General features: G+C 43.8%; 101 protein-coding genes and 1 riboswitch (2 of these 102 cut by a window edge). Of the genes, 56 read left to right on the top strand and 45 right to left on the bottom strand.

The window, feature by feature from the left end; translation table 11 throughout:
• The 6 genes from K360_RS0101100 to mprF form a co-directional block, all read left to right on the top strand.
• Window positions 1-564, top strand: the 3' portion of a protein-coding gene (locus K360_RS0101100; RefSeq protein WP_024821344.1) for a PucR family transcriptional regulator. 1053 nt of this gene lie to the left of the window's left edge; the window shows 564 of its 1617 coding nt (coding positions 1054-1617); its start codon lies beyond the left edge, outside the window; it ends in the stop codon at window positions 562-564.
• Window positions 565-786: 222 nt separating this feature from the next.
• Window positions 787-1518, top strand: coding sequence for a DUF5058 family protein (locus K360_RS0101095; RefSeq protein ID WP_024821343.1), 732 nt, complete (start codon window positions 787-789; stop codon window positions 1516-1518).
• A 17-nt stretch (window positions 1519-1535) separates the two neighbouring features.
• Window positions 1536-1940, top strand: a complete 405-nt coding sequence (locus K360_RS11445; protein ID WP_245587073.1) for a hypothetical protein — start codon at window positions 1536-1538, stop codon at window positions 1938-1940.
• A gap of 20 nt (window positions 1941-1960) precedes the next feature.
• On the top strand, window positions 1961-2224 hold the full coding sequence (locus tag K360_RS11440) for a hypothetical protein (protein ID WP_245587072.1): 264 nt from the start codon (window positions 1961-1963) through the stop codon (window positions 2222-2224).
• A gap of 48 nt (window positions 2225-2272) precedes the next feature.
• Window positions 2273-3481, top strand: coding sequence for a M20 metallopeptidase family protein (locus K360_RS0101085; protein ID WP_024821342.1), 1209 nt, complete (start codon window positions 2273-2275; stop codon window positions 3479-3481).
• Window positions 3482-3591: 110 nt separating this feature from the next.
• Window positions 3592-6135 (top strand): bifunctional lysylphosphatidylglycerol flippase/synthetase MprF, encoded by a 2544-nt coding sequence (gene mprF / locus K360_RS0101080; RefSeq protein WP_024821341.1) that lies wholly within the window; start codon window positions 3592-3594, stop codon window positions 6133-6135.
• Here the strand turns inward: mprF and K360_RS0101075 are convergent.
• The 11 genes from K360_RS0101075 to K360_RS0101025 form a co-directional block, all read right to left on the bottom strand.
• Window positions 6098-6916: a metal ABC transporter permease gene (locus tag K360_RS0101075; protein WP_024821340.1), complete on the bottom strand. Its 819-nt coding sequence runs from the start codon at window positions 6914-6916 to the stop codon at window positions 6098-6100. The genes mprF and K360_RS0101075 overlap by 38 nt on opposite strands.
• Window positions 6909-7709, bottom strand: a complete 801-nt coding sequence (locus tag K360_RS0101070; protein ID WP_024821339.1) for a metal ABC transporter ATP-binding protein — start codon at window positions 7707-7709, stop codon at window positions 6909-6911. Before K360_RS0101070 ends, K360_RS0101075 begins: the two co-directional genes overlap by 8 nt.
• Window positions 7706-8575, bottom strand: a complete 870-nt coding sequence (locus tag K360_RS0101065; RefSeq protein ID WP_024821338.1) for a metal ABC transporter solute-binding protein, Zn/Mn family — start codon at window positions 8573-8575, stop codon at window positions 7706-7708. The genes K360_RS0101070 and K360_RS0101065 overlap by 4 nt, the downstream gene beginning before the upstream one ends.
• Window positions 8576-8689: 114 nt before the next feature.
• Complete coding sequence (locus K360_RS0101060; protein WP_024821337.1) at window positions 8690-8893, bottom strand: hypothetical protein; 204 nt, start codon at window positions 8891-8893, stop codon at window positions 8690-8692.
• Between the two features lie 16 nt (window positions 8894-8909).
• Entirely contained in the window at window positions 8910-9395 is a 486-nt protein-coding gene (locus tag K360_RS0101055) for a hypothetical protein (protein WP_024821336.1), read from the bottom strand.
• Window position 9396: 1 nt separating this feature from the next.
• The gene (locus K360_RS0101050; RefSeq protein ID WP_024821335.1) at window positions 9397-12246 is read right to left on the bottom strand and encodes a hypothetical protein; all 2850 of its coding nucleotides are present in this window, start codon (window positions 12244-12246) and stop codon (window positions 9397-9399) included.
• 11 nt (window positions 12247-12257) lie between these two features.
• Window positions 12258-13091: a hypothetical protein gene (locus K360_RS0101045; protein ID WP_156923307.1), complete on the bottom strand. Its 834-nt coding sequence runs from the start codon at window positions 13089-13091 to the stop codon at window positions 12258-12260.
• The gene (locus K360_RS0101040) at window positions 13088-13573 is read right to left on the bottom strand and encodes a hypothetical protein (protein WP_024821333.1); all 486 of its coding nucleotides are present in this window, start codon (window positions 13571-13573) and stop codon (window positions 13088-13090) included. Before K360_RS0101040 ends, K360_RS0101045 begins: the two co-directional genes overlap by 4 nt.
• 94 nt (window positions 13574-13667) lie before the next feature.
• Window positions 13668-14216, bottom strand: coding sequence for a hypothetical protein (locus K360_RS0101035; protein ID WP_024821332.1), 549 nt, complete (start codon window positions 14214-14216; stop codon window positions 13668-13670).
• A 306-nt stretch (window positions 14217-14522) separates the two neighbouring features.
• Complete coding sequence (locus tag K360_RS0101030) at window positions 14523-15191, bottom strand: response regulator (protein ID WP_156923305.1); 669 nt, start codon at window positions 15189-15191, stop codon at window positions 14523-14525.
• Window positions 15154-17172, bottom strand: a complete 2019-nt coding sequence (locus K360_RS0101025; RefSeq protein WP_024821330.1) for a PAS domain-containing sensor histidine kinase — start codon at window positions 17170-17172, stop codon at window positions 15154-15156. The genes K360_RS0101030 and K360_RS0101025 overlap by 38 nt, the downstream gene beginning before the upstream one ends.
• A gap of 266 nt (window positions 17173-17438) precedes the next feature.
• Here K360_RS0101025 and K360_RS0101020 point away from each other — a divergent pair, with 266 nt between their 5' ends.
• A complete protein-coding gene (locus K360_RS0101020) occupies window positions 17439-18350 on the top strand; it encodes a MurR/RpiR family transcriptional regulator (protein WP_024821329.1) in 912 nt (303 codons plus the stop codon).
• A gap of 57 nt (window positions 18351-18407) precedes the next feature.
• Complete coding sequence (locus K360_RS0101015) at window positions 18408-20210, top strand: aldehyde ferredoxin oxidoreductase family protein (protein ID WP_024821328.1); 1803 nt, start codon at window positions 18408-18410, stop codon at window positions 20208-20210.
• A 73-nt stretch (window positions 20211-20283) separates the two neighbouring features.
• On the opposite strand, the gene K360_RS0101010 is transcribed toward K360_RS0101015, so the two are convergent.
• From K360_RS0101010 to K360_RS0101000, 3 genes are all read right to left on the bottom strand, one after another.
• On the bottom strand, window positions 20284-22461 hold the full coding sequence (locus K360_RS0101010) for a methyl-accepting chemotaxis protein (RefSeq protein ID WP_024821327.1): 2178 nt from the start codon (window positions 22459-22461) through the stop codon (window positions 20284-20286).
• A gap of 196 nt (window positions 22462-22657) precedes the next feature.
• Window positions 22658-24712, bottom strand: a complete 2055-nt coding sequence (locus K360_RS0101005) for a methyl-accepting chemotaxis protein (RefSeq protein WP_024821326.1) — start codon at window positions 24710-24712, stop codon at window positions 22658-22660.
• Window positions 24713-24931: 219 nt separating this feature from the next.
• Window positions 24932-25621 carry a response regulator gene (locus K360_RS0101000; protein WP_024821325.1) on the bottom strand — a complete coding sequence of 230 codons (690 nt, stop codon included), beginning with the start codon at window positions 25619-25621 and terminating at the stop codon, window positions 24932-24934.
• 235 nt (window positions 25622-25856) lie between these two features.
• Here K360_RS0101000 and K360_RS0100995 point away from each other — a divergent pair, with 235 nt between their 5' ends.
• Entirely contained in the window at window positions 25857-26675 is an 819-nt protein-coding gene (locus tag K360_RS0100995; RefSeq protein ID WP_024821324.1) for a hypothetical protein, read from the top strand.
• Window positions 26676-26741: 66 nt separating this feature from the next.
• Window positions 26742-27266 (top strand): hypothetical protein, encoded by a 525-nt coding sequence (locus tag K360_RS0100990; protein WP_156923301.1) that lies wholly within the window; start codon window positions 26742-26744, stop codon window positions 27264-27266.
• Window positions 27267-27389: 123 nt separating this feature from the next.
• Here the strand turns inward: K360_RS0100990 and K360_RS0100985 are convergent, their stop codons facing one another.
• Window positions 27390-29300 (bottom strand): S9 family peptidase, encoded by a 1911-nt coding sequence (locus K360_RS0100985; protein ID WP_024821322.1) that lies wholly within the window; start codon window positions 29298-29300, stop codon window positions 27390-27392.
• Window positions 29301-29457: 157 nt separating this feature from the next.
• On the opposite strand from K360_RS0100985, the gene K360_RS0100980 reads away from it, so the two are divergent.
• Window positions 29458-30249, top strand: a complete 792-nt coding sequence (locus K360_RS0100980) for an SDR family oxidoreductase (RefSeq protein ID WP_024821321.1) — start codon at window positions 29458-29460, stop codon at window positions 30247-30249.
• Between the two features lie 137 nt (window positions 30250-30386).
• On the opposite strand, the gene K360_RS0100975 is transcribed toward K360_RS0100980, so the two are convergent.
• Window positions 30387-31532 carry an aldo/keto reductase gene (locus tag K360_RS0100975; RefSeq protein WP_024821320.1) on the bottom strand — a complete coding sequence of 382 codons (1146 nt, stop codon included), beginning with the start codon at window positions 31530-31532 and terminating at the stop codon, window positions 30387-30389.
• A gap of 166 nt (window positions 31533-31698) precedes the next feature.
• Between K360_RS0100975 and K360_RS0100970 the strand changes: the two genes are divergently transcribed.
• The 21 genes from K360_RS0100970 to K360_RS0100870 all read left to right on the top strand — a co-directional run bounded on the left by K360_RS0100970 (window position 31699) and on the right by K360_RS0100870 (window position 58395).
• Window positions 31699-32451, top strand: a complete 753-nt coding sequence (locus K360_RS0100970) for an IclR family transcriptional regulator (protein WP_024821319.1) — start codon at window positions 31699-31701, stop codon at window positions 32449-32451.
• A 25-nt stretch (window positions 32452-32476) separates the two neighbouring features.
• Window positions 32477-33397 carry a glutamate formimidoyltransferase gene (gene ftcD / locus K360_RS0100965; protein WP_024821318.1) on the top strand — a complete coding sequence of 307 codons (921 nt, stop codon included), beginning with the start codon at window positions 32477-32479 and terminating at the stop codon, window positions 33395-33397.
• Window positions 33394-34638 carry an imidazolonepropionase gene (gene hutI, locus K360_RS11275; RefSeq protein WP_024821317.1) on the top strand — a complete coding sequence of 415 codons (1245 nt, stop codon included), beginning with the start codon at window positions 33394-33396 and terminating at the stop codon, window positions 34636-34638. The genes ftcD and hutI overlap by 4 nt, the downstream gene beginning before the upstream one ends.
• A gap of 36 nt (window positions 34639-34674) precedes the next feature.
• Window positions 34675-36708, top strand: coding sequence for a urocanate hydratase (locus tag K360_RS11270; protein ID WP_024821316.1), 2034 nt, complete (start codon window positions 34675-34677; stop codon window positions 36706-36708).
• Window positions 36709-36852: 144 nt separating this feature from the next.
• Window positions 36853-37719, top strand: a complete 867-nt coding sequence (locus K360_RS0100950; protein ID WP_024821315.1) for a branched-chain amino acid ABC transporter permease — start codon at window positions 36853-36855, stop codon at window positions 37717-37719.
• A 13-nt stretch (window positions 37720-37732) separates the two neighbouring features.
• A complete protein-coding gene (locus K360_RS0100945) occupies window positions 37733-38611 on the top strand; it encodes a branched-chain amino acid ABC transporter permease (RefSeq protein WP_024821314.1) in 879 nt (292 codons plus the stop codon).
• Entirely contained in the window at window positions 38608-39387 is a 780-nt protein-coding gene (locus tag K360_RS0100940) for an ABC transporter ATP-binding protein (RefSeq protein ID WP_245587071.1), read from the top strand. Before K360_RS0100945 ends, K360_RS0100940 begins: the two co-directional genes overlap by 4 nt.
• Window positions 39371-40081, top strand: coding sequence for an ABC transporter ATP-binding protein (locus K360_RS0100935; RefSeq protein ID WP_024821312.1), 711 nt, complete (start codon window positions 39371-39373; stop codon window positions 40079-40081). Before K360_RS0100940 ends, K360_RS0100935 begins: the two co-directional genes overlap by 17 nt.
• Before the next feature lie 36 nt (window positions 40082-40117).
• The gene (locus tag K360_RS0100930; protein WP_024821311.1) at window positions 40118-41272 is read left to right on the top strand and encodes an ABC transporter substrate-binding protein; all 1155 of its coding nucleotides are present in this window, start codon (window positions 40118-40120) and stop codon (window positions 41270-41272) included.
• A 271-nt stretch (window positions 41273-41543) separates the two neighbouring features.
• A complete protein-coding gene (locus tag K360_RS0100925; RefSeq protein WP_024821310.1) occupies window positions 41544-42251 on the top strand; it encodes a GntR family transcriptional regulator in 708 nt (235 codons plus the stop codon).
• A gap of 113 nt (window positions 42252-42364) precedes the next feature.
• Window positions 42365-44035 carry a dihydroxy-acid dehydratase gene (gene ilvD, locus K360_RS0100920; RefSeq protein ID WP_211235513.1) on the top strand — a complete coding sequence of 557 codons (1671 nt, stop codon included), beginning with the start codon at window positions 42365-42367 and terminating at the stop codon, window positions 44033-44035.
• Window positions 44036-44086: 51 nt separating this feature from the next.
• A complete protein-coding gene (locus K360_RS0100915) occupies window positions 44087-45070 on the top strand; it encodes a Bug family tripartite tricarboxylate transporter substrate binding protein (protein ID WP_024821308.1) in 984 nt (327 codons plus the stop codon).
• A gap of 83 nt (window positions 45071-45153) precedes the next feature.
• Window positions 45154-45603 (top strand): tripartite tricarboxylate transporter TctB family protein, encoded by a 450-nt coding sequence (locus K360_RS10900; RefSeq protein WP_024821307.1) that lies wholly within the window; start codon window positions 45154-45156, stop codon window positions 45601-45603.
• A gap of 22 nt (window positions 45604-45625) precedes the next feature.
• Complete coding sequence (locus K360_RS0100905; RefSeq protein ID WP_024821306.1) at window positions 45626-47122, top strand: tripartite tricarboxylate transporter permease; 1497 nt, start codon at window positions 45626-45628, stop codon at window positions 47120-47122.
• Window positions 47123-47153: 31 nt separating this feature from the next.
• Window positions 47154-47909, top strand: coding sequence for an SDR family NAD(P)-dependent oxidoreductase (locus K360_RS0100900; protein ID WP_024821305.1), 756 nt, complete (start codon window positions 47154-47156; stop codon window positions 47907-47909).
• A 26-nt stretch (window positions 47910-47935) separates the two neighbouring features.
• Entirely contained in the window at window positions 47936-48886 is a 951-nt protein-coding gene (locus K360_RS0100895) for a hydroxyacid dehydrogenase (protein WP_024821304.1), read from the top strand.
• A 1-nt stretch (window position 48887) separates the two neighbouring features.
• Window positions 48888-50081, top strand: a complete 1194-nt coding sequence (locus K360_RS0100890) for a homocitrate synthase/isopropylmalate synthase family protein (RefSeq protein WP_024821303.1) — start codon at window positions 48888-48890, stop codon at window positions 50079-50081.
• A 294-nt stretch (window positions 50082-50375) separates the two neighbouring features.
• The gene (locus K360_RS0100885; RefSeq protein WP_024821302.1) at window positions 50376-51398 is read left to right on the top strand and encodes an ABC transporter substrate-binding protein; all 1023 of its coding nucleotides are present in this window, start codon (window positions 50376-50378) and stop codon (window positions 51396-51398) included.
• Window positions 51376-53067: an ABC transporter permease gene (locus K360_RS0100880; RefSeq protein ID WP_024821301.1), complete on the top strand. Its 1692-nt coding sequence runs from the start codon at window positions 51376-51378 to the stop codon at window positions 53065-53067. Before K360_RS0100885 ends, K360_RS0100880 begins: the two co-directional genes overlap by 23 nt.
• Window positions 53039-54004: an ABC transporter ATP-binding protein gene (locus K360_RS0100875; protein WP_024821300.1), complete on the top strand. Its 966-nt coding sequence runs from the start codon at window positions 53039-53041 to the stop codon at window positions 54002-54004. Before K360_RS0100880 ends, K360_RS0100875 begins: the two co-directional genes overlap by 29 nt.
• A gap of 122 nt (window positions 54005-54126) precedes the next feature.
• Complete coding sequence (locus K360_RS0100870) at window positions 54127-58395, top strand: acyl-CoA dehydratase activase-related protein (RefSeq protein WP_024821299.1); 4269 nt, start codon at window positions 54127-54129, stop codon at window positions 58393-58395.
• Window positions 58396-58487: 92 nt separating this feature from the next.
• On the opposite strand, the gene K360_RS0100865 is transcribed toward K360_RS0100870, so the two are convergent.
• From K360_RS0100865 to K360_RS0100855, 3 genes are all read right to left on the bottom strand, one after another.
• Window positions 58488-59750 (bottom strand): M20 family metallo-hydrolase, encoded by a 1263-nt coding sequence (locus K360_RS0100865; protein WP_024821298.1) that lies wholly within the window; start codon window positions 59748-59750, stop codon window positions 58488-58490.
• A gap of 235 nt (window positions 59751-59985) precedes the next feature.
• Complete coding sequence (locus K360_RS0100860) at window positions 59986-62091, bottom strand: acetate--CoA ligase family protein (RefSeq protein ID WP_024821297.1); 2106 nt, start codon at window positions 62089-62091, stop codon at window positions 59986-59988.
• On the bottom strand, window positions 62091-62585 hold the full coding sequence (locus K360_RS0100855; RefSeq protein WP_024821296.1) for a hypothetical protein: 495 nt from the start codon (window positions 62583-62585) through the stop codon (window positions 62091-62093). Before K360_RS0100855 ends, K360_RS0100860 begins: the two co-directional genes overlap by 1 nt.
• Window positions 62586-62720: 135 nt before the next feature.
• A riboswitch (cobalamin riboswitch) is annotated at window positions 62721-62890 on the bottom strand.
• 260 nt (window positions 62891-63150) lie between these two features.
• Between K360_RS0100855 and K360_RS0100845 the strand changes: the two genes are divergently transcribed.
• Window positions 63151-63411: a hypothetical protein gene (locus K360_RS0100845; protein WP_024821295.1), complete on the top strand. Its 261-nt coding sequence runs from the start codon at window positions 63151-63153 to the stop codon at window positions 63409-63411.
• 104 nt (window positions 63412-63515) lie between these two features.
• On the opposite strand, the gene K360_RS0100840 is transcribed toward K360_RS0100845, so the two are convergent.
• The 3 genes from K360_RS0100840 to K360_RS0100830 all read right to left on the bottom strand — a co-directional run bounded on the left by K360_RS0100840 (window position 63516) and on the right by K360_RS0100830 (window position 67739).
• Window positions 63516-65672, bottom strand: coding sequence for a heavy metal translocating P-type ATPase (locus K360_RS0100840; RefSeq protein WP_034326151.1), 2157 nt, complete (start codon window positions 65670-65672; stop codon window positions 63516-63518).
• A gap of 179 nt (window positions 65673-65851) precedes the next feature.
• Window positions 65852-67501 (bottom strand): methyl-accepting chemotaxis protein, encoded by a 1650-nt coding sequence (locus K360_RS0100835; RefSeq protein WP_024821293.1) that lies wholly within the window; start codon window positions 67499-67501, stop codon window positions 65852-65854.
• Between the two features lie 40 nt (window positions 67502-67541).
• Complete coding sequence (locus K360_RS0100830; protein WP_024821292.1) at window positions 67542-67739, bottom strand: heavy-metal-associated domain-containing protein; 198 nt, start codon at window positions 67737-67739, stop codon at window positions 67542-67544.
• Between the two features lie 378 nt (window positions 67740-68117).
• On the opposite strand from K360_RS0100830, the gene K360_RS0100820 reads away from it, so the two are divergent.
• Both K360_RS0100820 and K360_RS0100815 read left to right on the top strand, forming a co-directional pair.
• A complete protein-coding gene (locus K360_RS0100820) occupies window positions 68118-69383 on the top strand; it encodes a serine hydroxymethyltransferase (protein WP_024821291.1) in 1266 nt (421 codons plus the stop codon).
• Window positions 69384-69459: 76 nt separating this feature from the next.
• Window positions 69460-69984 carry a DUF2179 domain-containing protein gene (locus K360_RS0100815; RefSeq protein WP_024821290.1) on the top strand — a complete coding sequence of 175 codons (525 nt, stop codon included), beginning with the start codon at window positions 69460-69462 and terminating at the stop codon, window positions 69982-69984.
• A 67-nt stretch (window positions 69985-70051) separates the two neighbouring features.
• Here K360_RS0100815 and K360_RS0100810 read toward each other — a convergent pair whose 3' ends face one another.
• From K360_RS0100810 to K360_RS0100785, 6 genes are all read right to left on the bottom strand, one after another.
• Complete coding sequence (locus K360_RS0100810; RefSeq protein ID WP_024821289.1) at window positions 70052-71149, bottom strand: M20/M25/M40 family metallo-hydrolase; 1098 nt, start codon at window positions 71147-71149, stop codon at window positions 70052-70054.
• A 98-nt stretch (window positions 71150-71247) separates the two neighbouring features.
• Window positions 71248-71901: a cyclodeaminase/cyclohydrolase family protein gene (locus tag K360_RS10340; protein WP_024821288.1), complete on the bottom strand. Its 654-nt coding sequence runs from the start codon at window positions 71899-71901 to the stop codon at window positions 71248-71250.
• Window positions 71902-71950: 49 nt separating this feature from the next.
• On the bottom strand, window positions 71951-73483 hold the full coding sequence (hutH, locus tag K360_RS0100800) for a histidine ammonia-lyase (protein ID WP_024821287.1): 1533 nt from the start codon (window positions 73481-73483) through the stop codon (window positions 71951-71953).
• Window positions 73484-73677: 194 nt separating this feature from the next.
• Complete coding sequence (gene hcp / locus K360_RS0100795) at window positions 73678-75324, bottom strand: hydroxylamine reductase (protein ID WP_024821286.1); 1647 nt, start codon at window positions 75322-75324, stop codon at window positions 73678-73680.
• A 38-nt stretch (window positions 75325-75362) separates the two neighbouring features.
• Complete coding sequence (locus K360_RS0100790) at window positions 75363-76118, bottom strand: ATP-binding protein (protein WP_024821285.1); 756 nt, start codon at window positions 76116-76118, stop codon at window positions 75363-75365.
• Window positions 76093-76539, bottom strand: a complete 447-nt coding sequence (locus K360_RS0100785; RefSeq protein WP_024821284.1) for an RrF2 family transcriptional regulator — start codon at window positions 76537-76539, stop codon at window positions 76093-76095. Before K360_RS0100785 ends, K360_RS0100790 begins: the two co-directional genes overlap by 26 nt.
• A 172-nt stretch (window positions 76540-76711) precedes the next feature.
• Between K360_RS0100785 and K360_RS0100780 the strand changes: the two genes are divergently transcribed.
• The gene (locus K360_RS0100780; protein ID WP_156923299.1) at window positions 76712-78589 is read left to right on the top strand and encodes a sensor domain-containing diguanylate cyclase; all 1878 of its coding nucleotides are present in this window, start codon (window positions 76712-76714) and stop codon (window positions 78587-78589) included.
• Window positions 78590-78593: 4 nt separating this feature from the next.
• On the opposite strand, the gene K360_RS0100775 is transcribed toward K360_RS0100780, so the two are convergent.
• The 6 genes from K360_RS0100775 to K360_RS0100750 all read right to left on the bottom strand — a co-directional run bounded on the left by K360_RS0100775 (window position 78594) and on the right by K360_RS0100750 (window position 84768).
• The gene (locus tag K360_RS0100775) at window positions 78594-79769 is read right to left on the bottom strand and encodes an aminotransferase class V-fold PLP-dependent enzyme (protein ID WP_024821282.1); all 1176 of its coding nucleotides are present in this window, start codon (window positions 79767-79769) and stop codon (window positions 78594-78596) included.
• Between the two features lie 102 nt (window positions 79770-79871).
• Window positions 79872-80456: a DUF4234 domain-containing protein gene (locus K360_RS0100770; protein ID WP_024821281.1), complete on the bottom strand. Its 585-nt coding sequence runs from the start codon at window positions 80454-80456 to the stop codon at window positions 79872-79874.
• A gap of 21 nt (window positions 80457-80477) precedes the next feature.
• Window positions 80478-81227, bottom strand: coding sequence for a hypothetical protein (locus K360_RS0100765; protein WP_024821280.1), 750 nt, complete (start codon window positions 81225-81227; stop codon window positions 80478-80480).
• A gap of 24 nt (window positions 81228-81251) precedes the next feature.
• A complete protein-coding gene (locus tag K360_RS0100760) occupies window positions 81252-82466 on the bottom strand; it encodes an SPFH domain-containing protein (RefSeq protein ID WP_024821279.1) in 1215 nt (404 codons plus the stop codon).
• 65 nt (window positions 82467-82531) lie between these two features.
• Window positions 82532-83746, bottom strand: coding sequence for an MFS transporter (locus tag K360_RS0100755; RefSeq protein ID WP_024821278.1), 1215 nt, complete (start codon window positions 83744-83746; stop codon window positions 82532-82534).
• Between the two features lie 23 nt (window positions 83747-83769).
• On the bottom strand, window positions 83770-84768 hold the full coding sequence (locus K360_RS0100750; protein WP_024821277.1) for a DHH family phosphoesterase: 999 nt from the start codon (window positions 84766-84768) through the stop codon (window positions 83770-83772).
• A gap of 400 nt (window positions 84769-85168) precedes the next feature.
• On the opposite strand from K360_RS0100750, the gene dnaA reads away from it, so the two are divergent.
• The 14 genes from dnaA (at window position 85169) to K360_RS0100675 (ending at window position 100066) form a co-directional block, all read left to right on the top strand.
• On the top strand, window positions 85169-86494 hold the full coding sequence (gene dnaA / locus K360_RS0100745) for a chromosomal replication initiator protein DnaA (RefSeq protein ID WP_024821276.1): 1326 nt from the start codon (window positions 85169-85171) through the stop codon (window positions 86492-86494).
• 224 nt (window positions 86495-86718) lie between these two features.
• Window positions 86719-87897 carry a DNA polymerase III subunit beta gene (gene dnaN / locus K360_RS0100740; RefSeq protein WP_024821275.1) on the top strand — a complete coding sequence of 393 codons (1179 nt, stop codon included), beginning with the start codon at window positions 86719-86721 and terminating at the stop codon, window positions 87895-87897.
• 19 nt (window positions 87898-87916) lie between these two features.
• Window positions 87917-88984, top strand: coding sequence for a DNA replication/repair protein RecF (gene recF / locus K360_RS0100735; RefSeq protein WP_024821274.1), 1068 nt, complete (start codon window positions 87917-87919; stop codon window positions 88982-88984).
• Window positions 88985-89016: 32 nt separating this feature from the next.
• Window positions 89017-90912, top strand: a complete 1896-nt coding sequence (gene mnmG, locus K360_RS0100730; protein ID WP_024821273.1) for a tRNA uridine-5-carboxymethylaminomethyl(34) synthesis enzyme MnmG — start codon at window positions 89017-89019, stop codon at window positions 90910-90912.
• Complete coding sequence (locus tag K360_RS0100725; protein WP_024821272.1) at window positions 90893-91369, top strand: DciA family protein; 477 nt, start codon at window positions 90893-90895, stop codon at window positions 91367-91369. The genes mnmG and K360_RS0100725 overlap by 20 nt, the downstream gene beginning before the upstream one ends.
• Window positions 91370-91500: 131 nt before the next feature.
• Entirely contained in the window at window positions 91501-92256 is a 756-nt protein-coding gene (locus K360_RS0100720; protein WP_024821271.1) for a hypothetical protein, read from the top strand.
• Between the two features lie 80 nt (window positions 92257-92336).
• Complete coding sequence (locus K360_RS0100715; protein WP_024821270.1) at window positions 92337-93236, top strand: YitT family protein; 900 nt, start codon at window positions 92337-92339, stop codon at window positions 93234-93236.
• 23 nt (window positions 93237-93259) lie between these two features.
• Window positions 93260-94108 carry a pantoate--beta-alanine ligase gene (gene panC / locus K360_RS0100710; protein WP_024821269.1) on the top strand — a complete coding sequence of 283 codons (849 nt, stop codon included), beginning with the start codon at window positions 93260-93262 and terminating at the stop codon, window positions 94106-94108.
• A gap of 420 nt (window positions 94109-94528) precedes the next feature.
• Window positions 94529-95506 (top strand): aspartate-semialdehyde dehydrogenase, encoded by a 978-nt coding sequence (locus tag K360_RS0100700; protein ID WP_024821268.1) that lies wholly within the window; start codon window positions 94529-94531, stop codon window positions 95504-95506.
• Between the two features lie 15 nt (window positions 95507-95521).
• Complete coding sequence (gene dapA, locus K360_RS0100695) at window positions 95522-96409, top strand: 4-hydroxy-tetrahydrodipicolinate synthase (protein WP_245587069.1); 888 nt, start codon at window positions 95522-95524, stop codon at window positions 96407-96409.
• Window positions 96394-97068 carry a 4-hydroxy-tetrahydrodipicolinate reductase gene (locus K360_RS0100690; RefSeq protein WP_274532060.1) on the top strand — a complete coding sequence of 225 codons (675 nt, stop codon included), beginning with the start codon at window positions 96394-96396 and terminating at the stop codon, window positions 97066-97068. The genes dapA and K360_RS0100690 overlap by 16 nt, the downstream gene beginning before the upstream one ends.
• Complete coding sequence (gene dapD, locus K360_RS0100685) at window positions 97041-97739, top strand: 2,3,4,5-tetrahydropyridine-2,6-dicarboxylate N-acetyltransferase (RefSeq protein ID WP_024821265.1); 699 nt, start codon at window positions 97041-97043, stop codon at window positions 97737-97739. Before K360_RS0100690 ends, dapD begins: the two co-directional genes overlap by 28 nt.
• An 18-nt stretch (window positions 97740-97757) precedes the next feature.
• A complete protein-coding gene (locus K360_RS0100680; protein ID WP_024821264.1) occupies window positions 97758-98972 on the top strand; it encodes an aspartate kinase in 1215 nt (404 codons plus the stop codon).
• Window positions 98972-100066, top strand: coding sequence for an aspartate aminotransferase family protein (locus K360_RS0100675; RefSeq protein ID WP_024821263.1), 1095 nt, complete (start codon window positions 98972-98974; stop codon window positions 100064-100066). Before K360_RS0100680 ends, K360_RS0100675 begins: the two co-directional genes overlap by 1 nt.
• A 28-nt stretch (window positions 100067-100094) precedes the next feature.
• Here the strand turns inward: K360_RS0100675 and K360_RS0100670 are convergent, their stop codons facing one another.
• The 6 genes from K360_RS0100670 to K360_RS0100645 are packed head-to-tail and all read right to left on the bottom strand — an operon-like array spanning window position 100095 to window position 103630.
• Entirely contained in the window at window positions 100095-100883 is a 789-nt protein-coding gene (locus tag K360_RS0100670) for an Mrp/NBP35 family ATP-binding protein (protein WP_024821262.1), read from the bottom strand.
• Window positions 100884-100903: 20 nt separating this feature from the next.
• A complete protein-coding gene (locus K360_RS0100665) occupies window positions 100904-101221 on the bottom strand; it encodes a NifB/NifX family molybdenum-iron cluster-binding protein (RefSeq protein ID WP_024821261.1) in 318 nt (105 codons plus the stop codon).
• An 11-nt stretch (window positions 101222-101232) separates the two neighbouring features.
• The gene (locus K360_RS0100660) at window positions 101233-102111 is read right to left on the bottom strand and encodes an ATP-binding protein (protein WP_024821260.1); all 879 of its coding nucleotides are present in this window, start codon (window positions 102109-102111) and stop codon (window positions 101233-101235) included.
• Window positions 102108-102953, bottom strand: coding sequence for a 4Fe-4S binding protein (locus K360_RS0100655; RefSeq protein WP_024821259.1), 846 nt, complete (start codon window positions 102951-102953; stop codon window positions 102108-102110). Before K360_RS0100655 ends, K360_RS0100660 begins: the two co-directional genes overlap by 4 nt.
• A 9-nt stretch (window positions 102954-102962) precedes the next feature.
• Entirely contained in the window at window positions 102963-103313 is a 351-nt protein-coding gene (locus tag K360_RS10335) for a NifB/NifX family molybdenum-iron cluster-binding protein (protein WP_024821258.1), read from the bottom strand.
• A 14-nt stretch (window positions 103314-103327) separates the two neighbouring features.
• Window positions 103328-103630: a DUF5320 domain-containing protein gene (locus K360_RS0100645; protein ID WP_024821257.1), complete on the bottom strand. Its 303-nt coding sequence runs from the start codon at window positions 103628-103630 to the stop codon at window positions 103328-103330.
• Window positions 103631-103785: 155 nt separating this feature from the next.
• Here K360_RS0100645 and K360_RS0100640 point away from each other — a divergent pair, with 155 nt between their 5' ends.
• The 4 genes from K360_RS0100640 to K360_RS0100625 all read left to right on the top strand — a co-directional run bounded on the left by K360_RS0100640 (window position 103786) and on the right by K360_RS0100625 (window position 106781).
• Window positions 103786-104340, top strand: a complete 555-nt coding sequence (locus K360_RS0100640) for a Fur family transcriptional regulator (protein ID WP_034326355.1) — start codon at window positions 103786-103788, stop codon at window positions 104338-104340.
• A gap of 37 nt (window positions 104341-104377) precedes the next feature.
• On the top strand, window positions 104378-104824 hold the full coding sequence (locus K360_RS0100635) for a CGGC domain-containing protein (RefSeq protein WP_024821255.1): 447 nt from the start codon (window positions 104378-104380) through the stop codon (window positions 104822-104824).
• Between the two features lie 189 nt (window positions 104825-105013).
• Complete coding sequence (locus K360_RS0100630) at window positions 105014-105451, top strand: response regulator (RefSeq protein WP_024821254.1); 438 nt, start codon at window positions 105014-105016, stop codon at window positions 105449-105451.
• 37 nt (window positions 105452-105488) lie between these two features.
• Window positions 105489-106781 (top strand): acetamidase/formamidase family protein, encoded by a 1293-nt coding sequence (locus tag K360_RS0100625; protein WP_024821253.1) that lies wholly within the window; start codon window positions 105489-105491, stop codon window positions 106779-106781.
• Window positions 106782-106855: 74 nt separating this feature from the next.
• On the opposite strand, the gene K360_RS0100620 is transcribed toward K360_RS0100625, so the two are convergent.
• From K360_RS0100620 to K360_RS0100600, 5 genes are all read right to left on the bottom strand, one after another.
• On the bottom strand, window positions 106856-108439 hold the full coding sequence (locus tag K360_RS0100620) for an AbgT family transporter (RefSeq protein ID WP_024821252.1): 1584 nt from the start codon (window positions 108437-108439) through the stop codon (window positions 106856-106858).
• 237 nt (window positions 108440-108676) lie between these two features.
• Window positions 108677-110359, bottom strand: coding sequence for a M28 family peptidase (locus K360_RS0100615; protein ID WP_024821251.1), 1683 nt, complete (start codon window positions 110357-110359; stop codon window positions 108677-108679).
• 2 nt (window positions 110360-110361) lie between these two features.
• Window positions 110362-111147, bottom strand: a complete 786-nt coding sequence (locus K360_RS0100610; protein ID WP_024821250.1) for a creatininase family protein — start codon at window positions 111145-111147, stop codon at window positions 110362-110364.
• Window positions 111148-111238: 91 nt separating this feature from the next.
• A complete protein-coding gene (locus K360_RS0100605) occupies window positions 111239-112717 on the bottom strand; it encodes a sodium:solute symporter family protein (RefSeq protein WP_024821249.1) in 1479 nt (492 codons plus the stop codon).
• Window positions 112718-112729: 12 nt separating this feature from the next.
• Complete coding sequence (locus K360_RS0100600) at window positions 112730-112978, bottom strand: hypothetical protein (RefSeq protein WP_024821248.1); 249 nt, start codon at window positions 112976-112978, stop codon at window positions 112730-112732.
• 470 nt (window positions 112979-113448) lie between these two features.
• On the opposite strand from K360_RS0100600, the gene nhaC reads away from it, so the two are divergent.
• Window positions 113449-114861 (top strand): Na+/H+ antiporter NhaC, encoded by a 1413-nt coding sequence (nhaC, locus tag K360_RS0100595; protein ID WP_245587068.1) that lies wholly within the window; start codon window positions 113449-113451, stop codon window positions 114859-114861.
• A gap of 9 nt (window positions 114862-114870) precedes the next feature.
• Window positions 114871-115343, top strand: the start of a protein-coding gene (gene iadA, locus K360_RS0100590; RefSeq protein WP_024821246.1) for a beta-aspartyl-peptidase. Its footprint extends 706 nt past the window's final position; only the first 473 of its 1179 coding nucleotides appear in the window; the start codon lies at window positions 114871-114873; its stop codon lies beyond the right edge, outside the window.

The following is a 115343-nucleotide window of genomic DNA, read 5'->3' as shown; positions in this document are numbered from 1 at the left end:
GATTCCATAGCTTATATCATTCCATCATCTCTACGTGACTACGATGAATTTAAAAAGAAACTATTAAGAACGCTTACGTCAATCCAAGAAGAAGTTTCGAAAAAAACACATTTTACCGTTACTATTGGTGTAGGAAATACAAAAGATAGTATATTTGCTTGCCACCAAAGTTATGAAGAGGCGCAAAAAGCTCTGGAAATGATACGAACAACCTGTGGCGGCGGACATGCTATTTTCTGGAGAGATCTTGGCGTCTATAAGCTTCTCGGCAACCTCTATAACACAAAAGAAGCCGTGGCTTTCTATTACGACTATATAGGGAAACTTATCGAACACGACAAAAAGAAAAAGAATCAACTCGTTGAAACCCTCGAGACTATTGTACGTTGCAACTGGCAGTTGAAAGCCGCAGCTCAAGACCTTTCACTCCATTACAACACATTGAAATATCGTTACAGAAAAATTTGCGAGCTCATAGACCTCAATACGAATGATAGTGAAGATCGCCTCAATGTGGCTCTTTCATTAAAATTGTATCTTATGGACAAATATCTAGATAAATAATTGTCTTTTAGTTTCTATAAAAACTAAAAAAGAAACGAAATCGTCCCTTAGGAACATAAACTTGAACCTTATATTGTTTTTGAGGGACGATGTTTATTGCCTCCATTACAGATACAATTTCTTGTGAAAGTTGCGACTATGTTTTGTTTCGTGTGAGCGCGCACACAAACGAATATGCAAAAAACGCTGTTGTCGTTGGAATACTGTGGAGGTGTTTTTGTTATGCCAGAGGCTGTTCTTCAAATAGCAAATAGTTGGCTCATTTGGGGCATTGCTATTGCTATCATAGTCATCGTTCTAATACAATCTCTTTTGTATATCCGCCTTTCTTTCAGAGCTGCAGATCAGATTGGATTTCCCCGCGAAAAATGCGTCCGCGGCCTTCGAGCTGGCGCTATTTCTGCCATTGGGCCGTCCATAGCTATTTTTATTGTTATGGTAGGTATGATGTCTGTTGTTGGCGGGCCTATTACATGGCTGCGGCTTTCCATTATCGGAGCCGCTCCCACTGAGTTAACAGCGGCTACTATTGGAGCCGAAGCGCTTGGCGTTAAGTTTGGGTCGGCAGATTACGACTTAACCGCTTTGGCCACATCGTGGTGGACCATGACCATTAATGGTACAGGTTGGCTTATCTGTGCCGCTCTCTTCACTCATAAGCTAGAGGGTATGCGAGAGAAAATGGGGGGCGGAGATCCTGTATGGCTTGCTATTATGTCTGGTGGCGCTATGTTAGGGTGTTTTGGATTTCTCAATTCTCGAAATATAGTTTCTGGACTTCGAGAACTTCAGTCTGGCCTGGCTGGTGGCGGTGGCCCCCTCTATGCTGCTATCGGAGGGTTGCTCGGCATGGTTCTTATGATGCATTTAGCAAAAAAACTTACTTGGCTCCGTGAATATACCCTTGGTATCGCCATGCTCATAGGAATGGCTGTAGCTGTTATTCTCGTCTAGCTAAAGGAGGCTCTATTATGGTCAGTCATGAAGAATTCGACAAAATATGGAAAAAGCCAGCTGTAAAGATAGGAGTTATAACTATCATAGTTCCTATGCTGATGTGTTTTTTACCTAACGTATATTTATTCCTTCGGTTTGGGGCTTTTCCGCCTCTCTCCGTAGCACTTAAAGCCTGGGCTATGATTGCTACCATTTTTGGGGCATTTTACATAGTGGAGTTGGTGTCTTATTACCCTATATTGGGTCTTACAGGTACCTATATTACCTTCCTCACAGGTAACATGGGAAATCTCCGCGTCCCTTGCTCCGCCGTCGCACAGGAAGTTGTCGGCGTCAAGCCAGGGACACAAGAAGCTGAAATTGTTTCAACCCTTGGTCTCACTGACTCAGTGGTAACGAACCTTTTTTCACTACATTAGCGGCGGTAGCTGGAGCAACATTGCTTGCTATCTTCCCGGAACCTATAGCTATTGCTTTTAAGCAGTACACTGTAGCGGCTATTTTTGGTGCAGTTTTTGGCCAATTTACATTAAAATATCCAGCCCTTGCAGCAGCCGGACTAGGTATCCCCTTGCTCCTGTTCATTGGAGGGCCCGCTATCGGCCTATCTTTTTTAGCGGAGTCATGGATTGTTATCATTGGTTCTGTTTTTGGCACTATCGGCTTTGGGCGCTTGCTCTATAAGAAAGGGCTTTTACATTAAATTTTACATTTCAGATCACATCACACAGGATAAGAGGGGGAGTCACTCTTGGAAACAACAAAGAAAGAAGCATTGGCGTTGCAGGAACAGGTTGTAGCTTGGAGACGAGACCTGCATCAAATCCCCGAAACAGAGATGGATACTGTTCAGACCGAAGCATATATCTGTGCTTGTCTGGATGAAATGGGCATTCCCTACAGAAAGGGAGTTGCAGGACATGGAGTTGTTGCCGTACTTAAAGGGAGCAAGCCAGGAAAAGTATTCGCCCTTCGCGCTGATTGCGACGGTCTTCCCATAAAGGAAGAAACAGGCCTTCCCTTTGCTTCTAAGAACGGGTGCATGCACGCTTGCGGTCACGACGTACATACAGCTATGGCCCTTGGAGCCGCGAAAATCCTTGCTGATAACAAAGATCATTTGGAAGGATCTGTAAAGTTTATTTTTCAGCCAGGAGAAGAAGGTTGTAAAGTAGGGTATGGTGGCGCCAAACGCATGATAGATGATGGCGCTTTAGAGGACCCACGTCCTGACGTTATAGTAGCTCTTCATACCGGTTCTCTTTGGAATGATGATCTTAAACCAGGCGATATTGGATATCGTTCAGGAAGCTTTATGGCATGCATGGATCGATTTGAGATTGTAGTGAAGGGGAAAGGAAGTCACGGTGCGTATCCTCATGGTTCTATCGACCCAATCAGCATTGCTTGTCATATCGTAACTGAACTTCAGACAATCGTAAGTCGCGAGATGAATCCTGTAGAACCAGCCGTTATCTCTATTGGGGAAATTCATGCCGGCTCCGCTTTTAATATTATTCCTGGAGAATGCCGTATTAGTGGAACTGTAAGAGCTCTTACCAACGACACCCGGAAAGTTTTAGCAGACCGGATTGAAACTATTGCCCAAACAGTCGCTCAGGGGATGCGAGGAGAGATTGAATTCCGATATGGTTGGGAAGGGCCTTCTCCTGTTGTAAACGACCCTGACGTAACAGAGGAACTTCGTCAGGCTGCCGTAGCTGTTCTTGGAGAGGCGCACGTAAAAGAGATCAAAAATCCCTCTATGGGAGGAGAAGACATTGCCTTCTTCCTTGAAGAAGTTCCTGGCACTTTCTTTTTCCACCCGAGTTGCAATGAGGAAAAAGGACAGATTTACCCTCACCATAACTCGCGCTTCGCAGTAGATGAGGACGTGCTATGGATTGGCTCTGCTGTCATGTCAACCATGGCTATAAACTGGCTTAAGAAACATAAATAAACTTCTACAGACAAATTACAGGGGCGGGCAAAAAAGCTATTCTGCCTGCCCCTGTTTTCTTTTTCTGCTATAAAATTATTGAAGATCCATAGCAGAAAGGGGTTCGAAAAATGGGCCTAAAAAAGAAACATATAACTCTTTTTTTGAGTTTCGCTCTTTTTACATCTGCACTTTGGGTTATCCACAGAGAGTTAGGTCATTTTTCTTATTTCGATATTCGCAGAGCCATTACGGCCATCCCTTCGCAACGAATTCTGCTCTCCTTTTTCTGTTCTATTGTCAGCTATCTTCTTCTTACTGGAAACGATTTGCTTGCTTTGCTTCATATCGGGAGACGGATTCCTTATGGGAAAACAATTTTTGCCTCCTTTTTAAGCTATGCTATTAGTTACAATGTGGGTTTTTCCATGTTCTCAAGCGGATCCATCCGTTACCGCCTTTATTCACCTTTAGGACTCTCTCTTTTCGATGTCGGGCAAATCACCGCTTTTTGCGGCATGAGTTTTTGGATTGGAGCGTTAGCTCTTGGTGGGGGAGCGTTCCTCCTGGAACCACCAACTCTTTTTGTTACATTGGGAATACATTGGAGTGCTCGTACTGTAGGGATACTTTGCCTCTCTCTTCTTTCCGGGATATTTCTTTTAAGTTTTTGGGGGAAGACTATCACATTGGCAGGTCATACTATAAAATTTCCTTCAACACGTCTTCTAAGCAGCCAACTTGTTTTAGCCACTTTCGACTGGCTCTCCGCGTCTTTAGTTCTGTTCCTTCTTCTTCCTTCCTCTCCAGATATGAACTATCTATCTTTTCTCGGACTTTTTGTCATATGTGAGTTATCAGGAGGGATGAGCCAGGTTCCTGGCGGGTTAGGCGTCTTTGATTCCCTTTTTCTTGTACTCCTGTCGCCTCATTATTCATCTCCTACCCTCATGGGGGCTCTCTTGATATACCGACTTATTTACTATATTCTTCCTCTCCTTATCGCAACTTTTAGCCTTATGTTTTTAGAAGCATCAGTACTATTAAAAGGGAAACCCATGGCAACCTCTATTTTTTCTGCCGTCAGTCCTTCAATACCCATTATATTTTCTATCCTGACTTTTATAAGCGGTCTCATTCTTTTGGCATCAGGAGCTACCCCTGGTATAGAAAATCGACTCCTTTTTTTAAAGAAAATTTTCCCTCTTGCACTCCTTGAAACCTCTCATTTCTTGGGAAGCATTACTGGCCTTTTTTTGCTCTTCCTCTCAAGAGGGTTAGCGTTGCGATTACGAGAAGCCCATACTGGTGTTGTATTGCTCCTTATCAGTGGGGTAGCATTCTCTCTCTTTAAAGGTGCCGACTATGAAGAGGCTATTGTTCTTCTCATCGTGGCCATCTCTCTTGCTCCTGCTAGAAAAATTTTTTATAGACGATCCCGTTTTATGGAACAGCCCTTTAGTTTTACGTGGTTCCTTCTCATCACTACAGCAGTGGCGAGTATTGTATGGTTAGGGTTATTTTCTTTCAGACATGTTCCTTATAGTCATGAACTTTGGTGGCAGGTAGCCTTTGAAAAAGACGCCCCGCGGTTCTTAAGAATGTTTCTGGGGGTAACGATCCTAACGTTATGTTTCTCCCTCTGGAGATTAAGTCGACCAGCCCATGTAAAACCCTCAACGCTTACTGCTGAAGATCTCTCTCTAGCCCGTATGCTCGTCTCCCTCTCTCCAGAAGCCTCTTCTGCTCTTGCATTGACAGGGGATAAATATTTCCTTTTTAGCTCCAACAAAAATGCCATGATAATGTACCAAGTACGAGAATCTCATTGGATCGCAATGGGAGACCCTATAGGGGATGTGGATGACGGTAAAGAACTCATATGGCTCTTTACAGAAATGGCCGACAGATATGGTGGTCAGGTAGCCTTTTATGAAGTAGGAGAAACATTTATAGATACGTATATCGAATTAGGTTTTTCTCTTATTAAAATTGGGGAAAAAGCCCTCGTTTCTCTGGAAGACTTTTCCCTTGAGGGGAGCCATTTCAAAAGTCAAAGACATACTATTTCGCAAAAAGAGAAGGAGGGTGTGATTTTCAAAATCTATCCGCCTCAGGATGTACCGTCCATCCTTTCACAATTAAAAGAGGTGTCTGATGGGTGGCTTTCTACAAAAAACACGAAAGAAAAAGGGTTCTCCTTAGGTTTTTTCTCCGAATCCTATATTGCTTCCTGTCCGGTAGCTGTTTTAATTCAAGACAATACTATTATAGCTTTTGCCAACGTATGGGAAGGTGCGAACAAGAAAACGCTTTCTATAGACTTAATGCGGTACAGACCCGATACATCTCCAGGACTTATGGATTACCTGTTTTTAAAACTCATTCTTTTTGGGAAAGACAACGGTTTTAAATGGTTCGACTTGGGCATGGCTCCGCTTTCAGGGCTCAGAGATCATCGTTTAGCCCCTCTTTGGAATCGGCTTGGTCATCTAATCTACCGTCATGGAGAACATTTTTATAACTTTCAAGGGATAAGACAATATAAAGATAAATATCGCCCTATCTGGGTTCCTCAATACCTTGCTTTCTCCCCGAAAGGGCCCCTCACAGGTTTTCTATTAGATCTATCTCTCCTCATTTCCGGAGGCTTCCGCGGGCTATGGGGGAAATAAGAAATGCCAAGACATACCCGACAGCTGCTACGCATATAATCACAGCGCCTGCTGTTACATTGAAACGGAAAGAGAGCCATAACCCTATCGTAGAAAAGAGCAGGCTCAAGACAAAAGCAATGCCCATCATAGAAAAGAGGGAATGAGCCCACTGTTCCGCTATAGAGGGGGGAATCGTCAAAAGAGCTATAACGAGGATAAGCCCAACCACCCGAATTAAGAGAACAACAGCTACGGAAATAAGGATAATTGTAACGAAGTGCAAAAGAACCACAGGCACTCCTCGAGTCTTTGCGAACTCCGGCTCATAGGCGAAGGCGAGAATTTCTCGGTGAAAAGGAATACCTAAGAGAAGAGAAATGGCAACCAGACTACCCATAGACCATAAATCACCTCGTGATACCGTCAAAATGCTTCCAAACAAATAGCTCATAAGATCAGAGCCGTATCCAGGTGTTATATCTATAAAGATAACCCCTGCAGCCATACCGACAGCCCAAAGGACACCGATAATCGAGTCGGATCGAGAGGGCTTATGGAGGGTAACCCATGCCATTATAAGGGCCATGACAAGAGAAAAGCCAATAGCTCCCAAGCGAGGTGATATGCCTAGAAAAAAAGCAAGGCCCACACCGCCGTACGCAGCGTGAGCAACCCCTCCAGCAATAATAACCTGGCGACGAACAACAACAAGAGTTCCCATCATACCGCAAAGTACGCTGGCAAGAAGAGCCGCCCCAAAAGCGTTTTTCATAAATTCAAACTGTAACATATCAATCATGAGAAGAGAGCTCCTTTGAAGCATGGTCGTGGCGAGCGAGCACACGATGAGGAACGCCATGAGCAACGAGCTCTACCGGACACTGTCCTCCATATTCCATAGCCAACATTTCTTCTGTAATCTCACCAGCATTGTGGTAATACACATCGCTACAAACACAAGCCACTGCCGTAGCACCACTGGCTATAACAGATAGGTCATGACTTACCACTAAAATAGTGAGACTCCCAGCCAGAGAAGCCAATTCTTCATAGAGAACACCTCTCGCTTCTGGGTCAATGCTCGCCATTGGTTCATCCATTAAAAGAATCTGGGGTCGAGAAGCGAGAGCTCGTGCAATAAAAACTCTTTGGCGTTGCCCTTGAGATAATTCTCCCATTTTGGCACAACTCTGATCTGCCATACCTAAGCGAGCGAGAGCTTCCATAGCAATTTCATGATCTTCCTGAGAGAAAAGAAATCCCTTTCTGCCTCCCCCGAGACGCCCCATTAACACTACATCAAGAACACTTATAGGAAAATCTCGGCTACGGCCGGTATCTTGAGGGACATACCCAACGCATCCCGTGGAGTGGCCAGGCGTTCTCCCTAAAACCTGTATTTCTCCATACGTAGGCTTTACAAGGCCGAGAATTAACTTAAGCAAGGTTGTTTTTCCTCCGCCATTAGGGCCAATAATAACTAGGAACTCACCTCGTGGCACAAGAAAAGACACGTTATCCAAAACCTTGTCACCATTTTCGTAATGAAAAGAAACGTTCTTAAAAGAAATCACATAATTATTGTCACTCATCGTAAACTTTCCCCTATAACTTGAGCTGTGTGTAGCATTCCTTCCGCCCAATTGATAGGTAGAGGGTCTATAACAACAATAGAAGCCCCAACCTCACGAGCAAGACTTTCCGCTATCTTTTTAGAGAACTGAGGAGAAACAAAAATAGTAGAGAGTCCTTCTTCTTTCATTTTCTGAATAAGAGCGGCGAGATCTGCCGCTTTCGGCTCTTTGCCTTCTATTTCCATAGCAATCTGTTCCAGGTCGTATTCTCGAGCAAAATAAGCCCAGGAAGGATGAACAACAACAAATTTATTCTTTGTTTTTCCCTGAAATTCTCCTCGAATTAATTGATCTAACTGGTCTATTTGGGAACAGAAAATGCTATAGTTGCGATTATACTCTGATGTATGGGCAGGGTCCAAGGCAACAAAACCATCTCGTATCGCTGCTGCCTGAATCTTTACGAGGGATGGAGATAACCAAATATGCGGATCCACAAGCTCATGATCATGACCGCTATGATGGTCACTTCCAACAAGTCGCTCTATGTCCTTTTGTGTTTTTACTATTCGCAGAGAGGAGCTCAATGACTGAAGCCGCGGAAGCAACGCTTCTTCAAAGGGAAGACCTACCGCAAAATAAATAGCACCGTCAGATAAAAGCTTCATTTGAGAAGGGCGCGGCTCGTAGGTATGCGGATCGTTTCCAGGACGGATAAGTACCTGAACAACAGCATGCTCGCCAGCTATTTGCTGAACAAAATAGGCTTGTGGTGGAATGGAAACAGCTACATGGATTTTCTCATCCCCACGAAGAGGCCCAACGAATATAAGACCTAAAAAACACGCAAAAAACATGCTTGCGATTTTCCATCGAAGCATCATAAGCATCACCTCATTACGACCTACGAATATACTGTTTATTTTACAACAGAAATGAGGTGAGGCGAGGCTTCCTTTTATATGCATATGCTGTAAAGGAAGCCTCTAGTCGTTCTTTTATTCTGGATAGGGTCGGTCTTCACTATGGATTCTTTTTTTATCCAAGCAGTGTCCTCGACCTCGGAGCTTCTGTTCTTCACGATAAATATCTTCAAGGACTTTCAGGTAGCGAATTTCCCATTCTCTTTGATCCATGTTCTTCCTTGTGGATTCTCGAGAAAGATAATCTCGCTCCTTTCGCAGAGAATATAGATCCCCCATGTTTATAAGCCCTCCTTTACGTTTCCCGGACCGAGAGACGAATTCGAATCTGTCCCAAATTCCGGGCCGCTTCATTTCCTGCCTTAAGAAGGACAACTCCATTCCCTTGTACCCCATATATCCCCCAAATTCCCGAAAGAAGCTCTACTTCCTGTGCTCCAAGTTCCACAAAGCCTGCAGATTGTCCTCGAACAGGGGCATCAAGTTTCAGAAAAAGCTGTACCCCTTCAGGGAGAATCCCTTCTATCTGACCAACAATTTTCCGTGGGGTAGTTCCTGTAGCTGTAACAATATAAGTTAGCGGAGACGTCTCGCCTTCATTACCAATATAGCTGTTAAGCGAGAGAGGATTCTGAAGAATAGAGATGGCATTTTCCTCTGGAACTTCTATAGAAATTTGTATTGTAGCCACAGTTCGATCTACTCCTTCCACAGGGCCACAAGCGAGAAGGAAGGCAGCAATAAACCCCAAAGTAAACATTCTCCAGACCATCATCTTCACCTCACTTTCCTTCCCGGCCCATTACAATCTTGCCTTCTTCAAGAAAACGAATGGTTCTCTTTCTTGGGAGAACCTTGGCTTCAAAGCTTCCCACTTCCCCCGGCTTAAACTCGAAAACCTGCTCTGTTTGTTCTAGATGATAAGATGAAGGAATATTTATATCGTAAATCTTTAAAGTCCACTTCCCTGGGCGTAACCCTTCGAACAAGAATTTTCCCCACTCATCTGTAAGTCTTCGATGAACCTCTTCGCCATTCTTCATTTCTACCAAGACACTTTGAAGCCCCCCTGCCTGTAATGCCCCATCGTTGCCGAGAGTATCCCCTACGAGGTATCCTTTTTCTCCTTCTAGCGTAGCCGTTCCATCTTTCCCAGCTTCAGGATCTACAAGGACTACAGCACCATTGAGCGTTGCTCCATCAGTTATTCCTATATCCATAGAAGTAATCTCTCCATACCCCGCTATCTCCACTATAATCGGGGTCTTCACATCTGGAACTCGGCTACCACCGAGAGAAGCTCGATCTATCTTCAAAAGGTAGGGGCCTGGCGTTAACGACGGGAAAAGAAACACTCCTTTGACATCAGTAACCGCGGTCTGCTCTTCGATGGCCAGAACAACATTAGGAACTCCTCTTTTTTCATCTCCTACGTTTTCATAAATGAGGCCCTGCAGAACACCCACATTTTTCTTCTTAGCCATTTTTATATCGAGAGGAATAACGTACATAATGGAGTATGAAGTCTCCATTTCTCCACTGTTGTCGTTACGTTGAATTCGGAAACGTAGAATGCTTTCATCAGCGAAAGTCTGCTCCGCCATGAATTCGTATTGCTCACTGTTGTCTACAAAATCATTATCATCATAAGAATAGCGAGTATACCAGCACGAAAGCCTTAAACTGGGAGTTGCATCCCATATAATACTTATCCCTCTGTTTGTCGATGCTCTTAAAAGATAACTATCTTCAAGCACCCTATTATCACCAAAGCCTCCATACAGAGAGACATATAAATCTGGAGTTAACTGATAACTTAATGAAACATTGTAATTCCATGCGTGGGTGCTCTCTCCTCTCAGGAGATCATCCTGATCGGCGTAACGAGCCTCTACCGAATAGCTGTACTTCTCCATATTTCTCCCCACTCGCACCCACCAAGATTTTTCATAAAAATCATATTCTGCGGGAAGAAGGTTGTCTTTCATAGAAAAATCATCATATCCCAATGAAATATACCAACCATCTGAAAGTTCATAGTCCATATAGGTTTGGAACAGCTCTTCAATAATCTGTGTTGTATTATTTTCGCTACGCATATTTAGATTGTTTTTATATTCGTACCACGACACATTCCATTGCAAGCGATCGCTTAAAGGAAACCCAAGAGAGGCACTTGTATAGTCGTAATCGTGATAGTACCCCCAATAGTCGGTACCCGCCCTCACTCTTGTAATGGAGTAGGGCATATTTTTACCCATGCGGCCTCTCAAATAAATACGATATGCTTCATCATCATCAAGCGCTCTCTCCCTATCGGTATCGCAGAATCCATACTCCAATTCGAGAAGCGTATGCTCCCATGGTCGATACTCGGCGCTCACGCTCCACAGCTTGTCTTCTGTAGAAGGTTTATTTTTATAAGCATCTCGCCTTTTCTGAAGCATATTCAAACGTATCTCAAGATTCTCTTGCATCTTCTGACTTATGTAGAACCCGAACTCTTTCTTATCAGGGTACCCCCAGCGGCTCTTCATGTAGTGACCTCCACCGCCTAAGCCAAGCCTTTCCGGTTCATATGAAAAACCTATGCCTCTACCATAGGAAGAGGACGAGGTCAGGCGAGAGAGGGGATACCCCTGATCTCCGAGAAAAAGAGAAAATGTATCGGTAAAATAGGTGAGCCAATACTCTTCTACGTCACCATAAAGTCCTTTGTCATCTGTATCAGGGCCCCTGAAAAGGAAATCTACACCCTTGGTACGTTCTTCATCGAGATACCCGTACCCGCTCCATTCGATATTGGCTCCATCTCCCCCCGAATTGCCCATAACGCTGAAAGCAAGTTCTGTTGGCAAGACATGGAAAATATCCAACTCTCCGCCACCCTTTGGGATAACATCAAGATCTACTGTTAGAACTGCTGATTCTGGCCCTTTATCACCAGTTGTAGTAGCCCGCACTTCCACAAAATGGAAACGAGATGTACTTTCGGCAAAAATTTTCCCCTTTAATTTTAAATTTGCACTCTCTCCTGCTTCGAGAGCCACATCTGTGGGAGTAACAGTTGCGGGGAAGCGAGGGTCGCGATCGGGTAAATCTATATGGATCTCCCGAGATGTATTTGCCTTATTTAAAACTTGAAGGTCCACCTCGTAACTCTGCCCTGCAATAATGGCAACAGGCTTTCTAACGAGAATAAGGTCAAGACCTTCTACAGTTAAAACAGAGACTGTAAAAATTTCTTCATCATAGACGCCGTAATCTCGGCGATTTTTTACAGAATAAATAACATCGTAGTCATTCGCTTTTGTAGAAGCTGGGACCTGGAAGGCCACAACACGAGATATGCTGCCACGTGCCGGAATGGAAAAGCGCCCTGGCGGCACTAAAGGTTGCCAGCCCTCAGGAAGTTTAATTTCTTCAATAAACGTCTCTTCTCTAGTCTGAAAACTTGTGATAAGAACACTCACGCTAATAATGCGCCCTGGCTTTGTACTAATTTGCAAAGGGGAACGGGCCCTAACCTCTACGCCATATCCCTTTCCTTGAGCCCATGCGAAACTGGAGAATAGGCAAAGCAGCAAACAAACTATGCCTATTGCCAGTCTTTGCTCTCTGCCTCTCATCATGCCCACCCCCCCTATTTTACGACCAGGGCATACTGAGCACCAAAAGCTTCGTCTTCTCCACCATCCGCTACAAGCAAAACCTTATAATCCCCAGGCTTAATCCCTTTGAGAGGAATTTCAAACCGACATGAGGAACCAGGATAAATCCATCGCCGTCCACCTTCAAATTTTCCCGCCTGATTCCCCTGTTGATCGTATAGTTCTGCCCATACAACAGGGCGAATAACGCGTTCCCCTGTATTTTCAATATCAAGATCAAGAACAGGCATGCCTTCTACCGTTCTTAATCTCTTATCTATAAACTGAATTTCCTGTACTCCAGATGTACCTACATCAGTGATCATTTGAATGGCATATTTAAAAACGGTAGTAACGTTGTAAGCCATATCTTCCTTTGACCCATCCGGAACCTGTAAACGTTCCTGTCCTATAGGCTCTACTATAATGAGGCTCCAATAGGTTCCACGAAGACTTTCTTCCTTGGGAGTACAAATAACATATTCAAAAGTACCGATGCTATCTGGAGGAATAATAAGCTGTCGTGGACTGAGAGCCATCCAAAGAGCATTGGATCGATTATGACTCCCTGGGGACGGATATTCGTTCCGTCCATCAGCATAACAATGGTAATCATTCTGATTAATAGAAACCTGCACAGATTCTTCTTTGCTATAATTTCTTATGGCTATTTGTCCCCGCACTTCCTGGCCGGGGGATACATTGAAACGATAGGTAAGATCTCCCACTATATCTATATTGGCAAAGCACTGCCCTCCACCACTTGGTAATGCTAACAGGGCCATAACACAGACACAAAGGGTTTTCATTATTATTTTTCTCATCATAAATCCACCACCGTAAAAGCAATGTGTGGAGCATAAATCCCTTTCGGTGTTTCTGGTGATATTCCGGAAACCTTAAACTGCACTGTTATATGACTACGATCTCCCGCTCCTGTAAAAAACAACGTCCCCGCAGGATCAACAAGTTGATAGGATGTACCGCCACGTATCCATCCAGCCCCCATACCGTTCCCTGTCCGACGAATCCATATTTGAATTCCCTCAGGCAATGTAGCTCCTTCTATGAGCTTGACCTCCACATTCCACATATCATCTTGCCCCTTAGCATTAACAATACCCAATGAGGCTATAGAAGGATCACTCTCGCGCGAACCTCGCCCACTAGAAGCTGATGCCCCTATAACGAGGGACGACCAGCCACTTAAAGCGATGAGCTCCATCGCTTCCGAGCGCTCACTCAAAGGAGAAAAAATTACGAGAAAGACGAGAAGAACAATTCTCGATGTTACTGTAGTCCCACTCATTTTTCGTCTCCTCCTTGACTAAAAAGGGCAGCGCCCTCATGGAACGCCGCCCTCGTCCCTCGGATACCTCTTATGCAGATATCCTCTCTCCTTCTTATACGTCCTGAATGAGAAGGGTTAGGACTCTAACTCCGGAGCCTTTCTGAGCATCAGCGCCGGCGCAAAGTTTCAATCCGCCCTTGCCCCAAGCTCCGCAAATCTTGGAAATCCCGGTCACGAGATCCACATAATCTGTGGAAAGCTCGGTCCAGTTAGGTGTTCCAACAGCACTGGTTCCATAAGGAGCTCTCAGTTTTGCCCACAGTGTTACGTGCTCGGGCATATTGACGTCGATCTTGCCAACAATCTTTCTCTCATCAGTACCTGTAGCAACGACGGCGTACCAAATGCACTCCTCATCACACCATCCATCGCAGCAGCCGATGTAGGTGGCCATGCAGATCTCGTCCTGCCGAATCTGCAGGCAGTTAATGGGAATAACTCTCCAATTGATTTTCAGCGTATCCCACGGTGAACATCCCGAGGGGTTACAACGTGAAAAACCAGCCTCCTCCATGGTCATGGGGGCTTCCTCGGCAAACACAGCACCAGCCGCAAAAACGACCATGGCTGCTACTGCAAACAGAAGAAACAATCTTTTCATCTTTTCTTCCTCCCTTTTCTGCAGATACCCTATTTCTTTCGTGCCCCTTATTTCTCCCTTAACGCCAGAAAGTTCATGCTTATCAGGTAAACCCGCATACGGCGGGCATAGTCATAACCCCCTCTCTAGCGATATTGCTTGAGCCGGATAGCTCGCATTAAGGGTACTGAATTTTTGGAAAGTATTAAATCAGGATAGGGCTGAGAAGAAGGAGGAGATTCCCTTACAAAATTTTTTGTTTTTCTGGAAAAAGGGGGGAGAAATACTTAGAAAAGGATCAGGAAAACACTTAAAGCTTCTTTAAAGTCAGTCTATAGAGGTAATGCCGCTCTTTATGGCATATTTTGTCAGCTCTGCCACAGATCGAAGGCCTAGTTTACGCATAATGTTGTATTTATGAGTTTCTACTGTCTTTACACTTACGTGAAGACTCTTCGCTATATCTCGATTCCCTTTGCCTTCTGCGATTTGTTGCAAAACCTCTCTTTCTCGAAGACTTAAAACATGACCAGACGATACGCATTCTTTATCCTCGTTTAAAAAATCAAGGTACTCTTCCACAACAACTTTTGAAATGCTCGGACTCAAATATACTTTCCCTGCGACTATGGCCCGAATTGCCTCTGCCAGTTCTCGAAAAGCACATTCTTTTAGCAGAAATCCGGAAGCTCCTGCCCTCAGCATTTCCGTCACAAACTTTCTATCGGCATGCATAGAAAGAGCTAAGACTTTTACTCCCGGCTGCTCTTTTTTGAGGCGGCATGTAGCTTCAATTCCATTCAATTCTGGCATAATAACATCCATAACGAGCACATCCGGACAATGAGCAACAGACATTTCTATAGCTTGCCGTCCTGTTTCCGCCTCGCCTACAACTTCCATATCATTTTGGGTGTTTAAAAGAGTTCGCAAACCATCTCGAAGAATTTGATGGTCATCAGCCAACAGAATCTTCACTTTTTTCAATAAAGTCACCGGCCCTTTCTTCTTCGTTTTCTACTGGAACAAAAAGGGTGACATTCGTTCCTTGCCCTGGTGACGATTCAATTTGCATAAAACCTCCAATGTAGTTTACTCGTTCCTGGATATTCAAGAGCCCGAAGTTACTCGGATCTCTCCCTAACTCTCGAAGAGAAGAGAGATCAAAGCCGACGCCATTATCCCGTACTTCTAAAGCGACAGTCCAACGGTCAAAACGAGAAAGGCATACAGACACCTCAGATGTTCGAGCATGTTTCACTACATTCATTAAAAGTTCCCGCAAAGCTCGGAAAAGGAAGATTTTAATGTCCATAGCTATATCATCCGACATTAACAAATCTTTAAAGACAATACATAACCCGTGCTCATCTCCCATTTTCTCTATAAGCCACTCTACCGCAGAATGGAAACTCAACTCGTAGAGCATAGGGGGACTCAAATCAAAAATAAGAGTCCTCATTTCCACGATGGAACGATCTAAAAGAGCAAGGATTTCCTGAAAAATCTCTTTTGAACTTGAAGAATAGGAGTTATAGCTACTCAGCATTTCTAACTTTATTCTGATAAGGGCCAAATTTTGTCCTACTCCATCATGAAGGTCTGTCGCTATACGTCGGCGCTCTCGTTCTTCTGCAACATATAGTTCCGATGTTAAAAACTGCAACTGATGTTGGTTAAGCCGTATCTGCTCTTCTAATTTTTTTCGGGCAGTAATGTCATTCCAGCTAAGAACACAATATTTTAAACACCCGTCCCTTTCGCGAATAGGGACAGCTGTCACCTCGCCCCATATTTCTTCCCCATCTTTACGAATAGAGAGCTTTTCTTTTCTTGTCATCCCTTCATGTATTGCCAGCCGAAGCTCCCCCATGTTTAGCCAATAGTCGCTCCGCCACCATGGATAAGGGGCTGGGCGCTCTAAAACATCTTCTGAAGAGTAACCAAATACATGTTCAAAGGCCTCATTAACATATTGAATTCTCGTGTCGGGACCAACGACAAAAATAGGGTTGGGGTTTTGAGCTAAAATCCGTCTAGAAAAGGCTTCACTATCGCGAAGAGCTTCCTCAGCCTGCTTCCTCTCTGTGCTATCGCGAGCAATGGAAAGAATGGCAGGTTTACCTCGAAGGCAAAAAAGATGGGCACATATCTCCACAGGGATAAAGGTCCCATCTTTTTTTCTCAGTTGTGTCTGGAATACTACCTGCCCTTTCTGGAATAGAGAAGAGATAACATGGTTTATTCCCTCTCGTCTCAACTCGCCCTCAATGGCCAAGGGGGAAAGGGAGAGCAACTCCTCGCGACTATAACCTAGCATTCGACAAGCTCCCTCATTCACTTCCAAAAAAAGACCTGGTGTACTTTTATTTACTATTTCATGAAAGAAAGCAGCATCTCCCATCGTATTAAAAAGCTCCGTCAGCGTTGAAAGACGCTCAGCAAGTTTTCTTTCCCGATTTGAACGAGCTGTCACATCTACACCTGAACAAAGGATACCTGATAGCCCTGAAGCAAAAGAAACGGTAGTACAGCTCCATAAAACAGTAGCCGTCTCACCATCCCTTCCCCGCATTTTTGTCTCACAAGAGACAGATGCGCCCTTCATGTCTGCAAAAACATGGAGAGACGAAAGAAGCCTCTGTCGCGTCTCTATATTAGGATACAACAAGGAAAGCCAGCGACGGGATCCCTGAACAGCTTCAAATGTGTACCCCGATACTCGTTCCAAAGTCTTATTCCATAAAATAACCCTGCCTTCCTCATCAAAAAGGCACAATAACATATCGGGATGGTTAAAAAAACTATCGAAGCAGACCGACTTATATAAAAGTGCTTCTTGGGAACAAAAGCCTTTTTCGGGGAGTTTATAAACTCGATCTCCCCTTTTCTCCACATCTGGATTATTTCCCAGCGGAAGAGCGATCTGCCGGGGGTTCGCATCGGTAAACCCCCCTCCCCACTCTCTCTCTTTCATCTTCGCTCACTCCACAGGAAGCCATACTAAAATTACTTATATTAAATTACCCTTTACGCATTTACCTTTAAAAACAGTACATTATTAAATAACAAGAAACAATAATTAAAAAATAAGAATATGTTAGAATATTTTTATGATACCTGAAGGGGTCTTTTTTTTCAATATCGATGACGTAGTTTCATTAATTGACAAATGATTCACTTCTTTTTATGCTGTTTATACAATTCTTTTTGTCGGAAATGATTCTACAAAGGAGATCTTATATGTTGAGAGAGCAGATTGCAGCAAAAATAAATGAATTATCCCCAGGGCAACGCAAAGTAGCTTACTTTATTTTGGAAAAGCCACGAGAGGCTGCTTTTTTAACAGCATCTCAACTTGGGACCCAGGTAGGAGTTAGTGAGGCCACTGTAATACGTTTTGCTCATACGTTAGGGTTATCTGGCTATCAAGAACTGCATCAAGCAATCAGCCACATGCTTATAGATCATCTTACGACCCTTGAACGTATGGAGAAGTATCGGACATCTGGAGAAAAGAGTCTCTTCGACACCGCTATAGGAAAGGATATTAACTCCATGAGACTTGTTCAATCTCGTCTCGATGAGAAAGTAATCCGCAACTTAGCTGCTCTTTTTACCCAAGCTCCTGCTATCTATATCGCAGGGTATCGAAGTTCCTATACTCTTGCTTATTACCTTTCCTTTTACCTATCATGGATCCTCCCAAACATCAAATTAATGCCCCTTGATATGCCTTACGAGCTCTTGGTGAATGCTCCCCCAGAGAGCGTTGTGACTGGTATCAGTTTTCCACGGTATTCCACATGGACCCTTAAGGTCCTTCGCTACGCTCGTGGAAATAACCTACAGACTGTAGCTATAACTGACGAATATACAAGCCCTTTAGCTACATATGCCCTTCATGTTGTAACCATACCTTATACACCTATTTCATTTATTGATTCCTTTGCTGCGCCAATAAGCGTTTTGAATTGCATTATACTCAGTATCGCTCAAGAACTAGGAGATACACTTTCATCCCGTCTCGAAATTCTTGAACGATATTGGGAAGAGAACAATCTATATGTACCACCTACTTTTAAAAAAAGGGGGGGAATCTACATCGGGGAAAATAGTATTGTAAATATCGCAAAGGAAGAGGAGAGAGAGTAGAGAAAAGATTACAAGAGAGGAGAGAAACTAAAGAGAAGAGAGAAGGAGGGATTGTAAATGGGGAGCCACATGGGCACCATTTTGCGAATAGATCTGTCTTCTCACAAAATATCGAAAGAGCCGGTGGATGAAAAGCTTCTTCGCGCATATATAGGTGGACGTGGATACGGTTCAAGAATTCTTTTCAATGAAAATCCTCCCAACATAGATCCCCTCAGCCCTGAAAATCGCCTTTTATTTGTGACTGGCCCCTTAACCGGCCGAGGAGTACCTGCTGCCGGACGATATATGGTGGTCACTAAAAGCCCTCTAACAGGCTATATCGCATCAAGTAACTCTGGAGGCTATTGGGGAGCAGAACTTGCAAAAGCTGGCTGGTTTATGATCATAGTTGAAGGGAAAGCAAATCATCCTGTATATATCCATATTTATGACCAGAACGTCGAAATACGAGATAGCAGTCATCTTTGGGGGCTTAACACCCATGAAACTACCGACCGAATTTTAGAGGAGATAAAAGATACGAAGGCAAGAGTACTCTGCATCGGACCAGCAGGGGAAATTCTTTCCCCTCTAGCATCTATCATGAACGAGAAAAATAGAGCTGCCGGCCGAAGCGGTGTTGGAGCAGTCATGGGGTCTAAGAATCTGAAAGCAATAGTGGTACGAGGTACATCTCGACCTTACGTAGCTCAATCCGAAGAACTTTCAGCAGTTTTGAAAGAAAGATTGGAGAAATTAAAGAAACACCCAGTAACAAGCCAGGGACTTCCTGCATATGGCACTGCCATTCTAGTCAATATAATCAACCAGACTGGAGCGTATCCCCACCGAAATTGGCAGGGATCTTATATGGAAGATGCAGACAAGCAATCTGGAGAAACTCTCGCCGAGAAATATCTTACGGGAAATTACCACTGTTTCGGTTGTCCTATTGGCTGCGGACGGATAACAAAAGTAAAAGAAAAGGCTGGGGAAGGGCCAGAATATGAGACTATTTTCGCCTTTGGAACTTGCTGCGGGATAGCGTCTATTGAACCTATTATTCAAGCTAGCTATATTTGTAATGAATATGGGCTCGACACTATTAGTACCGGAGTCACTATAGCTGCTGCCATGGAGCTTTACGAAAAAAAGTTCATTAAAAAAGAGGAACTTGAGGGGGGACCAGAGCTTCTGTTCGGGAATGAAGAAGCCATAACGTATTGGACAGAGAAAATGGGGAAAGGAGAGGGGCTTGGCAAAAAACTAAATCAGGGGTCTTGGCGTCTTTGTACCATGTACGGACATCCTGAACTCTCCATGACTGTAAAAAAGCAGGAAATGCCCGCTTACGATGCCCGTGGTATTCAAGGGATTGGTCTTACATACGCAGTAAGCAACCGGGGAGCATGTCATGTAAGAGGGTACCTTATTTCTCCAGAAATTCTCGGAGCGCCAGAAAAGCTTGACCCAGACGATATCTCTCAAAAACCCATGTGGGGGAAAATTTTTCATGATCTTACAGCTGCCATTGATTCTTCCGGAATGTGTCTCTTTACATCTTTTGCTCTAGACGCGGCAGATTATGCTGCATTTTTAAAAGCTGGAACAGGATTTGACTACACCGCTGACGAGATCATGACCTGTGGTGAAAGAATTTGGAACCTTGAAAGACTTTTTAATCTCAGGGAAGGGCTTAACCCTAGTAAAGAAGATACATTGCCACCCCGCCTTCTCAAAGAGCCTATTCCTGAAGGCCCTGGGAAAGGAAAGTTGAGCAGGGTTCCAGAAATGCTTCCTGAATACTATCGCTTAAGAGGATGGGATGAAAAGGGTATCCCAACGGAAGAAACACGAAGAAGACTCGATCTCCTTTAGCTCATGGAGAGGAAATAAAGAAAGGCTAAAGAAGCGAGGGGAGCAGCTGCTCCCCTCGCGCTCTCTTCATCTATTATGCAGGAAGAAGCCCCGCCCGCTCTTCTGACTCTTCAAGTTTTTCAGGTCCTTCCATGTCCTTCATATCTTCCATCTCTTTTTTCAGCTTAAACTGCGCTACAGATTTCTGCATTTCTCCGCTCAGCTGAACCAACTCTTCTGCCGCTTCAGAAATAGACTGAGAAACTCGTCCCTGTTCATCCATAGATTGGGTAATAGAGCCGACCTGATCGGCTATTTCCTGGCTTGTTCGCGCTACATTATCCATACCAGCTGTCATCTCCTGAGCACTTGCAGATTGCTCTTCCATGGTAGCAGCAATAGTCTGAACGCTTTCTGTAACGACCGCTATTTTTTCTACAACATCGTCAATCACTGCCTTTGTTTCAGCAGCTTTATCAACAAGAACACGCACTTTTTCTTCTGAACCCTTTTGATCGGAGATAGCCGCCTTCGTTCTATTAGCGATTTCTGAAATAACGTCGCTTACCTGAGATGCAGCACGACTTGATTCCTCCGCAAGTTTTCGAACTTCTTCAGCCACAACAGCAAAACCCCGTCCCGCATCTCCCGCCCTAGCCGCTTCAATAGCAGCATTAAGAGCCAAAAGGTTCGTCTGATCTGCGATCTGAGTAATGGTGTTGACAAATCCTGTAATTCCCTCTACAGACCCCGAGAGCTCGCCAATTGCCGATCCTACTTTTTCGCCGGCTTTTGCTACTTCGTTAATCAAAGAGGCAATATCATCAACAGCCTTCCCTCCGCGATCAGCTACCTCTGAAATCTGGGAAGCACTTTCCCCTGCTTCTGCAGCTGTCTTCGCTCCTGCCTGAGCGCTGGCAGCCACTTCTTGAACACCGGCGTTGGCCTGTTCCACTGCTGCCGCTGAATCCTGCGTATTTTGGCTAACTTTATCCGCAAGGGCAGCTACCTGTTGAGCCGCAGCGGAACCTTGTTCTGCTGAGGTACTTAAATGTTCCGCCTTATTTAGAACCTCTTCTGCATCATCCCGAATGGCGAGGACCACATGCCCCACACTATTTATAAGCGTGTTAAAAGCACCTACCAATTCCTGAATTTCCATAATGGAGGAAGAGGTATCCATCTGGACAGAAAGGTCACCCGTAGAACCTATTTCTTTCGCTTTAGACACCACATGAGTAAGAGGATTCGAAATGCTCCGTGAAAAGAAGAAGACGACTATAACAGCTACGGCTACTGCCGCCAGAACTCCAATCAAAATAGCTTTTCGAAGAACAGGAATTGCTGCTAACGCCTCGTCTTTAGGAGCAGTGATACCAAGAATAAAGCCATTTTCTAAAGTGCGATAAGCAGTAGATACAGATTTACCCTTTATTTCGTGGGAGAAAATACCTTTTGGATTAGCGAGCATCCCTTTAACGTAATCTGCGAGAAGCCCTCCTTCTATTTCAGAGGCTGTAGGCCCATTAAAGGAGTACTCTGGGTGATACATAAAACGAAGATCTCTGTTGAGGAGGAAAGCATACCCCGTATCGTAGAATTTCACGTCCTTTAATGTATCCTGAACAAAAGAATAGTCAAAAATCATGCCAATAACCGCTATAGTTTTACCCTCTATCTCTACAGGCATCGAATAGGGGATCTTTTCCTCTACATCGTTGGTAATAACGTCGCCCCAAACTGGCTGTTGCGTATCAATAGGACGCCAGAACCATGATGTCTGCTGTGTTTTCCTATTAAGAAGATCTTGTGCGGTATATGCTGTTTTATCAGAGAAAGTGAAGATTGAATCGGCATTTTCCCTGGAGAAGGAAACCATGTGCACTTGATCTGAATCGAATTCCTCAGGGTTAAAACAGATAAAAATTTCCCTCGTTTCCTCTACCTGGCTTCCCAGTTCCGAAATGAATTGAACGTTAGTGGCAGCAAACTGAGCTACATAAGCTTCCATTCCAAGGGCCTTAGCCATTACAGGCTTAAAACGGGTTCGAACAGTCGCATTAAGGGCCAACAAGAGGCCATTAAATCGTCCGAAAGTATTATCCAGAGCACTGGCGATCCGTTCCGCTTCGGCATTTTCATATTCAACAGCCGCGTTTTCAAGAGCCTGAGAGCTTTTTTGAACAGCAAAAAAGCCTACGCCAACCACAGCAACAAGAATCAGAGCAACGACAATAGCTGTAACTCGAGTGCCAAGTCTGTTAAAACCCATAAAGTTCACATCCCCCTTGAAGAAAAATTACAAGATTCATTATACATACAGTTTAATCTAGAACGATTAAATCTCAAGTCTTGAAGTTCTTTTTTTATTTTTCAAAAAAATAACCCCAACCCCAGAGAGCTCTGCATCTCTCTGAGATCGGGGTTTCCTCGTTTATGTATGGGAGGTCAAAAATCCCTTGATCGTGTTATTTCAAAGGAACGAGGCCTGTAGTTTTTCCTTTTTCTTCTGTCTCTGTTTCCACTACAAATTGGGAGATGAGACGGAGTAAACCATTTGCAGACCGAGACATATTTTGAGATTCCAAAGCTATGCCCTCTGCGGCTTTCGTCGTATCTCCAGAGGCATTTTTTATGTTGCTCATAGATTGCACTACTTCCACTGTAGCATCGGTAACTGTCTGAATTGCGCTTGTCATTTCCTCACTGGAAGCTGCCTGTTCTTCTGAGACAGCCGCAATGCTCTGAACGGATTCAGATACTCTCGCCACGGCCGACACGGCTTCCTTCAGCTTCTCTTGGGCAGCCAAAGCTTGATCCATAGTTTTTCCAAGAGTCTTCTCGCTCTCCTGTGCTGCCAAAATGGAGTGCTGAGAGCTTGCCTGAAGCCCCTTAATAAGAGCTTGAACTTTCTGCGCGGCTAAGGCCGATTCTTCCGCTAATTTTCGAACTTCTTCAGCTACGACGGCAAAACCACGTCCCGCTTCGCCAGCTCGGGCTGCTTCTATAGCGGCATTGAGAGCTAGGAGATTCGTCTGATCGGCTATGGAGGTAATAGTGGCGACAAAACCTGAGATATCGTCTACAGAACGTGCAAGAGCAAGGATCGTTTCTGCCCCTTTTTGAGATTCTTTTACAGCGAAAGAGATGCCTTCTATCATCCGGTTCACATCCTCTACTGCTGTTTCCGTCATATTCACCGCTTTCGATGACCCTTCCGCCCCGTCAGTAGCCGATTTCGCAGCCGCCTGAGCACCAGCAGCTACTTCCTGAATAGAAGCATTCGTCTCTTGCAACGCAGACGAACTGTTTTCACTTCTCTCCAAAACCTGGTCGATGGAACCGGCAACTTCCTCCATGGAAGCAACTGTTTCTTCCGAGAGAGATGCAAGTGTTTCTGCTCGTTGAGAGGTTTCTACGGCTTCATGGCGAACAGAAACAATAAGTTCCCGAAGACGATCCACCATTTCGTTGAGATGGTTAGAAATACGAGCAATCTCGTCTTTACCTTTTGTGTTAAAACGAGTTGTCAAGTTCCCTTTGGCAATACAATTTGTTGCTGTTTCCATATGACGAATAGAACGAGCCAGTCCTCGAGCAATAGTAAAGACAAGAAGAGCCACAACAACAACTGCTACTACAGATACTGCCAAGAGCATCCATGTCAAAGAATGAATAATATGCGTGATAACTGATACAGGGAAAAAAACAGCCAGAGGCAGCCCGTGCTCTGAAGGAGCATAAAAAACCATTTTCTCTTCATTACCATAACTATAGGTCGCCGAACCGGTTTCACCTACAACCATCTTTTGTGCTACAGATTTTAGTGCATCAGGGAATTTGCTGTCTTGAGTCAAATTTGCTTTCATAATATCTTCAGTATGAGGAGATGCGATAATAGTTCCCTTACGATCAAGTAAAAAAGCTTCTCCTGTACCATAAACCTTCAAGGAAGCAACCATCTCTGCCAAGGTTTCAAGATTAACATCCCCCCCAACTACTCCAAGAAGGGTGCCCGATTCACTGTAGATAGGGATTGCTATAGATAAAACCAAATCTCCTGAAATGGAATCTAAATATGGATCTGTAATGATCATCTTTTTAGCCGATACAGCCTGTTGATACCACGGACGAGTCCGAGCATCAAAATTCTCTGGTTCTTTCCATTCTGTCCCGTCAGAAAAACGGCCATCTTCTTCCCGTCCCATAAAGATGTTAGTGATTCCTTCTTTCTTATTTTGCTGTGTCAGACATGAAAGGAAGGACTCTACAACATCTTCATCTGTAATATGATGATACAGCCAGTTATAACGTACTGATTCTGCTACCGAATCAAGAATGCCTGTTAAACGATCAAAATAGCTATCAATAAGTCCTGATCCCTTTTGTGCCGTTTCCATGCCAGTTTTGCTGATAGTGTCTACTAAAATAGCAGTCCCTCGATAGTACGTAATGCCAGTCATTATTGCAATTACAACCAAAATAGCAGCAAGCATACCCCAAAGTCTGGCTTTAATGGTCACGTTGTCTGTTCCCCTCCTTATGATCCCAAAGAATATTAAAAATAATAGCGCAATTCCTATAAATCCTCGTACAATTAATTTATTAGTCTAAGGATTTAAAAAATCCAAGCAAGAAAAAAACTAAATATTTTTTGTTTTATCCTTTTATTCCATAAGAAAGGGGGTTACATTTTTGAATCTACATAGGGGAATATAACCTTTTTTGAAAATAACAGCATGCTACTTGAGGTATTTAAATTTTTTTAGAGGACGCCCTGTCGGGCGATATTCTAACGTTGAAACGACGCTGCCTATTTTGAGAAGATAGTCGAGATACCGCCACGTAGTCGTACGGGAGAATCCTGTGGCAAATGCTATATCACCAATAGTCAAAGGAGCATTAACTGTGGACAGAACTTCTATCATATGGTCAAGAGTTTCTTGCTGAATGCTAATGGGAAGATGATTACATAGGTTTTTTTCTCCACGTAGAGGGAAAAGATCATCTATATCCTTTTGGGTACATAAAGGGGGGAGGGTCCTGAAGAAAAGTTGTCTGTCTCTAGAATCGTAAAGAGATTGCCTAAAACGTTCAAAAGAAAAAGGCTTGAGAATATAATCAAAAGCACCTAAGCTTAAGGCATGTTGAATGGAAACTCTATCTGGGAGAGAAGAAACAACTACAATAGCTGTCATTGGAGAGATACGATGAATTCGCCCCACCGTTTCCGCCATATCTGAAGCGAAACCTGCAGGCTCTACGAAAATAACGTCTATCTTCTTTTTTTGCAGAAGGAGACAGAGCTGCGGCAGGGTAGAAGCTATTCCCACAACAACAAATCCTGGAACTGCAGAGATATATCGCTCCATTACAGAAACAGTCATAAGATCTTGATCAGCAATAAGAATATGAATGGGCTCTTCTTTCATTCTATTGTAGACAATCCTCACTTTTCGTTTTCATCTTCAATATTTCATTCTAAGGCTATATAGAAAAAGTATATACGACCAACTTCCCATTTCCTCTTTGTTTACAGTATTTTATTATAACTTTTTACTATAATTTTTTATATCCTTTCACAAAAATATGGACGCAAACAAGCTATTCAGGTACCATAAGGCAAAATATTAAATTTAATAAGGCTTGAAGGGCGTGAGTGTTATTATGCACGAACTGTTCGAAAAAATGTCTTTTCTTCTTCATGGCGGCATTCTCGATATGCTTGCCGACCAAATGTCAAAGACATCTCCACAGGCCGTAATCCTTGAACCACAAGGAGAGGATCTCTCTGTTCTCGAAGCCATAGGCATCACCCCACCAAACTTGATCATTTCCGGAGAGAGGTATTCGTTGGAACAAACGTTCTATGGAACTCCTTCTCTCTCTATGACGCCATTAAATCTCTCTTTAATGAATAATAAATGGGGGTGGGGAATTCCTTTGAAGGGAAAGGAATGGACCTTCTATTTCCTTTTTAGTCACCGCCCTTCTCAGCAATTTCTCAATAACTTACCTGCTATTGAAGGACTGATAAAGCTCTGGCAAGATTTCAACGGTCGGGAAGCAATGGAACAACGCTTATCTCGCCTTGCCTACATGATCCTTGCCACAAAAAATACCCTTTCTTCAATTTTTGAACCGATGCCCCTCGACTACTTTGCCGCCTTTCTAAGCGATGTAATACGAGAGAGTCTGTTTCCCGCAGATTTGGCAATCATTCATGACGATGGAGAAAAACTTACCTCTCTGGAAGGAGATATTTTCAATCTTCCCAAGCGGGACGCAAATCTGTTTACTCGCCTTTTTACCCCTTCACCTATACCTATTGATTCTGATCACGCTGAGATATTCGGAGAGGAACGATATTCCAGACTTGCCCATAAATGGTCTGTGCTTTTACCTATTCCCAGCATGAAGCAAAAATTATATTGCCTTCTGAAGTGGAATCATTCCTTAGAAAAAGAAGACCTGAACTTCCTGTAACTTCTAGGTAACGTAGCTTCTAAAGCACTCTCTATATCGTGCCTCCATGAAGAACGCGACGCAGCCTTGAAAGGATTATCGGAACAGGCTTATGCATTGCAAGCTCTTCATCAAGCTACTCTTCAACTTATGGAACAACCTGATATACATCATCTTTGTAAGGCCATCTTGGATATGTTCTGTGAAATATCCAGAAGCCACCAAGGTCTTCTTATGCTGTGGGATATGGAGGAACAAAGCTATACCCTTCGCGGAATATATTGTCATGGCAAAATAAAAGCACCTACTCGGTCCATAAAACTTCCTTTTTTCTCCATGGACAAAGGAAGTATGCCTTCCTCTTTTTCTTTAGAGATGGCAAGATCTTATTTCCATTATCTCAAAGTACCTGAGCTTTTAAACTTCCCTGAAATAATAGGAGCTCAGTGGGTCATTCCTCTCATTCATAAAAAGACAAAACTCCTAGGATTTGTCGCGTTATGGGAAAAAGAAGAGGGGGATGAATCCGTTCATATCTCCCTTTTCGAGACTCTTGGGCAAACAGCCTCCGCTGCTATTTGCTGCTTTTACAACAAATCTTTTCCATTTTAGATATTCTTCCTTAAAATAGCAAAACATAAGGAGGTAATAAAACGATAAGAGACTGCCTTTTATAAAGACAGTCTCTTATCGTTATCAAAAGACTTGATTTCTTATGTTCAGATTTATTTGCTTTTACTCCATACGGCCCCCCAAATGAATAGCTAAAAATCTTTCCATGGCTCGATAGAACTCAAATCGGTTTTCTTCGTTTCGGAAACCATGTCCTTCATTGTCTTTCACTATATACTCCACATAAATGTTCCGCTTGCGGAGAGCCTCCACTATTTGATCAGATTCTGTTTTTTTCACCCGAGGATCATTTGCTCCTTGAGCAACTAAAAGAGGTGATCGTATTTGATCAGCATGAAAAACAGGTGATGCCGCCTGAAGCAGAGCCTTATCCTTCTCCGGATGGCCGATCTGTTCATACATCATTTGTCGGCCTAACTCCCAATATGGCGGTATGGTCTCAAGAAGCGTAAAGAGGTTGGAGGGCCCCACATAATCCACGCCACAAGCATACACATCCGGAGTAAAAGCCAAGCCTGCAAGAACTGCGTATCCTCCATAAGAAGCACCGTAAATACCCACTTTTTTCGGGTCTGCTATACCCTGGCCTGTAAGCCATTTCACCCCGTCGGTAATATCGTCCTGCATAGCGCGTCCCCATTGCTGGAAACCAGCCGTCCAAAATTGTTTCCCGTATCCAGTAGAACCTCTAAAATTCATAGATAGTACGGCATATCCTCTATTGGCAAAAAACTGAACCTCAGGACTAAATCCCCATGAATCTCGGGCCCATGGGCCACCGTGAGGAAGAATAATTACAGGGAGGTTTTTAGGCTCAACTCCTACTGGTATCGTGAGATACCCGTGGATAAGAAGGCCATCCCGTGCTTGGTAACGAACTGGCTTCATAGTTGCCATCTCTTCTTCCTTCAACCAAGGACTTAAATCTGCCAGTTTTTCGAAAGCTCCACTTTCCCTATCGTAAAAATAGTAGGCTCCCAGAGTGCGGTCGCTTCCTGCATAGACAAGCATTCTCTTTTCATCTCGACTCATACTTGCTACAACAACCTCATAGCCCGGAAGTTTCTTTTCAAGAGTTATTTGTAATTGTTCTCGATCGGGATCAAAAAAAACATAGTGTGCTTTATCCGTAGTAAAGCGAACACCCGTAACAATTTTTCGTTTCTTTGATTGAAGAAGCCTATACACATCTACGTCAGGATGTTCGTACACTAACTCAAGAAAAGCTCCTGTTGTCGGATCGTAACGATAGATAGCACTTTTATCTCGATTTAAATTTGATGCCACATAAAGATTTCGATTATCAAAAGTAAAGAAGAGAGGGTCAATAGAGTCCTTAAAATTTGTCGTAACAATCGTTCTAAAAGGATCTTCCTCCTTTTCACGATAAAGAAGGCTTGTATTCACTCCATCAGTTTTTACAGCCACGCGAAGTTTCCCTTTATGGTCCGTAAGCCACCCTGCTATGTCTCCAGGATTTTCAGCCACTAAATCTATTGCGCCGGTCTTCACATGTATGCGATAGACATCAAAAACCCTGGGGTCCCTTTTATTCATGGCAATAAGCATTTCGTCATCTACATCTTCAAGATCGTCAACCACTGAAACTCTTACCTTGGGGAAAGGCGTAAGCTCTCGCCGATTTGCACCAGATATGTCTACGGAGAAAAGATGATAATTTTCATCGCCACCTGAATCCTTCATATAAATAATCTGATTATTCCCTTTCCAAAAATAACCAGCTATATCTCGATTTCTTTCATCTGTGAGACGTACAGGCTCTTCTACGCCCCCTATCTTTTTCACAAACACATTAAGCCTTCTTTGCCACGGCTGCATAAAAGCTAAATATTGCCCATCTGGAGAGATGGAAAAAGCAACTTTTTCAGGATTTTTAAAAAAATCTTCAAGGGGAATAATGCGTGGCAAGGCCGAAGCGCTATCAGCGTTCCAAAACAAAAAGACAATAGCTAACCCAGCCACAACGACTATAAAAAGGACCTGTTTCGACATAGCATTCTCTTCCTTTCATTTGCAATTATAGTTTTGAGTTTATCACGAAGTTTTGCGTTTTTAATCCGATAAAATGCTGAAAAGCACAACCCCACTTGATTCAAAGTTGAATATACAGAATACTATTGATATAAAACCAACAGAGGGGGGAGAGTACATGGATTTAGGAATAAAAGGGAAAGTAACCCTTATCATGGCATCAAGCACTGGCCTAGGGAAAGCCATAGCTCGTCGTTTCCTCATGGAAGGAGCTATTGTAATGATGGCAAGCAGAAATGAAGACAAACTTTTGCGGACAGTAGAGGAACTCTCCGATGAAATTGGGGTCACTCCCTACTATAAAGTATGCGATATTGCGCAACCAGGGCAAATTAAAGCGCTTGTACGAACTGCCGCAGAAACGCTTGGTCCTATTTCTATCTTAGTCAATAACGCAGGAGGCCCTCCTGCAGGAACTTTCGAATCATTTGACGATGAAGCATGGCAAAAAGCTTTCGAGCTCAACTTATTAAGCTATGTCCGCACTATTCGAGAGGTATTGCCTTTCATGAAGGTTCAAAAATGGGGACGAATTGTTAACTCCACATCTTCATCGGTAAAGCAGGTTATAGAAAATCTAATCCTCTCAAACACATTCAGACTTGGAGTCATTGGTCTAACAAAAACCCTCTCTCAAGAACTTGCGCCATACAACATTCTCGTCAATGCTATTGGACCTGGCCGATTTGACACTCAACGTATCCGCCAACTCGATCAGGCTTTAGCAGCGAAACGAGGGATTTCAGTGGAAGAAGTGAATAGGGAAGCCCTCGCTCAAATTCCATTAGGCCGATATGGTGATCCTGACGAATACGGCCGATTAGCCGTGTTTCTGTGTTCAGAAGCGAATAGCTATATTACAGGTCAAACAATTCTTGCCGATGGCGGCATGGTAAAAGCTGTTCTTTAGACGAGCAAAATTTTGCTCGCAATAAAAACTAAGGGCCTGCCATTTATGACAGAGAGAGCCCCTCTGCGGAATTTTCTCAGAGAGACTCTCTCTATAATCTGCAATCTCGCCGGAGGGAATTGGATCTCTTCTTCTCCCTAACTCTGCCCCCCATTTTTTTCAAAAAGCTCCACAATATCTTTTAGATGTTTACGAATCGAGATATTTTGAGGGCATACTTTTTCGCAGGCGCCACATTCTACGCAGAGACTTGCTCTCTCGTACTCTTTCACGAAGACAAAATATGTGTCTTTGGCCATTTTTTCGTCACCAAACATAAAAGCTATATTATAGCGATTGAAACATTCGGGAATATTGACCCCCTGAGGGCAAGGCATGCAGTAACGACAGTTCGTACAGTTTACTTTCATTCGTTTTTTATATTCGTCCCTCACTCTTTCCACAATCTGAAGATCGTGAGGAGATAAGGTTTCAGGCAGGGCTTTTTTTGCTGCCGCAATATTTTCTTCCACTTGCTCCATGGAATTCATACCACTCAAAACTACCGACACTTCCGAATGATTCCATACCCAACGAAGCCCCCAAGACGCAGGGCTCATAGATTCATCCCCTTCCTTCCATATATTCTGAATAGGAGCTGGGACATTGAGTGCAAGTTTACCACCCCGAAGGGGCTCCATAACAACAACGCCAAGCCCTCTGGAGGCAGCCTCTTTCAACCCCTTTGTTCCCGCCTGATAATTCTCGTCAAGATAGTTATACTGGATCTGACAAAAATCCCATTTCCACGCATTCAAAATCTCTTCAAAGAGTTCATAATCTCCGTGAAAGGAGAAACCTGCATAACGAATCCGGCCATCTGCAAGGGCTCTCTCGAGAAAAGAAAAAACATCATGTCTTACTACATTCTCCCAACGTTCTTTATTGAGGGAATGGATAAGATAGAAATCAATATGATCGGTCTGAAGACGCTGAAGCTGTCTATTTAGGAACATATCCATATCTTCCGGTTTTTCTACAAGCCATGAGGGAAGTTTTGTAGCTAAGAATATTTTCTCTCTGTAGCCGTCAGCAAGAGCTCTCCCTACAAAAGGCTCGCTTTCCTCATTGTGATATGTCCATGCTGTATCGATGTAATTAACTCCATGGTCGATGGCATAACGAAGAATTTTCGTAGCCACAGGCTCGTCAATATTTCCTTCTGATGTTACAGGCAAGCGCATGCAACCGAAACCGAGAATAGACAAATTCTCATCCATACCAGGCATTTTTCTATAAAGCATCCTTTTTCCCCCTTTCACTCTTCCTTTTCGTATTTACAATACCATCCCCAGTATACCAAAGAGAAACAAAATGTTTCCTTCCAACTATTTGACATATTTTCTTTCTTGGAGTACTTTGTGAATAGTAGAAATGGGACAAAGTGTCTCATTCTGAAAGGAGAGCCTTATGAATATTCTATCTCCTCGAGAAGATACTGTGCAACGCATCGCACGTATCATGGAAGCAATTTGCACTGCCGACGATTTATTGAGTCTGAGGGAAATAGAAGAACAGACTGGCATTCCCCGGGCTACAGTTCATCGCTTCCTTCATTCACTCAAAAGAGCGGATTGGGTCTATCAAGACCCTGCAACAGAAAAATTTCGCACTGGAATTCGCTTCTTTCTTCTCTTTGATCGCCACGCCTACTACGATGAACTTGTCCAAATTTGTTATCCTCACATGAAAAAACTTCTCGCTCAAACAGGACGGACTATTCTTCTCTCCGTACTTGATGGAACTGTGGGGAGATGCATTCTCTCTGCGGAACCGGCCACCGCTCTTAAATTTGTAGCACATAAGGGGATGAATATTCCTTTATATGCTGGGGCCACCGGGAAAATTCTTCTTGCTTATGCCAAACCTGAAATTCAAGAGCGGGTTCTAGCTCAAAAATTAGTCCCTTTTACAGAAAAAACAAAAATAGATCCTCTCATTTTACAGAAAGAGATAGAGCAAATTCAAAAACAAGCCTATGCTTTCAGTCAAGAAGAATGGATGACCAACGCTGGGGACCTTAGTGTTCCCATTTTTGACCATAGGGGGCAATTTGTCTGTCAACTTGGAATGGCTGGCTTATCGTCTAGTTTTGAAGGAGAGGTAGAAAATCTCCTCATTCTTCTCAAAGAAGCGGCCAGTGCTATATCACCTAAATTATGAGGAAAAATCAGGGAGGGATAAGCCCATGTCACAGTTAATAGAGTGTGTGCCCAACTTTAGTGAAGGGCGGAGACAAGATGTAATGGAGGCTATTCTGGCTCCATTGAAAAGTAAAAAGGGATGTTATCTTCTTGATTCCCGCGCCGACGTAGATCACAACCGTTTGGTGGTAAGTCTTGCTGGCCGCCCAGACGCCATCTGCGATGCCGTTCTAAAGGCCGCTAAAATAGCCCGAGACCACATAGACCTTAACGTTCATCATGGGGCTCATCCCCGTATAGGCGCCATAGATGTTATACCATTCACCCCCATATCTGGCATTTCCATGGAGAAATGCGTTGAACTCGCCCATTCTTTTGGGGAGCACTATTACAACGAGTTGGACATTCCAGTCTATTTTTATGAAGAAGCCGCGTTGAAGCCGGAACGAAGGCGTCTGGAAGTGATCAGGAAGGGGCAATATGAATCTCTTAAAGCAGATGTGAAAAACCCCGACCGTCATCCCGATATAGGGAAACCTGAGCTTCATCCTACTGCAGGAGCCACTGTTATTGGAGCACGAAAATTTCTTGTAGCCTTCAATGTCAATCTGAATACCACAGATGTAGAAATTGCAAAATCTATCGCAAGACACCTCAGAGCTTCCTCTGGAGGATTCACAAGCGTCAAAGCCATTGGGCTTGCATTAGAAGAAAAGGGGCTCGTACAAGTGAGTATGAACCTTGTAGATTACGAGAGCACGGCTATGTACCGAGTTTTGGAACTCATTAAGGCAGAAGCTGCCCGATGGGGAGTAACAGTAAATGGCACTGAAGTATACGGCATGGTTCCTTCTGCTGCAATCCTAGAGAGCTCCGCTTATTACATGCAAATCGACGACTTTAAACGAGATCAGGTTCTAGAAATCAAGCTCCTTGAACTTATGGGAAAGGAGGAAGACGCATGATATCTGCTCTCTTCAGAAATGCAGTTATCTACAGCCCGGTAGATAGCCCCGTCCCTCTTTCCGGCGTTACGCAGGGACACGTAACAAGCTATAAAAAAGGGGCTCTTTTCTGTAAGAATGGAATCATCGAAAAAGTAGGGGAGGAAGAAGATGTTCTTCGCCAACTCTCTTCAGACGAGGTGGACATGGAGGTAAATTGTGAGGGAAGTTGCCTCATTCCCGGCTTCGTGGATCCCCATACACATATCTGCTTTGCAGACCGACGGGAACAGGAGTTCTCTCTTCGCATCGCCGGAACTCCCTATCTTGAAATTCTTAAAGCCGGAGGCGGCATTCTTTCTTCTGTACATGCTGTGAAAAAAGCCAGCGAAGATGAACTCTTTGAATCGACCCTCACCCACGTATTGTCCGCCCTGGAGCTAGGAACCACCACTATTGAAATCAAAAGTGGCTACGGCCTCGATACAGAGACAGAACTCAAAATGCTTCGGGTTATCCAACGAATACGAAAAGAGACACCTCTTGACGTCGCTATTACCTTTATGGGAGCCCATGCGGTACCGAAAGAATATAAAGAAAATCCTGACGAATATGTGCGCCTCATGATAGAAGAAATGATTCCAGCCATATCGCAACAGGGAATTGCCGAGTTTTGTGATGTCTTCTGCGAGGAAGGCGTTTTTTCTGTCGGTCAAAGTCGGGCTATTCTTGAAGCAGCCAGGAAACATGGGATGAAACTTCGTATTCATGCAGATGAGGTTCACGACATAGGAGGAGCAAAACTAGCAGCTGAACTTCCCACAATTTCAGCAGAACACTTGCTTGCAGCCTCAGAAGAGAACCTGAAAGCCATGGCTCATGCAGGAGTCATAGCCAACCTGTTGCCTGCCACTGCCTATAGTCTCCGGAAACCCTACGCTTCCGCTCGACGCATGATAGAACTGAGTGTCCCTGTAGCTCTGGCCACAGATTGCAATCCCGGCTCATGCTTCACAGAGTCTATGCCTTTTGTTTTCGGCCTTGCTGTTATGAATATGCATATGACTGTTGAAGAGGCCCTTGTAGGAACCACTCTCAATGGGGCGTGGTCTTTAGGGATGGAAAAGAAGGTAGGAAGTCTGAGCGTGGGGAAACAAGCCGACTTTCTGCTTCTCGACGGAGAGTCTCCTGCTGTTCTCGCCTATCATGCAGGGGTATCTCCCGTCTTTGCCGTCTACAAAAAAGGCGTTCGAGTAGCGTAAAACGCCTTTAAATCTTGTATATAGGAGGTGTTACATATGGAATTAACAAACAGCCTCATTGCTGAGGCCATGACTATTAAGCTTGAGCCAGCGCTTCCGGAATATCCTGATTTTGTTGAAGGCATTCGTAGAGCACCTGATCGTGGCTGGACTCTCTCAAAAAAAGAAACCGCGTTGGCTCTTCGAAATGCTCTTCGATATATACCAGAAGAACTTCACGAAAAGCTCGCTCCAGAGTTTATGGAAGAACTACAGACACGAGGAAGAATATATGGATATCGTTTCAGGCCTCAAGGGCGAATTTATGGCAAGCCCATTCAGGAGTATAAGGGGAAATGTTTGGCTGGAAAAGCTTTCCAGGTCATGATCGACAACAATCTGGACTTTGACGTAGCCTTGTATCCCTATGAGCTGGTTACATATGGCGAAACCGGGCAAGTTTGCCAAAACTGGATGCAATACAGGCTCATAAAAAAATATCTGGAAGAACTTACTGAAGATCAAACTCTTGTTATAGCTTCAGGCCATCCTTTGGGATTTTTTAAATCTAAGCCAGATGCACCGCGAGTCATTGTTACCAATGGCCTCTTAGTAGGAATTTTTGACAATCAAGAAGAGTGGCATCGCCTCATGCAGCTTGGAGTGACTAACTACGGACAGATGACTGCTGGAGGCTGGATGTACATTGGGCCTCAAGGTATCATTCATGGCACTTTCAACACCATTCTCAATGCTGCCCGTCAAAGATTTGGCGTCGGTCCCCGTGAGAACCTTGCTGGTATTTTGTACGTCACTTCCGGGTTAGGTGGTATGAGCGGCGCTCAACCCAAGGCAGCCGAAATTGCCGGAGCTGTAGCTATCGTTGCCGAAGTCGATTATTCCCGCATTGAAACCCGCCATAAACAGGGGTGGGTATCCATGATCACCGACTCTGCCGAGAAAGCCTTCGCCATGGCCCAAAAAGCCCTTGAAGCCAAACAGTCTCTCTCTATTGCCTATTACGGCAACATCGTTACTTTATTGGAGTATGCCGACGAAAACAATATTCATATCCACCTTCTCTCTGATCAAACTTCCTGCCATGCTGTCTACGATGGCGGTTACTGTCCTGCCGATCTCACCTTCGAAGAGCGCACAAAAATGCTTCACGAAAATCAGGAGGATTTTCGAAAGCACGTGGATGCATCTCTGAAGCGCCATTTCGAGGTCATCAAAAGGCTTACCAACAAAGGGGCTTTTTTCTTCGACTACGGCAACTCCTTCATGAAAGCCATTTTTGATGCTGGAGTAAAAGAAATTGCAAAAAATGGGGAGAACACGTATGAAGGATTCATTTGGCCTTCCTACGTAGAAGACATTATGGGCCCCGTCCTCTTCGACTACGGTTACGGTCCTTTCCGTTGGGTCTGCCTGAGCGGTAAACCTGAGGATCTGCGAGCTACTGACAAGGCTGCCATGGAATGTATCGACCCCAATCGCCGCGGTCAAGATTATGACAACTGGGTCTGGATTCGTGACGCTGAAAAGAACAAGCTCGTAGTAGGAACTCAGGCTCGCATTCTCTATCAAGATGCCGAAGGTCGTACTCGCATTGCCCTGAAATTTAATGAACTTGTTCGTGAAGGTAAAATCGGTCCTGTTATGCTGGGGCGGGATCACCACGATGTATCCGGTACAGATGGCCCCTTCCGCGAAACATCCAATATCAAGGACGGCAGTAACATTTGTGCCGATATGGCCTCCCACTGTTTTGCCGGCAATGCCGCTCGTGGCATGACACTTTGCGCACTCCACAATGGCGGCGGAGTAGGCATCGGCAAGTGTATCAACGGCGGCTTTGGCCTGTTATTGGACGGTCGCCCTGAAACTGACGAAATCATAAAGTCTGCCATGATGTGGGACGTGCTTGGCGGTGTCGCTCGCCGCGCTTGGGGGCGCTGTGAACACGCAATAGAGGTAGCAACTCAAGTCAATAAGAAACAGAACAATTCCTATCACATTACCCTTCCATACATACCTAACACAAAACTTATAGAACAAACCGTAGAAAACGCTTGGGAAAAACGATAAGACATAAAAAATGCGAAGCGAGGAGAAAAAATTCTTCGCTTCGCTAATTATATTCGCGTTATTTCCTTAAGTTTTTTGTCGCATTCATCGTGCTAAAATTTTTCTGAAAGATGACTTTTGTATAGTATTGGGGTGAATTGTGGAATGTATTTGCTTACAGAACAGATTCTGAACGGCCTTGCAACTGGATCCACCTACGCCCTCATCTCTCTTGGTCTCGCATTAGTCTATGGCATTCTCGGCGTTCTTCACGTAGCTCACGCTGGGATTTATATGGCTGGGGCTTATATAGGCGTTGGCATATATACTGTAACAGGAAATATTTTTCTCGCCGCCCTTATCAGTATGATAACCTGTGGATGCCTCGGCATAGCTATCGAACGATTGGTGTATTTCCCTCTTCTCAAATTTCCTCCCTATGTACCTCTTATCAGCAGTATCGCAATATTTACCGGTATGGAAGAGCTGGTACGTCTCGTCGCCGGTCCTACAGTTCAAACCTATTCTCTAACCCTTCCATTTCCTCACTTTGAACTAAAGGGGATGGTTATCTCCTCAAACTTAGTAGGGATCTATGTTATTACTGCAGCAGTTTTTCTAATGCTTTGGTATTTTTCAACTCGAACAGAAACAGGACTTGCCATGCGGGCTGCGTCTCAAGATATGGCTGTAGCCAGCTCTTTGGGTATTAATAGCCAGCGGATAGTAGATCTGAGTTTCTTCATAAGTTCAGCCATTGCAGCTCTGGCAGGTATTCTCGTAGGAATTTATTACAATACTGTCTCCCCAGGCATGGGGGCTGTCCCTGCCTATAAAGCCCTAGCTCTTATTGTTGTAGGGGGATTGGGTTCCGTGCCTGGAGCTGTAGTTGCTTCCCTCGCATTGGGGGTGGCAGAAACTGTTCTTATAGGCTATGCCCATGTGCCTCTTCCCAGAGATGCCCTGGCCTTCATTGCCATGATTATCGTGCTCATGTGGAGACCTCAAGGTCTCTTTGGTCGAAAAGGCTAAGGAGGGAACAACTATGAGTTACGCTATTACCATCGCCACTTTTATCACTATTCAGGCTATCGTAGCCTATGGCCTGAATATCATTGTGGGGTACGCCGGACAAATATCCCTCGGACACGCTGCTTTTTTTGGTATAGGGGCCTATTCGGCAGCTCTTTTAACCACGAAAGCCGGACTTTCTTTTTGGGGGGCGCTCCCTTGTATCATTATTATTTGTGCTGTAGTAGGTATTCTTTGCGGCCTGCCAAGCTTGCGGGTACGAAATGATTTTCTGGCCATTACCACTATTGGAATCAACTTTATAGTAGAGGCTATCTTCCTCTACATCCCTTTTTTCGGTGGAGCTTTAGGTCTTGGCGGCATCCCCAGGGTCATTTTTTTAGGAGTAAAACTTAAAAGCGGAAGTTACCTTCTTCTCTGCATCTTTATTTTAGGGCTTGTTATCCTTATAAACCGATGGTTTTCCAAACGCTGGATGGGATTAGCGTGTATTGCCCTTCGCGAAGACGAAATTGCAGCATCAAGCATGGGAATCTCCCCCATACGTTTTAAGCTCATAGCTTTTGTTATGGGAACTGTCATCGCCGGGATTGGCGGCTCTCTATACGCTCATCAAATGCACTTTATCGCACCCTCAGATTTTGGATTTCCAGTTTCTGTAATGCTTCTCTCCTTCGTTGTACTTGGCGGAATGGGAACCCTTTGGGGACCTTTGTTGGGAGCTATCATCCTAGGTTCCCTTCCCGAACTCGCTCGACCTTTAGCAGACTATCGAATGCTTCTCTATAGTGTGTTATTACTGCTCATGATCCGATTCCAGCCACAAGGACTTTTAGGGAAGGGAAGTCTCCTTCTTTCCTTTTTCCCATCCAAAGAGAGGGGGGACCGATGATGGGTCGTCCAATTCTTCTTTCCGTAGAAAACATCTCCAAAAAATTTGGTGGTCTCCAGGCAGTGGATCATGTTTCTTTCCAGATTCATCCTGGAGATATATTAGGACTTATCGGCCCTAACGGAGCAGGGAAAACCACATGTTTTAATATGATTTCAGGTATCTACAGGCCTTCTTCCGGGGAAATTTATTTGGATGGACAACGTATAGATGGTTTACCTCCCCATAGCATTGCGCGCCTCGGAATCGGGCGAACGTTCCAAATTGTAAAACCATTTTCGAACCTTTCCGTCCTAGAAAATATTTTGGTAGCTCTTGGAGTCCAGCATTATGCTTCTCTATTAGATATAACTCATAAATGGCGTTCCCCCTCTGTTGTTGATGAAGGGATGGCTATTCTTAAACGGGTCGGACTGGAGAGCTATGCCTTTAAACAATCGGCAACCCTTCCTCTTGGCGACCTTCGCCGCCTTGAAATCGGGCGGGCACTAGCACTAAACCCCAAATTGCTCCTCTTGGATGAGTCTTTCTCCGGGCTTCGACAGGAACAAATCGTCAAGATGGAAGAGTTTGTTCTTTCCCTCATTTCCCAAGGTGTTTCTATCCTTCTCATTGAACATAACATGAAAGTGGCCATGAAGCTTTGTAATCGTATCGTGGTTTTAGACCACGGGCGATGGCTTACAGAAGGCTCACCGTCAGACGTTACATCGAATCCAGATGTTATCGAAGCATATTTGGGGAAAGGAGAACTGGATCATGCTGCTGCGCATTGAAAATCTCCATATCACATACGGGCAAGTGGAGGCTGTCCATGGCGTTTCTTTTCATGTAGACAAAGGGGAGCTTGTTTCCATTATCGGAGCTAACGGGGCCGGAAAGACCTCTCTTATGAATGCCATTATGGGCATCGTCCCAGTTCATAGCGGTTCTATTTTCCTCGGTGAAGAGGATATTACATCTCTTGGGGCTCACTTAAGAGCTCGAAAAGGCATCCGGCTTGTTCCGGAGAGGGCCCGGGTTTTTCCATCCCTCTCCGTGTATGAAAATCTCCTTACAGGTGTTTACGGAATGAGAGAACACATTGATCTCCAACAACGCCTGAATTGGATCTACTCTCTATTCCCAGTTTTAAAAGAAAGAAATTCTCAAGCTGGAAGCACTCTTTCCGGGGGAGAGCAACAACAACTTTCCATTGCCAGAGCCCTTATATCAAGCCCCGGCATTTTGCTTGTAGATGAAGTATCCATGGGGCTCATGCCTAAGCTTGTCAACACAGTTTTCCAAGTATTACAGCATATTAATAAGGAATTTGGCATCACCATCCTTATTGTGGAACAGAACGCTCTCGCCTCACTTCAGATATCCCATCGAGGATATGTGCTGGAAGCTGGGAACCTCGTCATGGAAGGGACGTCTCAGGAACTCATGAATGACCCAGGAGTTCGGGAAGCCTACCTGGGCATTTGAGTAGGTTACTTAAAAATTTTATTGGAGGTGCTGTTCATGAGATGCAGTCGGTTGGTCAAGGTTTTTGCTTTAGTATGCTGCCTCACCCTTGTATTAAGCGGTATGGCTCTAGCGGAAGAAACCATTAAAATCGGACTTTTAGCTCCCCTCACAGGTCCCGCTGCTGACGACGGTATCAACGTGAAAAACTCTGTCGTCATGGCAGTAGAGAAAGTCAATGCAGAAGGAGGCATCCTCGGGAAACAGATAGAGCTTGTAACCTATGATGATCGCGCCGACCCTAAAGAAGCTGTGGCCCTTGCTCATAAGCTCATTGAGCGCGACAGTGTAATAGGAGTTGTAGGAGGATCTTACAGCTTTCCGAGCAGAGCAGTAGCGCCTATCTTTCAAGAAGAGAAAGTTCCTTTTGTAGCAGCCTATGCCCTTCACCCGGAAGTTACATCGGCTGGAGAATTTTGCTTCCGCGTGGGTATGCTTGGAGACGTGGAAGGACGTGCCTGTGCCTATGTAGCCGTTCATAATTTTAAAGCCAAAACTGTGGCTCTTATTCATGCGGACAACGACTTCGGACGTACCCTCTCAACTGGGACACGAGAATATCTTGAAAAACACGCTCCAGATACAAAAATACTCATAGAACAAGCTTATCCTTTCGCAGAAAAAGATTATAAAGCGTACCTTTCCAAGATCAAGGAAGCCAATCCAGACGTGGTTATCTCCAGTGGTTATTTCTTCCAGGTAGGTCCAATGGTGAAGCAAGCCCGCGAAATGGGCATTACGGCTCCTTTCATCGGTGAGGAAGGCGCCGACTCCCCAGAAATGATTAAAATCGCCGGGGAAGCAGCAGAAGATTTTGTAATTGTCACCAACCTTGATCGAGATGACAAACGAGCTTTTGTTCAGGATTACCTTCGCCAGTACAAAGAACGTTTTGGCGTAGATACATGTATGGTAGGTGCTTCTGCCTATGATGCCTTCATGGTCATTATAAACGGTATTAAAGTGGCAGGAGAGCTGGACACACAGAAAATCAGAGATGCCATTGCCGCCTCTGAACTTGAAGGCCTTACTGGCGTCAGCAAGTTTACAGAACAGGGAGAAGTCATAAAACCCATGGTAGTACAGATTGTAAAGGATTGGGGGTTCCACTATCTTGACACAGTAGACGACCCCGCAGTGCTTGAAAAGTAGGGATCAGAAAAAGAAAAGGCTCCCGGACTTTCTTTCGGGAGCCTTTTCTTTTTTTGTAGAAAACATGAAAAAACGGGCTATTCTACTCTCGAGAACAATTGGACTCGCTTTTTCTCATTAGGCAGAGACCTTACGTATCATTTGCAAGTCAGTGTTTATGGGCATCGACACGCCGTATGGATTTTTATTTGACAGAAGCCCCTCCTTTGATTATTATTTAAATGGATACGCAAGTGGCTACTTTATAGTTTTTTTGTGAGGGGAGAAAAGTATGTCTCTTGAGCAAAAAAAACACTCGAAAATAAAAGTAGAAGATATGGTTCAACAATATATTGTTGATGAAATCATGTCTCATAACATAAAACCTGGAGAACGCGTTTACGAGACCCAGCTGGCAGAACAACTTGGAGTAAGTCGTACTCCAGTACGTCACGCTATCGGTCGCCTCGTCTCCGAGGGAATTCTTGAAGATCCCCATCGAGAAAAGGGGTATGTTGTTCCTATCCTCACTCCTCAAGACATGAAACACGTATACGTAATGAGAGAACTGCTTGAAGGTGAAGCGGCTTTTGAAGCTGCTCAATCCATATCTCAAAAAGATATTGCGTATCTTAAGGAATTAAACGTAAAAGAAGAACAATCTTTTAAAAATAGCGATCGTAAGGCGTATACAGCTATCAATAAAGAACTTCACAGCAAAATTGTTCAAATGAGTGGGAATCTTTATTTACAACGTTTTTTCCGACAAGTTTTTTGGAAGTCCCAACTCTATACATTCTACCTTTCTAGTTTTTACTCAAGCTCCACCGAGATTTTCCCTCTTTCTTCCCAAAAACCTTTAAGTTACCTCGAACATGCTCGTGTTATTCATGCTATTGCATCAAGGGATCCTGAAAAAGCTCGCCAAGAAATGATCACCCATATACGAATGAGCTACAAAGAAAGATTTGTTGACATTGGACATTTCTTCGAATCATAGAAACTTCTCATAACACATAAAATAAGAATAAGGGATTTTTTTAAAATTAAAAAATGGATACTTTGAAGGACTCAGAAAATTTCACCAATAGTAATGGAGGGGGCGCGTTGAATATGTTGCGAAGTACCAAAGATGTTGTTGATGGACTCGACCATGCCGGTAACAGAAGCCATCTTAAGTGCATTGGTCTCTTAGAAGAAGATCTGCACAAACCTTTTATAGGTGTTATTAATACATTCAATGAAATGCATCCCGGGCATAAACATCTCCGGGAAATTTCAGAGGCGGTTAAACGGGGAGTCTACACCGCAGGTGGCATTCCCTTTGAAGTTAACACTATTTCTATTTGCGATGGAATCACCCAGAGTAACTTTGGAATGTGTTATGTTCTCCCAAGCCGCGAGATTATAGCCGATTCTGTCGAAGTCATTGCAGAAGCTCAAAGACTTGATGGCCTCGTGTTAATCGCCTCTTGCGATAAAATTGTGCCTGCCATGATGATGGCAGCTGGCCGCTTGAACCTCCCCACTGTTATTGTTACTGGTGGGCCTATGTTAGCGGGCAAATTCCAAGGTAAAGATGTTGCTATTTACGAAATACGCGAAGCCGGGGCGAAAGTAAAGCAGGGACTTCTCTCTGAATTAGAATTCAAGGAATTCGAAAACAATGTATGCCCCACCTCCGGTTCATGTTCCATGATGGGAACTGCAAACACTATGTCATGTCTTACAGAAGTCATAGGTCTCTCTGTCCCGGGTTCGACAACAACTCCTGCAGTGTACTCTAAAAAACTTCGTCAAGCCAAGCTGAGCGGGGAAATTGTTGTAGACCTCGTGAAAAAAAATATTCGCCCTCGAGATGTTGTGACCCAGGACTCCATTGAGAATGCAGTTATTGTAAATATGGCTATTGGCGGGTCCACAAACTCTGTTTTACACCTCCCCGCTATCGCTCAAGAATTTGGTCTCCATCTTGATTCCGACGACTTCGAGCGTCTTTGTAAAAAAACTCCTCATCTCGTAAACGTAAAACCGTCAGGACATTACTCCCTCGAGGATTTCGATTTTGCTGGTGGAATTCCTGCTGTCATAAAAGAACTTGGGGAATCGCACCTTCACCTTAATGCCCAAACTATCATGGGTGAATCATGGGAAACGCTATGTAAAGATGCAAAAATAACAAATACGGATGTGATCCGAACCCTCGAAACAGCTCTTCACAAAGAAGGGAGTCTTGCCATACTGAAAGGAAACCTTGCTCCTGAAGGCTCCGTAATAAAACAAACAGCCGTTTCAGACAAAATGAAAAAACATACTGGACCAGCCAAAGTTTTTGATTCCCAGGAAGACGCTATCACCGCAATGCTCAATGGCGACATAAAAGAAGGAGATGTTGTCGTTATCCGCTACGAAGGCCCCAAAGGTGGCCCTGGGATGCGAGAGATGCTTGGTGCAACCGCTATTTTAATGGGAGCAGGTCTCGGAGAGAGCACCGCTCTTGTTACTGACGGTAGATTTTCCGGCTGTACTCATGGACCATGCGTAGGGCATGTGGCTCCTGAAGCGGCCAAGGGCGGAGCAATTGCTTTGGTTCACGACGGAGACATGATCACTATTGACATTCCGAATCGTTCTTTAGAGCTACACGTCTCCGAAGAAGAGCTTGCAGAAAGGAAAAAGAACTGGAAACCCATTCCCTGCAAAGTAGACAGCAAATACTTACGTCGATACAGCAGAGAAGTTGAGAGCGTCTGGAAGGGTGCCATCCTGCGGGATGAGGCATAACCCAGAAAAGATATAAACACAGCATTTTTTACAATTAAGGGGGATTCAGGTATGAAAAAACGTTTTTCTTTATCCATTGTTATGTGCTTTATCGCTGTATTCGTTTTCTGTCTTGGCTTTTCCAACCAAGCACTAGCCAAGGAAGGTTGGCCCAAAACCACTGTCAACATTATTGTAGGGTACAACCCCGGCGGTTCCACAGATACGTTTGCCCGCCTTCTCGCCAAACATCTTGAGCCTGTTTTCGGTCATCCTGTAGTGGTTCAGAACGTCCCTGGCGGCGGCGGCGCTGTGGGATATGTCAAAACTATGACAAGTAAACCAGATGGCTATACCGTTGTCGTTTCCAACGGTTCCCTTCTCACCTTAGGTGGCATTGGGAATGTAGACTTTCAGTATAGCGATTTTACGAACTTAGGACGTGTCATTGTTGAAGACGAAACCATTTGCGTAGGAAAAGACGCTCCCTGGAACAACGTTGCAGAGCTCATTGCCTATTCAAAAGAGAACCCCGGTAAGCTTCGTATCGGATTTGCTGGAATTGGCGGATTTACCTATCTTGCCGCTAACCAGTTCATCAAAACGGCTGGGATCGAGATTGACGGAATCGGATATTCCAGCGGAGCAGAAGCAGTCGCAGGTCTCCTTGGCGGTTTCGTCGATGTTATTGTTCAGCAACCTGGAGAAATTTTCTCTCACTGGCAGGGCGGTGAAGTAAAGATTCTCGGCACCATGGGTGAGGTTCGCCACGTACTCTTCCCAGATATTATGACATGCGAAGAGCAGGGTTTGAATCTGAAACTTTTCCAGTGGCGAGGAATTTCTGGTCCTAAAAATATGCCTGAAGATATCAAAGCCGCATGGATAGATGCTCTCGACAAAGTGCAGCAGTCTGAGGCATTTAGAAAAGACATCACCGAGATCCTTTGCGCTGGAACAAGCTTCATAGGTGGGGATGATTTCGAAAACTGGCTCAAGAAAGAAGCGGACTGGATTTATCCTCTCATTGATGAGCTCGGCTTAAAACAGAAATAGAATAGCACTTTTTAAGGGGCGACGCCTCTCTTGTAACCTATCTAAGGCTCGCCCCTTTTTGAGAACCAAGGAGGAATGTAATTATGCGTAAGGCCGATATAGCAACATCCCTTACCATGATATGTGTATCTGGCTTTTTTCTAATCCAAACAACAAAAATCAAAGATGCTTCCGGGGCTATACTTGGTCCTCGTTTTTTCCCATATGTAGTTCTTACAGGCATAATTTTGCTCTCCCTTCTGGTGCTTTTTTATTCCTGTAGGAAAGAGGAAACTTCTTCTAAGGAGGTCACCTTGGATTTTCAGGGAAAAGCCAAGGTACTCGTTACGCTTCTTATCGCTTTTATCTACGTTGCACTTTTAGAGAAACTCGGATTTGTATTTGCTTCCGTTCTGTTTATGAGCGCTTTGGGGCTTTTCTTTTATGGGAAATTTGACAAGAAGAAAGTATTAAATATCTTTCTCTTTTCCGCTGTCGCTCCAGTGGCTCTGTTCTTTCTCTTCACAAAATTTTTCCACACATTACTTCCATAAGGAAGCGGGGGGGATATAAAAAATGACGGCACTTATTCAAGGCCTTATTGGTGCCTTTCAACCAGAAGCAATTCTTTTTACTGCAGCAGGAACTGTCCTTGGCATTATTTTCGGAGCACTGCCAGGGTTAACGTCCACCATGGCCGTAGCCCTGCTGATTCCTGTAACATTCGGGCTCTCTCCTGTAGCGGGGATGGGCATGCTTATGGGGGCTTTCTGCGGTGGGACAGCCGGGGGATCCATTTCCTCCACTCTCCTTCGCATTCCTGGGACGCCGGCTTCCATTTGCACAACTTTCGATGCGTATCCCATGGCTCAAAAAGGGCAAGCGGGGCTAGCATTGGGGACATCCATTCTCGTCTCCCTCATTGGAGGTCTTTTCAGTGCGGGAATCCTCATGTTTATTGCTCCTAAACTAGCTCGTTTTGCTCTCGGATTCGGACCAACAGAGTACTTTTCTCTTGCAGTACTTGGTCTTACCGTTATTGCCAGCGTCTCCTCTAAATCTCTTCTCAAAGGGGTTATCGCCGGGTTTATTGGCGTTTTTATCTCATTTATTGGGACAGATCCTGTTACAGGAATGGTACGTTATAGTTTCGGAATTCCTAATCTTCTCAGCGGCCTCAATCTTTTGCCGGTTCTTATTGGACTTTTCGCCGTGTCAAAAGCGCTGGAAGACGCTGAAACCATTGGAAGTTCTGTTAAACTAACGAGCAATAAGGGACTCAAAGGAGAGTTCCCCTCTTTTATTACCCTTCTGGAAAGGAAATGGATCATTCTCTCTTCTGCTGTTATTGGGACAATTGTAGGAATTTTGCCCGGCGCTGGTTGTAGCATTGCTTCCTTTGTGTCTTACGATCAGGCCAAGCGGCTCTCTAAGACTCCAGAGGAATTTGGGAAGGGCTGTATAGATGGCGTTATTGCTTCAGAAACAAGCAACAATGCGGTAACAGGGGGAGCCCTTGTGCCCATGCTCACTCTTGGCATTCCCGGAGACTCTACTACTGCTGTTATGCTTGGAGGCCTTCTTATTCACGGACTTCGCCCTGGCCCTTTGCTTTTTAAAGATACCCCTGAAATTATTTATGGCATTTTTGCTATGTTGCTATTGGCCAACGTATTCATGTTTGCTTTCCAATATTTCGGGATCAGGCTCTTCGTAAAAATGCTCAAAATACCCAGATACATGCTGACACCCTTTATTCTTGTAATGTGCACTATAGGTGCGTACGGTGTTGGCGGAAGTTTATTCGATGTATTTGTCATGATGGTCTTTGGTGTAATTGGATATATCTTTAATAAATTGCATTATGGTGTGGCCCCTGTGGTACTTGGTTTCATTCTTGGTGGTATGGCAGAAACTCACTTTAGGCGAGCATTTTTTATGTACAGAGGAGATCTGGGCGTTTTTGTAACCCGCCCTGTAACCCTTCTTTTACTCGTTCTTAGTCTGTTGTTGATAGCCATTCCAATTATCAGGAATCATAAGCAGAGCAAGGAAAACTTGACTGCTGCATAAAAAGTTAGATTTACGAAGGAGTGGTTTTATTATGGACCTGGGACTTGAATCGAAAGTTGTCATCGTCACAGGAGGTGCCAGCGGCTTAGGCAAAGCCATGGTAGAGGCCTTTGCAGAAGAAGGAGCCACTGTAGTTATTGCAGATGTAAACAAAGCAGATGGTCTTCAGTTTGCCAGCGATCTCTCATCTCAAGGGAAACAGGCAGATTTCCTTTTTCTCGACGTCAGCGATGCAGAGCAGGTAAATACTGCAATCGATTCCGTGTTTAAAAAACATGGGAAGATAGATGTCCTCTGCAACAATGCCGGTATTAACGTCAGGAAGTTTGCTCTCGATATATCCCCTGAAGAGTGGCAAAAAGTCATTAATGTGAACCTTTCCGGGATGTTTTATTGCGCACAAGCTGTAGGTCGGATTATGGTTCAGCAAAAATCAGGGAAAATCATTAATACCGCTTCTGTTTCTGCTGTAAGAGGGCACCTGAAACGAGCACCTTACGCCAGCGCCAAAGGCGGAGTATATCAAATGACCAAAGTACTCGCCCATGAGTGGGGGCAATATAATGTAAATGTCAACGCTATCGGACCTGGTTTTGTTGAAACTCCGCTCACATCGAAACTAATCAATGGACCTGGCGTTCGAGAAGAAATGACTTCAAAAATTCCCATGAAACGTCTTGGGAAAACGAAAGATATTGTTGGCCCTGTTCTTTTCCTCGCCTCCGACTGTTCAAGCTATATTACAGGCCAGCTTATCCTCATTGATGGCGGACGAACCATCGATTAGATTTTTTAGCAGAAAGGAAGCCTATTATGAGCACTGTATTAATATATGACCCTATATCTGAAGATGGACTCAACATTCTTCGAAAAGCTGGTCACACCCTTATTACACGGCAAGAACTCAATGAAAAAAATAAAGACTCTATTGAAGGGCTTGTTATCCGAACATCCCCTTTGAAAGGAGACTTCCTTTCTCAACTTCCACACCTTAAAGTTATTGGTCGTCATGGTGTAGGAGTTGATAACATCGATCTCGACTACGCTACACAAGCAGGCATTCTCGTGGGGAACACCCCTTATGCCAATGCTGTCTCTGTGGCAGAACATGTTCTTGGTATGATGCTCTATTTCATTAAAAAATATACTCTGAGCGACTCCCTTATCAGAGAGGGGAAATTTAGAGAAAGAGACCATATAGGGCTCTCAGAGCTAAATGGAAAAACCCTTGGCATTATTGGTTTTGGAAAGGTCGGCAAGGCCGTGTATCGTATTGCCCATGATGGCTTTGCAATGAATGTTGTCGTCTATGACCCATACATAGAGATGCCCAAGGATGTTCATCGCGTTGAAAAACTTGAAGAGCTCCTGAAGAGTTCTGATTTCGTAACAATTCATACCCCTCTCACAGAAGAAACACATTGCATGATCGACACAAAAGAGCTCTCTCTTATGAAAAAAGGCGCTATCCTCATCAACGCAGCCCGTGGCCCTGTCATTAATGTAGATGCTGTAGCTCAATCTCTTCGTGATGGACATCTTGGGGGATTAGCAGTAGACGTTTTTCCAGAGGAACCACCTCGTCCCGATTCCCCCATCCTCACAGCTCCTCATGTTCTTATGACACCTCACAGCGCAGCTCTAACGTATGAAGCCATCTATAGAATGGCGACAGGTGCTGCAGAAGCCGTTGTTCGCGTGTTACGTGGAGAAAAACCAGATTATATTGTCAACCCGGAAGTTTTAAAGGAGGGGAAAAAATAAAATGACACACTACCAAACAGAGAACTGGTGGACAAGCCCGTTCAACGAAGAATATCGTCAAACATTGGCTCTACCTGAGCATGTTCAAATTCATGACGCAACCCTTCGAGATGGGGAGCAAACTCCAGGAGTTGTCTTCACTCCTGAAGACAAGCTGAAAATCGCTCGTATTCTTGCCAATATGGGTGTTGAACGTATTGAAGCCGGTATGCCTGCCGTATCCGAGGCAGATAAGGAAGCCATTAAATCTATTGTAAAAGACAATCTTCCAGCAAAAATATTCACATTTGCCCGAGCTATGGTCAAAGATATAGAGATGGCTACGGAATGTGGGGCTCATGGAGTCGTCATTGAGGTTCCTATAGGAAAGCCCAAGCTCCTCTATCAATTTGGCTGGACATGGGAAGACGTGGCAAAAAAAACGAAAGAAGCAGTCAAAGCATCGAAAGATGCTGGCTTATATACGGTGCTTTTCCCTTACGATACAACCCGAGCTGATTGGGAAGATCTTAAGAACCTTCTAGGCTCCGTTTGCGACTATTGTGCTCCCGACAGTGTGGGAGTTGTTGACACTACAGGATGTATCCTTCCGGGAGCCATGTTCCAACTTGTACGCAGGGTCAAAAACCTTACCGGACTTTCTGTTGAAGTCCACACACATAACGATTTTGGTATGGCCCTAGCCAACAGCCTCGCTGCTGTAGAAGGAGGAGCAGACGTTATCCACACATGCTTGAATAGTTTAGGCGAACGTACTGGAAACACATCCCTTTTCCAGGTGCTCATGGCACTAAAAGTTATGTTTAATATGGACTATGGCACAGACTTTGGAGCCTTCAAAAAAATTGCCGATGAAATATCTGCTATGTGCAACGTCCCTCTTGCAGGGAATGAACCTATTATTGGCGATCGCATCTTCACCAGAGAATCTGGCATCGGCATTGAGATGTTGAGAGAAAAACCTCTTGCCATGTTCTCTCTGAATCCGGAATTTGTGGGAAATGAGCCTCAGATAGTACTTGGGAAGAAAAGCGGCGTCAAATCTGTTGAAGTCAATCTTGAGAAACTCGGTATAAAGGCAACAGAAGACCAGATGCGGAATATTCTTGCTGAAGTTAAGGATTTTGGCATAAAGAACCGTCGCCTTCTTACAGACGAAGAGTTCAAAGCTATCGCATCAAAAGAATTGCAATAGGGAAACACAAAAGCACCACACCTCCCAATACACGCTAGAACAAGAGCTGTCTTACAAGACAGCTCTTGTTCTATATTTATAATTCAATTCTATATGATAAGAAATTCCAAATTACGACACATAAACTCCCCCCAAAAAAAGGAAGAGAAGCAATTTAAAGTTGCTGCCAAAAACTCACATAATAAATATAGGAATAATACTCATGGCAATATTGACTACTACCTCCCTTTCACTTAATATGAGTCCTCGGAATAATGCATATTACTTAAACAAATAAACTAAGGAGGACACACCGTGAAAAAAGTACTTGCAGCCCTTTTACTCGCCTGTCTTGTTATGTTTTCTGGCCCTATGGCTTTTGCCAGTGCCGATAAACCCTTGGCTGGACAGACTATCAGTATTTTTATTGCAGCTACTGGTATTGATGAAATTATGGCAGAGTTTACTAAAGATACTGGCATTAAGGTAAACTACTTGAACATGTCTTCTGGCGAAGTGCTCACTCGTCTTAGAGCCGCTAAAGGTAAAGTTCTTGCTGATGCCTGGTTTAGTGGTGGGGTCGATAGCTACGTGGAAGCAGCACGAGAGGGGTTCCTTGAACCTTATATATCCCCAGAATCAGAAAAAATCCCTGCGGAATATAAGGATCCCGACGGATATTGGACTGGTTTATCTGTATGCGCAGTGGATTTTCTTATCAATAAAGACGTTATGAAAGAAAAAGGACTCCCTATGCCAAAGAGCTGGGCAGACCTTGGGAAACCAGAGTATAAAGGGGAGATTCTTATGAGCAATCCTGCTATCTCCGGTACAAATTACTCTGTCCTTTTTCACCTTATTCAAATTTTTGGAGAAGAACAAGGTTGGGAGTATATCAATAAACTCGATTCTAACATCCCCTTTTATACTAAAAGAGGAGCTGCCCCTCCTAATAAAGCTTCTCTTGGAGAAGTCGCCATTGGCATCGATCCCTATGACTGTGGCGTAAAGCTTATTGAACAAGGGTACCCTGTAGTATCAATTTTTCCAGAAGAAGGAACACCTGGCTTTATTTCACCCATTGCTATCATGAAGGGCGCAAAAAATATGGAAGCAGCTAAAGCTTTCGTCGACTGGTGCCTTTCAAAGCGAGGACAAGAAGTCCAAATGGCTCACACTGCCAAAGTCGGGACAAGACCTGACGCAGATGTCCCAGAATATTTGCGGGGGCTTAAAGAGGCCAAGATTGTTGTTGTCGATGCTGTAAAGTCCGGTGAAATGAGAAAGAGCATCATTGAAAGGTGGCAGAAGGAATTTGGCAGTAAAGCGGAGCAGTAAACTTTGCGGGGCATCTTTTGATGCCCCCTTTTGTCTTTATCTTTTTTTAGCCGTTAATGTTTTTATCTTCATTCTCTGGCCCACTTTAGCTGTATTGAAAGAGAGCGTTTTTGTTCATGGTGTTTTCAGCCTTGAACACTACAGAGATCTTTTTACTATCAATCAGTCCCTTGTGCGCAACAGCCTTTTTGTAGGATTATGGACTACTTTTTTCGCCCTTTTTATCGGCCTTTGCTGTGCTCTTTATGTTACCCATTCAAAAAATAAGGGTAAAAAGGTAGTGCTTGCGGTTCTGCTTCTTTCTCTTATTTCTCCCCCTTTCGTATCGTCATTAGCATATATCATGCTTTTTGGCCGGCGTGGGCTCGTTACATGGAAACTGCTGGGCTTGCATTGGAGTCCTTATGGACCCCATGGCGTCATTCTTATTGAATCCATCAGTTTTGCCACCATTGCTGCCTTCCTGATTATTGCTGTTCTTCAGGGAGTTGATCAAAGTCTGGAACAGGCTTCTCTTGACTTGGGGGCCAGTCGTTGGCATACTCTTTGGCGCATTACCCTTCCTTTAGCAAAGCCCGGAATTATCACGGCAGCTCTTATTGTTTTTATTCGTTCCCTTTCTGACTTCGGAACTCCTATGTTCATTGGCGGGAATTATAATGTTTTGGCTACGCAAGCATATATGACTGCCATCGGGAGCTACGATTTCCCGAAGGCCTCTGCTATTTCCACGCTTCTTTTAATCCCTGCTTTCATCGTCTTCCTTCTGTACAGGAAGATTCTGGGAAAAGTTCCCATGCTTTCTTCAAAAACAGCAAGCGTAGATGAGGACTTACTTGGATTGCCTTTATGGGTCAACTGTATAGTCTTTATTGGTACATGGGGATTTGTTTTCTTTGAACTTATGAAGTATGGAACTATTTTCTGTGGTGCTTTTACAAAAACCTGGGGAGTGAACTTTTCTTTCACCCTTCAGCATATAAAAATCTTGAAGCTCACCAAACTCAGCAGCCTTATTCGTAGCATCCAATACTCTGTAATAGCAGCGCTGACAGCAGGCATTATGGGAGTTCTTCTCGCCTGGTTTTTAGGAAGAAAGAATAGGCCTATGGCAAGAGTCATTGATTTCATCGCCGACCTCCCTTTTATTTTACCGGGTCCATTTTTCGGGATTGCCTACCTTCTCGCCTTTAACTGGTTACCAGAGTTTTTTCTAGGAACTGGCTTCCTTGTTATCACGAACTGTATTTACCGCCAGTTGACTCTGGGCATAAAAAGTGGAATTTCTGTGCTCAATCAAATCAACACAGAGCTTGAAGATGCCGTGAAAGACCAGGGTGGGAGCGATATTTACGTGTTAAAAGATGTTATTCTGCCTCTCTTAAAATCTACTTTTCTGGTAAGTTTCATTAACACCTTTACTTTTACTATGACTACTATTGGTGGCATTATTTTCTTAATTACCCCTTATACAAAAGTTGCCACCGTCGAAATGTTCGATGCCATACAACAAGGGGATATAGGAGTAGGGTCTGTTATGGCCTCCGTTATTATTATTGTGGTAATGATCATTAACGCTGCTTTCTCTTATGTTTTGCTTCACAAGGGAAAGAATTCGTCTAAAAAAGTGAGGAGAAGCCATGTACCTTCAATTGAAGCGACTCGATAAAAAATTTGGGCACCTTTATGCTGTGCACAATTTTTCTATTGATATAGAAGAAGGGGAACTTGTAGCTCTTCTTGGTCCAAGTGGCTGTGGAAAAACCACAACGCTCCGCATGGTGGGAGGGTTTCTTAAGCCAGACAATGGACACATTATTCTCGAAGGGGACGATATTACAGCTCTTCCTCCGGAAAAACGACCAACAGCTACTGTTTTTCAAAGCTATGCTCTTTTCCCTCATATGACAGTACTTGAAAATGTAATATACGGACTTAAGTTTCGAAAAATTCCCCGGGAAAAAGCCTGTACTATGGGAATGGAGATGCTCGAGAAAGTAGGACTCCCTCTCTCCGGCTCAAAAACAATCGGGCAATTAAGCGGAGGAGAGCAGCAACGAGTTGCTCTTGCCAGAGCTCTTGTAACAAGACCTAAAGTTCTTCTTCTTGACGAACCTCTTAGCAATCTTGATGCGAAGCTTCGGGTGCGTATGAGGCGCGAAATTTTCCAGATTCAAAGTAGTTTGGGAATTACGACTCTTTACGTTACCCACGATCAGGAAGAGGCGCTGGCTCTCTCCCATAGGATTGTCGTTATGGAAAAAGGACAAATCATACAAATTGGGACCCCTCAAGACATCTATAGGCGCGCAGAAAACTCCTTCGTCGCCGATTTTATTGGACGAAGCAACATCATAACCCTCAAGGGGGGAGAGAAAGTAGCCATTCACCCAGAAGATCTTTCTTTCTCTTATGAGAAAGGCATCCTTTCAGGATATATTAGCGGACGCCAGTTTAAAGGTGCCATAACAACCTATTTTGTGGATGTAAGTGGACAAACCATTGAGGTAGATATTTTAAGCCGGGAAGATCGCCAGAGAAGTGACGGGGAAAAAGTAGAGATTTCTTTCAATAAAGGCAGCGAAATGCCTCTCACAAGAGATTAACTGCATTCTTCCTCATGCTATTATCTCTAATTCCTTGTGCATTTACCCTTTTGGAAGGTACAATTAAAGAACTATAAGCATAGCATTGTTTTCATCGTAGCTGTGCCAAGCAGGTGATATTCATGGAAACAGTTTTTCCTATGGGCATTGATCTTGGTTCAACTACAGTGAAGGTTGTGGTATGTCATCCCGAGGGGCAGTTGCTTTTTTCTGCTTATGAACGACACAACACAGATCCTTCTGGAACTCTTCTTTCCATTCTTCACTTATGCGCTGAAAAATTAGGAGATATGGCTCTTGACGTCGCTATCACCGGTTCGGCAGGAATGAATATGGCCTCACAGTTTTCCCTCCCCTTTGTGCAGGAAGTAGTGGCGGCAGCTCGCTATATTCGTCGCAGGATGCCGAAAGTGCGAACCATGATAGAACTTGGCGGAGAAGATTCTAAAATGATCTTCTTCGACGATAACCTCAACCCCGATATGAACATGAATGGAGCTTGCGCCGGTGGGACAGGAGCTTTTATCGATCAAATTGCATCGTTGTTAGGTGTTGGTCTCGATTCTCTCAACACTCTCTCTTCCAAAGGGAAAGCTATTTACACTATTGCCTCTCGATGTGGCGTTTTTGCCAAAACAGATATTCAGTCTCTTCTGGCACAACGAGCTAAACCGGAGGATATTGTCGCCTCTGTCTTTAAGTCCATTGCCCTTCATGTTCTCTCCTCACTCTCTCGTGGGAGAACCATTCGCGGTCAAGTACTCTTTGCCGGCGGCCCCCTTTCTTTCTTCCCCGGCTTGCGCCAATCTTTCGTCTCTTATCTGGGACTCGATCAAAATCAGGACATTGCTGCATATGACCATCCCAGATTATTGCCAGCCCTCGGCACTGCCCTTTTTCATGAAAGCAACGAGGAAAACAGCCTATCTTTGGGCAAACTTATATCTCGTTTGTCAGAAAAATCAGGACATATTCATATCATTAGGACAGATTTACCTCCTCTATTCGAGAGCAAAAAAGAGAGAGGCTTTTGGGAAGAACGTCACAAGCAATACTCCCTTCCCTCCGTCTCAGTCCAAAAAGCGGAGGGCCCCCTTTTTCTTGGTGTAGATTCTGGTTCCACTACTACAAAACTCGTCCTCATAGACAAAAATCACAAGATGGTTCTTTCCCACTATGAAACAAATAAAGGGGATGTTCTGGAAATTACCCATCGTGCCCTGACCAGTTTTAAGAAAACTCTCATGGAAAACCATCGAGAAGACCTCTCTATTGTGGCAGGAGCCAGTACTGGTTACGGGGAAGATTTAATAAGGAAAGCTTTGGAACTTCACCATAGCCTTGTAGAGACTATGGCGCATTTCATTGCGGCTCGCACCCTATGCCCCAACGTCTCTTTTATTCTCGATATCGGTGGACAAGACATGAAGGCCATGAGCATCAAAGACAACCACCTAGAAACTATAAAACTCAATGAAGCCTGTTCTTCTGGGTGTGGAAGCTTTATCCAAACATTTGCCGAGTCTCTGGGGCTTTCTATGGAATCTTTTGCTCAATATGCTTGCGAAGCTAAACACCCTTGCGATCTTGGGACTCGATGTACGGTTTTTATGAACTCAAGCGTAAAGCAGGCTCTTAACGAAGGAAGAGATATTCGAGACATTGCCGCTGGCTTGGCATACTCTGTAATACGAAATTCTCTCCATAAAGTCCTTAAAATACGTGACTATAGCGAACTTGGACCTGTTATTGTCGTTCAAGGAGGGACATTCCAAAATCCTGCAATCCTAAGAGCTCTCGAAGTCATTACCAAGCGCCGCGTAGTAAGGCCAGTAGAAGCTGGTCTTATGGGGGCATGGGGAGCAGCTATTTATACAGCAAAGCAGTGGCAGGAGGAGGCGGTGGAAGGGGAACATAAGGATATTTCCCATATTCTGGAGACATGGGAAGAACCTTCCGCCCAAAATTTCCGCTGTCATGGATGTACCAACAGTTGTGCCGTAACGAGCCTTACTTTTTCAAATGGGCAAAAATTTTATACTGGAAACAGATGTAGAAAGATTTTCAATAATGGACAAAGAGTTGCGCGGGGGCATAATTTCTTCAAGACTCGCTACGACACTCTCTTCAACTGTCCCACAGAGCCGACAGGCTCCCCCGCGGGAACCATTGGAATTCCCAGGGCATTAAGCATGTATGAGCTTTATCCTTTCTGGTGTACGTTCTTCAGAGAGTGTGGTTATAAAGTGGTACTTTCTCCCCCTTCCGATGAAAACATTCATGAACGAGGCGTATCGTCCGTTATGGCTGAAAACATCTGCTTCCCGGCAAAACTTGCTCACGGTCATATTGTAGCCCTTACGGAAATGGGAGTAGACCGTATCTTTATGCCTATTATTGTTCATGAGCGGAATGAAATTAGAACAGCAAATAACAGCTATAACTGCCCTGTCGTCTGTAGCTACGCCGATGTAATCAGAAGCGCTCTCGACCCCGAAGGGCAATATCACATCCCCTTGGATAGCCCTGTTTTTTCTTTAAGAAAACCCGTCCTTTTCAATAAACAAGTCCACGAGTATGGGAAGTTCTTGGGAATAAACAGGCATCGTGTGGCAGTTGCTTTTAAAATCGCTCTCCATGCTCAACAACATTACGAAAAAACGGTACGAGAGGAGGCCCAAAAAGCTCTCGATGAAAGCAGAGCTGCGAAACGACATATATTGGCTATAGCCTGTCGCCCTTACCATATGGACCCTCTCATTAATCATGGGATATTTGACCTTATCGCTGATCTCGGGGCTGATGCCATACCGGCTGACCTCCTAACAGCACATTTCCCAGGACATAGTCTCAGTAACTGCAAGGTCGTCACTCAATGGGCCTATACTAACCGTCTTTATGCTGGTGCCAAGGCTACCGCCAAGGAAGGCCTCGATTTAGTTCACATATCATCATTCGGATGTGGAGTTGACGCTGTAACAGGAGATGAGCTGGAAGCTATCGTACGAGAAGCAGGATGCAGTTACTCTCTCATAAAAATAGATGAGATCACTAATCTTGGAGCAGCAAGGATTCGACTCCGCTCCATTCTTGAATTCAATCGACCTTCACCTTCACAAAAATATGAAAATTTCTTCCATGAGGAACAAAAGATTTCACGAAAGAAACTCGTTATGCCTTGGTTTTCTGCTCTCTATTCACCTTTGTTACCTTCTCTTCTACAAGGATTAGGCCTCGAAGCAGAAATTCTTCCTCCGCAAACGCAGCAATCTGTAGATATCGGGTTGGAATATGTTCATAACGATATGTGTTATCCAGCTATTGTAGTTATTGGTGACATTCTCAAAGCCTTTATGGAAAAGCAATATACAGCTAAAAACGCCGCTGTTCTTCTCACTCAAACTGGGGGACAGTGTCGAGCAACTAATTATGTGCCACTCGCCCGAAAAGCTTTAGCAAGCGCCGGTTTCCCCGATGTGGAAGTCCCTACTTTCGGTGTAGAAAATTTTGAAACGGCGGGGTTTTATGTCTCTAAAAAAGATGCTGCACAGGGCTTACTCTACGGCTTACTCGGAGCTGATCTTTTAGCCTCTCTCTTTCTCTCTACGGCCCCAAGAGAGTTTTCAGGTGGAAGTGCAAAGACTATTTACCTGAAATACCTTCGCCATCTTGGAGATTTCCTTAAAAATAGAGGGACTTTTTCAGAACTTATAGACCTTATGGAAGAAGCAGTCGCTACATTTAATGGGCTTCCCATGAAAGAAGAGGACATTCCGCGAATAGGAATTGTGGGAGAGATATTTGTAAATTATAACGAGTTCGCCCAAGATTTTCTTGTAGATAAACTTATCGCCCATGGTGTTGAACCAGTGCTGCCCCCTCTCTCGTCCTTTTTCTTTATGAAATTCCGAAGCGATGTCTATAACTGGAAGGCGTATCTATGTGAACCAGGATTACTCGATGTTCTAGGAAATCTTTTTATGGAAACGTTAACAGGTTATTTTGAAAGTAAATTAGAGGCCGTTTTAAAGAATTTCCGTTTCGCACTGCCTCGTCAAACTCTCAAAACCCTCTCTAAGAAAGTAACTCGCGTCACCAGTCTGGCCAATCAAGCTGGAGAAGGGTGGTTACTCCCCGCAGAAATGATTGATATGTTAGAGAAGGGCATCAACCATATCGTATGCCTTCAGCCTTTTGGATGTCTTGCCAACCATATTACAGGGAAAGGAGTAGAAGGCGTGTTGCGTCGACTCTACCCTGAGCTGGATTTGCTCTGCCTCGACCTCGATCCCGGTACAAGTCGAACAAATAACGACAACCGTTTACAACTTTTAATTATGGCAGCAAAAGATGCTCTTATTCATGGGCAGGAGAAAAAACGGCTCGCTTAACTTTTTCTGTAAAGACACTCTATCGCAGACCTAGAAGGGGCATCCCTTCTAGGTCTAGCGCTGTGGAATAGAGAACTGGCATAACGAATACGCTATTCTTTTACAAAACCTGCTAATTCCAGAATAGAAGCAAGAAGAATATCTGCACCCTTCTTAATATCTTCAACATCTGTCTCTTCCTCTGGACAATGACTTCGCCCCCCAATGCTTGGGACAAAGATCATACCTACATCAGTTATAGATCGAAGCAGTACCGCATCATGAACAGCCCCACTATTTATTTTTTTGTAAGGGGTACCTAGCTCTTTAGCTTTTTTCTCCAAAACTTCGATAACTTGAGGGGAGAGACGCACCGCTTCCAAAGAAGCAAGGGAAGAGACTCTGCTTTCTACATGACATGCTGTTGCAATATCTTGGATGCGCTCTTTCACTTTCTCTACAACTCTATCCATTGTCTTCTCACAGACATCGCGAATATCAATAGAAAAAGTTACTCTCCCTGGAATAATATTCCATACATTTGGGCTGCACTCTATGTGTCCTACAGTTCCCACTGTAGTATCAGCCCCTTCCTCCCGCACGATTTCTTCTACTGCTAGAATCATACGGGAAGCAGCAAGGAGACTATCTTGCCGCAAGGCCATAAGAGTTCCTCCTGCATGATTCGCCACGCCTCGAACGTCTACCCTCATCTGCCGAAGACCGTTAATAGCTTCCACAATTCCTATTGGAACACCTGCTGCATCAAGAGATGGCCCCTGTTCTATATGAAGCTCTAAAAAAGCTTTTACATCTCCAGGACGTAAAACACTGTTAGGCATGGAATCTGGATTATAACCACACTCTTGAGCCATAGTGTACATAGACGTACCTGCTGGGGTTTTCAGTTTTTTCAAGTCTTTCACTGTATATCGGCCAATCATAGCTTTGCTGCCAGCGCAGCAAGGCCCAAAGTTCGCCCCTTCTTCCTCAGAGAAGATAACAACTTCCACCGGATGTATCGGAACAAGCCCTTCATCTACCATTGTTCGCACCGCTTCAAGGGCCGCGACAACACCGGCCACACCGTCAAATTTCCCGCCCTGCCGCACGGAATCAATGTGAGAACCACTCATCACTATAGGAGCATCAGGACTCTTTCCTTCATATCGAGCACGAATATTCCCTACCCCATCCACTGCAATAGAGAGATTCAGACCTTGAAGCGTTTCAATCAAAAAATCACGAACGTCTTTATCCTGTTGACTATAGGTAAAACAGGTTCGTCCGGCCTTGTCTTTCCCCAATGAAGCAATGTGTTTTATATCGCGCTGAATACGTACCGGCCTTGTTTCGTAAACGGGAGCACAGGCCACTGATCATTCCTCCTTCATATATTTATATTTGTTTATATAGTTTGACATTAATATATTATACCGTTAAATCCCGGATAAACCAAAAAAAGGCAGGATCTTTAGAAAAGTACACCCCAAATGTTAGATTTGAAATCTAACATTCGGGGTGCTGAACAAATGGGTAATGATGGCAACTACATAGTCTTGCAAGCTACACTATATTGTCTACGTGCCTTGAGGGGAAAGCGGCCTCCTTTCAATATCCATTTCGCCGAATTACAAGAGCATCTGCGGCTACTGCTCCTTCTCCTTCAGGCATGACGAAAACAGGATTGATATCGAGCTCTAGTAAATCTTCTTCTATGCATGCCAATTGGGAAACCTTACTTACAATTTTCGCCAACGCCTCCACATCTCTATGCCGCTGTCCCCTCGCTCCTGAGAGGAAACCGTACCCTTTCAGCTTCTTTATCATACAGAGTGCTTCTTTTTCATCTACCGGGGCATGACGAAGAGATACGTCACTGAGCACCTCTACATAAATACCCCCTAAACCTACGGCTACAATAGGGCCAAAAACCGGATCTCGCTTTACTCCCACAATACACTCCATGCCACCTTTTACCATTTCCTGAACGAGAAACCCTTGTATCTCATGATCTGAAACATGTTTTTTTAAATTTTCTCTCGTCCGTTTCAAAGCATGGCGCATTTCATCAAAAGAACGAATATCCAATGTAACAATATCAGCTTCCGTTTTATGAAAAATTTCTGCAGACATACCTTTGAGCGCCACGGGGAAACCAATTTCTTCCGCCGCATCAAAAGCCTCCTCCATATCGCGACAAAGCCGTTCCTTTGTTACAGGAATATGATATCTATCCAGCAATCGCTTTGCATCGTACTCTGTCAATTTAGGAGGGAAAGAGCGCAATATAGGATCTCGATACGCTACTTTCGTGACAGGGAAGGGGAGTCGATTCTCCCAATTTCTTAAAGCCTTCAAAGCTCGTGCACACTGTCTGAAACTTTGAAATATAGGGAAACCAGATGCTTTGAGACGCTCAATAAAGGCTCCCCCATGATCGTTGTCAATCATCCATACTGCTGCTTGAGGCTTATTTGTGTTCTGGTAGCTCTTAATCAACTCATCTGCCATCAGAGCCCCAGCATCGCCAACAATCATGGAGAGAGCGGTGATTACCATGTCTATATTAGGGTCATGAAGAGCCGCATTAAGAACGTGACGAAAATTATCCGGCTTTTCTGAAATCTGAACTGTCATATCCACTGGGTTTCTCGAGGCACCAAAAGAGGGAATCGCCTCCCCAATTTCCTGACGAGTTTGATTTGAAAACTCGGGGACCTTCATTTTTAAATCACTAAGACAATCAGCCATAACAATACCAGCACCACCAGAAGTAGTAAGAATAGCAGCCTTATCACCAGCAGTACGAGGAGCAGCACCAAAAAGCTGCCCTATGCCAATAATATCGTCCATGTCTTTTAAGGGAATAACACCATATTGGGCAAAAATTGCGTTCCAGACAGCGTCATCTCCCGTAAGAGCTGCCGTATGGCTACGCGCAGCTTTTTGAGCAGAGGGGGAACGCCCCGCCTTTAATACGGCTACTGCAATATCTCGTTCTCTCGCTTCTCGAACCAGTTCCAGAAAGCGTTCCCCGTTTTCAATGCCTTCAAGATACATCATGAGAAGGCGAACTTCCGGATCGGTAATAACATATCCGGCACACTCTACAGCGTCGATGTCAGCTTGATTCCCTGTCGTCACCACATATCGATATCGAACGCCATAATCAAGCCCCACACCAAAAGAAGAAAAACCAAACGCTCCGCTTTGAGAAACAAAGGCCACGTGTCCAGGCGCTGGAGGTTCTGCATTGTAAAGAGCTCCCGAGAAAGTGAGGGGTATTCCTTCAGAGAGGTTCAGAAGCCCTTGACAGTTAGGCCCCAGAATGCGGATATTTCCTCCACGAGCAACATCCATCATTTCTTTTTGGAGAGACCCATCGCCAGCTTCAGCAAAACCAGAGGAATAAATAATCACATGATGAATATCTTTTTGAACGCATGTTCGAAGAATAGATGGGACAAGATGGGCCTTGACACTAATAAGAGCCACATCAGTTGAAGTAGGGATATGAGCTAAATCTTTATAGCAGGGGAGACCTCCTACCGTGTCGTATTTGGGATTAACGGGGTAGATAGTCCCATCATATCCGAAACGTTGTAACGCTTTAACCGTACGCCCAGTAAGGCTATCAAGATTGGCAGACGCTCCTACAATAGCAATGCTACGTGGAGCAAAAAGAGGAGAAAGGGGATGGTTCTGACAATTCATTATGCGATGGCCTCCTTTTCACGACTACACCATAAAGGTTCTAAAAGCCTCAAAGAACGGAGGCAGGCTCGGCAATATAAAAGATAGATCTTTATTGTCTCGCTTGAAGACTCCGAAGCAACAGCGCTCATCCAATCTCGAGCAGCATTGATAAGATTGAGGTGAGCTTCAACAAAGAGAGCCTTTTCTCTGCCCTTGAGTTGGAGGTCTTCTTCGTGAGGAACAGAAATAGCCTCAATATCTTTCCGCAATGTGTTAATGAGTAAGCGCGAATTCTCAAGAAAATCTGCGGAAATCACAATATTTCCGTCCCTGTTCAAACATCCATTCACATAGGAAATGTATCGATCTATGGGAGAAAGGATGGTGCTGCGTGTATATTCTTCTGGAAGAGATGTGCCATTTGCTTCCAGCGCATTTACCGTCTGCTCAAGCAAAGTAAACCTACTTGGGTTTACGGAGTTCTGGAACAAATCCACGTGCTCCCGCTTCATAACTCTCATCCTCCTATAATAAAAAATGGCCGTCCCCCGAGGACGGCCATTAAAGGCTAAGAGTTTAAAAGCGAAATTGCCCCTTTATCTTTTAAGAGAGGCTTTTCCACAAGCCTTCCCGAATCCTCGCGGGAACTTGCATCTCTTCATCAGGCCGGTCTCCTGGCTTGCTCTCACTCTTTGGGCCCCCCTTCCCAGAAAAGAACTCTTTCCAGTGGTATATGGTCCCATCATCAAGCACACAGTGGCGGGTCCGCGCCGGTTTTTCACCGGACTTCCCGTACACCTGCTGAAGTTTTATTGTATTTATTACTTTACACTCTATTCGACAAAAAAGTCAATACAATTTATTTTTTAAAAGCATTTTTCTTTTTTTCATAAAAAATTATCCCTTATTAATAATATTTTTGAGATAAAAAAGATAAAAACAACCGAGCCTAAAAACCCTTCACATTCATGGAAACAAAGGAGTCATACAGGAAAGGAGAGCCTGAAAATATTCTATTTATTTTTTCCTTCTTTTCCTTTACAATACCACCATGTTTTCTATAAGGAGGTAAAGAATATGGACTGGGGTATGGTTCCTGGAGAAACTGTGGTCATTACGTCGAAAGACATTACGCTCCGTGACATAGTACAGGCTATTGTAGATGGTGCCGATACAGTTCCTGCAATAAAAGAAGCTTTTGGTCTCACCGATGCTGATGAAGGGGTGAATGACCTGGAAGATATTCTTGATGTATTCGTACCCGCTATCGATGCTCTCCGTAATGGTGGGTGCAGCGGGTGCGGCGGAGGCTGTTCAGGCTGTCACGGTCATTGCTAGTGTAGAAAATACAGAGACCGCCTAAAAAGGCGGTCTCTTCTAACTTTTAAGTGGGCAAAGGAAGCTTTGTCCATATATTCTTTTGACTCTTGTAACGGGATCTTTTAGGAACGAATCCGCATGGAATTCAAAATAACAGAGATGGAACTAAACGCCATAGCTGTTTCAGCAATTGCAGGATGGAGCAGGGCCCCCATAGCTAAAGGAATAGCAATAATATTATAGGCGAAAGCCCAGAAAAGATTTTGACGAATAACCGTAAAAGTTTGCCTTGAGATATGGATGGCATCAACAATAGCAGAAACTCCACCTTTCACTACTACCATATCTGCGCTGTCAATGGCAAGATCGGTGCCAGAGCCAATAGCTACGCCAATGTCTGCGCCCTTTAATGCTGCCGCATCATTCATCCCATCTCCAACCATAAGAACCTTTCGCCCCATAGCTTGATATCTTCTCAATATATCCAATTTTTCTCCCGGCCGAACTCCGGCATAAACTTCATTAATTCCTACTTGCTTGGCAACCGCTTGCGCAGTCCTTTCATTATCTCCTGTCACCATTACAGGAACAATGCCAAGCTTCTTCAGATGAGATACTGCCCGAACCCCATCCTCCCGAAGAGAATCTTCTATCGCAAGAAACCCCACAACTACGCCACCCTTTTGAACCTCTACTACCGTACGCCCCAACAGAAGCTGTTCATTGTACCTTGAAGGATCCTGAGGTTTCCCAATAAAGTATTCCTCTCCCCGTATGGTTCCTTTAACTCCCTCTCCCATAATCTCCTCCACGGAATTAGGTTCTATGTCCGTTCTTTTCACTGCTGCTACAGCTTTCGCCAAGGGATGGAGAGAATGCCGCTCCAATGCCGCAACAGCCTCTAAATCCTCTTCGGAGACCTGGATATCTACAACAGAAGGATGCCCTTGGGTAAGGGTCCCTGTTTTATCCATGAGCACAATCCCAACTTCTTTCGCCGTTTGGATGGCTTCAGCATTTCGAATAATAAGTCCCTTCCTTGAAGCCGCGCCAGTCCCCGTAATAAGAGCCATAGGAGTGGCAAGCCCCAAGGCACAGGGACAAGCAATGACAATGGTGGATATAAAGCCAAAAATGGCAAGAGAGAGGGGATCTCTGACAGTTGTAACCCATGGGAGGTAGCGAGCAGCGGTATCAAGAAAAAAGCCGAACCGATCCACCCCAAAATACCAGAAAAAAGCACTTATAAGGGCAAGAGTTGCTACGGCAGGGACAAAATAGTTCGTAACGCGATCGGCAAAGGCCTGTATAGGAATTTTTGCCCCTTGGGCTTCCTGAATAAGAGAGATCATCTGTGAAAGGAAGCTATCCTCTCCAACGTGTGTTGCCTGAACTTTTAAAGGACCTGTAAGGTTCAGAGAACCTCCTGTTACGCTATCACCTTGTTTTTTCTGCACAGGTAAGGACTCCCCAGTAATCATAGATTCATCTACTGATGTGATTCCATCTGTAATACGCCCATCTGCAGGAATTCTTTCTCCTGGACGAACAATGAGGGTAAAGCCTTCTTTTACTGCTTCAATAGGAATGGCTATTTCCGTACCATTTTCGTTAAGAACCCGTGCTTCTCGAGCTTGAATTTCCAATAAGGCCTTTATCTCCTTGGAAGCCCGATCTCTTAAGTGAGACTCGATAAAACGACCGGTCACATGTAAAGCAATAATCATTGCTCCAATAGATCCAAAAGAGGTTACATGCACACCGCTCAAAGAGAGAAGAGAAGTAGCCCATGCAGCGAGAGCTCCCAAAGAGACGAGGACATCCATATTCGCATGAGAATGTGTAAGAGCAATCCAAGCTCCTTGCATAGAAGAGTGCCCCGCCCCAAAAAGGACAATGGCACCGCCTAAAATCTCGACCAATGGGAACCACGGCATATGAAAACCTGCCATATGAGCAAACATGAAAGCCATTAGAGGAACAGTAAGAATCCAGCTGAGAATTAAATTTTTGCGGGCAATCTGGTAACGACGACGATCCAGATCTTCCGGTGCCTCGTAGGAAACATTATATCCAGCGTTACGAACAGCTTCTTCTAAAATTTCCATGGGAACATCCTTCTCAAGAACAACAAATGCCGTCTCTGTGGCAAGATTCACGCCGGCAAAAACGACACCATCCACTTTTTTTAGAGATCGTTCAACCATTCTGGCACAGGTTGCGCATGTCATACCTGTTACAGAAAAAGAAACTTTTTTAGCACTTTCTTCATTTCCCATTATTTCCTTCACTCCTTTTTCTCTCTATAAAAAGACTATTAAAAAGATAGGATTTATAAATATCATATCATAATACCCTCTATATGTATGTAAAAAGGGCCGACCTCTCTCTGTCTCAGAAAGAAATCGGCCCTTGCCAAGGTACTTTATTATAGATCTACCAATTTACACTTATTTTCTTATTTCCCGACAGGAACAAGACCTGTCCGATAGTCTCGACACTCTTCTCCCTGTCGACAAAGAGCGCTCATATGTTCCAAGCTTTTTACCAATGTCTGGCTTATCTTTAACGCCTGAGCGCATACATTTTTAGCATCTTGGATTTTTCCTGCTTCCATAGCATCAAAAACGCTGTGTCCGAGACGATGCAGCTCTTCATGGCATTTCATAAGATCGTTCCACTGGTGTTCATCAATAACTTCTGGTTTCTCCATAAAGGAAAGGAATATCCCAAATTGACATCGAGTAGGATCTGTTTCCACATCCCATTTCCCTCCGTCTACATACTCCTTAAGGTGAGAGATCCATCCTTTATGTGCTTGAATAGCCCCATCGGCAATTTCGGCAAAATCGCATCGTTCTATTACTTGGACACGAGCCATATTTTTTAAAAGAGTATAGGCTTGACTTGAGCCTTCCTGAGTAAAAGCAAGGAGTTCTGCCACTGATTCCGTGAAAGAATCTACATTCCTCCCTAAAAGCTGGAATCCATTCTTCATGCAACCAGTGAGTTTGGTAACAGTCTCTGCAGAGGTCGCCAACTCTTGCGATGAAGCAGAAAGCTCCTGTGCGCTTGATGCTACCTGATGAGTGGATTCAGTAACACTTGTAATATCGCTCAAAATATCTCCCACTCCTTGTAGAGCATCAGAAACATGAACTACCGTTTGTTCTACTCGCTCTACAATAGCAGAAGCATCGTTAGAAGCTCCCTGGACCTCAGAAACTAGCTCTTCCAGATTATCCCCTATATCTCGAGCCGCTTTGCGACTTCCCTCTGCCAGCTTACGGACTTCTTCAGCCACTACGGCAAAACCTCGCCCTGCCTCTCCAGCCCTAGCCGCTTCTATGGAAGCATTTAAGGCCAAAAGGTTTGTCTGATCTGAAATGCCTGTCAAAACTTGAACCACAGATTGGATTAAAGCCACTTTTTCAGAGAGAGAGGCCGATCGTTGAGCCACTCCTAAAACATCTTTACCAAGCTCTCGAATAGAACTTTCTGCATCGCCAAGCTTCTTTTGCCCATCGCCAGCCCGATCAGAAACACGGATTACTACCTCATTCAGATTCTCCGCTAGATGGGCAAGGGATTGAGCCGTTGTTGAAATCTCTTCTGAACTAGCGTATTGGGCCTGCATAGCATCTGTAACTTGATTCCCAGCTTGCACCCCCTCGTTTACTTCTCGAGCCATCTCTTCAAAAGCACGAGAAAAAGAACCTAGCTTTCTTTCAAGCCGAAAAAAAGCAAAAGTGAAAGAATGTAATTTTTGTATTATTTCTAAAAAAATTTTTCGGAATGTCGTTATGAAATCTGCAAGCATACATCCCAACTGTCCCATCAAAGAAGATTTCTTCGTAATAGAATCTGGCGCGGAATTTCGCAAATCCACTGTTTCCCCCGAATTAACAGAACGAAACCACGCAAGAATCTTTGCTGCAGGAACAGCAAAAACATAACGATCCTTCAAAAGACAAACACAAGCTAAAAGCAGAGCCCATACAAGAAGGACTATATCTCGACCAGGTCCTCCATACCATTTGTAAAGAACGGGTCCCCATAGAAAAACAAAAGCTGCAACGCAATAAAAAAAAGAACGATTATGCACCATATAAAAACGAAGCTCCCTTTCTATACTTTCTATTTCTCTTTTATGCCACAGAAGCAGAGTATCCTGCCTCTTCAAGAGTTTCCAAAACAAAAGCAACGTTATCGGTCTCGATAACGACAGATTTATTTTCCAATATCACCTCAAAGCTTCTAAAACCCTTTTCTTCAAGAGCTTTTGTAATTCTTTTTACGCAATGTCCACAGGCCATATCTGGAATGTTCAATACATATTTCTTCATGAAAATCACTCTCCTCCTCTCTTTATGTTGCATTCACAATGATATAGTTCTCAAACTAGTATCTTTTATAGTCTAAATACCCATCTCTGTAAAGTTTTTGTCATGAAAAATTCTTAAAATGAGTACTATATTGAGTACAAAACTCAACTTTATGGAGAACCCGCTACTGCAATTGGGGAAATACCAGGTAGGAGATCAGCTTATGTCATATACAATTGCAAATTTTCGTCCTTTTGGCGTAGAATAAGGGCGATTAAAGGGGTGAGATTTATTTTGTTGTTCCTTTTTCTTTCCTTCCACCCTTCTTTATATGGCCTCACTCTTCAAGCTGTTTTTCACGGCGCCACTTTTTTACTCACTAAAGAGGGAGGTATATAAATGAACCTGATCCACTTTATTGATCCTGAGTTGGGAGCTGCTATTGAAGGGGAAAAACAGCGCCAAAATTTGACCATTGAACTCATAGCGTCAGAAAACTTTGTTCCAGAAGTTATTCTTGAAGCCCAGGGATCTCTCCTCACGAACAAATACGCTGAAGGATACCCTGGAAGGCGATATCATGGTGGGTGCAAGTTTATTGATATTGTCGAAAATCTTGCCATCGAAAGGGCTAAAAAACTTTTTGGTGCTGAGCATGCCAATGTTCAGCCTCATTCTGGCGTTAATGCTAACCTCGCAGTTTTTATGGCTATTTTAGAGCCTGGGGACACTATCCTTGGGATGGACCTCCGCCATGGAGGACACCTTTCTCATGGAACGCCCGTCAATATTTCGGGGAAAATTTTTAAAGCTCATTCTTATGGAGTAAAAAAAGAAACTGGCCTCATAGATTATGAGCACGTGGAAGAAATGGCCCACACCCTTCATCCTAAGCTCATTATTGCTGGCGGCAGCGCCTACTCACGATATATCGATTTTGAACGGTTCGCTCATATAGCTCACGAAGTTGGCGCTTATTTTATGGTGGATATGGCCCACATTGCAGGGCTGGTTGCTGCAGGCGTCCATCCTAGCCCTGTTCCACACGCTGATTTTATAACTTTTACCACTACTAAAACTCTTCGAGGAGCACGGGGAGGGAACATTCTTTGCCGGAAGGAATATGCTGACAGTATAGATAAAGCTATTTTCCCTGGGATCCAGGGTGGTCCCATTCCCCAAATAATGGCAGCAAAAGCTCTTACTTTTAAGCTCGCCATGACAGAGGAGTTCAAATTATATTCCCGTCAAATTTTAAAAAATGCCAAAAAGATGGCTGAAATACTTCGACTTCACGGTTGTACCATTGTCTCAGGGGGAACGGACAATCATCTCATGCTTGTGGATCTGCGCAATAAACACATAACAGGTCGGGAGGCTGAAAAGAAACTGGAAGAAGCTGGCATTACAGTAAACATGAATCTCATTCCCTTCGACCCAGAAAAGGCCACCGTAACAAGCGGCATTCGCATTGGATTGGCCGGAGTAACAAGCCGCGGATTCAGGGAAGAAGAAACAGAAGCTGTGGCACAGCTCATAATAAAAATTCTCGAAAACTCCCAGCCCCCAAAAATCCAGGAATTCAGAGAAGAGGTTGAAGCTCTCTGTGTAGCTCATCCAGTATATATGTCTCGCACGGAGCTTGCTATAAAACGCAACAACTGAGAAGGAGAGTGAGAAGCTTTTCTATTCACCGACTGGAGTGAACGTTTCGTCATAGGCAAACGGAGGAGGGAGAAATATGTCCCTTGAACTCAATCTTGCCACTATATTAATATTTTTTGCCCGGTGTACTGATGTTTCTCTGGCTACAATGCGTATGCTTCTTCTTGTCAAAGGCCAGCGATTCAAGGCATCGGCCATTGGTTTCGTCGAAATATCTCTCTACCTCGTGAGTTTAAAATATGTTCTCGACGCGGGTTTAAACAGTCCTTTAAGCTTTATCGCCTATGCTCTTGGTTTCTCTACGGGAAATTTCCTAGGCTCTTTATTGGAAGAAAAGCTTTTAAAAGGACATACTATCGTAGAAATTATTCTAAACGATACCGAAGAAAGTCGCCATCTTGCGGAAAGACTTAGAGATGAAGGCTTTGGAACCACTATTGTTGAAGGAGAAGGGAAAGACGGCCCCCGGTTAATTCTTAAGGTCATCTGCGACAGGAATGACCGTCAAAAGGTAATGCAAATAGGAAGTCAGGCCGGAGGCTTTGTCTTCATGGTCGATATTCGAAGCATATGGGGCGGCTATTTTAACAAGAAAAAATAGCTACGCCCTCTCGATCTGCTACATGTTCCCGCTACGGTGATGCTCCTATTGTAACTAAGAGAACTCGCTATGCGCCCGTCATAATAGCTACAATAATATCTCCGATTGTATAAAGATCCCGCTCGGAAATATATTCTTTTGTGGTGTGGACATTCTGAGCCCCAGTTCCGAGGTTCACTGCCGGCAAACCCTTTTCATTAAAGATATTAGCGTCGCTTCCCCCTCCAGTGGAGATAAGCACTGGAAGCAACCCACTTCTCCTAACGGCAGAGGTCGCCCACTGTACCACCGGAGAGGTCTCTTTTAGAGAAAAACCTGTATAGGATTTTTGAACTTTCGTCTGGACGGAAGCCTCACGTTTTGCTACCCCTGCCTCCATAGCGTCTACCATGCTCTTTACAAGGTCTTCCAGCTTTTTTTCACAGAAAGAACGGGCTTCTCCTTCTACATAAACGCTATCGCAAACAATATTTGTGGCTGTACCCCCACGAATAATACCCACATTCGAGGTTGTCTCATGATCTATTCTGCCAATATTCATGGCAGCAATCCCTTCAGCTGCTGCTACAATAGCATTCACACCTTTTTCAGGGGCAATTCCTGCATGAGCCGCTTTTCCGGCAACAATCCACGAGAGGTTCACATGAGAAGGCGCCTGTACTACGATATGACCTGGATCGGAAGAGCTATCTACAATAAAAGCCATAGAAGCTTGTAAATCTTCGCTTGTTAGACGCTTGGCCCCTACAAGCCCTTCTTCCTCTGACACGGTAAAAATCACTTCGATACCGGGATGGGGCAATCTCTTTTCTATAACCGTTTCGAGGGCCTCAAGAATGGAAGCAATCCCAACTCGATCATCAGCTCCAAGAATAGTATCCCCGGAAGAATAAATCGCCCCGTCTCGAAATACAGGTTTTACAGGGTTCCCCAAAGGGACCGTGTCCATATGAGCAGCTATAGCAATCCACCCACTCCGTCCAGGAGTAGGAGAAAGAGTCGCAATAACATTACCAGTACTGTCTTCCCCATTCTTTTTTACCGAAAGCCCAAGCCTATGGAGATGGGGAGACACATATCGAGCAACAGCTTCTTCCCTACCTGATTCTGCTTTTATTTGCACAAGCTCCAAAAAAGTACGAAGCATGCGGGCATTATCTATCATTTCACAGCCCCCTAAATTAATTTGCTCCTATTATGCGTTTTTTTTCACAGAACGCAAGGACCGTGAGACTTTTCAGAATAGTCGGCCCATTCCAAGTGCTATGGTAACGTCTCTTGAGAGTGCCCTACAAGAGCTTTAAGATAATTCTCCAGAGTTCTGTCTATTTCCATGTTGAGATCGTACATAAGAGACAAGGCTTCATCTCGAACAGATGCGCAAAACTCTTCATCCGAAAGTAAAGCAAGATTTGTTATGGCCGTAAGACACGATGACACCACAGTCCCTCTAATTAAAGCAAGGCCTGTTATGGCGTCGTTCACCGCAACTCTACATCCCAAAGCTGCCACATCTCGTAGCAAAGGGACAACGTCACGACAACATCGCAAGACCTCCAGAGGCACCACTACCGCTTTTTTCATGGTCTGCTCTCGAAAATGATCTCGAATATCCTCCTCTTCCGGAGTTTCTGTGGGAAGATGGCCTGTCTCGAGAAAAGAAGCATAGGCTTGAACGTCCTCTTCCATAAGGTAAAGGAATCGTTCGGCAAAGACTGTTGTTTTGTCTCGAATATGTTCCATGTCAGGCCACACGTGGTTATACCCCTCTTTCGAGCGAGTAAGGCGGGCCACCAAACCTCCCAGCGCGGATGCCAGAGCACCACACAGAGCAGCAACACTGCCTCCTCCCGGCGATGAGGTGCCCGCAGAGAGCTGATCCACAAAACTTGCTACCGTCATATGTTGAAGCCTCATACTTCTTCACCTCCTTTTATCATCTTACACCATAATTTTCTCCGAAACGTCAGTCCAATACCCCCACAGCTTCTTCAACTGCATGAAGCACTTCGCTGCGATCCATAAGCTCGATAACTCTCCGAATAAGAGGGTGAATATAGTCGTCATGCTTCAAGAAGGGGACTGCACTCCGAATAGAATCATAAGCAGCTCTCGTTCCTTTTCCCGGTTCCAACAAAATGCTGAAGTCCAAAGCTTGAGCAGCAGTAAGAAGTTCTATAGCTAAGACCTTGCGGGTATTATTCAAGATCATTCGACCTTTTCTTGCCCCATACGTTCCCATAGAAACATGGTCTTCCTGATTGGCAGAGGTCGGTATGGAATCCACAGAGGAAGGATGCGCAAGGACCTTGTTTTCAGAGACTACAGATGCTGCTGCGTATTGGGGAATCATAAAACCACTGTTAAGTCCACTTTCATTGATAAGGAACGGAGGTAACCCTGAAAGAGACCCGTCTACAAGACGGGCAACTCGACGTTCTGAAATATTAGCCAATTCGGCCATGGCGATGCCGAAGAAATCCATAGCTAATGCTATTGGTTGTCCATGAAAGTTCCCTCCACTAATTGCTTCTCTGTCATCTACAAATATAAGAGGGTTATCTGTTACAGCGTTGATTTCTACAGCAACCTTATCTCGAACATAGTCAAGAGCATCTCTACTTGCTCCATGAACTTGAGGAACACATCGGAGCGAGTAGGCATCTTGGACCCTGTTCTTCTTAAATTTCTCTATAATTTGGCTTCCTGAAACTATTCGGCGTACATTCGAAGCAACAGTCAGCTGACCATGGTATGGACGAAGAGCGTGGGTTCTTTCATCAAAAGCATAAGGAACGCCATGAAGGGCCTCAAGAGAGATACATGCCGCAATATCCGCTATTTTAGCCGTATTGTACCCATCATATACAGCAAGAGCAGCAATAGCTGTCATGACAGTTGTTCCATTATTAAGAGCAAGTCCTTCCTTCGCTTCTAGGGAGAGAGGTGTCATGCCAAGTTTACGAAGAACTCGTCGGACAGGCTGACGGCGCCCCTGATGAAAAACTTCCCCCAAGCCTAAGAGGGTTATAGCGAGATGTGAAAGAGGGCACAAATCACCGCTGGATCCAACAGATCCTTGAGAAGGTATAACAGGATGAATTCCACTATTTAGATAATCAGTAAGGCGTTGTAAAGTGCTCACTCGAATGCCAGAGTGCCCACGAATCAACGTGTTAATCCGAAGAAGCATAATGGCCCGAACTGTCTCTTCGTCAAAGGGTTCTCCTATGCCACAAGCGTGACTTTTCAGAAGGTTTTCTTGAAGTTGGCGACGATCTTTTCTCGAAATAGGAACAGTGGCCAAGTCGCCAAAACCGGTATTGATCCCATAGATAACGTCGTTTCCTGAAGCCCATTCAGCAACAAGAGCAGAAGCTTTTTCAACCGCCTCAAGAGCCCCTTCGTCTAATTCCACTTTGGCATTATACCTTGCAACTCGTACGACATCTTCAATAGTAAGAGAGCAACCGTCGAGTTTTACGACGCCATTATGCATTAAGAGCCACCTCCTGGTATAATCGTAATATCTTAATTTAGTGTATACCTAAAAGCACACTTCTGGCAATCACTTTTCCCAGGAAGGACGAAAAAAATTCGCAATTCTTTCTTTTTAGAATAAAAGCCAGGAGTCCTTATTTCTCCTGGCTTTCTTGTAAAAATATTTACGCTCGGTAATTCTAAAAGTATTCGTTACCCCAGAATGGCTTTTAAATCTTCTTCCGGCGTCGTAATGGGCATGAGATTCAACTTTTCATGAAGGACATCGAAGGCAGGCTTTTTCACAAAAGCCGGTAGACTTGGACCAAGTCGCATATCTCGAATACCGAGATAGAGCAGGGAAAGGAGAATACAAACAGCTTTCTGTTCATACCACGAAAGTATCATGGAAAGGGGAAGGCTATTTACGTCTGTCTTAAAGGCATCAGCAAGAGCCATCGCCACTTGTACTGCCGAATAGGCATCGTTGCATTGCCCCATATCGAGAAGACGAGGGATTCCTTCGATTTCACCGAAATCCAGCTTGTTGAAACGATATTTGCCACAAGCAAGAGTTAGAATTACCGTATCTTTAGGTGTCATCATAGCAAAATCAGTATAGTAACTCCGTCCAGGCTTCGCCCCATCGCATCCACCAATAAGGAAGAAATGGCGTATTTTACCTGCTTTCACAAGGTCTATAACTTTATTAGCAACAGAAAGAACTGTATTTCTAGCAAATCCTATGGGAATTCGATGTTCTGGTGAATCCTCAAGAAATCCAGGAGCATCGAGGGCTGCTTCAATGACAGGGGTAAAATCTTTTTCAGGACCAATATGTTTTACCCCAGGCCAAGCAACAAGCCCTGTAGTAAAAATCCTATTTTTGTACGAGTCCTTGGGCTTCTGTATACAATTTGTGGTCATAAGAATCGCACCCGGGAAACGATCAAATTCTTCCCGTTGATCTTGCCAGGCTCCACCATAATTCCCCACGAGGTGTTTATATTTTTTCAGCTTTGGATAGGCAAGACATGGTAACATTTCGCCGTGAGTATAGATATTGATACCCTTCCCTTCCGTCTGCTGAAGAAGAAGTTCTAAATCTCGCAAATCATGACCTGATACCACTATAGATTTGCCTTTAAGCGGGGTTACTCGAACAGATGTAGGCTCTGGATGGCCGTAGGTAGACGTATTTGCCTTGTCGAGAAGTTCCATAACGGAAATATTCCATTTCCCTGCCTCAAGAGCTTTCTCTACCAATTCATCTACGGTAAAAGTTTCACCACTGAGATAGCTCAAAAATTCATGGAAAAAGCCGTAAATTGTCGGGTCTTCCATTCCAAGAACATGAGCATGATCAGTATAGGCTGCACTTCCCTTCAGACCGAATAATATTAAGTCCCGAAGGCCCTGTATAACCTCACCATATTTTGCGCTCCACGCTTCAGGGGTAACAGTAGCGCCATCTCTGATCATATCGTCTCTGTTTTGAGGCAGTACATAACGTGCTGGCCCAACAAGTATTTCTGGGGTCTTCCCCGCAGTAGAGCAGGCAACCTCATAGAGACGACGGGCTCTGTCTTTCATTGCAGCAGCCCAACGAAGCATGCTCTCCATCCGTTCTTCATCGAAGTTTACATTCGTAATTGTTGTAAAAAGAGCTTCTACAACAAAAACGTCCAATTCATGATCACTAGAGCCGAGAAGCCTTAATCTGTGAGCATACATGGAAATTCCTTTTGTAATATGGATCAACAATTCCTGAAGATCGGCAATTTCCGGCGATTTGCCACATACCCCAAAAGCAGTACAACCCGTCCCTTTCGCAGTCTGTTCGCATTGATAACAGTACATTTCTTCGTTCCCCTCCTTTTCTTCTCTCATCGACTCTATTAAGAAAATATATATTTTATAGACTCGCGATTTAAAATATCTCCGCGTATGCCTATCTTTACTACGTTCAAAGTAAGATTTACTTTTGCTTTCTCAATAGCTTTTTCCATAAGATGAATCAGGCCACTGCAACACGGAACTTCCATATGTATAACCGTAATGGCATGGGGGGTATTCTCAGCAATAATTTGGCTCATTTTCTCGGCATACTCTTGAGCATCATCGAGCTTAGGGCATCCTATAAGACACACCGTGTCCTTTTTTTCAAGAAAATGTCTGTGAAAGTCAGCAAAGGCATAGGCCGTACAATCTGCTGCTACTACGAGATTCGCATTTTGAAGATATAAAGCATGAGCGGGTATAAGACGAATTTGAACTGGCCAGTTTCCGAGGCGAGACGATATGGGTTCTTTTTCTATTATGTTTCTTATTTTACTTGAAGAAGAAACGTTTCTCAAATCTCTTGCCATAGATCCTGGGCAGCCACAAGGAAGAGGAGACATATTATCTTTTACTCTAGATACCAAATGAAGTTTCACCACTTCCTCATCATAAGGAGCCGCTTCCCTTTCTTCAAAAGTAATGGCTCCTTGTGGACACTCTCCAATACAGTCTCCAAGACCATCGCAATACGATTCACTTACCAAACGGGCCTTTCCATTCACTATTTGAATGGCTCCTTCGTGACAAGCATGGGCACATATTCCACACCCATTACACTTTTCTTCATCAATTTTGATAATTTTCCGTTTCATACCCTGTCTCCTCTCCTCCACTTCTCATGAAATCAGCTAAACTTTTTTCTTTCAAATACTCTATAAACTCTCGTGTCATCTTTTGTAACACCCCTCCAAAAAGACAGGAAGCGAAGGGACATTCCTCAGCTTTTAAAAGGCAGTATTCTCCAGAAGGTTCCCCTTCGATCTCCACATAAATCTGAAAAAGCGAAATGCTATCCGCCAAACGAGCAAGTTGGAAGCCGCCCCCAGGACCACGAGATGACACGACAAGCCCTGCTCTGACAAGACGTTGAAAGACCTTGGCAAGATGTGTTTCTGAAACCCCTATTCTTTCCGCTATTTCTCTTGCACTCATACGTTCCCCTGAAATCGCCAAAAGCCCCATACCGTGGAAAGCCAAAGAGGCAGCTTCTGAAATGGCAATAATAGTATTCATAAAATAACCCCCAATAATCAATTCAGGAATTATAGTACTTAAATTCCTTATCTTGTCAAGGCCTTTTTGACAGCTATCAATTTCGAGATTAAACTTTTAAACAATATCGTTCTTTGACTTGCGAAAATCTTGGAGCTATCTTGCTTACCAAGAGAAAGAGTAGGTGCCCCTTATGTCCATACGCGTCAAAACCTGCTTAATAATATTGTTGGCTTTCATCGCCAGCACTCTCGTCGCCTTCTTTATAGCTGACCATGTGGTATTGCAGAAATTTATTGCATTAGAAGAAGCGTCATTTGAAGAAGATAACAAAAAAATCTTACAATCCCTTAACGCTCTTCGTATGAGACTAGAAAGTATTGCTGGAGACTGGGCTCCGTGGGATGCTACGTATAATTTTCTTCAGGGAAATAACACTTCTTTTATAAAAAATAATCTTATGAATGAAACTTTCGAAAACCTCCACCTCAACATCTTTTTGTTATTCGATAGAGAGGGGAAGCTTGCTTATAGTACTCTTTTTGACCTAAAAAAAGTTCAGAAAACACCCCTTCGTGATGGCCGCGTTCAAGAGATTCAACATATGCTTTCCACTCTTGACGTAGGGAAAGATGGGAAAACAACAGGGTTCTTCAGTACAGGAGAACACATGATCTTAGCCGTAGCACCCGTGCTTAAAAGTGATTATTCCGGTCCCCCCATGGGGACACTTGTTGTAGGTGAATTTTTTGGAGAAGAACGGCTTCAAAACATCGGATCGCTGCTTGGTCTTTCTCTTCGCATCGAACCTATTGATAAAAAGATGTCTTCTTCTCATAGGAACTGGGAAACAGTACTTTTAGGAAAAACAAACGCCCGTGTTGAGGGGAAAATATTGATTCCTGACATTACAGGAGCCCCTCTTTTCTGTTTAACAGCCTCAAAACCCAGACTTCTCTTTCAATCTGGGAAAATGACCGTACGTATTATTCTTCTCTGGTTCACTATAGCGCAAGGAGCTATCGCTATGCTTCTCCTGTTACTTTTCCACACTACAATTTTATTTCGGTTGCAATCTATGGCAAAACAGATCCAGAACATATCCGAAACCGCTGACCTTCACCTTCGATTGGATGATCAAGGGGAAGACGAGATTGGTTTTTTCTCTCAAAATATCAACTCGATGCTTGAAAACATTCATAAACTTATAGATAAAGCCCCTGACCTATTTTTTCTTTGCAACTATGAAGGGAATATCGTTCTCGCTAATGAACTGGCTCATCATACCCTTGGTTATGAAAGCAATATGCTCGTAAATCAGCCTCTATCCTCGTTCATGGGAATAGCTCATTTCCCTCTCCTCGCCCCAAGAGAGACAATTTTAACGAAAAAAAATGGGGAGAAACTGCCAGTAGAGATGTATGTCCAAAAGCTTATACTTGGCAATAACCACTTAATCCTCGCCATTGCAAGAGATATTTCGAAGAGAAAAAATCTACAGAACAAGCTGTACCATATGGCATACCGAGATTCCTTAACGGGGCTTCCCAATCGGGCCAGTTTTATGGAAAAACTTTATCGCATGATTGAAGGCAATAAACGAGGGAAAAGAGTCCCTTTTCTCTTCGTTATGTTGGATGTAGATAACTTTAAATCCGTTAACGACACTTTTGGGCACTTAAATGGTGACAGGGTTCTGCGGGAAGTGGGAAAAAGAGTTTCAAAACTTCTACGAAGCCAAGACATTCTAGCCCGATTGGGAGGTGATGAATTTGCCTTACTTCTTCCTGGAAGAAGCTGGGAGGAAGGCGTTGCTTTCGGTAACGCGGTAAAAAATAGTATGGAACCACCTTTTAAAGTAGGGAAAACAGAACGTAACCTATCGTGCAGCATAGGTATTGTTGCCCACTCTTTTCAATATCATTCTATAAATACTCTCTTCCAAGACGGGGATAAGGCTCTCTATAGGGCTAAGAGGAGGGGGGGAAAACAAACCGTTATTTTTGAGGAAGGGAAAGAAGAAAAACCTGCCCCTGAAGACAGAACCATGGAGCAGGATTTTTTCGATTAACTCTTTAGAATTTCATAGGTACTGTTAAAAGCGCTTGAAGGACCTGAAGACAACAATCTATATCTTTCTCCGTATTGAAGTAGCCCATGGATATGCGCAGCGCTCCCCCCATGCTGTCCGTGCCAAGAGTCTTGTGGGCTGTCGGTGCGCAATGCAGGCCTGGCCTCGTTTCGATACCTGCTTTTTCTACTAAATCGGCTGCCACAAGAGCATGATCCAGACCTTGAAAATTAAGAGGAAAGACTGGGAGCCGCCTATCCATCGTTTTTTTCCCTGCCAGAAGAACTCCAGGAATTTGCTGTATTCCCTTCAGGAAACGAGATCCAAGAGCTTTTTCTTTGGCGTGAATATTATGAATTCCCTCCGCTATAAGCCATTTCATTGCTGCCCGAAGGCCAGCAATGCCAGGCAAATTAGGGGTCCCAGCTTCAAACTTATCAGGAAGAAGATCTGGCTGATACTCAAGGTGAGAAAAGCTCCCTGTTCCCCCTTCAATAAAACAATCAACTTGTTCCGCAAAGTCAGGGCGCCATACAATGCCACCAATACCCTGGGGACCCATAAGGCCTTTATGCCCTGTAAAACAAAGAGCAGCAATATCAAGACCTGCTACATCTATAGGGAGAATCCCTGCTGTCTGAGCTGCATCCACAACAAGAGGAACGTTATGACTTTTACATAATTTTGCTATCCCCTCAAGATCTTGAATTGTGCCGCATACGTTACTTGCATGATTGATCATAACCAAATCACAAGAACTTTCTAAAGCCTCTGTTAAAACGTGAAGAGGAAGATCTCCCTCTTGGGTGCAGGGAAGAACAGAAAGGATTATGCCCCGTTGTTCCAGACGTCTGAGAGGGCGCATAGAAGCATTGTGCTCCATACTGCTTGTAAGCACTCTCATTCCTGGTTTGAGATAACCTTTAAGCACTACATTAATAGATTCAGTTACATTGGCAGTAAAGGTAACATAACGAGGATCTCCATCTTCAAATCCATGAAAAAACTCTGACAAGATTTCGCGACATTCCAGCACAAGATCCATAGTGCCAAGATCTCGTTTCGCTGCTGTACCCCTGGCTAAATTGGCTCCTGAATTCACCATAAAATCGTACATAGCTTGTGGAACCACTTGGGGTTTCGGCCATGATGTTGCTGCATTATTTAAATAGATGGACATACTGTTTCACCATCCGTTATAAGATTTATAGATATATATTATCACCAAACATAAAAAAGGTCCCCCCTTAAAGAGGACCCTTTACACGTTGCTCCAATTGCATTAATTTGCTCTTTTAAAGACGCCGATGTCAATAAGCCTATTTATATGGTACTGAATATAAAAAATCAAGAAGAAAAAGGTCATAATGCCAGATCTCGCTACACTTTTCAATGCTTCCTCATCAGCAAAACCAGCTACATATTCACGAAGCATTTTTCGCATTTTAAAGGACAAGAAAACCCACGTCACGAAAGACAGAAGGGCTAAAATTTGTTCTCCTTCTCCTTCGTTTGCTCCCAAAACAAAAGAGACACCCCATAATATGAGGGGGAGGAGAGCGAGCCAGTCTTGAATTTTTTCGCTTACTTTCAACTGATTAAAAGAATTTCGCCTTAAAAAAACCCAAAAAGCCGGATACATTCCTAACGTAATGATGGAGAGAAATAATACAAGCCCCACACTAATTCTTTTAAACGCTATTCGTTCCCCAGGTAGTTTTATAGCAATAACACCCTCTGTTGCCCCTTCAACACTCTGTACTTTTGGAAGCATAGTTCCGCAATAAGCACAATATGCTGTTTTTCCTTCATTTCTGGCTCCACAGGAAGGGCACACCTGCCTCTTTTCCACGTTCTCCGACGACATGTACGTTCCTCCTTGAAAAAATTACTTTACACGAGCGAGAAGAGCTTCTCTGTCTTCGAGTCGCCTCATTAATATTTGTACTCGTTGTTTCATTTCTTGAACAATAGAGCTTTTCTTCTCATCCTCAAAATCTACCGAGATTTCATCTATCTGTCGAGCCAGCCACTGTATATCCTCTACTATATCTTCTTCTAAATCGGCTGATTCGTCAGAACCTAATGGGTCTGTATAACGTACCTTTCCTAATGCCTTTTGGAGCATCTCTATAAGATCTTCATCGAGTTGATTAGCTTTCCCTTGCCGAATCATGCGGTTGATCTGATCATCCCACAAGCGAATTGTATATCTCCCCTTTGTTTCGCGTCCCTCGCGCTCTGTAATAGACATGGCCGACATAAGAGCCATTCCTGATAGAGATAAAAACATAGCCAAACCAACGATATGAGTAACACTATAGGCGATAAGGGAAAACTCAAAACCTTTCCATGATGCGACAGGGTTTATCACCAGAAAAAGGTCATAGAGGACAATAAGGGTTCCAATACTGAAAAATGCAGGAGTTGGGAGGCCATGATCCAAATGAATCCGAATCTGCAAAAAACCAAAAACACCAGAAAGAACTATTCCCAGAACAAGAAAAGCGAAGGTCATCCAGAAATGCCCGGTCCTGCTGGCTGTATCAGTTGTCAAGAAAGATATGGACACAAGGACTACAAGTACAACTGCCATGACAAAAAGTAACACAAGACTTATACGGTTTTTCGTCTTCATGAGAGACTCCTTTCCCAGCTAAAGCTAGTCTCTTTCAATTTTTTTGCCGCAAGAGGGACAAAAATGGGCCTGTGGTTCTATCTTTTCACCGCAAGCAGAACAAACTTTACATAAAGCCTCTCCGCAGAAAGGACAGAATTTCATTCCTGGGTTGATTTTCCTTTTACAATGAGGACACTCTACAGATAAAAGGGCTCCGCAATGAGGGCACTCAGATATCCCTTCAGGAACGGGGTTCCCGCAGAGTGGGCATCTGTTAATCTGGAAACCACACTGAGGACAAAAACGTGCGTTCTGAGGAAGCCTTGCTCTACAGGATGGACATGATCCAGAGTCTGTTACTGCCATTTGGTTGCCCATCTGGTCTGAGACTTGTCCAAATGTTTTTCCTAGTCCAACTCCCATTCCTAGTCCTAAACCAGCCTGCATAGTTAACGCCCCGCCCCCCTCGTTACTAGCAGCTGTTTCCAATGTATCGAAACTTCTTTGCTGTTGATACGAATATCCTAAGATATCCATTTCAGCTCGTTTGGCTAAAGCATTTTTGAGCTGGATTACAGCAGGGTCATCGTCAGGTACGTTAATAGAGTTTACAAAAAAATTCACCATCTCAATGCCGAAATCTTGCAATATGGGACGGAGAGTTTCTTCCATGTGAGTGGAAAATTCGTTGAGGAAGGCATTTAATTCCAAAATGCTCTTCTTTTCTAGCACTATATAGCTCGAAATAAGATCTTTAATGCGAGTCGTAAGGATTCCCCTAAAGAATTGAACGAGATTCTCCTTATTGAAAGCCGCTACGCTTCCTACAAGTTTGATGAGGAACTTCCTCGAATCAGCAATGCGGATACCGAATTGACCATGAGATCGAACTGGGAGCCATGCTCCGTAGCGAGGATCTTGAATTTGAATAGGAGTTGGAGTGCCCCACTTTATATCGAGAGAATAAAGCTTATTTACAAACCATATTTCTGCCTTAAAGGGAGATTTTCCACCTGAAGGGAGGTTCATAAACGTGGCCAGGAGGGGAATATTATGGGTGCTAAGAGTGTGTCGCCCAGCTGTAAAGAGATCGAAGGCCTGGCCATTTTTAAAAAGAATCGCCTCCTGAGCTTCCCGTACAATTAATTGAGTCCATGTAGAAAGCTCATCAGATCGGCCTGTTCCGTCAGTAAACTTCCACGCAAAAGTTTCATGGGGATCAGGTCCCTGATACTCTACTATTTTGACCACTGCCATCCTCGATCCCACCAATCTTTTTAGATTCTTATATCGGCCTTATTTTTACCAGCTTCTTCTGTCTTCTACAAGATGCTCCTTTTCAAATCCTTTCCTTTTACGGCAAACCATATAGTTCCTGCCGCGCCACAAGCAAAAGCGACATAAAAGTTCAAGGCTGGGCTGACCATCCATAAAAAAGCGCCACCAAAGGCCGCTATTGACACTATCACATCCCGAATTAAGTAGTAAAGCCCAAACATTGCCGCTTTTTTATCGTCAGGGGCGAGATCAAGAATAAGAGATTTGCGCGTCGGCTCCCCAAACTCTTTCAATCCTCTTATGACAAAAGCGCCTGCGAGAGGCCAGAAAGAGCGAGCATGATAAAGGACAAGAGGAAAGATTGTAAAAAAGCAAAAAGTAATAACTACAAAAATTTTCTTTCCACCTCTATCGGCTAGCCAAGCCACTGGAATATAGATCAACATAGCAACCGCCATTTCAATAGTGGTTAAAATGCCAAACTGAAAAGCCGATACTGGATGCTCAATTACTTTCATAGCCCAGACTACGGCAAAAGCATAAGGAATCTGCTCACAAAATCGCACGAGTATATCAGAAATTAATAAATTTTTCAGTGCAGGACTCATCAGACGAAAAACAACAAGAGGGTTTTTTTCAGGGCGCTCGATTGCACTCTGATTCTCTTGAATAAGTTTTTGCTGCAAAACAAGGGCTACTCCGGCAAAAAGTAAGGCTACGGCAAAAGCGACACGAACCCCTGTCGTTTCTCCCCAAAGGCCTATCATAATACCCCCTATAACAGGGCCTAAAGCCATAGGAATTCGTCTTACAAGAGAATGGAGAGAGACACCCATCGTTCGTTTATTTTGAGGAAGTACCTCCGAAATGAGTTTCATCGTAGCAGGAAGAGAGACAGCCGACCATGAAAGGAAAAGAAAAGATGCTCCAATAACAGCCCACCAATGGGGAACTAAAACCACAATCAAGAAACCTGACATGGCTAAGAGATTAAAAAGAGCCAACGCTTGTTTCGTTCCAAGTTGGTCAGCTAAATAGCCACCAGGGTAGGAATAAAGAGCGGAAAGAAGATTATCAAGTCCATTGAGGATTCCTACAGAGAAAGACCCCCCCCCTAAAGCGATGAGATAAATGGGAAGGAATCGCTCTGCCAATCTTTCTCCAAGCCCTACAAAAATTACCATCGACAAAAGACCAATCATACTTCGTCGAAGCCCCAAAAAATGAAGAATTTTTAGACGTTTCGAGGAAAAGCTCATGCTTTCACCTCCGCACTACGTTCTTAAGAATGATCCTCTCCCATTGCCGCCCTCAACAAATCTCCCAAGTTCGTACCCACTGATCGTTCCCGCTCCCGAATTGTCTGCACTGCAGTATAGAGCGAATTTTTGATCTGATCTTGAGAGTAAAAAGGAGGGAAATAAAGGGCAGCCGAATCATCATGTCCTCCCCCTCGAACTTTCTTACCATCCCGCAAGATTCCTACAACTTTCCCAGCCATGCCACTGCGACTGCGTAATGAAAGAACCCAGTCACCTATAGCCCTTCGCGCCGCCACAGCTACGAGGAAAGGGGGATTTTCGAGACGATCTAGCACAAGGCCTCCAAAATCCGATACATCTCCAAACTCCAATATTCCATCCTCCACAAAAGCTATATCCTTGGAATGACCTATAATGTTCAGAGCTCGAGTAAAACGATTCTCCTGTCTCTCTATAAAATAACGCGCCGCTTTTTCTTCAAAGGACCGAAGCTTCGAGGAGGGGTTCGCTGTTAAGCGCATCAGTATGCTTTCAGGGCCACATAAAGTAATCATAGCTTGCCAAAGACGGCTCTCTTCCTTCTCGTTCAACCATAAATCTCTATCATTAGCTATAACGACCAGATCGGCTAAAGAAGAGGCTGGCGTTTGGGGATATCTATGAATAATCCAGTTAAAATACACTTGAGCGGCGCACATAGAGGTGTCCACAACAAGCCATGGACGGTTGGCATATCGTTGGGCTGTCGTTTCATGATGATCAAAAAGAAAAGGGGACGAGTCCTCGCGGAAATGGCGGTCAATTTCTTCAATGGTGCGTTCTTTTTGGCAGAAAAGATCTAAAACAACCACCTCTTCTTCTGCTTTAAGACTTTCCAGAACAAGTCCATCCACACCGCCGTATCCTGTGAGAGAAACTTTTATGGGCATTATATCTCTATAATGATGCCACGCTACAGCAGCAGCAGTAATTCCATCAAGGTCTGTATGACTAATGATATGACAAATATTGGCGGTCATTTTATCCCTCCTCCGCATCATAATAATCTTATCTAGAATATATTATTGTAACCCGTCTTTTCCAAAGATGTGTAAAAATTATCCACAAGAAGTGGCAAAAAATATGATATGATTCCACCTGCATATAAAATGTTCTGCTTTCTCTTGAAAAAGAAAGTAATTTATCCACACTTATCCACAAGAAGTGCATAAGTTGTGGATAAGCTCGTATCCCCCCTTAACTGGGAATGGTAAGGAATAGTCATTTTGACACTTAATTTCTAAAAACTTCACTATGAGAGATATCACGCGGGTTTGCGCAATGTTAATAAATCGTGGATATATAGTGGATATGTGGATAACTTTTGTGGATGAGCTGTGGTAAGATGAGGTAAATCCATCGGTCGAGGTGAATAAATTGGTGGATAAAGGGATAAGTGACATTTGGGATGACGTTATCAACAAAATAGAAGAGACTATACCAGAAGGGACAGCAGACTTATGGCTTAAAACATGTGTCCCTCTCTCTATCGTTGACGATGTTCTTGTTGTGGATGTTCCTAATGTATTTGTAAAAGAACAAATTTCAAAACGTTTCCAAAATATTATTGAAGATGTTCTTACAGATAATGGGTACGCACATAACCTTGATCTCAAAGTAGCGTCAGAAACAAGAAAGGATGAGCAACAAAGAGCAGAAAGGGCTGCTCAGCAGACAAGCGCAATTTCTCACAGTGGATTGAATCCGAATTATGTTTTTAATACATTTGTTGTGGGCAAATCAAACCGCCTTGCTCATGCAGCTAGTCTTGCTGTCGCCGAAACACCTGGTGAAGCTTATAACCCTCTTTTTATATGGGGGGGAGTTGGCCTTGGAAAAACTCACCTTATGCACGCTATTGGGCACTACGTGCTCAATAAAAATAGTTCTCTGAAGGTAACATATGTGAGTTCAGAAAAATTTATTAACGAATTTATTCAATCTATTAAAAACAACAGGACTCAAGAATTTAAGTCTAAATATAGAAATGTAGATATTTTACTTATCGACGACATTCAGTTCCTCGGCAATAAAGGTAGCAGCCAAGAGGAATTTTTTCACACGTTTAATCAGCTTCATGTCAGCAAAAAGCAGATCGTCATCTGTTCCGATCGTCCTCCAAAAGAGATTCAAAACATAGAAGATCGTCTTGTAAGTCGTTTTGAATGGGGACTTGTAACTGATATTCAGATGCCCGATTTAGAAACGCGCATCGCTATTCTTCAGAAGAAGGCCCAAATACGAAATTACGAGGTTCCCGAAGATGTTCTCTCCTTTTTGGCCCAAAACGTCCCCAGTAATATTCGTGAACTTGAAGGAGCTTTAAATAGAGTTGTAGCCTGTGCTGAACTCAACCAGGAACCTATTACGGAAGACAATGCTGCACTATGGTTAAAAGATATTATTCGTCACGACGCAAGAGGGCCTATAAGTATTGACACCATTCAACAAATTGTCGCAGAAAATTTTAGCCTTACTGTGGAAGACTTGACTGGAAATCGTCGAACTTCGGACATTGCTTTAGCAAGACAAGTGGCAATGTACCTCTGTCGAAAACTTACAGAATCCAGTCTACAACAAGTTGGATTAGCCTTTAGAAAAAAAGATCATACTACAGTTCTCCACGCCCAAAGAAAAATAACAAAGCTTATAGAAGAACAACCTCGAATGAAAGAAATTGTGGATAACATTGAGTCTAAGCTGTGAAAATGCTCTGGATAAACTGTGAATAAAAGTTATTTCTAAGTTTTTCACAATTTTAATGTGGACAATGTGCATAAGTATGTAAAAAGTTGTGAGTACTTATCCACCTAAGAAACCATCTCTTCATCAAGGTTTGCTGTGATTTCCACATTATCCACAGGGGTTATTACTACCATTACTATATAAACTAAAATAATAGAGATAATAGCTATAGGAGGGAATAAGTCATGAGACTCCAGGTGAGCAAGCCAGATTTTATGAAAAGCTGGCAAACAACTGAACGAGTTACAAGCACAAAAAGCACTATTAGTTCTCTCGCCGGAATTCTATGTCGAGCTCACACTACCTCTCTGACTCTTGAGGCAACAGATCTTAAAACATCTATAAAATGTAATGCCGCTGGAGTCCAAATAGAAGAAGAAGGAGAGGCTATTCTTCCTGTTAAAGTCGTAGGGGAACTTTTTAAAAAAGCACCTACTGATACATTTACAGTCTCTGTAGAAGACGGGAAGGGAATTATCTTTGCAGGTCGAAATACATACCGTTTTTCAACTTTCGCAGTAGAGGAATTTCCTCACCTGCCAACGTCAGATAACGGACGTCCCTTCTGCACAGTAACAGCTGGAATGCTTTCCCAAATTCTAAGCGAAGGGACAGTCGCAAGTACTTTAGGAGAGGAGTTTCCGAAGTATTTAGGCGCTGCGCTTATTCAACTCAAAGCTGAAGACCTACATGTTGTTTCTACCGACGGCCGACGCCTCTCTCTTTCCAAATCCTCTATTGTTGGAGAAAATATTTCTTCAGGTAAAGAAGGAACTGATAGCAATGGGAAGGAAATACTTCTTCCACTTGCTGGATTGAAAGAATTACTCCGACAACTATCCTCTCTGGAAGAAGATCATCCGATACATATTCTTTACGATGATTCTTTAGCTTATTTTCAAATGGGAGACATGGAGTTTTCTGTTCGTAAAATTGAATCATCTTTTCCAAATTACGAAAAGATACTCAACCCGCAAAGCACTACAACACTAAAAATAGATCGTAATAACTTCATTAATGCCCTCGAACGTGTAGATGTGGTAGTTCGAGATTATAGTCGCATGGTTATTCTTAAGCTTTCTCCTAATGGAGACCTTCGGATGATTGGCCGCGCTCCTGAAATTGGCGAAGCAGAAGAAATATTGGATGCCCAAATAGACGGCGAGCCACTATTGATTGCTTTTAATGTTGGATATCTTTTAGATGGTTTGAAGGCTATGTATGGAGAACAGGTTTATATGACTTTTAATGGACCAGAAGGGCAAATGAGCATGCTTCGACCAGGTGTAAATGATTTCTTGTATATGCTCATGCCTATAAAGTTAAATGAGAGTGACATAGCCAGTGAGACGAATCCATTGTAGAGATGTTTTTTGAATATAGATGGTTTACTGTCATTTAACATCCTGGCGAAGTTTCAGGAATTTAGTGCCTCGTCGCCTTGAATGGGCTACGGGGCTTAATCTTCTTGTAGGAGACAATGGTTCGGGAAAAACAAATGCTCTAGAGGCTATTCATATACTTACTGGCTGGGGCCCGTTTCGGCCTTTACGGAAATCAGTGTTAGTGAATTGGAATGGAGAAGATAAACAAGCTTTTCTTCGAGGCTTTTTTTCTGGAGAAGAAGATTTTGACGTCGTAGCTACAGTGGGAGAAAAGAACATTATCCAATGTGATGGAAAACGTACGACTTATAGCACCATACGGTCCAATCTTCCTACATTGGCTTTTTTGCCTGGAGATATGGCTATTGTTGATGGAGCACCTTCCGTTAGGCGACAGTTTTTAGACCGTTTGTGTACATTACTTTTCCCTCTCTATGTGCGGAAACTTAATGATTGTCGTAAAGTGCTTCGGCATCGTACAATTCTTCTTCGAGAAAGGCGAGATCCTTCTCTGACCTCAAAAGTACTTGCGCCCCTTGTAGCTTGGCTCTGGTCTACACGTGCAGCTGCGATCGATTTATTAAATATAGGGCTTTCAGAATTTAAAGTGCTCCTTCCTGCAAAAGTAGAGCTTCTTTTTTTGAGAGGCGGTACAGTAGGTCTTGAGGATCCTATGGCCGATTACTGGGAATCGCTGCGAAAATGGCGAGATAAAGAACGTACGACGGCTATTCCACAAGTGGGGCCTCAAAGGGATGATATTGCTGTATTGTCAGAAGAAAGATTAGCTTCTGTTGTTATGAGTCGAGGTCAACGTCGCCGAACTGCAGTGGCTCTAATGTTAGCAGCTGGATGGGCTGTAGAGCGAAAAATGCGTCGTAAGCCCATACTTATACTTGATGAAATAGCTGCTGAACTTGATGAAGAAGGACGAAAAACACTTGTAGATGCTCTCGTGGCATCGTCATGGCAAATTTTCGCTGCTACAGCTGAAAGCTCTATGAATCAATGGCCTGGGTCAATATGGAAAGTGCATCGAGGCGAAATATGGAAAGTTTCAAAATAGGATCTTAGAGATGAGTAAAGGTGAGATGAAATATGTCACAAACTTCCTTTGACGTTATAGTAGTGGGAGGTGGACATGCAGGATGCGAGGCAGCTCTTGCTGCGGCTCGTATGGGTGCTCGCACTCTCATGTTAAATCTCTATCTTGATAATACGGCTTTAATGCCGTGTAATCCTTCTATTGGAGGACCAGCTAAGGGGCATCTCGTAAGGGAAGGGAATGCCTTAGGAGGCGAGCAGGCGCGAGCTGCAGATGCTTCAACGATGCTGATCCGATGGCTGAATACATCAAAGGGACCTGCTGTTCAGGCTCTTCGAGCTCAGTGTGACCTCCACGATTATCGAGATCATTTCATATGGGCTCTTGAGGTGACGAAAAATCTTGAGGTTCACCAAGATATTGTTACAGATTTATGGGTAGATGAAGGACGTATTCGCGGTGTAAAAACTCGTTATGGTTTTACATACGAAGCAGGGGCTGTCATCTTAACAACAGGGACATACCTTAAGGGGCGAGTACATATAGGGCTTTTAAATTACGAATCTGGACCTATGGGACAGATGGCGGCTACTGATCTTAGTTGTTCTATGAGAGAACATGCCCTTGAAATGTACCGCATGAGAACTGATACGACTCCCCGTATTCATCTCGATACAATTGACACCGCATCTCTTTTGGAACAGAACAGTGCAGAGGAACCTCTTTGTTTTGATTTGTGGGGAGAGAAGAAAATCTATAGCGGCTATTCCTGTTACCTTACCCGTACCCATAGACGCCTCCACGATATCATTCGTGAAAATCTTGAGCGATCCCCTTTGTGGACAGGTCGTTTGCAGGGGCTTGGTCCGCGATATTGTCCCTCAATAGAAGATAAGGTTATTCGTTTTCCTGAAAAAGATAGCCATCTCGTGTTTTTAGAACCAGTTTCTCGGCGGAATAAAGAAGTGTATCTTCAGAATTTTTCAACAAGTTTGCCTTATGATGTTCAGGTAGAGATTGTTCATGCCTTACCGGGGTGCGAAAAGGCACAAATTACCCGTGCTGGTTATGCCATTGAATATGATTATGTAGAACCTACCCAATTGATGCCGTGGCTTGAAACGAAAAAAATCAGAGGACTTTTCTGTGCTGGACAAATTAACGGAACTTCAGGTTACGAAGAGGCAGGGGCTCAAGGACTTATGGCAGGCATCAATGCGGTTCTTTCTCTCAGGAAGGAAGAGCCGTTGGTTTTAGAGAGGTCAGATGCTTATATAGGGGTTTTAATTGACGACCTTGTGACTAAGGGTACTGAAGAACCCTATAGAATGTTAACGAGCCGATGTGAATATCGCCTTCTTCTCCGCTTTGATAATGCTGATCGTCGCCTTGCCCCAATTGGACGACGTTTAGGACTTATTGATGACGAAAAATGGACAAGACTCCTTAAAAAGTGGAAAAATGTGGATGAAGAGAAAGAAAGGCTTTCTTCCTTTCGTGTCCTCCCTTCTGAAGAAGTAAACCAATGGTTACGACGAATAGGTTCTTCTCCTGTTCAAGAAGCTCTTCGGGCATGGGATTTGTTATGTCGGCCGGAAGTTACGTATAAAGAAATTGAGACATTCCTTCCTGCTTTGAGTTCTCCTCTCACTGAAGATGAGAGGAGAAGCGTGGAGATTGAAATTAAGTATGCGGGATACATTGAGAGGCAGGAACGGCAAGTTCGGCAGCTTCAAAAGTCTGAGAAGGTTTATATACCAGAAAAATTCTGTTATGAAGATGTTCCTGGTCTATTAACAGAAAGTCTTCAGAAATTAAAAAAAGTGCAACCTCGTACTCTTGGGCAGGCGAGTAGAATTTCCGGAGTGACGCCGGCAGATATTCAACTTCTTTCGATATATTTGGAAACGCGAAGGAGGCGAAAAGGAAGTGGGAGTACGACGGCATAATCAGGCTAATTCTATAGCATCTCTTTTGGAGGGTACTTTTTCTCGAGTAGCGAAAGAACGAATTTTGCTCGCGCATCTAGCCAAACGTTGGGGAGATGTGGTGGGAGAAGGTATAGCAAAGCGAAGCCAACCTTACTCCCTTGAAGAGACTATGCTTTGTATTCGTGCCGATAGTCCTGCTGCAGCTCAACGTATTTCTATGATGGGAGCTTGCATTGCTCGAAAGGTGAGAGAAGAATGGGATCTCCCTGTTTCAGGAGTTCGAGTTGTAGTTGGGCATATTTCCTCTAAATCGACTCAGAAGAGTATTGAAAGACAGAGGCGTATTATTACTCCGGCACCCAATGATATAGCGAAAAATCTAGACCGCGTAAGGGAACGGGTTGGGGATCCCGATGTGGCGCTTTCTCTTGCTCGTCTTATGGCTTTATGGACACGAAGGTTTGGCAAAAAATAAAGGCCTCTTTTGATCAAAGCGCCTCGTTGATTATTGGAAGCGCACTTTATTTGATGCTATGAGAGTTCTACAACCAAAATAGACTTTCTGGTGGGAAGCCCTCAATGTAACGAGGGCTGGAGGTGGCAAAGATGAGGAAGTTAAAGTGGAAGTATCTCTGGGCTATGAGTGTGGTTATCGTGTTTTGCACGGTTCAGATCGCTGGAGCTACAGAATGGGAAGATCTTGTTCAATCTTATTCTCTTGAAAAAAGCATGTTTAGAGAAGCAGAACAATTGAAGCAAGATCTTATAAGAGAAGCCCATGTTTTGGAGCCCGAACTTTTATGGAGATCCCTCTCTACTCCTCTTTCCTTGCGCCAAAAAGCGGCGAATAGTCTCTCGTTATTGATGATGCTCTGTGATGGTCATCTCGAAAGATGGGAAAGTGTAGAAGGATTTTGGTATCCACACATTATTCCTAGATCTTTAGCCTTGATGGATGGATTTTACTCTGCAGTTGTGTCTTTGAGCTATATGCCTGATACATCAGCTCATTGGTTGGCATTCTCTCTCTTGAAAAATTTAAGGCAATCTTCTAGAGGCAAACTTCTTTTTTTAGAGGAAGCACCTCAAGCGTATATTGAAGCGCTACGGTACCTTCAAAAGAGTCATATTCCAGTACCGGATTATTGGATTGATATAAAAGGAAGAGGACATCTTCCTCTTGTAAGGCGTTTTGAAGGTGTTGTTAGCTATGGACAAGCTCTTTCTCGTAACATGTTTTTTCTTGACGCTGTAGGTCGTCTCGCAGCAAACGGGGTTTATGCGTGGGATCGAGAAACGGGAGGAATTTACGAGATTGCACGTTGGAATCATCGAAGAATTTTTTTCCCGTGGAATGATTAATAAAGTAAAAAAACTACCTATATGTAATTTTCTAGGCAAGGGGTTTACACTTCTCACTTTATAGGGAGCGACGATGATAAATGGGCACAGAAAGTTCTAAAAATTGGAAAGAACAGAGAAATGTTTTAAAGAACTGGATTCGGCAGGAATGGGGGACTCTAGCGTATACTACGATTGGGACGATTATTATGAGTTTTGCCATTATAGCCCTGACCGCCCCTTATAAATTTGCAAGTACCGGATTGACAGGCATTGCGTTAATCACTCATTATGCCTGGGGTATATCGCCTGCATGGGTTCTTGCCCTTGGGAACCCCCTCTTGCTTATGTGGGGCTGGAGAGTGCTGTCCCCTCGTTTTGTACTTTGGACATTATATGTTACGGTTCTTAATACCCTTTCTATTATGTTTTTTGAGCTTTTTCACTACCCAGTCCTTCACAACACTTTCCTTGCAGCTATTTTAGGAGGCGTTTTAGGCGGGCTTGGGATGGGGTTGGTTTTTCGTGGGGGAGGCTCAACGGGAGGTACTGATGTAATAGTAATGGCAGCGAGAAAAAAGTACGGTGTTGATGTAGGTATGTATTCTTTTTATATTAATATTGCCGTACTCATTGCCTCTTGGTTTGTTGTGGATATAGAACAGCTTCTCATGGGCGGTGTGTTGCTTTATGTTGAAAGCCTCACTATCGATAGTGTATTAAAATCTTTTGACCGACGAAAACAACTTCTCATTATTACGCAGCGACCAGAAGAGATAAAACGATTTATCATAGAGAACCTTGACCGAAGTGCTACTCTTATCGATGCGCGAGGAGCCTATTCGGGTCAACCCAAGAATATGATTATGGTTATCTTAACGCGGCGGCAGGCCATGGAATTAAAAAGATTTGTGGTTTCTATTGACCCACAGACTTTTATTGTGCTTTCAGATGTCTCTGAAGTGGTAGGGTATGGCTTTAAGCATTGGAAGAACATATGAACTGCTAGGAGGATGGAAGGGTAATGGATAGTAGTATCACGAGTATTACAGCGCTGAGAGGTATGTTACGTCAATATCGTAAAGAAGGTAAAAGTATAGGTTTAGTCCCTACTATGGGGTTCCTCCATGATGGGCATATTTCTTTAATTCGAAAAGCGGCACAAGAGAATGATATAGTTGTAGTCAGTATTTTTGTAAATCCCACCCAGTTTGGTCCTCAAGAAGATTATGCATCGTATCCTCGGGATATTTTGCATGATGAAGCTGTGGCTAAGGATGCCGGTGCCACCATTATTTTTCACCCTTCTGTTACTGAAATGTATCCAGATGGCTTCCAGACGCGTGTTAATGTAGAGAAACTGACGAAGGGATTATGTGGACGCTCTAGGCCAGGACATTTCTGTGGAGTGACAACAGTAGTGACAAAACTTTTTAATATAGTCAGGCCCGGCCGAGCATATTTTGGGCAGAAAGATGCCCAACAGGCTATCGTGGTTCGGCGTATGGTTGAAGATTTGAATCAGGATATTCAAATTCGTGTATGTCCTATTGTACGGGAAAAAGACGGTCTTGCCATGAGCTCTCGTAACGTGTATTTAACTGCTGAAGAACGAGACCAAGCGCTAGTTCTTTATCGTTCGTTACAGAGAGCCGTGCAGTTGATTGAGAAGGGCGAGAGAAGTCACGCAACGATTTATGAGACTATAGAAAAAATGATTCATGAGAAGGAAAAAGCGAATATTGACTATATCGAGATTGTAGATTGTGGGGATTTAGAAGCGGTAGATCCTCTTCAAGGGAAGGTCCTTATTGCTTTGGCAGTGAGGTTTGGTTCAACTCGGCTTATAGATAATGTTGTGGTGGATATATAGCGATACACGAAAAGTGATCATATCTCTTGACAGCTTTCTATTTGTTTCGTATAATCCGACCCAATCTGTACCATTTGGAACTTTACCATGATAAATAATAGTAAAGGCGAAGAAGCAGGGCGCCTCGTTTTGTCGAATCCTTACCAGAGATGGATGTTCACCGGCTGAGAGACATCCTTAAGGTGGCGAAAAAGGCCTAAAACCTGTGGAGCTGGGGTGGAAAGGCTTTTGAAAAGAAGGCTGGAGTACATTCACGAATTGCTTCCACGTGACGGAAGTCGAGGCGGGGCACGTTATAGTGTCTAAGCAGGGTGGTACCGCGGGCATTGATATATCAAAGGCTCGTCCCTTCGGGGACGGGCCTTTTTTTATATAGTGTTGATGGAGATTGTTAATGGTATGAGAAGGAGGAATAGATCCATGAGGATTGCGATAGCAGGAGCTACAGGCGAAGTAGGGCGCATGATGGTTCGTGTGCTTGAAGAACAACATATCCACCCTGACGAATGTCATTTCTTTGCATCGTCAAAGTCGGCAGGTTCCACCCTTATGTTTTATGGCCAGGAATACAAAGTGGAGGAGCTGACCCATGAAAAACTCAAGGCTGGCTATGACTACGTACTTTTCTCTGCAGGTTCAGGTGTGTCTAAAATTTTCGCTCCGACGGCGGCTGAAGCAGGTTCTGTCGTTATTGATAATTCTTCTGCTTTTCGCATGAATGTAGACGTTCCCCTGGTTGTACCTGAGATTAATGGAGATATATTAAAAGGATATCGGGGTATTGTAGCTAACCCTAATTGTTCAACTATTCAAATGGTTCTTGGGCTCTATGAAATTCATCGCCGTTTTGGAATAAAATCAATAGTTGTCAGCACCTATCAATCTGTTTCTGGAGCTGGTAAAAAAGGCATGGATGAGCTTCGAGATCAAATTGAAGGTCATATTGAACCTAAAAAGTTTATTCGACAAATTCACCTTAACGTCATTCCTCAAATTGGCGCCCTTTTAGAGAATGGTTTTTCCGAAGAAGAGATGAAAATGGTTCACGAACCTCGAAAAATTTTTCGAGACGAGAGTATTCTTGTATGGCCGACCACAGTTCGTGTTCCTGTCTTTTATGGTCATTCTGAATCTGTTCTTGTCGAGACTCGTCGATCTGCTTCCTTGAAACAAGTGAGGGATGCATTGTTGGAGAGTGAGAATGTGGTGCTTACTGACGATATTATTTCTCCCATTGAAGCTGCAGGAACAGACTTCGTTTATATTTCTCGTCTTCGTGCTTTCGATGAATTTAGATTTTTAATGTGGAATGTTGCTGATAATATTCGAGTGGGAGCGGCGACAAATGCCGTTCGCATTCTACAGAAACATCGGGCACTTAATGCCCGTACTCTATAGCAGGAGGTGTGCCAGATGATTTTTAGGGGAACAGGAACAGCAGTGATTACACCTTTCAGAGAAGGCAAGGTGGATTATGAGAGTTTTGAGAGGTTTCTTGCTTTTCAGATGGATGGTGGCGTGGACTTTTTTGTTGTGCTGGGAACGACTGGTGAAGCTCCAGCTGTAACGATGAAAGAGCGGGAAGAGATCATTCGCTTTGCCGTCAAAATGGGATCTGGACGGATACCTGTTGTGATTGGAACAGGTTCTAACTCTACGGCAGTGGCTTTGGAATTATCGAAGCAAGCAGTTTCTTTAGGTGCTGATGGGGTGTTAGTGGTGACGCCTTATTACAATAAACCTCCTCAGGAAGGGCTTTATCAGCACTTTAGGGCTGTTGCTTCGGGTATTGGAGATACGCCTCTGATTATTTACAATGTTCCAGGGAGAACGGGGATCAATATTCTTCCTGAAACAGTCCTTCGTCTTGCTGAGATAGACAATATTGCAGGAATTAAAGAAGCTTCAGGTGATGAAGCTCAGGTGGATTTTCTCATTCGAAAGGTTCGAAAACAGCGTCCTGATTTCCTTGTATTATCAGGAAATGACGACCAAGCCTTTCACCTTGTCAATGCCGGAGGCGATGGAGTTATTTCGGTGCTTTCCAATGTAGCGCCACGAGAGACATCTGACATGATTCGATATGCTCTCGCCAATAATGTAGAAAAAGCCCGTGAGCTTCACCTTCGTCTTTTCCCCTTAATGAAAGGGCTATTCTGCGAAACGAACCCAGTTCCTGTGAAATATGGAGTCAGTAGCTTGGGATTGTGCGCTAACGAACTTCGCTTGCCCTTAGTTTCAGCATCGGAACGAGCTATGGCTGTTGTGGATAGCGCTATGAAGGAATGTGGCATTCTGTGATGCGGTACGGATTGATTGGGGCCTCGGGCCGAATGGGGCAGGAGATTCAGAAAGTTTTTGCTGATCATACACTTTGCCTCTCAGTGGATGTTGATGGGGAGTGGTGCAACGATACGCCTCAAGTAATTGTGGATTTTTCCAGTCGTACGGCTTTTCCTCGAACCATAGAGTTGTGTCGAGAGCATGGGGCAGCTTTGGTCATTGGCACTACGGCCATTACAAAAGAGGACGTAGACCATCTTCGCTCTCTGGGACAGGATGTTCCTGTTATTCAAAGTTTTAACTTTTCGGTAGGAGTGAATGTTCTGAAAATGATCTTGAGAGAATTTTCTTCTTATCTCTCTGACTGGGATCTTGAAATTGTCGAGGTTCATCATAATCGCAAAAAAGATGCCCCTTCCGGAACGGCGCTCCTTTTGAAGGAAGCTACAGGGCGGAACTGTCCTACCCATTCCTTACGTATGGGAGGCGTTCCTGGAGATCACTCAGTTTTTTTCTCCAATGAAGGAGAAGTTCTGGAACTGACCCATCGGGCTCTTTCAAGGACAGTTTTTGCTCTTGGAGCCTTGCGGGCGGCTCAGTTTGCTGTGACAGCTGAACCAGGATTCTATGCTTTTGAGGAGGTTATTGCATGCGCGCCGAAGAAATCATCAAGTTGATTAAGGAATCTAAAAAAAGGACCCCCACAAAGGCCTTTATTTCTGGCCATTTTGAAGGTTGCGCATGGGGAGCCCTTACTTTTATTGGGGGCGACCATTTCGGTCTTCTCATTGGAGATTACAAAGAAGTGGAGTCCGCCCTGTCGGCGAATGCCAGCCGAATCAATGCTGTACATATAGAGGTTGAGGCCCGTAACTCTGCTCTTCCATTGGCCAATCTCACCAAATATGAGGCTCGAATTGAACCAGGTGCCATTATCCGCGATATGGTAGACATCGGTAAAGGTGCGGTTGTTATGATGGGAGCCGTTATCAATATCGGAGCTATTATTGGGCCTGGCACAATGATCGATATGAACGTTGTAGTTGGTGGACGGGCTATGATTGGTTCCAATTGCCATATTGGCGCAGGGGCTGTAGTTGCAGGAGTTGTTGAGCCGCCAAGCGCGACCCCGGTTATGATTGAAGACAATGTTTTGGTGGGAGCTAATGCCGTTATTCTCGAAGGGGTGCACATCGGGAAAGGGGCTGTTGTTGCTGCTGGTGCCATTGTAACAAGGGATGTTCCATCTAACGCTGTAGTTGCAGGTTCTCCTGCTCGTGTTATTAAAATGGTGGATGAAAAAACAGCTGACAAAACTCAGATCGTACAAGACCTGAGAAACCTCTGATCCAGGAGGTCTGGACAAGTGATTGTGCAGAAATACGGTGGTTCTTCAGTAGCGACACCAGAGAAGATCCGAAGTATTGCAGAAAAAATAAAGAAGCGAGTAGAAACTGGAGAAAAGTTAGTGGTTGTCGTTTCTGCTATGGGTAAAACTACAAACAACCTTATTGAATTGGCAGGGCAGGTCTCGAAAGAGCCTCTTCCTCGGGAACTCGATATGCTTTTAGCTACAGGCGAGCAGGTTTCGGCTGCTCTTTTGGCCATGTCTTTAAACGATATTGGCGTTCCTGCAGTTTCTTATAATGCTTTTCAGCTGGGGATGGTCACTACAGGTGCTTTTTGCAATGCTCGTATTGTGGATCTTGATATGGCGAAACTTGAACGGGAGCTGGAACGACGGCATGTAGTGGTCGTAACAGGTTTTCAGGGGATTACGCCTGAGGGAGAGGTCACGACTTTAGGGCGAGGAGGTTCTGATACCTCAGCTGTGGCTATTGCTGCTAAAGCAAAAGCCAGATGTGAAATTTACAGTGATGTAGCTGGTATTTATACGTGCGACCCGAAAATATGCCCTTCCGCTAAAAAACTTGATTATGTCACATACAGTGAGGTGTTAGAACTTTCGTCCATGGGAGCGAAAGTTCTCCACTCGAGGGCCGTGGAAATAGCAAAAAAATATAACGTCGAACTTTACTGTGCCTCTACTTTTTCTGATGAAAGGGGGACCCTTGTAGTGAGTACATTGCCTGAATGGTTGGAGCAACCGGTCGTTACAGGAGTGACGGCCGACCCGAACCAGAGAAAGGTTACTATTAGCCCCATGCCCGGAGGTAATGAGGCCATGAGTGTTTTATTCACGGCATTGGCTGAAAAAAGTGTAAATGTGGATATGATATCCACAGTAAACGATAACGGGCATTCTTATCTTACATTTACAGTGGTGGAAGGAAAGGGAGCAGTTGTGCGATCCACTGTAGAGGAAGTCTTTTCCTCCTATTCTGGATGGAGATTAACGGAAGATGATAGAGTGGCAAAAATTTCTGCCGTAGGTGTGGGTATGGAGTCGGCGCCGGGCGTGGCGGCTCGCTTTTTTTCTGCTTTATGCCGAGAAAAAATCTCTATGCTCGGGACGAGTACATCTGAAATAAAAATTTCCACTCTTGTTACCAAAGAAAATGCTGACCGCGCAGTAAAAGCTTTGGTAGAGGAATTTGGTTTAACGGAGCATCAGAAATAATGCTGTGCCCAGTCTATCACCCCTTTGACCTCACTATCCTTTCGGCATCGGGCTCGGAGATCACAACGAATAGGGGCGTTTTTCTTGATACCTTCGCTGGGATTGGTGTTCTTCCTTTAGGTCACAGCTATCCGGCTGTCGTAGAAGCTGTGACAGAGAAAATGAAGCGTTATGCTCACATCTCAAACTATTTCTCTGACCCTGATGGAGTCGAAGTGGCGAGGCTTCTCTGCCAGATGGCGGGAAGAGAAGGGGATGTTTATTTCGCCAATTCAGGAGCCGAAGCTACAGAGGCTGCATTGAAGGCTATTCGAAAATATCGAAAAAAAGGGATGCTTGTTTCATTTATTGGGAACTTCCATGGAAGGACATGCGGGGCCCTCTCTGTTACATGGAGTCCCAGTATAAGAGAACCTTTTGAGCCGCTATTGCCCGACGTAGTTTTTTTGCCTAAAGACGTTAGAGTCTTTCGAGAATATGCTGCTTCTCATGATATTGCAGGTGTATTTTTAGAGTGTGTGCAGGGAAACTCTGGAGTATTGCCATTGCCTCATTCTTTAGTCGAAGCGGTAGCGGAACTTAAGGAAGACAAAAAATATTACATTGTAGCTGATGAAATTCAGGCAGGGTTAGGACGGACGGGGTGCTTTTTTTCTTTTCAACATTGGGGGTTAGAGCCTGATATTATTACCTGTGGAAAAGGCATTGGTGGAGGGTTGCCTTTAGGAGCCACTATTTTCTGTGGGTGGTCTCCTTTTCAAGAGGGGGATCATGGTTCTACCTTTGCCCCTAACCCTATTTCTCTTGCGGCTGGGACAGTAGTTCTACAGGCCCTCACAGAAGAATTTCTGGAAGAAGTGAAGGAAAAAGGAGCCTATTTTGCGAAGAAATTGGAAAAACTTTCGTGGTCCATGGATATCCGCCAGCTTGGTCTCATGATTGGTGTTTCTACAATGAATGTTCAAGACGTGAAGCAAAAAGCGTTAGAGCGAAAGGTGCTCTTGAATGTGGCTGGTGGCAGTATTCGACTCCTTCCTGCTTTGAATATCTCATATCAAACCATCGACGAAATTATAGATCGACTTACATTTTAAAGAAAGAGCCGTTTTTGCGGCTCTTTCTCTATTTTTTTTCAGTAGTACCCAGTTGTTCAAGAACACTTTCTGCAAGTTTTTTAAACATCTCATCATTTTTGTAACTTTCAATCTCGCTTCTATCTGCAAGTTGACCTAATTTAGGATCAATTGGGAGGCGCATTAATACAGGGATAGCAAATTTTTCTTTGATTTCATCAATATGGCTAGGTCCAAAAATTTCCATAACCTTGCCACAATAAGGGCATGTAAAAGAGCACATATTTTCAATAGCACCTAAGAGCGGAACATCCATCATTTGAGTCATATTAAGGGCTTTTTCAACAATCATAACAGCAAGATCTTGAGGTGAAGTTACAACGACGAATCCATCAAGATGGATTGTTTGCATTACAGTAAGAGGAGCGTCAGCTGTTCCTGGAGGTAGGTCGACGATAACAAAATCAGTATTTTCCCAAGCAACATCTTTCCAAAACTGTTTTATTACGTTACTTATTATTGGTCCTCGCCAAACAACAGGTTTTGTCGGCTTGTCAAGAAGCAGGTTAATAGAAATAATCTTAATGTTAAAAATAGGAGAAGCTAGCGGAATAAGCCCTTCTGAAGTTCCATAAGGAGCGTCATGAACTCCCATAAGTTTAGGTATTGAAGGGCCTGTAATATCTGCGTCTAAAATACCTACAGAGTAACCTTTTTTGGCAAGAGCTATGGCAAGAAGGCAAGAGACGGAACTTTTACCAACTCCCCCTTTTCCACTCCCTACAGCAATAACATATTTAACATTTTTGGACACAAATTCTGTAGCAGGTTTTGCCATTTTTTTCTCCTTCACAACTATTATAAAGTTTTTTTTACGTTGTTAAGAGCTTCTTCAAGTGTGAGACCTTCTGCTTTAAAGTGCTTAATTCCAGCTTGTGCCAAAGCTTCTTCTGCATTTGGCCCTAAACGGGGCACAATTACAAGATCTATATTATGTTTTGAGAGCAGACGAACAGCAGCTCCCCCAGCTCCGTGTCCCTGTTCTGCATTTGTGTTTTCAATGGCTTCAAGGAGATTCCCATTTTCATCAACAATTATAAAATAAGGAGCCCGGGCAAAACGTTCAGCTATAAGGCTTTTTATAGTTGGTTCATTGACAGCTGCAGCAATACGCATATGTGCACACCTCACATTTTTATGCTATTGATTATTTGAAGCAAGTTTGTATAAATAGTTTCTATTTCTGGATGTAAAGCGTCTAAAGGAATTTCTTTATTTGATATCGCTTCTACAACATCAGGCCTAAAAGGAATAGAACCCAAAAATTGCCAATTTTTGCTTTTAGCCCGATCTTGTATTTCCGCATTTCTTGTTTCTGAAAGATCTGCTTTATTGAGAATGACAGCTAAAGGAACTTCCAAAGAGGAACACAGATCGCCAAGACGAAGAAGATCATGAAGACCTGATAGAGAAGGTTCTGTAACAGCTATAGCCAATGTCGATCCTGTAAGAGCCGAAATTGTCGGGCAGGAGATTCCTGGGGGGCCGTCAACAATCACAAAGGGGTACCCTTTCTTACAAGCCTCTTCTCGAGCTTTGTTGCGAAGCTTGGCAACAAGCATTCCTGAATTTTCTTCTCCTGCATGAAGACGAGCATGCCAGAGGGGGCCCAAAGACGTTTGCCCCCGCCAATATTGGCCCTGTTCGTACGAATTCATAGTAATGGCATTTTGAGGGCATATAAGAGCACAGCCACCACATCCTTCACATTTCCACGATAGAGAGGAGATGCCACCCATTTCTTTTTTGAGGGCATCAAAGCGACAGAAACTCACACATTTCCCGCAAAGATTGCAACGTTCAGAGTCTATTTGAGGTATTTTTCTACCACTAAATGAAAAAGACTCTTCATCGTTAGGATGGAGCAAAATCTGGAGGTTGGGCGCGTCTACATCTACATCACAAAAGAGGGCTTTTTTGCTGAAGAGAGCGCATAAAGCTGACACAATTGATGTTTTACCAGTGCCTCCTTTTCCACTGACAATTACAATTTCTTTTGGGTTCATGAGAGCACCTCTTTAACATGGTCAAGAACAGTGTATGTTGCTTCTCGCCATTTTCGATCAACACAAAAGGGGGCTATCCCTTCTGCATAAGCATGTGCAACTTCTTTTGAAAATGGCAAGCGAGCGAGTATGGGTACATTTATTTTATTGCAAAAGACTTCTGTTTCTTTACTATTACCGAGGTCAGACCGATTGATAACCACAGCTGCGGGAATCTGAAGTTCGTGAACAGTTTCCGCGGCCAAGACAAGGTCAGAAAGTCCAAAGGGTGTTGGCTCTGTAACCAGCACGACGAAATGTGATTGTTCAATGGCGGCAACCATAGGGCATGCTGTCCCAGGAGGTCCGTCTACAATTTGTGGAAAGGGCAAAGAATTTGCCTTTTCGAGAACAGCATGTATAACAGGAACTGGATTAGGTTCTCCTATATCTAATCTGCCTTCAAGAAACCACCAATTCTCAGTACGCTTACTATTCAATTCCCCTATTTGTGTTTGACTGTCTTTAATGGCCTTTTGAGGGCATACATACTCGCATACGCCACATCCATGACATAATTTCATATTGACTGTCGGCACGTTTGTACCAAACTGATTGAGGGCGCCAAAAACACAATGATCAGCACATATTCCGCATCCTATGCATCGTTTGGAATCTATTTGTGGAACGACCTTGTAAATAGATTCTCTTTCCGGATTTTGGATGTTTAAAACTAAACCAAGATCAGGTTCATCTACATCAAGGTCAATAACTGTTCCTCCTCGAATAGCAAAGGCAAGAGAGGAGGCAACACATGTTTTACCAGTTCCTCCCTTGCCACTAACTACGGTTAATCGAAACATATTCCCCTCCTAAAGAGAAGAATGATCGTGACTACATTGGTCGCCAACAATCTCAAGAGAATTATCGAGAAACGCTCTGAGTGTCTTTTCTACGGAAAGAGGAGGTACGCAAGCTACGTTCACTCCTCCATCTCTCAGCATTTGAGATGCCCTTTGTCCAATACCGCCAGTGATGACAAGATTGGCACCTAGGGATGCGATCCAATGAGGCATAGCTCCTGGCACATGTTCTCCTTGCGGAGGCGTTGCAATTTCCCGTGCTATTTCTTTTTGATTCTCTACGTCAACAACGAGAAATTCTTTTGCGTGTCCAAAGTGTTCTGATACGTTATCTCCGTTTTTAGCAATTGCTATCTTCATGGGAAAGCTCCTTTTTATTTATTTTCTTCAATTTCTGCCATGCGTTTACGAATATTTTCCATCTCGTTTTCAAGCAAAGATAATTCTTCCTTGAGCATATTTCGTTCTTCTTCAATCGTAGGAGTCGTAGGAGCATAATCCCAATCTACTGGAGCATTATAAATACCCCAACCTCTCCCCATGCCACGGCCGAAACCGAAGAAGCAACGACCCCATCGTGAGAATCGTCTACGCACATATCCAAAGTGACATAAACCTCTGCCACCACCTGTCATTGGTCCCATACCACGCGGTCCTGTTCTATCAAAACCAGGCATGTTATTCTTCCTCCTTATTGATAATGATTATCATTTGCATATAAATCCTATTCTCTGTTAAGATATTTGTCAAGCTATATGGTAAAAAAGTGTTAGGGGGTAGAGGCGTTTCTTCCTACCCATTAGTAGATATGTTGAAAAGGAGTTTTTACTCTATGGATCAAAACGATCAGACTAAACGCGAGGAGTATGTTGAAGCTCTTAAAAAGGCTGGTTTTCGTTTAACAAACCAGCGACAGACAATTATAGATGTGCTTATTGAAGGGGAAGCCGAACACGGTAATATACAACTGATATGGGAAAAGGCCCACGAAAAAGATCCCTCCATAGGTATTGCTACAGTGTATAGAACAATAGGCCTTCTTTCTGACATGGGGTTGCTCTATCGTTTTTCTCTTGATGAAGGTTTTGAACGCTTTGAACTTCCTTCTTCGTCTATTCATTTCCATCTTTATTGCCGTTGTTGTGGAAAGGTTCTTCATCTCAAGAATGAAGAAGAAAAAGAAAAAATTATTAAGAAATGGCTTGAAGAGGCAGGTTTTCAGCCTATTCCTCAGAGTCTTGAAATTGCTGGAATGTGTGGTGAATGCGCATCTAAAGTGAAAGAGTGCAAAAAGACACAAGATCTTCCATGCACTCTCTTAGGAAAAGGGTGGAGGCGACGGTATTGTGGCCGTCGGCGAGGCTGTTTCCGTCATGATGACCTATAGAAGTCAATACTATATAAAGACGGAGGGGGAATTGGGAATGAAAGACGTCGTACGCATTGGTATTATTATTTGTAATAGATATGGAACTTGCGCAGGAGGGAAATGTCTCAGAGCCCTTCATAACAGAGAGGGAGGATTCGCCCGTTACAAAGACAGAGAATTAGAACTTGTGGGGTACACGACGTGTAATGGATGTCCCGGTGGAAATGTGGAATATGCTCCGGCAGAGATGAAGAAAAATGGAGCGGATGTTGTGCATCTTGCTACAGGTATGGTTGTTGGCTATCCTCCATGTCCGAGAATTGATTATTTTAAAAAATATATTAAAGAAGCTTTTGGCCTTGACGTTGTAGTGGGGACTCACCCCATTCCTGAGAAATACTACACTGTTCACTCCGCTCTAGGCACATGGAACTCTCCAATGTGGCAAGACCTGATCTCCGCTGTTATTGGCGATGAAGAGATACGTTTAGCGTATAATTAATTAAAAATAAAAAGAGCTGCCTTCGTGACGTGTCCCCTCCAAATGCTGGATTTTCTGTCCAGCATTTGGAGGGTGGGACATTGGCGGTTCTCTTTATTTTTAAATTCGCAAAATTCGGAAATGGATGCTAGTATATAAAAACCCTGATTCTTTCGTCGTCCCCCGGTTTTTTAAAGGGGGAGATTTTTTATGGGAGGTAAACGTGTAAAAGTAGTGGAAGTTCTTTTGGTGGAAAGGGATCAACAGTATGCCCAAGAAATGCGAAAACTGTTGAGAGAAGAAAAGATCGTTAACTCTTTACACATTGTTTGTAATCAATATGAGGCTCTCGATTATATTCGCCAAGTAGGTAAATATTGGGATCGTTCCGAGCCTGATGTGGTGATTACAGATTGTGCGTTGCCTAATCATGGCTGTGAGGAGCTTTTGTCGGAAATACGAAGTGAGCCAGCCTTTTTTTATCTCCCCATTATTTTTATTTCCACTCCTGGTGAAATGATTCCTTTCGAAACGGCTGATTATATGGTTCGATTCGTAGAGAAACCTCTTTCTGGAAAAATTTTATTGGAAGCTCTGACTTCCTTTGAGAATTTTTGGATAGCTGTGACCCTTATAAAAGGGTATTAAGAATTTGATCTCTATTGACTAAAGAAGGAGGTATATCATGACTCGGAGTATTGTAAATACGAGAGATATGGTGTGGGTCTTAGATCCTTCTGAAACTTTTGATGGTCCCGTGAGAGATGGGGGTGTTATTGTTGCTCGTGTAAGTCCGGGATGCTGGGGAGCGATGATTACTCCAGATTTCCCAAGTGGTCATGAGGTGACCCGGCCTATAGCTGTGGAAGGAGCAGAGGTTGGAGATGCCATTGCGTTAAAAGTACGAAAAATACATGTCCTTTCATTAGCCACTACATCTGGCACCGATAAGCCTCAGGAAGGGCATTTTCAAGGGGATCCTTTTGTAGCGAAACGATGTCCTTCCTGTGGAGTCATAAATCCCGAAACATATATAGAAGGAATAGGAGAAGATGCCATACGTTGTAAACAGTGTGGTGTTCCTGTACATCCCTTTAAGCTTGAAAGTGCTTATACCGTAGTGATGGACGAAGACAGAAATGTGGCGGTAACGGTTCCTCCTGATGTAGCAGCAGAGATAGCTTGTGATGCGGCGCATTTTAGTGCTCTTCCTCCAGAATCCAGACAGTACTCGGCAAATATTATTGCTCGTGGAGATCTGCCGGGTATTATTGTTCCGTTGCGCCCTATGGTAGGGAATATGGGGAGTTGCCCAGCAGTGGCTATGCCAGCATCTCATAATGCAGGTGATTTTGGAAGTTTCCTTGTAGGTGCTTCTCATAAGTATGCCTTAACTGAAGAGGCATTGAAGGATCGTACCGATGGCCACATGGACGTGAATGAGGTTGTGGAAGGTTCTCTCGTCATTGTTCCCGTGAAGATTTTTGGCGGCGGTATTTATGTTGGAGATGTCCATGCCATGATGGGAGATGGAGAGATCGCTGGCCACACAACTGATGTATCAGCAGAAGTAATTATTGAAGTTCATGTCATTAAAGGGCTGACTCTTGATGGACCAATTATTCTCCCCATTCATAATGACCTCCCGGATATTGTAAAACTTCGTTCCCCAGAAATAATGGAAAAAGCTTTAAATATTGCTGCTTCGTGGGGTTTTGATCTCGAACAGGAGGTTTTACCTCTTCAAGTAGTAGGAACGGGGAAAAATCTTAACGAAGCTGTTGATAATGGACTTATGCGTATGGTTTCCCTAACAGGAATGATGCTGCCAGAGGTTAGAAATCGATGTACCCTTACTGGTCAGGTAGATATTGGCAGACTTCCTGGGGTTGTACAGATTTCCATGTTAGTACCTCGATCAGTTTTAGAGAGACTCGATCTTTGGAACATTATGTTGGAACATTATTGCCAGTGCTAAGAATAACCAATAACCAAAGAGGCTGCCTTAATAGCAGCCTCTTTGGTATTCCCCCCTATAGAGTAGTTCTTATTTTATAGAAACAAACTTGCTCCCGGCCCAATGGGGATGTTGAACATGTACCATACGATAAGCTGAAGAGTAAAGAAAATGAGGTAAGCAATAGTATAAGGCATGGCCAAAGAGATAACAGTGCCCATTCCTACAGGTTCTGTGTGTCCTTCAGGTTTATATTGCTCCATTAGACCAATAACCACTGGAAGATAGTAGGAAAGAGGGGTAATAATATTTGAAGATGAGTCTCCAATTCGGTAGGCAAGCTGAGTGAGGGCGGGAGAAAAGCCTACCATGGAGAACATGGGGACGAATATGGGGGCTAAAATAAGCCACTTTGCAGAACCGCTCATGATAAAGAGATTGAGGAATGTGCAGAGCAATATATACATGACAAGGAGGGGGATCCCTCCAAGATTCATGGCTTCAAGCCATTCTGCACCTCGTACAGAAAGGATAGTAGCCATATTGCTTGTGTTGAAAAGGTTAATGAAAAGAGAGGCAGGTAATGCCACAACCAAAAAGCTCAGGCTGCCTTGCAATCCTTTTTGCATAAGCTTCGGAATATCAGAAGCTTCTTTGATGCTGCCTGACCCATATCCATAAGCAATTCCCACAAAAAAGAAAAGGAAGAAGATAATAGCTACGACGCCAGATAGAAGAGGAGACTTGGGAACAATGGTGCCATCGTCAGCTCTGAAGAAGGAGCCTTGAGGTACTGTGAGATAGAGAAGAAGGCCGATGCATATAATAGCGGCAATGAGGGCATAACGAAGTCCGCGATTTTCCTCTGGAGTAACAGCATGTTTCAGAAGTTCCGATTCATCTTCATGTCCATGAGTATCGCCAAGAATTTTGACTGTGAATCGTTCCGTTACAAAGGTCGTTACAAAAGTTACGATAAACGTTGCTCCAATAAGGAAATACCAGTTGATAAGGGGATGGGTAGGACCAGGAATGTTCATGCCCTTAGTTACAGATTCTGTGATTCCGGCTAAAAGAGCGTCTGTTCCGGCAATAAACAGATTTGCGGTAAAGCCTCCAGAGGCAGCGGCATAACCTGTGACGATTCCGACCCACGGATTTCGCCCCAATGCTTTGAAAACAGCAGCACCAATGGCAGGGGTAAAAATGATGCCGGCATCAGATGCCAGATTAGCGTTGATACCTACGAAGGCAAGAACCGCTGTGACAAGAAAAGAGGGTGCCCCCATAATAGTTTTTCTCATGAGAGCTGAAATGAGGCCTGTTTGTTCAATGAGCCCAATCCCAAGCATCATAGTCATAATAAGACCCAGAGGCGCAAACCCTACATACGTTTTTACAAAGTTTGCAAAGAAAGGACGAAGCGCTTTATAACTAATCAAGTTGGTAACGGCCACAGTGGTTTCTTTTGCTGCCTCTCCTCCTTTCCCAGCAGCCATGTATGTGACAGATACCCCTGCTTTTGAGAGTAGGAATGAAAGAATAATGACGATAAGTGAGAGGATGACGAAGAGCCAGAACGGATGAGGAAGTTTATTTCCGATAATTTCAATACCTTTGATGAAGCGTTGGAAAAGACCTGGGCCACTTGCTGACGACTTTTTCTTGTTTTCTACCATATAAAGCCCTCCTTTGCTATGTTGTATCTTTACTATTACAAGGGGGGAACGATTCTCTAAGAGTCGTCGTGCAAAAGCAATACGTATGTTTTTATATACTGCTTTTAATAATCAGTCAAGTATTAAAAATATCAGAAATGAAACGGATATGAGCACCCTATAGAAATATATACACACAGGTGGGTAAGTTATCCACAATAAAGCCGATCGAATGAACACATCGATCGGCTTTATTTGTTATTGAAGTTGTTGAAGCAATAATATAATTCTGTTGAGTTGATTTTCCATAAAATGCCGCACAATAATATGCCCTCTTGAAGTTTGCGGAGAGGAGGAAAGGGCTAAAGAGAGGCCGGGGATGTAATCAAGATTAATAGCCCAATCTTGTAGTTCCGGAGCTTTAAAAGCATAGAGAATTCGATTGAGATTCCTTATGTAAGATAATTGCTTCTCGAGAGGCAAGGGATCTCTCAGGGTCTTTTGGATTCTTTGAAGTTCTTGAGTTATGGAGTTTGCACCGTCTTTCTTTTTAAATTCCTTGAAAAGAGCCTGGTCGAGACGTACTGTAATAGTCTTAATAAGAGCGTGGATATTGTACGAGAAAGACGAGGCGCATAATATTCGCGCAAGGGCGAGAAGATAAATTTGCCCATCTTGCTTCAAAATGGAGCTATCGGTGTACTGGGGAAGATCTTTTTCTGTATGCCACCACCAACTCATGAAGCTGTTGGAGGTGGTATAGGGACTGCCTTCTGGGAGAGTGGAGGACCAAATAAGGTATGGAGAAATGCCGATATTTTGAAAAGATTGATCCCACCCTCGAACATGGGCTCCCCAGACACCTTTTTGTCCAGTGAGATCCTCTATAACAGGTGCGACCCAATTCATGAGGTCAGAGCCCACTGTTATTCGAGAAAAATCTGAAGCCCCTCTCATTCCTGGCATATCGATATTTGAATAGGCTAAGCAATGTCTGTTAAGAGAAAGGAAGTTACGAGATGCGAAAGCGGATGATCCAGCATAACGTCCGTTTGAATGACCTGACCACCAACAAATTCGAAGTCCAAATTTTTTCCCTCTCAATTTCGCAAAGGTTTCTGCCAACGCTAGGGCAATCGCATTGCCGGTGGCGTTGTCAGATGCTCCATAGTGCCAAGAATCTAGATGGCTTCCAACGAGAAGATAATACGGAGATTCTGTATCCGAGGAAATTACAGCTTCAAGAACGGGTATGTTTGTTACAGCCTGGAGAACGTTTGTATATATTGTTCCCTGGAGAGTTTCCTTTTGTAGCGTCGATGCGAGAGTGTCACTTACGGGTTTTGAGAGAACAATGACGGGAATGGAAGTATACATTCCTGTCTGTTCCGGCTCTGGCGTACCCCATACCATGTTTACATTTCCTTCATGAATAAGTTCCTCATCGCCTTGAGACCAGAGAATAACAAAAGCAATGGCTCCACGACGCTCGGCATCCATAATGGCTACGGGATTCGATGTTCTTGAGACGACTATGATTCCTTCAAGATCTTTTTTATGTTCAGAAGGGTCTCGTTCTGCCCAAAAGGTAAGGGGATGATGTTCCAATGCTTGAGGGGCCATAAGCCGTAATGGAGCCGTAATGCCTTGAGGAGCTGTGGAAGGTGTGAAACTCCATGTTTTACAAGGAACGCTCCTCTTTTCTCCCTGAGCGTCAACATAGGAAAATTGCGCCTCTTGGGGGGTACTTAAAATAGCCGGAAAATAATGACGCTGGAAAGGAACCCCAGTTGCCTGAAGCTGATTTTCTATGAAATCTAGGGCTCCTGCTTCTCCTTGGCTTCCAGAAAGTCGATTAAAAGAAGCAATAGTTTTTGTATCGTCAAAAAGCCGAGGCCCTGAGAGAGAAGCGCATAGTTCCTTTTCTGTTGGGGAAAGCATATCTAAGCCTCATCAGAGCGATAGATATGAGAGACTTTCAGAAACTCTTCAGTAAAATTAACAAGGTATGCGGAGACTCCTTCAATAATTTCTTTCCCCCATGGCGCATTCGCTTTTTCAGGGACATCCGTTCCACCATAAGCGCCATTAGATGTAACATCTTTCACGTTCCGGATAACTCTTACAGAACCTTTGCCGAAAAAGACAGTGCTGATATGGGTATTCTGAAGGGTATCACTGAGGTGGTGTATTTCTGCAGGGAAAAAGTCCTTCATATGTACCAAATCTGGTTTAATGGCCATCATGACTGATGTCTCTTGACCAGCTCCGTGTCCGCCAGCCCACGTAGAATTCAGTTGTCCCGCAAGGACCCACCAATCTACAATTGCAGCTATACCGCCGCGATTGTAAACAGCTAATGCCGCTTTATCTAACGAAGGACCATTGCCACCATGTCCATTAAGAAAAATTATTTTTTTAATACCTGCATTCATAAGGCCCATCGCTATTCGGGTCATAACTTCTGCTAGAACTTCGAGCCCCATATCGATAGTCCCGGGGAAAGAAGTGTGATAGGGACAGACTCCGTAAGGCATTGTTGGTACAAGAAGCACTCGATCTGGGTATGCGGCTTCTATTCGTTTTGCCAGCTCTTCAGGGATCATATAATCGGTTCCGAGAGGGCCGAGAGGGCCATGCTGTTCCACGCTCCCTAAGGGAATAAGTCCTATGGTTTCTTCAGAAATACTTTCCTCGAGTTTTTTCCATGTAAGAGAGGCTAAATACATTAGTATTGGCTCCTTTCTGAGTGAAACTAAAGCTTATTTTTATAAAAAGCCCTGGCTGTAAACGGCCAGGGCTTTTTAGAGTAGGGTAAGGTTATGCGAAGTGCTTCTCTAAAGTTTCTTGGGAAGCTGGACGAGTACACTTGCTGACGATGACCATAACGATCATTGCATAGATCCAGCAAACGATTAAGGGGTTAAATCCGAAAGCCCAAGACTTGAATTTGAGAGTCATAAGAACAAAGAGTATCTCTCCTACAACAACTGAAGCAAAAGCGCCAGCTTTTGTAGCGCCTTTCCAGTACATTCCCAAGATAATAGGCGCAGCCCAAATTCCTAATCCACCGAAGGCGAAGAGAATGAGCTTAAAGATAGTTGCTGGCCGGGATATACCAAAAAGAATGGCGATGACCCCAATAATGACTGTAACGTACCGCGATATTTTAAGGATATGAGCATCGGTAGCTTCAGGATTAAAAAGCTTCTGATATATATCTCTCGTTACTGCGCCAGTAGAGACGATAAGGAGGCTATCGATTGTGGACATTCCTGCAGCCATAATGCCTGCTATGAGGAGAGAAGATATGAAGGGGGAAACACCTTGCTGCAAAATAAGAGGAACAACGAAATCGATTTGTTTTCCTTCCAGGAGAGGGATGGATACAATAGCATTGACGCCAGACCACTCAATAAGAGTTGCGGCAAGCCACATGCCGATTGTTCCCAGAATCACGGCTTTGAACATGACCTTATAATCTTTCATAGCAAAAAATTTTGTGAATAACGTGGGTTGGCCAATAGAGAAAAAGCTCCACATAACGATCATGGAAACATAATTTCCCCAGCCATAGGATCCCCCGACCCCAGGATGGCTCATATACTCTGGGTTTAGCTCTAGAAGTTTTTGGGAAATAGAGGAGAAGCCTCCCCCTATTTTCACTGAAATAATGAAGGTTACGATAGCTGTAAGAACCATGAGAGACCCCTGCACCACGTCTGTGAGCATGGCGCCGCGAATTCCACCGCTCATGCAGTATAAGATGACAATGACTCCCATGGCTACAATACCTACCCATTCAGGTGCACCAGTAAAGGTACGCAGAATAATGCCGGCACCAATAGTTTGCGCACCCATCATGGGGATAAGAAAAATGATCATAAGAACAGCAAGGAGAACGCGCAATCCGTCAGATTCAAAACGATCTGCAAGATAATCGGCCATAGTAAGAAATTTGTATTTATGGCCGAGGTGGACTAATTTCCTCCCTACAAAGAGTGCAGGGATAATCATGCTGAAAACAAGGCCGGGGACGGATATAGAGAGGCCTGCAAACCCCACCTTATAGCAAGTAGCTGGGCATCCCATGAAGGTACTCATGCTGTATTGAGTAGAGAAGTATGCAATACCACTTACAATAGCTCCAGCCTTACCACTCATAACAAAGAAGTCTTGGAGCGTATTTGTGTTTTTGGCAGAGTAGTAACCAATGAGCGCCATTAAAATAAAATAAAAACCAAGAATAGAATAAAAAGCACCAGGCATTGGGTGGATTAATGTAGATACAGCATCCATGATTATTCCCTCCTATTTTCCACTATCTTCGTCGAATTCGTGGTACTCGGGACGAGACATGGCCTGCTTATAAAAAATGTAGATGAGAACCATTGTCGCTGCCGTATGAAGGGTCCAACCTACGATAAACAAGGGAAGTCCTGCTATTGACGGAATGTACTTCGTGGAGAAAAAAAAGGGGAAAGGAATCATAATTAAAACGTACATAAACATGAAGATCCAAAACCATTTCTTTTCAAAAGCATTACTGAAAACACCCATGAAGAACGACCTCCTCTTAGCTGAGATGAGATTATAAGACGTTTTTGTCGTTTCTTCAGGCATCACTCCCTTCCATAGAGCACAAAACTCCAAGTTGAAGAGAAAAATGGGGATGCATTGCAAGATTTCAAGGATGTAATGCGCAAAAAGTAAGGATGAAAGCAAAATATATGTAAAGGGCAATGTCAAGAACAGATAATGTATATGCATCCCCCTGCTCATCAATGGATACACAACTATATCCATTAATAATGTTATTGTACATTCCGTATTCTTTTTTTGTCAAGTGTAGCCTTTAAAAATCGGTAGGTATGCTTCGAGGCATCTTTTTGATAGAATATCCTTATTTCTTCTTAGGAACAAATTTGGGTATACATTCTAGTATGCATTTATTATTTTTTCTATGGAGGTGACGGTGAGAAAAATTTTGTAGCGTTTTTTAAGAACAACCATAATTAAGGAGGGAATATATGATGACCGTGGAAAAAGAACATCGCGAAGTTGGCTTAGCAGGTTCCATTGGAATTTTTAGCGCAATTCTTGCAATAATCATGGTAGGGAAATTGTTTTTTGGTTTCGATACGGCTCTTCTCTTAATGATTGTTTCTATGTTTACGTCCTTTGTGTATGTTTTTGGATATAAATTTACCTGGGATGAACTTTTTAATGGAGGTATTGTTCCCATGGTGGCCAGAGCTTCGGGAGCTATTATGATACTCCTCACCGTGGGGCCTATGATTGCAGCTTGGATGATTTCTGGAACAATTCCTTACATTATCTATCTTGGCCTTCAACTTCTTACTCCTAAAACTTTTCTTCTTGCCGCTTTTATCGTTACGTGTATATCTTCTACTGTAACGGGAACATCCTGGGGATCTGCTGCGACTTTTGGAGTGGCTTTTATGGGTATAGCCATGGGATTAGGAGTTTCTCCCGCAGCGGCTGCTGGTGCTATTGTGGCTGGTTCATATTTCGGTGATAAGCTGAGCCCTGTTTCTGACACCACTGTTTTGGCGGCTGCTACGGCAGAAGTAGATGTTATTGATCACATTCGCTCTATGATATGGACTACGGCTCCAGCCTTTATTATTAGCCTTTTGATCTATTCCCTTGTTGGGTCCAGAGCTTCCGGGGCTATCGATATGAGTCAGATTAACGAAATCCTGACAGCGTTACAAAATACGTTTACGCTGACACCAATCGTTCTCATTCCACCTGTCGTTCTTCTTATCCTTGCTTATATGAGGAAGCCCACTCTTCCTGTTCTTTGGGTTGCCATGATGGCTGCAGTACCTTTAGCTATGATGCAAGGGTATACAGTTCCTGAAGTTGTCAAGATAATGGCTAATGGCCCTAAAATTGCTACAGGTGTGGCCAGTGTCGATAAGTTACTGAGCCGTGGGGGACTTTCGTTCATGGCAGGGTCTGTTGCAGTTGTTTTCTTTGCTTATATTTTTGCCGGTCAACTTGAGTATTCTGGTACTTTTAGCAGGATAAGCACGGCATTGCGAGATAAGTTTATTCGTGGAAATAAGGGAAAACTTGTTTTCTCTATCTCTCTTTCAGGTATCATGACAGGTCTGGGAACGGGAAATTCGTACTTGAGTGAAATTGTTCCTGGTACTATGTATCGCGAATTGTGTGATGAGATGAATGTTTCAAGACGAGTTCTTTCCAGGACTCTTGAGGACTCTGGAACTGTGGTAGTTCCCCTCATCCCATGGTCTGCTGCCGGTATCTATATGTCCACCGTTCTTGATGTGCCGGTGTTTTCTTATGCGCCATGGGCCTTCTTATGCTACCTCGGTTTCTTAACAGCCTGGTTTTACGGCTTTACTGGTATAGCCATTTGGCCTTCAGATAAATCTAAGGCGAGAGGCTAGGCGATAGGTATGGGGCTTTTACTGATTAAAAATGGTCATGTTTATGGGCCAACATCTCTGGGGAGAAAAGATATACTTATAGCAGGACGTTCTATTTTGTCTATAGATACTCACATTTCGGAAGAGGCGGTACGGGCATTAGATAAAAACGCTGCCATTATTGACGCTGAAGGGGCCTGGGTTACACCTGGCCTTATGGATAGCCATATCCATTTTAATGGTGCTGGAGGAGAGGGTGGTCCTCATTTTCGAACTCCGCCCCTCCAACTAAGCAGTTTTATTCAGGCCGGTATTACCACGGCAGTGGCGCCTCTTGGTACAGACGGTGTGTCTCGATCGTTAAGAGAGCTTCTTGCAAAAGCACGTTCTCTCGAAAACGAAGGGATAAGTACCTATATGTACAGCGGTGCGTATCGACTTCCATCAGTAAGCATTACCGAAAACGTTATGACAGACATTGTTCTTATCGATAAGGTTATTGG

The sequence above is a fragment of the Aminobacterium mobile DSM 12262 genome (genome assembly GCF_000526395.1).
In the GTDB taxonomy this organism is placed as follows: Bacteria; Synergistota; Synergistia; order Synergistales; family Aminobacteriaceae; genus Aminobacterium; species Aminobacterium mobile.
Note: the sequence above shows the minus strand (reverse complement) of the source record. Positions and strands in the feature narration are given on the sequence as shown.

Excerpts from the sequence above, each read along its gene's own strand:
- K360_RS0101095 (WP_024821343.1), top strand. The coding sequence starts at position 787 with ATGCCAGAGGCTGTTCTTCAAATAGCAAATAGTTGGCTCATTTGGGGC.
- K360_RS11445 (WP_245587073.1), top strand. The coding sequence starts at position 1,536 with ATGGTCAGTCATGAAGAATTCGACAAAATATGGAAAAAGCCAGCTGTA.
- mprF (WP_024821341.1), top strand. The coding sequence starts at position 3,592 with ATGGGCCTAAAAAAGAAACATATAACTCTTTTTTTGAGTTTCGCTCTT.
- K360_RS0101075 (WP_024821340.1), bottom strand. The coding sequence starts at position 6,916 with ATGATTGATATGTTACAGTTTGAATTTATGAAAAACGCTTTTGGGGCG.
- K360_RS0101070 (WP_024821339.1), bottom strand. The coding sequence starts at position 7,709 with ATGAGTGACAATAATTATGTGATTTCTTTTAAGAACGTTTCTTTTCAT.
- K360_RS0101065 (WP_024821338.1), bottom strand. The coding sequence starts at position 8,575 with ATGATGCTTCGATGGAAAATCGCAAGCATGTTTTTTGCGTGTTTTTTA.
- K360_RS0101060 (WP_024821337.1), bottom strand. The coding sequence starts at position 8,893 with ATGGGGGATCTATATTCTCTGCGAAAGGAGCGAGATTATCTTTCTCGA.
- K360_RS0101050 (WP_024821335.1), bottom strand. The coding sequence starts at position 12,246 with ATGATGAGAGGCAGAGAGCAAAGACTGGCAATAGGCATAGTTTGTTTG.
- K360_RS0101045 (WP_156923307.1), bottom strand. The coding sequence starts at position 13,091 with ATGATGAGAAAAATAATAATGAAAACCCTTTGTGTCTGTGTTATGGCC.
- K360_RS0101040 (WP_024821333.1), bottom strand. The coding sequence starts at position 13,573 with ATGAGTGGGACTACAGTAACATCGAGAATTGTTCTTCTCGTCTTTCTC.
- K360_RS0101035 (WP_024821332.1), bottom strand. The coding sequence starts at position 14,216 with ATGAAAAGATTGTTTCTTCTGTTTGCAGTAGCAGCCATGGTCGTTTTT.
- K360_RS0101025 (WP_024821330.1), bottom strand. The coding sequence starts at position 17,172 with ATGAAAGAGAGAGAGTGGGGAGGGGGGTTTACCGATGCGAACCCCCGG.
- K360_RS0101020 (WP_024821329.1), top strand. The coding sequence starts at position 17,439 with ATGTTGAGAGAGCAGATTGCAGCAAAAATAAATGAATTATCCCCAGGG.
- K360_RS0101015 (WP_024821328.1), top strand. The coding sequence starts at position 18,408 with ATGGGGAGCCACATGGGCACCATTTTGCGAATAGATCTGTCTTCTCAC.
- K360_RS0101010 (WP_024821327.1), bottom strand. The coding sequence starts at position 22,461 with ATGGGTTTTAACAGACTTGGCACTCGAGTTACAGCTATTGTCGTTGCT.
- K360_RS0101000 (WP_024821325.1), bottom strand. The coding sequence starts at position 25,621 with ATGAAAGAAGAGCCCATTCATATTCTTATTGCTGATCAAGATCTTATG.
- K360_RS0100995 (WP_024821324.1), top strand. The coding sequence starts at position 25,857 with ATGCACGAACTGTTCGAAAAAATGTCTTTTCTTCTTCATGGCGGCATT.
- K360_RS0100985 (WP_024821322.1), bottom strand. The coding sequence starts at position 29,300 with ATGTCGAAACAGGTCCTTTTTATAGTCGTTGTGGCTGGGTTAGCTATT.
- K360_RS0100980 (WP_024821321.1), top strand. The coding sequence starts at position 29,458 with ATGGATTTAGGAATAAAAGGGAAAGTAACCCTTATCATGGCATCAAGC.
- K360_RS0100975 (WP_024821320.1), bottom strand. The coding sequence starts at position 31,532 with ATGCTTTATAGAAAAATGCCTGGTATGGATGAGAATTTGTCTATTCTC.
- K360_RS0100970 (WP_024821319.1), top strand. The coding sequence starts at position 31,699 with ATGAATATTCTATCTCCTCGAGAAGATACTGTGCAACGCATCGCACGT.
- ftcD (WP_024821318.1), top strand. The coding sequence starts at position 32,477 with ATGTCACAGTTAATAGAGTGTGTGCCCAACTTTAGTGAAGGGCGGAGA.
- hutI (WP_024821317.1), top strand. The coding sequence starts at position 33,394 with ATGATATCTGCTCTCTTCAGAAATGCAGTTATCTACAGCCCGGTAGAT.
- K360_RS11270 (WP_024821316.1), top strand. The coding sequence starts at position 34,675 with ATGGAATTAACAAACAGCCTCATTGCTGAGGCCATGACTATTAAGCTT.
- K360_RS0100950 (WP_024821315.1), top strand. The coding sequence starts at position 36,853 with ATGTATTTGCTTACAGAACAGATTCTGAACGGCCTTGCAACTGGATCC.
- K360_RS0100945 (WP_024821314.1), top strand. The coding sequence starts at position 37,733 with ATGAGTTACGCTATTACCATCGCCACTTTTATCACTATTCAGGCTATC.
- K360_RS0100940 (WP_245587071.1), top strand. The coding sequence starts at position 38,608 with ATGATGGGTCGTCCAATTCTTCTTTCCGTAGAAAACATCTCCAAAAAA.
- K360_RS0100935 (WP_024821312.1), top strand. The coding sequence starts at position 39,371 with ATGCTGCTGCGCATTGAAAATCTCCATATCACATACGGGCAAGTGGAG.
- K360_RS0100930 (WP_024821311.1), top strand. The coding sequence starts at position 40,118 with ATGAGATGCAGTCGGTTGGTCAAGGTTTTTGCTTTAGTATGCTGCCTC.
- K360_RS0100925 (WP_024821310.1), top strand. The coding sequence starts at position 41,544 with ATGTCTCTTGAGCAAAAAAAACACTCGAAAATAAAAGTAGAAGATATG.
- ilvD (WP_211235513.1), top strand. The coding sequence starts at position 42,365 with ATGTTGCGAAGTACCAAAGATGTTGTTGATGGACTCGACCATGCCGGT.
- K360_RS0100915 (WP_024821308.1), top strand. The coding sequence starts at position 44,087 with ATGAAAAAACGTTTTTCTTTATCCATTGTTATGTGCTTTATCGCTGTA.
- K360_RS10900 (WP_024821307.1), top strand. The coding sequence starts at position 45,154 with ATGCGTAAGGCCGATATAGCAACATCCCTTACCATGATATGTGTATCT.
- K360_RS0100905 (WP_024821306.1), top strand. The coding sequence starts at position 45,626 with ATGACGGCACTTATTCAAGGCCTTATTGGTGCCTTTCAACCAGAAGCA.
- K360_RS0100900 (WP_024821305.1), top strand. The coding sequence starts at position 47,154 with ATGGACCTGGGACTTGAATCGAAAGTTGTCATCGTCACAGGAGGTGCC.
- K360_RS0100895 (WP_024821304.1), top strand. The coding sequence starts at position 47,936 with ATGAGCACTGTATTAATATATGACCCTATATCTGAAGATGGACTCAAC.
- K360_RS0100890 (WP_024821303.1), top strand. The coding sequence starts at position 48,888 with ATGACACACTACCAAACAGAGAACTGGTGGACAAGCCCGTTCAACGAA.
- K360_RS0100875 (WP_024821300.1), top strand. The coding sequence starts at position 53,039 with ATGTACCTTCAATTGAAGCGACTCGATAAAAAATTTGGGCACCTTTAT.
- K360_RS0100870 (WP_024821299.1), top strand. The coding sequence starts at position 54,127 with ATGGAAACAGTTTTTCCTATGGGCATTGATCTTGGTTCAACTACAGTG.
- K360_RS0100860 (WP_024821297.1), bottom strand. The coding sequence starts at position 62,091 with ATGAATTGTCAGAACCATCCCCTTTCTCCTCTTTTTGCTCCACGTAGC.
- K360_RS0100855 (WP_024821296.1), bottom strand. The coding sequence starts at position 62,585 with ATGAAGCGGGAGCACGTGGATTTGTTCCAGAACTCCGTAAACCCAAGT.
- K360_RS0100845 (WP_024821295.1), top strand. The coding sequence starts at position 63,151 with ATGGACTGGGGTATGGTTCCTGGAGAAACTGTGGTCATTACGTCGAAA.
- K360_RS0100840 (WP_034326151.1), bottom strand. The coding sequence starts at position 65,672 with ATGGGAAATGAAGAAAGTGCTAAAAAAGTTTCTTTTTCTGTAACAGGT.
- K360_RS0100835 (WP_024821293.1), bottom strand. The coding sequence starts at position 67,501 with ATGGTGCATAATCGTTCTTTTTTTTATTGCGTTGCAGCTTTTGTTTTT.
- K360_RS0100830 (WP_024821292.1), bottom strand. The coding sequence starts at position 67,739 with ATGAAGAAATATGTATTGAACATTCCAGATATGGCCTGTGGACATTGC.
- K360_RS0100820 (WP_024821291.1), top strand. The coding sequence starts at position 68,118 with ATGAACCTGATCCACTTTATTGATCCTGAGTTGGGAGCTGCTATTGAA.
- K360_RS0100815 (WP_024821290.1), top strand. The coding sequence starts at position 69,460 with ATGTCCCTTGAACTCAATCTTGCCACTATATTAATATTTTTTGCCCGG.
- K360_RS0100810 (WP_024821289.1), bottom strand. The coding sequence starts at position 71,149 with ATGATAGATAATGCCCGCATGCTTCGTACTTTTTTGGAGCTTGTGCAA.
- K360_RS10340 (WP_024821288.1), bottom strand. The coding sequence starts at position 71,901 with ATGAGGCTTCAACATATGACGGTAGCAAGTTTTGTGGATCAGCTCTCT.
- hutH (WP_024821287.1), bottom strand. The coding sequence starts at position 73,483 with ATGCATAATGGCGTCGTAAAACTCGACGGTTGCTCTCTTACTATTGAA.
- hcp (WP_024821286.1), bottom strand. The coding sequence starts at position 75,324 with ATGTACTGTTATCAATGCGAACAGACTGCGAAAGGGACGGGTTGTACT.
- K360_RS0100790 (WP_024821285.1), bottom strand. The coding sequence starts at position 76,118 with ATGAAACGGAAAATTATCAAAATTGATGAAGAAAAGTGTAATGGGTGT.
- K360_RS0100785 (WP_024821284.1), bottom strand. The coding sequence starts at position 76,539 with ATGAATACTATTATTGCCATTTCAGAAGCTGCCTCTTTGGCTTTCCAC.
- K360_RS0100780 (WP_156923299.1), top strand. The coding sequence starts at position 76,712 with ATGTCCATACGCGTCAAAACCTGCTTAATAATATTGTTGGCTTTCATC.
- K360_RS0100775 (WP_024821282.1), bottom strand. The coding sequence starts at position 79,769 with ATGTCCATCTATTTAAATAATGCAGCAACATCATGGCCGAAACCCCAA.
- K360_RS0100770 (WP_024821281.1), bottom strand. The coding sequence starts at position 80,456 with ATGTCGTCGGAGAACGTGGAAAAGAGGCAGGTGTGCCCTTCCTGTGGA.
- K360_RS0100765 (WP_024821280.1), bottom strand. The coding sequence starts at position 81,227 with ATGAAGACGAAAAACCGTATAAGTCTTGTGTTACTTTTTGTCATGGCA.
- K360_RS0100760 (WP_024821279.1), bottom strand. The coding sequence starts at position 82,466 with ATGGCAGTGGTCAAAATAGTAGAGTATCAGGGACCTGATCCCCATGAA.
- K360_RS0100755 (WP_024821278.1), bottom strand. The coding sequence starts at position 83,746 with ATGAGCTTTTCCTCGAAACGTCTAAAAATTCTTCATTTTTTGGGGCTT.
- K360_RS0100750 (WP_024821277.1), bottom strand. The coding sequence starts at position 84,768 with ATGACCGCCAATATTTGTCATATCATTAGTCATACAGACCTTGATGGA.
- dnaN (WP_024821275.1), top strand. The coding sequence starts at position 86,719 with ATGAGACTCCAGGTGAGCAAGCCAGATTTTATGAAAAGCTGGCAAACA.
- recF (WP_024821274.1), top strand. The coding sequence starts at position 87,917 with ATGGTTTACTGTCATTTAACATCCTGGCGAAGTTTCAGGAATTTAGTG.
- mnmG (WP_024821273.1), top strand. The coding sequence starts at position 89,017 with ATGTCACAAACTTCCTTTGACGTTATAGTAGTGGGAGGTGGACATGCA.
- K360_RS0100720 (WP_024821271.1), top strand. The coding sequence starts at position 91,501 with ATGAGGAAGTTAAAGTGGAAGTATCTCTGGGCTATGAGTGTGGTTATC.
- K360_RS0100715 (WP_024821270.1), top strand. The coding sequence starts at position 92,337 with ATGGGCACAGAAAGTTCTAAAAATTGGAAAGAACAGAGAAATGTTTTA.
- panC (WP_024821269.1), top strand. The coding sequence starts at position 93,260 with ATGGATAGTAGTATCACGAGTATTACAGCGCTGAGAGGTATGTTACGT.
- K360_RS0100700 (WP_024821268.1), top strand. The coding sequence starts at position 94,529 with ATGAGGATTGCGATAGCAGGAGCTACAGGCGAAGTAGGGCGCATGATG.
- dapA (WP_245587069.1), top strand. The coding sequence starts at position 95,522 with ATGATTTTTAGGGGAACAGGAACAGCAGTGATTACACCTTTCAGAGAA.
- K360_RS0100690 (WP_274532060.1), top strand. The coding sequence starts at position 96,394 with ATGTGGCATTCTGTGATGCGGTACGGATTGATTGGGGCCTCGGGCCGA.
- dapD (WP_024821265.1), top strand. The coding sequence starts at position 97,041 with ATGCGCGCCGAAGAAATCATCAAGTTGATTAAGGAATCTAAAAAAAGG.
- K360_RS0100675 (WP_024821263.1), top strand. The coding sequence starts at position 98,972 with ATGCTGTGCCCAGTCTATCACCCCTTTGACCTCACTATCCTTTCGGCA.
- K360_RS0100670 (WP_024821262.1), bottom strand. The coding sequence starts at position 100,883 with ATGGCAAAACCTGCTACAGAATTTGTGTCCAAAAATGTTAAATATGTT.
- K360_RS0100665 (WP_024821261.1), bottom strand. The coding sequence starts at position 101,221 with ATGCGTATTGCTGCAGCTGTCAATGAACCAACTATAAAAAGCCTTATA.
- K360_RS0100660 (WP_024821260.1), bottom strand. The coding sequence starts at position 102,111 with ATGAACCCAAAAGAAATTGTAATTGTCAGTGGAAAAGGAGGCACTGGT.
- K360_RS0100655 (WP_024821259.1), bottom strand. The coding sequence starts at position 102,953 with ATGTTTCGATTAACCGTAGTTAGTGGCAAGGGAGGAACTGGTAAAACA.
- K360_RS10335 (WP_024821258.1), bottom strand. The coding sequence starts at position 103,313 with ATGAAGATAGCAATTGCTAAAAACGGAGATAACGTATCAGAACACTTT.
- K360_RS0100645 (WP_024821257.1), bottom strand. The coding sequence starts at position 103,630 with ATGCCTGGTTTTGATAGAACAGGACCGCGTGGTATGGGACCAATGACA.
- K360_RS0100640 (WP_034326355.1), top strand. The coding sequence starts at position 103,786 with ATGGATCAAAACGATCAGACTAAACGCGAGGAGTATGTTGAAGCTCTT.
- K360_RS0100635 (WP_024821255.1), top strand. The coding sequence starts at position 104,378 with ATGAAAGACGTCGTACGCATTGGTATTATTATTTGTAATAGATATGGA.
- K360_RS0100630 (WP_024821254.1), top strand. The coding sequence starts at position 105,014 with ATGGGAGGTAAACGTGTAAAAGTAGTGGAAGTTCTTTTGGTGGAAAGG.
- K360_RS0100625 (WP_024821253.1), top strand. The coding sequence starts at position 105,489 with ATGACTCGGAGTATTGTAAATACGAGAGATATGGTGTGGGTCTTAGAT.
- K360_RS0100620 (WP_024821252.1), bottom strand. The coding sequence starts at position 108,439 with ATGGTAGAAAACAAGAAAAAGTCGTCAGCAAGTGGCCCAGGTCTTTTC.
- K360_RS0100615 (WP_024821251.1), bottom strand. The coding sequence starts at position 110,359 with ATGCTTTCCCCAACAGAAAAGGAACTATGCGCTTCTCTCTCAGGGCCT.
- K360_RS0100610 (WP_024821250.1), bottom strand. The coding sequence starts at position 111,147 with ATGTATTTAGCCTCTCTTACATGGAAAAAACTCGAGGAAAGTATTTCT.
- K360_RS0100605 (WP_024821249.1), bottom strand. The coding sequence starts at position 112,717 with ATGGATGCTGTATCTACATTAATCCACCCAATGCCTGGTGCTTTTTAT.
- K360_RS0100600 (WP_024821248.1), bottom strand. The coding sequence starts at position 112,978 with ATGGGTGTTTTCAGTAATGCTTTTGAAAAGAAATGGTTTTGGATCTTC.
- nhaC (WP_245587068.1), top strand. The coding sequence starts at position 113,449 with ATGATGACCGTGGAAAAAGAACATCGCGAAGTTGGCTTAGCAGGTTCC.